Source organism: Ensifer sp. R1-3 (assembly GCF_056739175.1).
This window is the reverse complement of record NZ_CP096517.1, coordinates 57672-169352: the sequence shown is the minus strand read 5'-3', so window position 1 is coordinate 169352 and position 111681 is coordinate 57672. Positions and strand designations below refer to the sequence as shown.

The window sequence follows — 111681 nt, the reverse complement described above, 5'->3', positions numbered from 1 at the left end:
ACGTAGCGAAGGCGATCATTGCGGTCGACGGCGCCAAAGTGAGCTTCGGCGCAGTCAAGGCGCTCGACGGCGTCACGCTTCGTGTCATGCCCGGCGAATGCGTTGGGCTCGTCGGACATAATGGGGCCGGCAAGTCCACGATCGTCAGCGTGATCAATGGCGGCCTCATGCCGCACCACGGAATCGTCACGAGTGACGGCGAGCGGCAGGAGCGCTACGGCATCAATGCCGCCCGCGACCGAGGCGTGCGTTGCGTCTTTCAGGAGCTGTCCCTCTGCCCCAACCTCTCCATCGTTGAGAACACCCGTCTTGTACATCGCACTCTCGGCGGAGTCGGCTGGCGTTTGCGGGCTGCGAAGATCATCGAGAAGAGCCTCGACGCGGTCTTCCCCGGCCATGGCATCGACAGCGGCCGGACCGTGGGAGATCTTTCGATCGCCGAACGGCAGATGGTCGAAATCGCTTTGGCCTTTTCCGATGCCGGCACTCCCGCGCGGCTGGTGATCCTGGACGAACCGACATCGTCGCTCGATGCAAGCCTCGCCCGTCAGATGCTCGATCATGTCCGCCGCTTCATCGTCGCGGGCGGATCCGTCATCTTCATCTCGCATATCCTGCACGAGATCCTCGAGACCGCCGACCGTATCGTCGTCATGAAGGACGGCCGCGTCGTCGCCGAACGTCCGGCGCACCGCTTCGACCATCACGGGCTCGTGGAGGCAATGGGGAGCGTAGCGAAGGCGGAAACGCGGCAGCGACCGGTGCGCGACCAATCCGCGGCACCAGTCATTCTGTCCCATCAGGCAGCGGGTATTCCATTCACGGCGCGCACCGGCGAGATCATCGGCCTCGCTGGCCTGGCTGGCCACGGACAGACCGAACTCCTCCTCGCGCTGCATGCCGCCCGGTCCGGCAACTGGCTGCCGCAGGGTAATCCGCTCGTCACCTTCGTCGCCGGCGACCGCCGCCTCAATGGGGTTTTCGAACTGTGGAGCATCCTGCGTAACTTCTCCATCGCCTCGCTCGGTGACATGTCCCGCCGCGGTCTCGTCCTCGAGGCCGGCGAAAAGACGAGGGGAACGGCCTGGAAAGAACGGATCGAAATACGCACGCCCGATTTGAATAACCGCATCCTGTCGCTGTCCGGCGGCAACCAGCAGAAGGTGCTCTTCGCCCGTGCACTCGCCACGCGCGCACCAATCGTTCTGATGGACGATCCGATGCGCGGCGTGGACGTCGGGACCAAGCAGGAAGTCTATGCGATCATCCGCGAGGAGGCGGCGGCCGGCCGCACCTTCATCTGGTACTCGACGGAAATGGACGAGGTTTGCCTCTGCGACCGGGTCTATGTGTTCCGCGAGGGCCGCATCACGGCCGAACTCGGCGGCGATGCCGTCGACGAAGCGAACATTATCTCCGCGTCCTTCGAGGGGACCGCATGACGTTCCGCCTGTCCTCCGACGCCATTCGCCTTGTCATTCCCGCTCTATCGCTGTCGCTGCTGCTGGCCGCGGTGTTCTGGCTGCAACCGCGCGCCATGAGCTATATCGGCCTTAACCTGCTGTTCAACCTGGCCGTGCCGATCGCGCTCGCGACGATCGCGCAGATGCTCGTGATGGCGGTGAACGATCTCGATCTCTCGATGGGCGCCTTCGTCAGCTTCGTCGCCTGCGTGACCGCGACTTTCCTGCGGGACGCGCCGGCAATCGGCATCCTGATCCTCGCCGGCGCGGTCGCAGCCTATGCGGCGATCGGCGTCGTCATCCATTTGCGCAACCTGCCGTCCATCGTCGTCACCCTCGGCATGAGCTTCGTCTGGGGCGGCCTTGCGGTGCTGTTGCTGCCGGCACCGGGCGGGCAGGCGCCCGACTGGGTGCGGTGGCTGATGACCGTCAAGCCGCCCCTGGCCCCGATGGCGATCGTCGCCAGCATCATAATCGCCGTCATTGCGCATTTCATCGTCAAGCGGTCCTCGCTCGGCGTTCTGATCCGTGGCGTCGGCGGCAACCAGCGCTCGGTGGAGCGCGCCGGCTGGTCGATCGTCGCTACGCGCGCGACCGCCTATGCCCTCGCCGGCCTCTTTGCGGTTCTAGCCGGCATCGCCCTCGTCGGCTTGACCACTTCGGCCGATGCCAATATTGCGCTGCGCTACACGCTGCTGTCGATCGCCGGCGTCATCCTCGGGGGCGGTGAATTCACAGGCGGCCGCGTCTCTCCCATTGGTGCCGTCATCGGGGCGCTAACTCTGACGCTTGCCGGCTCGTTCCTCTCTTTCCTGCGCATCTCACCGGATTGGCAGATTGGGGCGCAGGGTGCGATTCTGATCATCGTGCTCGCGCTCCGCCTGATGCTGAACCGCCTCGAGAGGCGGGAGAAACGCCGATGAACGCGCTTATTCGCCAGTTCGGCAAACCCTGGGTCTGGTCGTGGCTTGCCGCCTTTATCGTCTGGTTCCTGACGATCATGGTGACGGGCGGCGCCGGCACGCTCGGACTGTCGCAGGCAGCGCTCACCTTTGCGGCCTTCTCGGTGATCGTCGGCATCGGGCAAATGTTCGTCATCACCCTCGGCCCCGGAAACATCGACCTCTCGGTTCCCGCCACCATGACGCTCGCCGGCACGGTGGCACTGAAGCTGATGAATGTCGAAAACGGCATGGTCCTGCCCGGCCTTCTCCTTGCCGTCTTCATTGGTCTTGGCGTCGGCCTTTGCAACTATACGCTTATCAAGGCGCTGCGCATCCCGCCAATTATCGCAACGCTCTCCATGAGCTTCGTCGTCCAGTCCGGCGCGATCTGGACGAACCGCGGTCTTCGTATCAAGCCCCCGAGCGTGCTTGCGGAATTTACCACCACCAATACGCTTGGCGTCCCGAACGTGGCGATCGTCGCTGTCCTGATCTCCATCCTCGCCTGGATCCTGCTCGAGAAGACGATCTACGGCCGCTGGATCTCGGCCATCGGCCAGAGCATGCCGGCCGCGCGCATGGCAGGCATCCCGGTCGACGGCACGCGCTTCGTCACCTACCTGTTCTGTGCCGTGCTCGCTTCGATCAGCGGCTATCTGCTCGCCTGCTTCTCCGGCGGCGCGGCGCTCAACATGGGCGCGGAATATCTTCTCATGTCGATCGCCGTCGTCGTGATCGGCGGCACAGCGGTCGCCGGCGGCGATTCCAACGTGCCCGGCATCTGGGGCGCATCGCTCTTCATGTTCCTCGTGGTCTCCATGCTCAACACCTATGGGCTCGGCGCAGGCATTCGCCTCATCATGACCGGCCTCATCATCATCAGCGTCATCATGCTCGCCGGCGGTCGCCGGGGCATGCGATAAACGGAAAGACTGCCATGGCCGAGGCCTCCATCTACGAAATCCACGACCCGCGCTTCCGGCAGATGATCGTGACCAGCGCTGGGCTCGACGAGCTCTATTCCGGCTGCCGCTGGGCGGAAGGTCCCGTCTGGTTCAACGACGCGAACCAGCTCCTGTGGAGCGACATTCCCAATCAGCGCATTCTGCGATGGACGCCGGAGGGCGGCGTTTCCGTCTATCGGCAACCGTCGAATTTTACCAATGGACATACGCGCGACAGGCGGGGGCGGCTCATCTCCTGCGAGCACGGCACGCGCCGCGTCACGCGCACCGAGGTGGACGGTTCGATCACCGTGCTCGCCGATCGTTTCGAAGGCAGGCGGCTCAATTCGCCGAACGACGTGGTGGTGAAGTCGGATGGCACAATCTGGTTCACCGATCCCACCTACGGCATCATGTCCGACTACGAAGGCTATCACGCCGACCCGGAGCAGCCGACACGCAACGTGTACCGGCTCGATCCGGAGACCGGCGAGCTTTCGGCAGTCGTGACGGACTTCACCCAGCCGAACGGCCTCGCCTTCTCGCCCGACGAAAAGATCCTCTACGTGGCGGATTCATCGGCGAGCCATGACGACCGCCTCCCTCGGCACATACGCGCCTTCGACTTGACGGACGGCGGCCGGCTTGCGAACGGCCGCGTCTTCTGCGTCATCGACAAAGGAATTCCGGACGGCATCCGGACGGACGCGAACGGAAACCTCTGGTCGAGCGCCGGAGATGGCGTGCACTGTTTCGACACTGCCGGCAAGCTGATCGGCAAGATTCTCGTTCCGCAGACCGTCGCAAATCTCACATTCGGCGGTCCAAGGCGCAACCGCCTGTTCATTGCGGCAACCCGCTCGCTTTATTCAGTTTATGTCGCCGTGACGGGATCCCAGGTGCCTTAGAGCAATTCGAGGAAAAGTTTGTGACGGTTTTCCTCGAAACGGCCAAAGGCCGTCAATCGTCTGACCGGAGGGTCGACCTCCTTTCAGCGATAGATTTCCGGCGGAGATAGCGAAGTTCGTCGTCGAGCACGTCTTCTGCAATCTCGATCACCAGGATTTCGGCCGGCCATCGGTGCCGCCCGCAGCGGACCTTCGAACGGTCCTTCATGTCGAAGGAGCTGTTTCCCCGTGAAAATGCGAACCGGTAATGCTCAACCAATCGGTTGACATTTTTCCGTTTCGGCAATACTAAACCATATGGTTGACGAAAAGCTGACTCTGACATTCGCTGCCCTTGCGGATCCCACCCGGAGGGGAATGCTTGCCGCTCTGACATCTGGTGAGAAGCCTATCAGCGAACTCGCCCGGCCCTATCAGATGACGCTCGCTGGCGCTGCAAAACATGTCGCGATCTTGGCGCGAGCCGGCCTCATCGAACGACGCAAGGTTGGCCGGCAGAATATCTGCCGGCTGAACGCCGGGAATTTGAAAGAGGCGAATGACTGGCTCGCCCAGTGGCAGCGGTTCTGGAACGTTCGCCTGGACGCGCTTGAACAGGCCCTAAAGGAGGAGCTGAATCAATGACTGCAGACAAGATCTCGCCCGACATGCTTCACTTTGAACGAATCCTCGCGGCACCTGCCGCTACCGTTTGGCAGTACCTGGTTGATCCCGAGCTCCGCGCGCGCTGGTTCATGTCGGGTCCAACGGACCTGCAGGTTGGCGGCGCCTTCGGGCTGACCATGGATCACGACCGTCTCTCGGACGAGGTCGTTCCCACGCCGGACCGGTACAAACCGTATGTTGGCCATCGCTGGCACGAACGCATTACTCGCTATGAACCACCTCATCTCCTGGCCTTCACATGGGAAGACGGCAAGGCGGGGGAAGTCACGTTTGCGCTGACCGAGATAGACAGCGGAACAACACGCTTAGTCCTGACCCACACGGGTCTTCGTGGCTCTGAGGATGCGCTCAACTTCGGTGGTGGCTGGCACGCACATCTTGCGGTCCTTGAGAAACGGATCGCTGGAATAAGCATTCCTGACTTTTGGGCCCTTCATGCCGTGGCTGAGCGTGAAATGGAAATCGCGCTAGCTTCTGAGGCGTGACGAACTCCGGCTCCCGCTGAATACCACCGAAAGGAACCGGGCGATGAGGAACGTTTCACATATTCCACCTACATCCGCTGCAGCCCCGACGTTCCTTGGCAAGCCCTCGCGATCCAGGAGGTTACCAGGCAGTATTGGGCGGGCACTTGGCAAGAAAGCGATTGGTCGCGGGGCTCTCCATGGCGGCTGGTTGCTCCGGATGGGCGGCCAGCGGCTTCCGGAGAGGTCATTGAGGCGGATCGACCGAATAGGCTTGTGATTTTCTGGCGCGACGAGCTTCATGAGGGCCTCCGCCAGGAGGGGCATTCCGAGGTTAGCTACGTCATCGAAGATGATCGACACGTCGGTAAAGCTGACGGTCCTCCAATAATCCGAAGTGGAAAACTCCCGTTGCCATCGCTGCTATGTCGAAGGGATGGCCTCATCTCATTGCTAGCGTCAAATCTCTTCTGGAGACGGGCTACCCGTTGGAAGAAACAATGGCGGGGCGCGTAGACCTTTGATGTCGGATCACGATGTCGCGCCCGCCGCAGCTACGTAAGCTATCTCGGGTCGACGACCAGAAGGCGGCTTAGCGATCAGATAGCGAAGCAAAATTGCTCCACGTGTTTAGATGTCTGGCTCAAGCCTGCTTTTCGCCGCGCTGGCTTCGGTCGAGTGAGACTGTATCTGTGCAGCGTCGAGCGCGATCCTCACGGCGGTCAGATATGATTGCTCGTCGGCGAGCTCCGGCGTGTATTGGCGAACCGTATAAAGCCCCAAGAGCGCCAGGTAGATGGCTTTCGCAAGTTGTTCCGCCAACGGGTGCGGCGCGCCCAGAAGTTTGAACTCCTCCGTGAGGTGTTTGGTGCGCATCGCATCCACCTCCCGCACTGCCGCCCTTGGCAATGGGTCCTGTGCCGCCCACGCCCGAAGCGCGCACTCTGTTTTCGCAACGTCCAAAGCACCAGACGTCGATACGACGGCGAGTTCTGCCAACGCCTCCAAGCGTTCACGCGGTGTGTCGAAGTGACTAGTCTGTTCGATTAGATCGGCGGTGAAGTCACGCTTCCAAAACTCTATGATTGCCTCGAGAAGCTCACCTCTATTCTTGAAGCGCCAGTAAAACGGGCCTTTGCTCACGCCAAGAATCACGGCCAAACGTTCCACCCTGACCGCCTCAATGCCTCCGGTTGTCAGAGCAGACAATCCGGCCGCGACCCAATCGGCCTTTGTTGGACCACCTTGTTTATCTGCCATTCGACCGCCTCACGCTCCGCCCCGTCTGCCGAAGCTAGGCACTTCCAGAAAAGTGTATAACGGCTTTCCGTCCGGAGGTGCGTCGTTTCAAAGGGTTGGAGCGCCGGCTCTTTCCGCCGGACGGGCGGCCGCCCAAAATATGATGAGCCCTACCGGGCCGAAGATCGCCCATTGAATAAGGCCCCACGGGTTTCCGAACCAGACAAAGGTGAAGAACAGGCAGATACCCGAAACCACCAGGAAATGACCTCCTATTATCCAGGCTACCGGCCAGCGCCAGTCGCTACGGAATGCCGCCACCAGCGTGGCCACGGCACCGCCCACTATCAGCGCCGCCATCTGGTACCACAAGATGTCGAGCACACCGGCCGAGGAGGGTGGCAGATTGGCCGAGTAGACGGGGTACATCACCTCGGGCGTCCCGCCAATGATGTGGTAAATGGCGGCAACGGCATTGACTGCGGATGCCACCAGAAGTGCGCTGCGGCCGGCGCTCCCATCTTGAGGGCGATTGACTAAGTCCGTTCTCATCGTGATGATCCATCCGTACTATACGGCGGCGTATACTACACCGTTGCAGATACGTCAATATACGGTGGCGTATAGAACATCGCGACAGAAACCGCCGGGCTTCCGCTCAATCGTCCAACGGGGCTATCGGGACCGGCAAACGACCGCCCGGATATCACTGCTGGTCCCGTGACTTGGAGAAAACATCCGCCGAAAGCCGCCCGAGAAATTGGGGAGGACAATCGCCCTCCCGACTACTCGGTCATGCATGGCAAGAGGCCTGCCTGGACGCCCCAGGCTGACCCGCAGCGCCTACCAAAGTACCGAAGCGGCATTCCCGCCGCTACGGTCCTTCGGGAATTCCGCACTTAGCCGACCGTGAGACAGATAGTTCTCCCCTCACCCTGAGGCGATTTGAACCGGAGCACTGAAATTATAAGACGAGATCAATAACCGCCGACGATCGGAAGAATCTCGCCCGTGATGTAGCTCGACATTTGCGGAGAGGCGAGGAAGACGTAGGCCGGAGCAATTTCCTCTGGCTGCGCTGCCCGCTTCATTGGCGTTTGGGAACCGAACTTCTCCACATCTTCAGCCTCTTTGTCCGATGGATTGAGAGGCGTCCAGACCGGGCCGGGGGCGACGGCGTTCACGCGAATACCTTTGGGCACGAGATGTCCCGAAAGTGCACGGGTGAAGGCATGAATTCCCCCCTTGGTCATGGAGTAGTCCAGAAGTTCCTTCGAGCCGGTAAGGCCCGTGACGGATCCAGTGTTGATGATTGCCGAGCCGTTCTTCAAATGCGGAATAGCGGCCTTTGCCATGTAGAAGTAGCCGTAGAGGTTCGTCTTCAGCGTTTCGTCGAAGTGCTCGTCGGTCAGGTCCTCGATGTCACGAGTGTGAACCTGGAAGGCGGCGTTGTTGATGAGGATGTCGAGGCGACCAAGCTGCATCACCGTTTTTTCCACTGCCTTTCGGCAGAAGCTCGCATCCTTGACGTCGCCTTTGATCACAAGGCACTTGCGTCCCTCCTTCTCAACAGCAGCCTTTGTGTCATCTGCGTCCTGAGATTCATCGAGATGCACGATGGCGACGTCCGCCCCTTCACGGGCAAAGAGGACTGCCACCGACCGACCGATGCCGGAGTCACCCCCCGTGATCAGCGCCACCTTGTCCTTCAGCTTGTCTGAGCCCTTGTAAAACGGTGCATCATACATTGGCGCGACGGGGAGTTCAGCCTCTGAGCCTGGCTTGTCCTGATGCACCTTTGGGAATGGCGGCTCTGGATAACGTCGAGCGCCCGCCTGCATGGCTCCTGAGGTCTTCGGCTTTTCCTTCTTGTCGGCCCCTTCAACCTGTTTCTGGATATCGCGCTGCTTCTGCCCGGTTTCGGATTTCATTGGTACCTCCTTCGATTAAGGAGGTAGAACGTTGGCGAGGCCAAAAGGTTTGGGCGAGACCGGCTCAATCCATGCTATCCGCCGACTCCGATGAGGGCGCTACCCGCTCCTCTCTCCCTGCCATCCTAAATCATCGTGGTCTAATGAGGGGCCAATGTGCTCTCGTCGATGTGTGCGGTGGCATATACCCGCCGGGCGACGATCGCGAGAAGAAGGAGCGTCACCGTTGCAACGACGCAACAGACGGCAAAGCCAAGTGAGAAGCCGCTTTTCGCTGTCTCCAGCCAGACAGCGGAAGTTGAACCTGGCATCGACCGAGCTGTCTCGACTGCGCCGGCAAGAGTGGCAGAAACGGCCTCGGCTTGCACGGAATTGAGGCTGCTCAGGTCGGCGCGGTTCATCGCCATACGATAGATCAGGGTCGCCAAACTGCCGAGCACCGCGATGCCCAATGCGCCTCCAAATTCAGCGCTCGTCTCCGATATGGCCGAAGCCGAGCCTGCCCGTTCGGGCGGTGCAGTCCCGACGATCAGGCCGGTCGTGGTAAGGACGACAGGAACGAAGCCGAAGCCGATAATCATGCTGGAGCCAAGGATCCCGATCAAGCTCTCGGCGTAGGCGGCGACAGCCATGGCGGCAGCTCCCGCTGCATTGATCAAAAGCCCGCCGAGCACAGTTCTGACGGGTCCGAAGCGGTTGGTGAAGCGGTAGGCCTGGAAAGACATGACAGCGAAGACTAGGGCCGATGGCGCAGACCAAAGTGCAGCTTCCAATGGTGACAGACCAAGCACAAGCTGCAGGAAGAGGTTCTGAAACAGAAAGACGCCGAAGACGAAGAAGACACCGGCGAGGTTTACCATCAGCGAGGCCGTGAACGCTGGTACCCGGAAGAGCGCGAGGTCGACCAACGGATCGCTGAGGCGCCGCTGGCGCCTCACAAACAGGAGGCCGACCAGAAGCCCCAGACCGATGTAGACGACTTGGGCAAGCTGGAAGCCGTCGGCAGCCATGTGCTTGAAACCGTAGATGATCGGCAGAACGGTCGCGAGCGAAAGCACGACACTCAATAAGTCCAGTCGGCCGGCATCATTGTTCTTGTATTCCGGCAGCAGAAACGGGGCGACCGCCAGAAGCAGGAGCATGACTGGTATGTTGATCAGGAACACCGATCCCCAGTGGAAATACTGTAGCAGAATTCCGCCGATGAGGGGGCCAACGAGGCCGCCCAGCGCAAAGGCCGTGCCCCAGATGCTGATCGCCCTGTTCCGCTCCGCCTCATTTTTGAAGAGATTGACGATGAGCGACAGAGTGGAGGGAGCGATCGTCGCACCGGCGATGCCAAGCAGGGCCCGTGCCAGAATAAGTTGCCCCGGGGTATTTGAGAAAGCCGCGAAGGCGGATGCGACGCCGAAAGCAAAAGCGCCCATCAGCAACACCCGCCGGCGACCGATCCGGTCTCCCAGCGTTCCCATGGTCACGAGAAAGCCCGCGACCATGAAGCCATAGATGTCATTTATCCAGAGCAGTTGCGATGCGGACGGATCGAGGTCCGCAACGATCGCGGGCACCGCGAGGAACAGCACCGACAAGTCCATCGAGTAGATCAGGCATGCGATGGACAGGACGCACAGGCCAACCCACTCGCGGCGGCTTGCCTGCTCAGGCGTGTGAATGTTCTCTGCCATGGTCGTCCTCCCGGAAGCCGGCGGAGATTTCCCTGAATCGCATCAGTTGACAAGTATCAATTTCCAGGATGACCGGCTTGATCCCAAGGAACGCTTTCATGGATTCAAGCTCAGCCTAAACGAGACCGTCATCCCTCGTCACCGAAGTAATCACACGTGGGAATGATCATAAAGGCTGCTGACATTGATCGGAAAGCATTCGCGCTGTAGGTTCGGCACGCGAGCCAAAAGTGCGCGAGCAAGGAGGGACTATCATGCCTAAAGGTACTGTTAAATTTTTCAACGACGACAAGGGTTTTGGCTTCATCACGCCTGAGGATGGCGGAACGGACGTCTTCGTTCACGTGTCTGCCTTGCAACACGGCGGTTCGCTGAAAGAGGGTGACAAAGTCAGCTACGACGTCGGTCAAGATCGCAAGACCGGAAAATCGAAGGCGGAAAACGTATCCGTGCTTTGATCGATGGACGATCTCAATGAGCGTGCGTAAAAGCGCTTTTGAGAGCACGCCGAGTTCCTGTCGTTCAATGTGACAGATTCGACGGCAGAATTCCGGCAAGACCAGAGCGCCTCAGTGTTTCATTGAAATACTGAGGCGCTCTGTCCATGAGGCTGTGCGTGTCACGGAAACCGCTACACACTTTTCCTGGAAGATCTCTAAAGCCGGATCACTCCTTTGACCACGACGATCCCGGCGCCGGAGAGTTCCGGCAGGGGAGCAAGTCGGATACGCAGAATGCTGCGGCGGCCCATTTTGGTGCCTTGCTCGATTACCAGTTCGTTGTTCGTGAGGTTTCCCGTGGCGGCAAGATAGGCCGCCAGAGGGCCGGCTGCGGTCCCGGTTGCAGCATCCTCCCAGAGGCCGACGGAGGGATTGAAAAACCGAGCGTAAGCGGTATCCGGCGCATCAGCATCGAGGGCATAGATGTAGCAGCCCTCCGCAGGCGTCTTCTCAAGAACGGCGAGCAATTTGTCGGCGACCGGCAGCGCTCTGTCCACGGAATCCACATTCAGGACGCGCACCATAAGGTGCGTGGCTCCGGTATCGGCCGGACGTGCAGGCGGTTCGGGCAAAATGTCTCTGGGATCGAGGCCGAGGGCGTCAGCCAGAGGCGCGACGTCATCCAGCGGATCCGACAAGCGCAAAGGCATCTGGCGCATGCGGCCGTGGATGCGACCGCCGACCGACTCGAGCTCAATCGGCAGAACATCTCTACCGATCTCCTGCTGAAAGGTTCGGGCCGCGGTCAGCGAACCGAGGTCGCCATTCTCTGCGAGCCAGAGCCACGCCCCAAGTGCATTGTGACCCGCTCCGAACACCTCTGCACCGCTCGCAGTGAATGATCGCAGTTTCCAGTCCGCCCGTGTGCTCCGCATGAGGAATGTGGTTTCGGCTTGATTGAACTCGCCTGCGATCCGTCGCATCTGGTCATCCGTCAGGCCGTCCGCGTCCTGTACCACGGCCAGCGGATTCCCCGTCAGCGGCACATCCGCAAATACATCGATGAGACCTGCGATCAGTTCTACCATTTTGCACCTCGACTTTAATGAGTTAGATTTGGTGTATCGTAGCCTTCATCACTGTAGCCCATTCTTATTAAACGATAAAAATCCGAATCCTCAGCTCTAAGATGAATTGGATTCAGCATGCACCGCCCGCGTTTGCCTCCCTTGTCCGCGCTTCGCGCTTTTGAAGCCGCCGCGCGCCTCGCGAGCTTCAAGGCCGCAGCCGAAGAGCTTTTGGTCACCCCCACGGCAATCAGCCATCAGATCAAACAGCTCGAAGCCTTTATGAGCCTGCGCGTTCTGGACCGGACGCCCAGAGCCGTGACGCTGACGCCGCGGGGTAAGGCGCTTTACGAGGCGACGGCCGCCGGTTTTGGCGAAATCGAGCGGGTCGTCACACGACTGCTGGCTGAGACGGCGCCGACAACGGTCACCCTGACGTCAACGATAGCGTTTCTGAGTCACTGGCTGGTGCCGCGGATGGATGCGCTGCGCCAAACCATCCCGAATATCGACTTACGGTTGCACGCATCGAATAAGGTCGAGGAATTGCGCTCCGGGGGCATCGAGACCGCGATCCGTTACGGGCGTGGTCCATTCGCTGGCACAGCCAGTATGCAACTTTGCAGCGACGCGATGACGCCGGTTTGCGCCCCGAGCCTCGGTCTATCGCAACTTGGCGATCTGCGGCGCGTCACATTGATCCACATCGACGGGCGAAGCCGCCCGGCGCCGAAACCCGATTGGAATCGCTGGTGTGAACAGGCCGGCATCACCGACCTTGATACCAGTGCCGGCCCCCGATTTCCCGATATCATGCTAGCCGTCCAGGCGGCCATTGCCGGCCAAGGCGTGGTCATCGCCAGTCGAGTGCTCGTAGCCGATGCACTTGCTGCTGGTTTGCTAGAAGCCCCATTCACGCAATCACTCGCCGGCGACGCCTATCATTTTGCCTGCGCCTTGGGGCTGGAACAGCGCACTGACATCGCAGCACTTCGGATGTGGTTTCAGAACTGCTTTTCCGCAGCTGAACCGGATCCCGCACACCGGTTACCGTGAGCCCAAGTCTCACGAGTGCAACGGCTATTTTGGCGCTGCGGCCGCAGTTTCGCCCGGCGGCAAGATCCTGAACATAAAGGTCGATACCTTTTCTCCTGGCTTGAACGGGCCCGGCACCTGATGGCTTACCGGCTTCAGGCTTTGAAGGAATGCTGCAACTGCGCCTGCGTCTTCTTTTGTGAGTTGCGCAAATGCGTGCCACGGCATGATCGGCGCCAGCATGCGGCCGTCGGGGCGCTGCCCCGTCTGAATGGCAGTCACGATCTGCTCCCTGTTCCAACTGCCGATGCCGGTCTCCTTGTGGGGCGTGATGTTGCGACCGACGAAAACACCCTCTCCGGGGATTTCGAAGCCTACATCCGACCCGCCGAGAAAGCGTGAGCTGTCCGGTTTTCCAAAAAAATATCCCAGTGTGTGGCAATCGATGCAGCCGCCCATTGTGACGAGATATTCCCCCCGCGCAATTTCGGGATCGTCGGCAGCAGCGGCCCCGAGCGGCAGTAGCCCAAAAGCAGAGGTGGCGAAACATGCGAAGCCAATGCCCAGCGGGAGCGCCTGCGCTCTCATCCGGTTCGGAGAAGAGTTTCATTCGTCTGCAGCCAACATCTCGAGGTTGGCTACCTGAGGGCGCATATGGCTCGCCAAAGTGGCTCTGGTCAAAAGCACCTTTATTAGCTTCCCGTGAAATATTCGGCCGAGTCATGTACAATGCTCGGCGGGAATTCATGTGGGGACTAGCACATGGAACGCAGGTTATCTGCAATCGTGGCCGCCGATGTGGTCGGCTACTCCGCTTTGATGGAGAAAGACGAAGCAGCGACGTTTGAACGCCTTCGAACGCGACGCACCGAACTGTTTGAACCGGAGATTGCGAGGCACCATGGGCGCGTCTTCAAGCTCATGGGCGATGGCCTTCTGGCGGAGTTTGGGAGTGTCATCGATGCCGTCGAATGTGCCGTGTCTCTCCAGCGCGGAATGACAGAGCGCAATGCTGCAGTCCCCAAGGAGGAACGGTTTGACGTTCGGATCGGCATCAATACCGGAGAAGTAATCGTTGACGGCGAGGACCGGTACGGTGAAGGCGTGAACGTCGCAGCTAGGCTTGAGCAACTCGCGCTTCCAGCCGGCATCTGCGTTTCCGGTAAGGTGGCGAAGGAGGTCGAGAAAAAGCTCGCGTTTGGCTTCGACTTCGCGGGGCGGCAGAAGGTCAAGAACATCGAAGAGCCTATCGACGTCTACCACGTGCGCATCGACGCGCAGCCACGCCGACGGTTTTTGCGCAAGCCCAGGAGCGGGCGACTATGGCGGCCACTTGGCGTCGCGGCGACTATCATGGCGGCCCTAGCGGCCGTGTGGATGGCGCTCTATGGCCCGTTGACAACGTCGTCTCCTGGGGTGTCCAGTACAATCCCGTCTGTCGCCGTGCTTCCATTCAAGGATTTGAGTGCCGACAAGAGCCTAGGCTACTTGGGAGAAGGAGTGGCGAACGACGTCATCGCTATCCTATCGCGCTTTTCCGACATTGCGGTCGTATCGCGAACATCGTCCTTTGCTTACCAGGGGAAGGAAGGCGATATCCGCGAAATCGGCGAGGAGCTGGGCGTTGGCTATGTTGTCGAGGGTAGTGTGCGCAAAGAAGGCGACAGGGTCCGCATTGTTGCGCAGTTGGTCAATGCCAACACGGGCGACCATGTCTGGGCAGACCGCTTCGACAAGGCCGGAACCGACCCGTGGGCGCTCCAGGATGAGTTGACCGGCAAGATCGTGGGGGCGATGACGGGTGAATTCGGAGCCATTCGCAAGGCCGACTACAGTCAGGCCTGGGGTAAGGACAGCACCAATCTCGCTGAATACGACTACTACCTGCGCGCGGAAAGCCAATTGAACCTCTACACAAAGGAAGGTCTCGAGCGATCCGGCGAAATTTCACGGCAGGGTCTGAAGGTGTTTCCCGGCTCCTCCCTACTGACCGTGGAGCTGGGGTGGTCTCATTGGCTACAGGTTGGGCTGCTTTACAGTTCTGACCCGCAGAAAGATCTTCAGGAGGCGGAGCGGTTGGTCACTCAGGTCCTCGCTGACAAGAACTTAAACCCGCAGGTAACGAGACTGGCAAATTGGCTCAATGCTTGGCTCCTGACGCTCAAGCGGGACCATGATGGCGCTATTGCGGCAATGAACAAGGCCATCGCGGCCGCACCCTACAATGCCTTCACCCTCACCGATGCAGGAAGTATCTTCCTACAGGCCGGTCAGCCCGAAAAGGCGCTGGAGCTGACAGACACGGCAGCTGCTCGGGACCCGGGACTGTCCTGGTTTTTTAACTACGTGCGAGGTTTCATCTACATCGTCCTTGGCAAAAACGAAGAAGCCGTCGAGGTACTCAAGACCACGGAATTTGCCGACGCTCCGTTGCAATTAGCCATCGCCTATATGCGTCTTGGGCGCGACGCCGAGGCCCAAGCTGCCGTGGCGAAGATGCTGAAGTCGGCTCCGACTGCGACGATCCAGTCCTGGCGGCAGGCTTGGAACTTCCGAGACAACGCTATTCTGGATCAGGCATCGGCCGACCTTGCGCGCGCCGGCCTTCCGTCTCAATAAGCACGAGACGTGGCACATTAACAAACGACCTTCGCGGCCAGTGACTGTTATTCCTATCCTTGAAGGGAGCAGAACCGCGGATCCCCCGACCTTCAATATGGGTGAGAAGAGTGCACCAGTCTAGGATCCTGGGGGACGATAACCAATCGACTTTGCCTTTCCAAGTGCTCCCATCGTATCCTCAACGCTGAGGAGGACAGTGGTTTCGATAGAGCTGAGCGCGCCTCCTGCGCCGATGGCAAGTGCGACAGCCGCCATCGATACGTTGTCAGGCGCCTCCCACAGATTCCAACCATCATGCTCACCAAAGGCGTACCAGAACCCATGGAGCTTTCCGCCTACGGATTCTATATACGCACGTGCCGCCTCACGGCGATCTTCGGGGTTTTCGATCATTCGCGCCCACGTCTCGGGCGTGTAGCTGAAGCGCGTGAGATACATGGCCATGGTTTGCCCTCCTCCGTCACAACAACTCAGTTAACGCTCAGTCCCGAGAGAACGCGAGTCATTTCCAACGTTCTGGATCGGACCGCGAATGGCTTCAACCTTGCCGCCTAGGATGGCCGCTTGCGTCTCATTGCGGACTGTCGCCATCGGCCAGCAATGCTGATCATGGACGGTGCCCACATTGATCTGAACGATGATATAATGGATCACTCGCTGTCTTAGACCGTGTGGACGGCGTGGCTCAAGAATGGGCCTGCGAAACGACGACGGGACTGCCCTGACTATTCCATTCAAACCTTGCCATATGGCGAGACATCACCGGAATGGCGCCGTCGAGGAACGAAAAGGCACTGGTTGGGCGTGATGGCCACATCGTGGTGAACCCATGGAACGAGGCGACAAGGAACAGGAGAACCTTTCTCGGCTCGAACAGGCCGCGCAACAGACTGCTGATCCAAAAACTATGCAACAGAAGGCGAAAGGGCCCGAAGAAAAATTGCGCTTCAGCCTTCGCAAGAAAGACGTCTGGTGGACGGTTGGCCTGGCTGCCGCTGCCTTGCTGCTTTTTGGTATCCAAGTCCTGATCAATTGGCGCTTAGATTGGCTTGACGCGCCCTTGCGCCTCCGCGTGATGAACTACGTCAAGGGCGGCCTTCTCATTTTTATTATGCTTACCGTTGCGAATGTTATTGAAGTCTTTCTCATTGGCCGAATTCCCAATCGTGTCTCTCGTTTCAACCTGAAACGTATTTTTCGGTTGGTCGTCGTGGTTGCCATCGTCTTCGTGGCGATTTCGGTCTTATTTGTAAATTGGTACGCAGCGTTCGTTTCGCTCGGCCTGATTTCCCTGATTCTTGGCTTTGCGCTGCAAATGCCGATCTCCAGTTTCATCGCGTGGATCTATATCCTGGCCAGGGCGCCCTATCGCGTTGGCGATCGAATTCGCATCGGCGATGCCCATGGCGATGTCATTGACGTCAGCTATCTCGATACGACGCTGTGGGAATTCGGCGGCGAGTACCTTTGGACCGATCATCCGAGCGGACGCATCATCAAGTTTCCGAACTCAACCGTGTTTGACACGCCGGTCTTCAACTATTCCTGGCCGCTGTTTCCCTACGTCTGGAACGAAATCAAGTTCCAGCTCGCCTATGAGAGCGATCTGGAGTTTGTGGCGCGGACCATGAGAGAGGTCGTGGAAGAGCAGGTCGGCGACATCATGAGCCAGAAGGTGAAGATATATAAGCACATCCTATCGAATACGCCGGTGGACGAGCTCGAAGTGAAGGAGCATCCCGTGGTTCATTTTCGCGTCAGCGAAAACACCTGGCTCGAGGCCATCGTACGTTATCTCGTGCCGCCGAAGGAAGCGGGGCGCACCAAAACACGCTTGATCAAGGAAATGCTTGCGCGAATGAACGCAGAGCCCGATCGCGTGCTGTTTCCGAAGAGCAATTTGAGGTGAACTTCCCTACGCCAGACTTGTAAGAGGCCCCCGCGTCGCGGCAGGCAAGTCCGGGATACCTCCAGCATTCTGACCCGCGATCTCCGACTAAATCCAGGCAGCGACGGCGGCTATCACGAGCGAGAGGAAGCCCAGCAGCGCGCCACTGGAAAACTGCGGCAGCGGCCGTGTCGGCGGCTTCGGTCGCCTGCTGCTTGGCGCGTTCCACCGACGCCTTGTAACCTTCCTCGATCCACCGGAATATTCTGCCCGATGGCGTCTCGCCGGATGTCGTCGCGCGTTTGTATTCGAGATGTCAGTATTTCGCAGGAACATAAAGCTCCGGAGGCAGGACCTTCCGCTCGTAGTTGGGATTGAAAATGCGCTCCGGCAAGGTGATATCCTCGTGCGGCACATCCTCATAGGGGATTTGCTTTAAGAGATGGTCGATGCAGTTGAGCCGGGCCCGCTTCTTGTCGTTGGCCTCGACGATATGCCATGGCGCTTCGCGAATGTTGGTACGGGCGAAGGTCTCTTCCTTGGCCTTGGTGTACGCTTCCCAACGGACGCGCGATTGCAGGTCCATCGGCGAGAGCTTCCACTGTTTCAACGGGTCGTGGATGCGCGTCAGAAAGCGCAGCTGCTGTTCCTCGTCGGTGATCGAGAACCAGTACTTAACCAGCCGAACGCCGGAGCGCACCAGCATGCGTTCGAATTCCGGCACGTCGTCGAAGAACTGCTCGACCTCCTCCTCGGTCGCAAAGCCCATGACCCGTTCGACGCCGCAGCGGTTGTACCAGGAGCGGTCGAAGAGGACGATTTCGCCGCCGGCCGGCAGATGTGGTACGTAACGCTGGAAATACCATTGGGTCTTTTCGCGATCGGACGGCGCCGGCAGCGCCACCGTTCTAACGATGCGCGGATTGAGTCGCTGGGTAATGCGCTTGATGACGCCGCCCTTTCCAGCCGCGTCGCGTCCCTCGAAGATCACAACGACCTTTTGCTTGTGGTAGACGACCCAATCCTGCAGCTTGATTAGCTCCGCTTGCAACGCCAGGAGCGCGCGGAAATAATCCATGCGGGGAAGCGCCGGAGGATGCGCTTTACGGTAAATCTCGCGGATTTTCTCGGATAAGGTCGGTTCTGAAAGCTCGAGCTCGTAATCCTCGTCGATTGTGTCAGCAAGCTCCGCTTCGAGCCAATCGATGCGTTCTACCTCGTCTTTCGAGTTACTCATGTTACGCCTCCGCAGTTCACGCCAACAATCTTGATCGCAAGATTGGCTTATTCAATGTCGAAGTGAAGGAAAATTACATTCCGCGGGACGCATTCCGCCGGCGTAAGCAGGGTCGAGACTCACCGGCGACACAAGAGCGTTGTGATGGCAGCTCCCATTTGGGCATACTAACCGACGATCTCAATGGATCGGACGAGCGAGCGAGCATGATACTGTGAATGCCACTAAACTGCTGCTGATCTTGCCGCTATTGGCGGCTTTCGCATACATCTCGCTTGTTGGCTTGACGTATCTGTCGCAGCGCGCGCTCCTTTACCCTGGGGCAAGCGCAACGCCGGCGCCCGAGCGCGCGAGCTGGGGCCAGAATGCGTCCATCCAGACACCCGATGGAGAAACACTTCATGGCCTCTATAGCCGGGGTGAGCCCGGCCAGCCTTCGGTGTTGTTCTTTCTCGGAAATGCCGACCGGGTTAGCAACTATGGCTTCTTCGCCCAGGCCCTCGCCGCACGCGGCATCGGCCTGCTCGCGCTTTCCTATCGCGGCTATCCGGGATCAACTGGGACGCCGAACGAGCATGGCTTATTGATCGATGGCATTGCCGCCTTCGACTGGCTTGCGGCACGTTCCGGAAACGAGATCGTCGTGCTGGGCCAGTCGCTGGGAAGCGGTGTGGCGGTCGATACGGCTGGGCAACGGCCGGCAGTCGCGGTCATCCTCGTGTCTGCCTACCTGTCGGTCCTCTCGCTCGCTCAGACCTACTATCCATTCTTTCCGGTTGCCCTCCTCACCAAGGATCCCTTCCGCTCAGATCTGAAAATCGCAGGGGTGAGGCAACCGAAGCTGTTTATCCACGGCCGGCATGACACCATCATCCCATTGTCTTCGGGCGAAGCTCTGTATCAGATCGCTCCCGAGCCCAAGCAGATGCTCATCTACGATGCCGGCCACAACGATCTGTGGGATGCCCGCATGGTTGACGACATCATCCGCTTTGTGCAGTCGCAAAAAGGAGGCACCGCGATTCCACCGCCTCGAACGGACCGGAACTGACGAACCGCTAAAGCTCAACGCGATCATGCGTTATTCCAGCACGATATGTGGCTCGATTGACCCATACCTGCCTTCCACAGTGCTGATCGGCGACTTTCGCGGCGTAGTCAGCCTCCTCCGCCTGCCCGGCGGGCAGTGATGATCCACGCGCGAGAGTCGAAAAACACGCCCTCCGGGGTCATATGCCCCTCCAGCAAATCGCGCAGCCGCTGCAGTGGTTTGTCAGGCGGTTCATTCGTGCTCGCGAGAGCGTCCTGAACAAGATAAAGGCTGGTTAGCGCATCGAACGCCGCATCGACATCTGATCCATAGAAGACCGGCTCTTGCACGTCCGCAAAGTCGATCGACGTAAAGCCTGCCGCGCTCAGAAGGTCGGTGGCAACCGGAGGATCGCCAAGTGCAAACGGGTTGGCAGCACCTGCGGAAACCGCAATTGCCGGCGCCAGCGCTTGCCGGATAGCACGTGACCACTCGTTACGCGCCCGGCTCTGCCACACCATCCACACAAGGCGCGCGCCGGGGCGCATTGCCCGGCTGATATTGGCAAATGCCGCCGCCGGATCGGCAAAGAACATCACGCCAAACCGGCTGATGCAAAGGTCGAAACCGCCCGTCGGGAATCCGTGAAATTGCGCGTCGCCCTGCTCGAACATCGCATTCCGCAGACCCTCGGCGGCACTCCGTCGCCTTGCCTCCTCAATCATCTCCGCGGAAATATCCACACCGATCGCTTCCCCTTGCGGCGCGGCGCGGGCGGCCTCGCGCGTCGTTTGTCCTGCACCGCAGCCGATATCGAGCACCCGATCATCTGCGCCAAAGTCAGCAGCAACCCGTAAGTGGCGATTGTGTCGCGCCAATTCTGCGTCATAAAAGTCGGCACGATCCAACGCCATAACATCACCCTCTTTGTTTCGAGCTGGTACGGGAGTTTGATTTTCCGCCCCCTGCACCCCGTTACTCTCGTCTTCCCGTGTAAACCGACGTCGTCATGTTTCTGGTGACGACGCCTGCGAACTCGGTTTCGGCTACTTTCTCCAGTCCGCTGAGTAACCTTTCCCGTTCGTCCGCTGGCAGTGCCGTGACATTCGAGTAGGTCGCATAGAGGCGTCGAACAGCGGGTGGGTCCAGTGTCAGAGTCCAGTCTATGAGCTCCGGCTCGTCGGCCGTGAAACCAGCCTCCGCCAACTCACCCAGTCGCGCACCGACATCGAGGCCGTATGGCGTTTTAGTCGTTCCACCACCGGATGGGCTCGTACGATGGCCTGAGAACAGGTGTGCCGTCGCCCGATGAAATGGATCAGGCCTGACACCGTCCCCGAAGACATTCCAAAAGAGAGCGACGGTGCCGCCGGCTCGCAGCAGTCGATGAATGCGCCGCAGAGCAGGAGCGGCATCAATCCAGTGAAACGCCGTCGCACTGACGACGAGATCGAAACTCTTCTCCGGAACTTTCAATTTTTCGAAGGGAGTCTCCACCACTTCGAGCTCTTCCTTGTCCAATCGACCGCGAAGAAACCTGGCTAGCCGTCTGTCGGGCTCTACTGCCAGAAGCCGGTGGGGCCGATCTTCAAGAAGGCGTTCGGTGGCCAGCCCAGTTCCGGCTCCAATCTCGAGGATGGAGATACCGCGGCGGAGTCCTGCGCGATTTCGTAACGCGTCCCAGACGAGCTCCGGATAGGCGGGCCGGGCCGTGTGGTAGTTCTGCGGGTCGAGCCCAAATGCTTCTTTGCCGAAGGAACGGGCAAGGACGTCACTGGCCATAGCCATCACCGAGTTGCTGACCGCCGAAGCTAACTGCGAAGACGAGGCGGATCAACAACGCCCGGCGGCGGGAAACCGACGCCATTCCCTCAACTGCGGTCCAGCAAGGCAAGATTGGCCTCGATCGTCTCGTCCCCCGGTGATGCCGCACGAGCTTCGAGCAGCAATTTGCGGGCCTTTGCCTTCTCGCCTCGCAGATATTGCGAGTATCCCATGTTGTTGACGATGCGTGGCTGGCGCCCGGCCACCTTGAGCAATTGATTGTAGGCGCGGTCCGCCAGATCGAACCGGCCGAGGCGGTCATAGCAGGCCGCCAATCCCATCAGCGCCTCGGCGTTATCTTGCCGCAGCTCTACCGCCTTTCGAAAGTGCTTCTCGGCGAGCCCATAATTGCCGTTCATGAATTGAAGCTTGCCCTGATCGAGATCGGACTTGCTCACGTCTCCGGATGACGCGAGAGCGGATGTCGGGTCGAATTCGGCACCCGACAACACCTCCGACGTCTGACAGCTCGAAAGAATCACGGTGGCGACGATCGCCATGGCCAGTTCCGCGGGCCGGCGTCCTCCTCCCGAACGGCCCAGCACACTGCGGCCGGACGCGCCTGTTGTCATCTCCATTCGCTGATCGCCGCCCTCTTGCTACTGTGTCGTGGTGTCGTTCGGATAAGTCTCACCATTCCCCCCGTTTTGCTCCGCGTTCGGCTGCTGCGGCTTATACTGTTCCAGGTCGGCCGGCGTGGCCAAGCTGGTCTGCTTGACCCTTGGCGGCCACGGATCGACCATCTGCATCACGCTGTTTGCCGCGATTGCATCGCCTGCGGACAGAGCAATCGTTTCGCTGCGGACGAGCTCATGATTCTGGCAGCCGGAAAGCAGGATCGACGACGCAAAGAGAAGACCGGGAAAGCCTCTGGGCCTGCTGCTCCTCCGGATCATTGGAGCTCCAGAAAATGGCCGGAACTCGGTGCGCGGACGACACGCGCCTGCCTCGACGCTGACCGACCCCTGCCGTTGACCTCCACTTCATCGATATTGCCGAGAAAGAATTCTGCTTCGGTCGGGCGTTTTGTTCGATCCGACGGGCTGGCGACCTTCTTGAGCGGATCGATCGGTTTGACGAGATGAGGCGTGACAATGATCACCAGATCGGTCTCGCGGCGCTGGTAAGCCTTGGACGAAAACAACGCCCCGAGAATGGGAAGTTGCCCGAGGCCCGGCACGCGCTGGGTGATGAGATTGTTCTCGCTCTGCAGGAGGCCGGCAATCATGAAGCTCTGGCCGCTCTTGAGATCGACCGATGTCCGGGCACGGCGGACGGAGAAACCCGGGATCGCGATATTTCCCACCCGGTAGGAGGCGGTGTTGTCGATCGCCGAAACTTCCGGCTCGATATCGAGGGCGATGAGGCCGTCGCTGAGCACGGTCGGCGTGAAATCCAGACCGACGCCGAACTTCTTGTAGCTGACGGTAATGGTCCCGTCCTGTTCCGAGATCGGGATGGGAAATTCGCCGCCGGCCAGAAAGCTTGAAGTCTCACCGGACCGCGCTATCAGGTTCGGTTCGGCCAGGCGCCGGGCCATGCCCCGGTCTTCGAGCGCATCGATCGCCACATCGACCGAGTAGCCCTCTCCGATGAGGCTGCCGATAAGGGAGCCGGCCGGCGTATTGGATGTCGCGCGCGGGGAGGAGTTGAACTCGACACTCCCGTTCGACCACGCATAAGCGGCACTGATCTGGGTTCCAAGCTCCTTGCCGACGTCGCGGTTGATCTCCACGAATCTGACATTCAGCTGTACCTGTTGGGACGACGTGATCTTAATGGAGTTGATGACCTCCTCGTCGCCGGCAAAGCGCGATGCGATCTGCTCAGCCTGGGTAGCTGCGACCGCGTCCGTGGCAGAGCCGGAAAGAACGATCCTTCCGTTCGCCGAGGTTACCTTTACGCTCGAGCCCGGCACCGACTGCCGGATCGTCGAGGAAAGCAATTTCGTATCGAGCGTCACCTCTATATCGATAATGCCGACCGGATTCTTTTCCGCATCGAAAATGGTGACGCTCGTCGAGCCCAGTTCATTGCCGAGGATATAGAAGGAGCGGTCGGTCAGAGGGGTTACGGTCGCAATCTCCGGGTCCCCGATGACGATCTCATCGAATCGCTGCACGGCTCTGATCGTTACCGTCTTGCCCTTCGCAACCTTGATCGACCGCGAAAAATTCGACGAGATTTCCACGGAATCGCCGTTTGCCGACGCCGGAGGACTGACGCCAATGCCGGTACACAGAGCCACAATGAAGCAGAAGAACGCAAAAAGGGAGCCTCTTGACCTTGTCATGGTTCCTGTGTTCCTCCACGACACTCGGCACAATGTCGCACTCTCGTGACGCTACGTGTTGGCCGTAACCGCTGGGAGTGTTTCGGGAACCTGCCGCGAGGTCAACCAAGAATCCCCCCAAGCCACAATAAACACCCAGGAATTTTAAATAAAACCGTTAGTTTTTAGTGGCCTGCGCAGCATGTTATTCTCAAGTACTGTATTGGGCCGGAAAGCCTCGACCCTCCGGTTTCCTATCCGAGGCGGCCGCTGCGCCGCTCACGGTTCGAGAGGTTTGCTACAAGGTCACCGAAGCGGTCTCCTTGGACCGCCACATGGCTGCGCAACCCCTCCCGCGCGCCATCCGTATTGCCGGAAAGAATGGCTTCGACGATCTCTCCATGTTCCCTGAACGAGACCTTCATGCGGTTACGAACTCTGAGCTGCAGGCGACGATAGGGGCGAAGACGGCGATGCAAGGTCGTGCATTGCTCCTCGAGGAAGCCGCTATGGCTCGCCGTGTATATCGCACGATGGAATATCTCGTTTTCGTAATAGTAGCGATCGGTCTCCTCGCTGAGGACCGCTTCCCGGCATTTCTCGTGGGCAGCCAACAGAGCCGCACTGTCTTCCTCGGTATGCCGGCGAGCGGCAAGAGCACCCGCCATGCCTTCCAGTTCAGCCATCACCTCGAACATTTCGTAGACGCGCTGAGGTGCCGGGTCCACGACGACTGCGCCGCGCCGCGGTCTGATCTCGACAAGCCCGATCGCGCTCAATTGCATCAAGGCTTCGCGGATCGGGGTGCGGGATACGCCGAAGCGCATGGCGAGTTGCGTCTCGTCCAGGCGTTCACCCGGCTCGAACTCGCCCGTTACGATGCCGTTCTCGATATCGTCCCGCAGCTTGTAGAAAATGTTTTCGCTCATTCCTTATCCGACCAGTCTCGGTATGCAGCAACCATTTCTCTTGTATACAAAAATCTTGACACGGTACGCAAGATGGCTCCACTCTTATTACCAAGCCGGCGGGAGGCTGGCATGTCAGGGAGGAAGAAATGAGCAGTTTTCGACGGAAGTTGACGACTTCCGCTGTCGCGGCCATCTGCAGCTTGGTTGCTTCCACAGCGGGCGCCCAGACGGTGTTGAAGGCGTCGCACCAATTCCCGGGGGGCAAGGGCGACATTCGCGACGAGATGGTGCAACTGATCGCCCGCGAGGTCGCCGCCGCCAATGTCGGCCTCGAAATCCAGGTGTTCCCGGGGTCGTCTCTTTACAAGCCGAACGATCAGTGGAATGCGGTTACACGTGGCCTGCTCGATATGACTTCGTTCCCCTTGGACTATGCTTCCGGCCGCCACCCGGAATTCTCCGCGACGCTGATGCCCGGCCTCGTGGGAAACTTCGACCGCGCCATGCGGCTTAACGACTCCGAGTTCATGGGGGACATAAAGAAGGTAATCGAGAATGCCGGCGCCTTGGTGATCGCCGATGCGTGGCTCTCCGGTGCCTTCGCCTCCAAGAAGAATTGCATCACTTCCCCCGACACGATCAAGGGACAGGTGATCCGCGCCGCCGGGCCGGCCTTCGAGGAGATGCTCGTGGAAGCCGGCGCTTCGATCTCATCCATGCCTTCGTCGGAAATCTACACCGGCATGCAGACGGGCGTCCTGGATGCGGCGAACACCTCGTCGGCGAGTTTCGTCTCCTATCGCCTGTTCGAACAGGCCAAGTGCCTCACGGCGCCGGGAGAAAATGCCCTCTGGTTCATGTACGAACCGGTGCTGGTATCGAAGCGCGTCTTCGATGGCCTGACGGAAGAGCAGCAAAAGGCAATCCTCGCTGCCGGCGAGAAAGCGGAAGTCTATTTCAACGAAGAGGTCCGCAAGGGCGATCAGGTCATGATCGACACCTACAAGAAGGCAGGCGTCGAAGTCGTCGAGATGTCGAAGGAGGATTACGATGCCTGGCTCGAGCTCGCCAAGGCGTCGTCCTACAAGAACTTCGCCGCCAACGTTCCCGGCGGCGACAAGCTGATCGAAAAGGCGCTCGCCGTGAAGTAAGGCGGACCGGCAGAACGGCGCGCTCCGGCGCGCCATTCCCTTCCAGCGCAACTCGGGGATGATTTGATGCTCAAGGCCTATTCACAGGCTGTCGGCAATGCTTCGCGTGGCCTCGCGGCCGTTGCGACGGCCCTGCTCATTGCGGCGATGCTCGTCGTCTGCCAGATGATCATGCAGCGCTATGTATTTCGTCAGGCGACGATCTGGCAGACGGACTTCGTCGTGTTTTCCGCAACCGCAGCCATGTTTCTCGGCGCGCCATACGTCTTGCTCAAGGGCGGCCATGTGGGCATCGACGTCGTCGAAATGGTGGTGGGCGAACGTACGCGATACGTTCTGCGCATCATTGCGGGCCTGCTCGGGCTCCTGTTCTGCGCCGTCATGCTGATTGCCACATGGATTCAGTTCCATGACGCGTGGGCGGGAAACTGGAAACACTCCAGCGTCTGGGCGCCGCCGCTTTGGGTGCCGCTCGCTGCCCTGCCCGTCAGCTTTGCCATGCTGTGCCTGCAATATGTCGCGCAGATTCTGACGCTCCTCACCGCCCGGGCAGTCCCGGCAGCCATGGGCCACGGCGCGGCCGAACCGGGTTCGGCCCCTGGCGCCGACCGTCATCCACAGGAGATCATTCAGTGAGCCCGACTGTCTCTGGACTGATGATCGTTGCGTGTCTTTTCGTGCTGCTGGGAACGGGAATGCCCATCGCCTTCGCCTTAGGTCTCGCCGCCTTCGCAGCGCTCTACATGCAAAGCGGCGCCGGCATTTTCTACGTGCTCGGCGACACGATGTTTTCCGGCATCGCCAATCTGGCCTATGTGTCGATCCCGATGTTCGTCCTCATGGGCGCGGCGGTCGCCTCTTCGCCGGCCGGATCTGATCTCTACACCTCGCTCGACCGGTGGCTGAACCGCATCCCGGGGGGCCTCATTCTGTCCAATATCGGAGCTTGCGCCATCTTTTCCGGCATGACTGGCTCTTCGCCCGCGACCTGCGCGGCGATCGGCAAAATGGGCATTCCGGAAATGATGCGGCGCGGCTATCCCGCTTCGGTCGCGAGCGGCTCCATCGCCGCCGGCGGCACGCTGGGCATTCTCATTCCCCCATCGGTGACGCTGATCGTCTACGGAATAGCGACCGAGACCTCCATCGGGCGGCTGTTCATGGCGGGGATCCTGCCGGGTATTTTGCTGACGATCATGTTCATGAGCTGGGCGGTCATCGATTGCAAACGCAAGGGCTACGAATTCGATGCACGCCTCGTTCGCTACTCGATGAAGGAACGGCTGGCCGGCCTTCCGCGCATCCTGCCGTTCCTGCTGATCATCGCCGGCACGCTCTACGTACTCTATGGCGGTATCGCCACGCCTTCTGAAGCGGCCGGTGCGGGCGCATTCCTGACATTGGCAGTCGTGATCGTCGCCTATCGCCTGTTCCGCTTTCGACCCGTCGCCGGCATCTTCGGGTCGGCAATGAAGGAAAGCGTCATGATCATGATGATCATGGCTGCCGCCGAGCTCTTCGCCTTCGCGCTGTCGTCGCTGTTCATCACACAGACCGTCGCCGCAGCAATCGCGGACATGGAGGTCAACCGTTGGGTGCTGATGGCGGTCATCAACGTCTTTCTGTTGATCTGCGGCATGTTCCTGCCCCCCGTCGCCGTCATCGTGATGACCTCGCCGATGCTCTTCCCGATCGTCACCCAGGCGGGTTTCGACCCCTACTGGTTCGCGATCGTGCTGACGATCAACATGGAGGTCGGCCTGATCACGCCTCCGATCGGCCTCAACCTTTTTGTGATCAATGCCATCGCGCCGCAGATTCCGACGAAGGACATTCTCTGGGGCTCACTGCCTTACGTGCTCGTTATGTTCCTGGCGATCATTCTCCTCTGCGTCTTTCCAGACGTTGCGACGTGGCTGCCGAACCAGATGCTGGGGACCGTCCAATGAACACGACGTCATTTTTCAGCGACATGCTGCAGAGCATTGCCGAGCGCGGCCGGCGATTCCTGTCGCTCGGTCCGGCCCGAAACGGCGATGTCAATCCGGTCGGCACCATGGAAGCGCTGTGCGACACGCTGCTGTCGAGCCGGGGCGAGGCGTCGGGCATGGCGCTGGCCAAGAACATTCTGGATCGCTGGCAAGGCTTCGATCAGGACAAGCGGCGCGATTTCATGTTGGCGCTGCTCTCTCGTTTCGGCCCTGATATCGAACGGCTGGAGCGGGCGATCGACGCCTATCGCGCCGATCCGACGCCGAAGGCGCTGCTCGAGATGAGCATGGCGGCAGAACCGCGCCGCCAGGAATTGATCCGCAGGCTCAACCTTGCGCCGAACGGCATCGCGACCCTCGTCCGCATGCGGGCGGACCTCCTCGAACTCAAAGCCCAAAACCCCGATCTGGAGGCGGTCGATACGGACTTCGCGCATCTCTTCGGATCCTGGTTCAATCGGGGCTTCCTCGTGCTGCGGCCGATCAGCTGGTCGACGCCGGCCGACATTCTGGAAAAGATCATTCGTTACGAGGCCGTCCATCATATCGGCGGCTGGGACGAGTTGCGCCGGCGGCTTGCGCCGGAGGACCGGCGCTGCTTCGCCTTCTTTCATCCGCAGCTGGTCGACGACCCGCTGATCTTCGTTGAAGTGGCGCTGACACGCGAAATGCCTCCCAACATCGCGGACCTGCTGAAGGAGGATCGTGCTCCGATCCACGCTACTGACGCGACGACAGCCGTCTTCTATTCCATTTCGAACTGTCAGGAAGGCCTCAGGGGCATCTCCTTCGGCAACTTCCTGATCAAACAGGTGGTGGAGGATCTGCGGCGCGACCTCCCTCGCCTCGACACCTTCGTGACGCTGTCGCCGGTGCCGGGCTTTGCCGATTGGTTGTCGCGCGAACGCCAGGCGGAAACGTCCAACGCCCTGTCGGCCGCCGATCGTAGCAGGCTCGCGGCGCTCGACGAGCCTGATTGGGCCGATCAGCCGGAGATCGCGGCAGCCATCCAGCCAAGCCTTACGGCTGCGGCCGCCTGGTATTTCCTCAAGGCTCGCAACCGCAACGGCAAGACAGTTGATCCCGTTGCCCGGTTCCATCTCGGCAATGGCGCGCGGCTGGAACGCATCAATTTCCTAGGCGACCGGTCCGAACGGGCCATGCGCCAGGCCCACGGGCTGATGGTCAACTATCTTTACAAGCTCGGCGACATCGAGACTAACCACGAGGCATTTGCAACCCGTGGCGAGGTCGTCGCCGCACCCGCGATCCGCCGGCTGATCCCGGCCGACAGAAGTTCACGTAGCCTCGTTCCGGGTCCGGACGTGTTTCCCCCGGGCGTCCGATCAGCTGACGCACCAGGAAGGAAAGGTGACAAGGAGTTCACTTCATGAGCAACCATCTGTTCGACGCCATACGCCGGGCAGCGCGCCCCGACTCCGCCTTTATCCTGACGGCCGATGGCCGTGTCTGGACCTATGGCGACATGTTGGAGCATTCGGGACGCATCGCTTCCGTGCTCGACGCCCTGGGGGTGCGGCCGGGCGATCGGCTGGCGGTGCAGGTGGAGAAGAGCCCCGAGGCGCTGATGCTCTATCTCGCCTGTCTTCGCACGGGCGCCGTCTATCTTCCGCTCAACACGGCCTATACGCTTGCCGAGTTGGACTATTTCTTCGGCGATGCCGAGCCGCGGCTTATCGTCTGCGCCCCAGGCGCGAAGGAGGGGATTGCGAAGCATGCGGCCGATTGCGGCGCCGAGGTCGAAACGCTCGACGAGAAGGGTGGCGGCTCGCTGATCGACCTTGCCCGGGGCAAGGCGCCGGATTTCCCCGACGCCGATCGCGGTCCGGATGACCTCGCCGCCATCCTCTACACGTCCGGCACGACCGGCCGGTCCAAGGGCGCGATGCTGACGCATGACAACCTCCTGTCGAACGCCACCACGCTTCGCGAGTATTGGCGCTTCACGGCCGACGACAGGCTGATCCACGCCCTCCCGATCTTCCACACGCATGGCCTCTTCGTTGCATCGAACGTCATTCTTCTGGCCGGCGCCTCGATGTTTTTCCTGCCAAAATTCGACGCGAACGAAGTCCTGCGTCTGATGCCGCAATCAACCTCGATGATGGGCGTTCCGACCTTCTATGTGCGCCTAGTTCAGAATCCGGGGCTAACGCGCGAGGCAACCGCCGGGATGCGGCTTTTCGTGTCTGGCTCGGCTCCGCTGCTTGCCGAGACTCACAGGACTTTCGCGCAGATGACCGGACATGCCATTCTAGAGCGCTACGGCATGACCGAAACCAATATGAACACCTCGAACCCCTATGACGGCGAGCGCATCGCCGGAACCGTCGGCTTCCCCTTGCCGGGGGTTTCGCTTCGCGTCGCCGATCCGGAGAGCGGCAGGCCGCTCCCGAAAGGCGAAACGGGGATGATCGAGGTGAAGGGCCCGAACGTGTTCAAGGGCTATTGGCGCATGCCCGAAAAGACGCAGGGCGAGTTCCGCGCCGATGGTTTCTTCATAACCGGCGATCTCGGCAGGATCGACGAGCGCGGCTACGTCCATATCGTCGGGCGAGGAAAGGATCTCGTGATCTCCGGCGGTTACAACATTTATCCGAAGGAGGTCGAAACCGAGATCGATCAGATGCCGGGCGTCGTCGAAACGGCTGTGATTGGGCTGCCGCATCCGGATTTCGGCGAAGGCGTCACGGCTGTGGTCGTCCGGAAGCCCGGTGCGGCGATCGACGAACGCGCCATTCTCGATGGTCTGGAAGGTCGCCTCGCGCGCTACAAGCAACCGAAACGGGTGATCTTCGTGGACGACCTGCCGCGCAATACGATGGGCAAAGTCCAGAAGAACGTACTTCGCGAAACATATGCCCGTCTTTACGCAGGAGCCGAAGCGCGTGTGTAGGCGTCGCGCCCGTATGCCGGAGACATCGGCGCTCTACGAGATGGCTAGGATTTCGAGCTCCTGATCGCCGACACTCGTGACGTCCCCGACAGATTTGCCCATGAGAACCCTTGCCACCGGGGACACGTAGGAGATCGACCCGGCCTTTGGATCGGCTTCATCCTCTCCGACGATCCGGTATTTCTGCACCCGCCCGTCATCACGGCTGAAGGTGACCGTGCTTCCAAAGGCGACTACATCAAATGAAGCCGGATCGGGGACAAGCTGAGCCGTTCGAACTCTTTCCGCGAAGTAGCGCAGCTCACGCAAGGGGCCGGCCGACTGCCGCCGCCGTTCGTTCACGTCCTCGATCGTGCTTGTGGCATCGAAGGCTTCGCGAGCCTGTTGGAGGTGCAATTCCAGAGCCTTCAATCCCGTTTCGGTGACAAGGTTCGGATGGGGTGAGACCGGCCGGTCAGGCAACAGTGTTTCCGAGGCCGTTTCGGCACTTTCTTCTTTGATGAAGGCAACGCTCATCGGCGAACTCCGTTTAGACGTGGCGCTCTCTTCGTACGGAGCGATCGCACTTTATTTTCTCGGAACTATATACGGCGATGATAGGAGCCGACAGTGTCGAGTTTCTGCTCATTCTCCCCCCCCGACGGAATAGAAGCCTCTCCGTTCCGTTACTCCCGGGCCATTCAACGGGAGAAGCGGGATGTTAAGTTTCCTGAAGAAAGATCCGCAGGTCATTCAGTTTGTCTGCCATCCGGAAGACGATGGCGTCATCGCGCCGCCGCTACCGGCCAAATCGGTTCTGCCGGATTGGTTCCGCCGGCTGCCGGCGGTCGACAAAGGGCACCTGTCGGCAATCAACAACGGTCTGACCGTCAAACGCTGCATGCCCTTTCTCGATGCTATGACCACCGGCTGGATTCTGCCGATCGCCGCTACGGTGCGCCTTGACGTCAAGGATGACGGCCGCAGCGTCGATGCAGGCTGGGAGTTCGACCGGGTGATGGTCAGCAACCACGGCGCCCACCAGGTGGCGGGCAATCCGAAAGAGCCCTCCCCGCCCTGCAAGTTTCACAATTACTGGTCGATCCGCACGCCGCCGGGATGGAGTTGCCTGTTTCTGCCGCCGCTAAACCGCCCCGGACAGCCCTTCGAATGTGTAGCGGGCATTGTCGATACGGACAGCTATAGCGCTCATATCCATTTTCCGTTCTTCGCGACGGCGCCGGATGGCCTTCACGTCGTCGAAAAGGGAACGCCGCTTGTACAGGTGATACCCTTCCGCCGTGCCGATGCGGCGGTCACGGCAGAAATCCGCGCCGAAACCCGCGCGGAAGCTACCGAGCGCGAGGCAATCCATCGGAACACCCTCGCCGGAGAAGGCTGGTATCGCAAGTCGGCGCGCGCCGCGCGCTAGAGCACTTCCAGGAAGGTACGTGGCGATTTTCCGTCCACAAGTGCATAACTTCAAAGAGTTAGGGGGCTAGAGCGTTTCATGTCTCGATGAACAGGGAAACACTCTAAACGGTCCGATCAGACAAGAGAGCGGGGGCCGGAATGTCCGGCCCCCGCTCTCTTGTCGCACCTTCAACCTGTCCGCAATCTCAGCGCCCTGTGTGCCACAGCTTGCCTGGACGGTACGACCGGTCTGACCGGTTCGAGCTCGAATTGGACGAACGATTCGAGGAGGAGTTCGACGAGCTGTTCGAGGAGGAATTAGAGCTCGAATTCGAGGAACTGTTGGACGACGAGTTGGAACTCGAATTGCTGGAGGAGTTGGAACTCGAATTGGATGAGCTGTTGCCGGCGACTATGATCTCGCCGTCGGTCCGGCCCGTCTGGGCGGTTTGCGTCGAAGTGCGATCCACGCCGGGAAATAAGGGGGCATATTCCCTTGCTTCGGCGGCAGAGCCCACGAATGCCGCCAGGCCGGCAGCGATTGCCTTGTTCGTCCAGTTCTTTGTCATCTCATCTACTCCTTGTGAAAACCGGACCGGTTCTTCGGTCCGCAGGAGTAACGGCCGGTGCGCGCCTCTATTCCATGATCGCAATTTTTGATGCACTTACCGTTGCGCACCTTGGAGTTCGCTGAGGGCTCTGGCCTCTTCCGCTGCCTCGAGCGGCGCCCCTGCATCGATCGCGGTCAGATAGGCGTCGAGCGTTTCCGTGGAAGATGCAGGAGCATAACCGCCGGTGGCTCCGGGTGCGATGACGGCGAACGTCACGCGCCACTCTGACCCGGCGCGGCAGGCAACCGAAACCACTGTTGAGCGATCGTCCGAGTCCAGCTCGAACTCGCGGCACAGCGCCTGCGCATTGTCACGGAATGTCGCAATCGCCCGGAAACGTTGGTCGGAACCTGGCAACCGCCGTTCCTCGCCTGCGGCGACCGTGGCGAGCGCCTCGTCAAGCGCAGGGCTGCCGATGGCGGCAACGCCCAAGCCACCCGCGATCGGCGCCTCGACACTTCCCCGCAGCCAATATCCGCCGAACCCCGCAACGACAGCCGCCAGAGAGGCGGCGACGGGAGCGAGCCATCGACTTCTGTGAGATTCGTTCGCAGCGCGGCGCGGGAAAGGCAGGATGCCCGCGCCCGATACCGAAGGTGGCGACGTCTTCTCCATCACCATTCTTTCGACCGCACGCTTGAGTTCGGAAGGTACCGGCTCATCGAGCAGCGGCTCCATAGCGGCCTTGGCCGCATGGCGCGTTTCGATGAAGAGTGCCACCCGCGCGACCAGCACATCATCCGTTTCCATCGCTCGTTCTACTTCGGCAGCAGTCCCGGTATCGAGCTCGCCGTCGGCGAACCGCATCAGTATCTCATCCGAGAAGTCGGCTCTTGTCATTCGTTTGCGCCCTTCATTGACTGAGAACGTCCGGTCGCCTGTGTTATTCCGGCAGCCTCGGCCAAACTCCTGCGTGCCCTCGCCAGTCGGCTCATGACCGTACCGATGGGAATGCCCATCACATCGGCCGCTTCGCGATAGGATAGCTCCTCGACGCAGACCAGAAGAACCACCTCCCGCTGCTCGTCCGGCAAGTCGGTGATCGCCTCCGCGACGGTCTTGAGGGTCAGCCGCGCTTCGGTTTCACGCTCGCCAGATGAACCGGCGATGTCATGACGCTCGGTGATATCGTCCTGCACGCCTGCGGTCTTCTGTCGGCGCACCTGGTCGATCCAGAGATTGCGCAGGATACGGAATATCCAAGCATCAAAGCGCGTGCCCGGCTCGAAGCGCTCGGCACTGGCGAGTGCCCGCTCGCAGGCCGACTGCACGAGATCATCGGCAACATCACGCGAGCCGCAGAGCGAGATGGCGAAGCGGCGCAGATTGGGCAGGAACGCCATGAGGCGTTCGCCGACATCTTTCACCGCATTGCTCATCTCCCGAAACTCCGCAATTTGGCTAGAAGAGGGAATAGACCGACGACTCAGCCGTTCTGACACAATCTACAGGTAGCGGTCTCATCGTCCAATGAATGCGCTATCCTCCTATGAGCCTGACCTAGCCGATTGAGGTTTTCGGATGCTGACCAAGTTGAAACTGGCTCTGATCGCTCCCATTGCTGCAATCGCAGTCGTATCCGGCGACATCCTGGCTCCCGGAAACATGATTGTGCGTGAAGTGATCGGAACCGGTCTCGCCCTGGCCGATGACGACGACGATGACGGTGGGAGTGGCGGCAACCGCGGATCGGGCGGTTCCGGCCGCTCCGGCTCCTACGGCGCCGGCGCCGGATGGAGTGGCGGCAAGAGCCTGTTTCCATTCCGAGAGTTCCTGCCACGTCGAAGCATCCCGCGGCGCTCTCGCGCAGCCGCACCCGCTGCGCCGATACGAGCGCCCGATGAGATCGTCGGGCTGGGTTTCAGTCCGCCGGAACTCGGCGAGTTGACAGCCACGGGCTTCGAGGTCCTCGAACGAAACACGATGACGTCTTTTAACGCCGAGGTGATCAAGCTTCGCATTCCCCGCGGGCTGACTCTGGAAGCCGCTCGGCAGCGGGCGCGCGCCGCGGCCCCTCAGGCGGTGATCGACTTCAACCATTATTTCCGGCCGGAGCAGCATCGCGATGCCCCGTGCGTCACGAGCGACTGCCTGGCACGGAACGTGATCGGCTGGCCCTCGGCTCAAATCGGGCCTAGCAATTGCTCGGCCGGCGTGCGGATCGGCCTTGTCGATACGGCGATCAATCCCGATCACATCGCATTCGAGGCTCGCAACTTAGAGATCGTCCGTCTCGTCGACGAAGAATTGCCGGAGTCGGGCAGACAGCACGGCACCGCTGTCGCGGCTTTGCTTGTCGGCTCAGCCAGTGGCCGCACGCCGGGCCTGATACCGGGTGGCAAGCTCATCGCCGTGGACGCATTTCATCGGGCGGGACGGCAAGACGACCGATCCGCCGCCTTCGATCTGGCGCGCGCACTCGACCTCCTTGCTGGGCGTCAGGTTCAGGTCATCAATCTCAGCCTTGCCGGGCCGCCCAATCTCCTGCTTGAACAGGCGGTCAAAAAGACGGGGGAGCGCGGGATCATCATGGTCGCCGCCGCGGGCAATGACGGTCCAAGAGCCGAGCCCGTCTATCCGGGTGCCTATGAAGAGGTCATTGCCGTCACCGCGACCGACAGACGCAAACGGCCTTACCGGCGCGCCGGACGCGGAGAGCATATCGACTTCGCCGCCCCTGGCGTGGCGGTCTGGACAGCAGCCTCGGTCAGCGGCGCGCGTCCGAAGACGGGAACCTCTTTCGCCGCCCCTTTCGTGACCGCGGCGGTGGCGATGATGAAAGCATCTGAGCCGGAGCTCGCTCCGGAAATGCTCCGCAACAGGCTGACAGGACATGCCGAAGATCTCGGAGATCCGGGAAAGGATCCTGTCTTCGGCTGGGGCTTGTTGAACGCGCGAGCGATTTGCAAGACGAAGTCCTGAGCTAAGCCGCTTCGTCCGGCGCAAGGCGTGCATGGGAAGGGCCAAACCCACCGGCCGGCCACTCGCAACAACCGCACCATCGGCCTGCGCGAAGACGCTGCAGCGTTGCGAGGTCGATGTGCCTAGCATTCTTGCGGGCGCATTGAATTGTTCGTGATCCCGTGCGACTTTCGAAACGCATAATGGGAGCCTCTTCCGTGAGGTGCTCTACGCTCACTGGCGGCCGGGCGGGTGATTATCGACTGTCGGCCGCGTGCGGCCCAAAGCCGAATGTTTCCAAGCGAAAGGACCACGCGATGGCGAAGAATACGATTTGCCTATGGTACGATAAGGACGCCGAGGCTGCCGCTCGTTTCTACTGCGAGATCTTTCCTGACAGCAGGGTGAGTGCCGTGCACCGCGCACCCGGTGACTACCCCGCGGGCAAAGAGGGCGACGTGTTGACGGTCGACTTCACCGTTGCGGGCATTCCCTGTATCGGCCTCAACGGGGGTCCCGCATTCAAGCACAACGAGGCCTTCTCGTTTCAGATCGCCACCGACGATCAGGAAGAAACCGACCGCTACTGGAACGCCATCGTCGGCAATGGCGGCAAGGAAAGCGCCTGCGGCTGGTGCAAGGACAAATGGGGGATTTCCTGGCAGATCACTCCGCGCGTGCTGACCGACGCGATGGCGGCCGGCGGCGACGAAGCAAAGCGGGCGTTCACGGCGATGATGGACATGAAAAAAATAGACGTCGCTGCAATTGAGGCGGCGCGGCGCGGTTGATGCTCCACCGAGACTGCGGCCCAGTTTGCGGCAAGAGCGTGTCCGCGTGTCCCTGTGCAGACGCTCTGACCGCCGGCTAGAAGGAGGTTCCTTGGGCCTTGTCTGTGCCAAGAAGCTGACGAAGTGAATTCTTCGACATCGGCCTCGACAAATGGAAGCCCTGCAATTCGTCACAGCCAAGCTCGCGCAGTATTTCGCTTTGCTCCTCGGTCTCCACCCCTTCGGCGGTGATGCGCAGGCCTTTCGCATGTGCGACGCCGACGATGGACCTCACGACCGCCACACCCCCACCGGGCCGGTCGAAGGCGTGGACGAAAGAGCGATCGATCTTGATCCGGTCGACCTCCAGGCGCTGCAACCGCCCGAATGAGGAGAAGCCCGTCCCGAAATCGTCAAGTGCGAACTTGACCCCGAACTCGCGGAGCGCCGTGATGTTTTTTTCGCAGACGCCGGCTTCGTCAAGGAGAGCCGTTTCGGTGATCTCGAGCTCCAGTCTCGACGGCTCGATCCCGAACTGCCGCAGCAGTGAGAGAACTTGAGCAGCATAATGCCGTTGTCCAAGCTCGACCGCGGAGACGTTCACTGCAATGTCGAGGCCCGGAAATTCACGCGCCGTAGAACAGGCTTCCTTCAGCACGAAGGCGCCGAGCCGATCGATGAGGCCCGCAGTCTCCGCAAGCGGAACGAAGGCATCTGGTGCTATGGAGCCTTTGCTCGGATGCCGCCAGCGAATGAGAGCTTCCAGCGAGCTTATCTCGTGCGACTGCGCCGAATATACGGGCTGATAGAAGACTTCGAGCTGATTGCCTGCGTCCAGCGCCGCGCGCAGGTCATGTTCCAGGTCCCGCTTCGTCCTGATCAGTTCGTCCATGTGAGGGCCAAACACTGCGTACCGGTTCCGCCCGGCCGATTTGGCGTGGTAAAGCGCGATATCGGCCTTCCGCGTGATCTCGACGGGATCGGCGCCATTCCCGGTCGCGACGGCTACACCTATCGAAAGTCCGATTAGAATCGGCTGTCCGTCTATCTCGAAAGGCCGGCGGATTGCAGCGATCAGCGAGTCACAGAGCTTCTCTACCTGGTCCTGGCGGGTGCGTTCGACGACGATGGTAAACTCATCACCGCCAATTCTGGAAATAGCGGCACCAGCAGCGGTTGCCTTAAGCCGCTTCGCGACCTCGACCATCAGCCGATCGCCAACGGGATGGCCGAGTGTATCGTTCACTTGCTTGAAGCGGTCGAGATCGAGATACAGAAGAGCATTGGTCTGGTCGGCTGTCGACCTGGCGACGACCCGCGCCAGCAACCGGTTGAAGGACGCACGGTTGGCGAGCCCAGTCAGCGGATCGTGACTCGCCAGATGGTTGAGCTCCGCCTGGCTTTCCTGCAGGCGTCTCGACCGCCTCCGCAGTACGATACTGAGCGCGCTCGTGAGGGTAAAAAGGAGGGCGCCGGCGACCAGAAGCACCGGCGCCGTGGCCTTCATCACATCGGCACCGGGCCTGAACGGGAGCCAGGAAAAATATCCTATCGTTTCTCCGGATGATGAAACGATCGGAACATAGGACCGCTGCCGACCGAGCTCCGGCAAAACAGAAAAGCGCAGGTCCTCAAAACCATAATCCTCACCGAGATGGGTCAGGAGATCGCCGTCGAGAAAACGCACCGCTAGGTGCAGAAATTCCTTGCCGGGCTCCTGAACGATATCACCGGTGTCCGACACGATCGGCTTCACGCTGACTATCGCCGGGCGGCCCCCGATGCGAACCAGATCGCTCTCGCCGATGGACAGCACCTGCTCGCTCGTTCCTCCCTCGTCGCCTGCTGCGAGCCGCTCTTGCAGCTTGGCGATAAGCGGCATTGCTTCGGGTTCTATCTCGCTGAAAGCTTCCTGCTCATCAGTCTGGCCGGCAAGAAAGGCGTATAACGGCTTACGATCCGGACGAATCACGAATGCGCCATCGTGTCGGAAATAGCTGTTCATCCAGCTGCCCAGGTTGGAATCGACCCACCGCCGATCCCACTCCTGCGACACTTTTCTGACGGCGTCATCCCAGACGGTGACGCTCTCCTGATCATGGGCGATACTGCCTTGCATTTTGGAGATGACAAGCTCGACGAGTTGTTGCTGCCGCTTCACCGCCACAGCGTCCGATTGCTGCGCCGACCAGCGGACGGCCAGGTATATGCCTCCCATCAAAGCCATTGCGATGGCCAAGGGCAGCATCCACCTGAAAACCGCGACTTTGCCAGCCACAAACCTCATCCGCATTCCTCCCGATAGGCCCGCTCATCATTGAGCCGAACGTCTTAAAACGCCGTAAGCTCCGCACGTGTCGTTCGGCATATCATGATCTAGTCCGCTTTGACCGTGCTTTCCCTATCCGCACGTTTGCTTCTCCGCATGGCATATCCGGGTGCGATCTTTGGATGGGCGAGTTTCAAAGACCGAGGCAATTCGTCTGAAAGCGCCTCGCGGACGGCGTCGCCCATCCCGAATACCATGAAGTCCGCCTGCAACGATTCGATAAGTTGGTCTCTTTCGGTTGTTCCCGGCCGGCCATCCTCTTGCCACAGAACGATCCCGACGCGCGCCGCCGGCGCCATACGTTTCAGTCGACGCACGGTGAATTTGGCATGCCTCATGAAATCCCGGTCGAGAACGCTCAGGACGACCGCGTTGCGGCCCTCGAGCTTCAGAGCCTTTATGTTGCCCGCCTTGAGGACTTCGTGACCGGCGTGGGCAGCATCCGCGCCCTGAATCCAAAGGGTCTGGGCGAGCATCGATGCGGTAACGTCGTCGAGATCACTGCGCCCTCCGACGCACAGGACGGACTTCCCGTCGCCGGGGGGAAGATCATATTCGTCTGCATCATCATCACCATCACTTTCCTGCGCTTCCGCGCCCGTTTCCTCCTCCCCTTCCTCTTCGCCGGCAATCTCCTCGAGATTGGCGATGAGGGTGTTCGCACTCTGGGCAATCTGAGCCGCCTGGGCGTTCGTCAGGGCGCCACGTGCGCGATCCCGCTCTGCCAGGAGCAGTGCGGGAATAGCAACCGTGTCGTAGAACTCGACGAGGTACTTTTCCTCCAGCATGTCTTCCGCATTGTCCGTCGCCTCATCCGGATCTCCGGCGAGCAGACGCTGATAGAGGCGCTCCTTCGGATCGAGCACGGGTTCATTGCCCAGCAGAATCTCCAGAAATTCGAATTGCGGGACGTGACGGCCGAGAACGACAAGGCACACGGTGAGCGGCGTCGACAGCACCAATCCGACCGGCCCCCAGAGCCATGCCCAGAAGATCGCCGCGACGATGATCGCAAGCGGCGACAGACCGGTGCGGGATCCGTAAAGCCAAGGCTCGACGACATTGTTGCTCAAGAGTTCGAGGACAATGAACAAGGCTGCCGTCCAAACGAGCAGGCTCCATCCAGGTGCCGCGGCAAACGCGAGGAACAACGGCAAAGCCGCAGCGATCACAGGTCCGATATAGGGAACGAAGCGAAGTACGATGGCGAGCATCCCCCAGAGGACCGCATTGGGTATGCCGAGCAGCGACAGGCCGATCGCTAGCGGAATGCCGTAGGTGATGTTCACGACCAACTGCATGAGCAGATAACGACCGACGCGAGCGCCCGCGTCCTGAAGTGCCTCGGTCGTTCGATGCAGGTCACCGTAGCCCACCAACCGAATGAAACGATCCCGCAGCTCCTCCCTCTCGAACAGCATGAAGATGACTACGACGATGACCAGGCCGGTCGTTGCCAACGGGCCAAGCAGAGGATTGATGATATTCTTCAGTGTCTCGACGGGCCGCTGTGGAGAGAAAATCTCCACGAGCAGCGGCTTGGCCTCCGGCGCCGGTTCGGGTGAGGCGCGCATCTCGGGTTCGGGCCGGCTAATTTCCGTGCTGATCCTCTCGATGACGCGGCCAATCCGTTCAAGGATCTGGCTTTCCGATCCGGTCTCCTTGAGGGTCCTGACCTTCTCGACGATGTTGTACTGATAGGTCGGCAGGTTCTGAGCAACCTCGCTCACTTGCATCGCTATGACCACGCCGAATGCGGACAGGAACAGAAAAGCCGTCGTCACCGTCCCAATGACGGCCACCGAACGGGGACAACCCACTCGACGCAGCCTCGAAACCAGCGGCGCGAGCGCAAAGGTGAGCAGAATGGCGATAGCCAGCGGCAGGAAGACGTCGCGGGCGAAATAGAGGACGGCAACCGTGGCGGCGGTGGCGACAAGCGTCGGTAGACGTGACGGCTGCGCCGCGGCTGCTGCGCCGCGCGCAAACGCGATTTGCTGCAGTCCGCCTGCGGTTGCAGCACGATCCTGGTCAATGCCACGCGAGAACTTCAGCATCGCACCCTCCACTACATCACCGAACGGTCGACCTGGTTGCGACCAGCAGGCAAGAAACTTGTTCGCAAGTAGGTAGGGCAGTGTTTTGCGCCGCCCAGCAGATGCTCCGTTGCAAGGAACCGCAACGATTGCCGTTTCCCCGTGCCAAAACCAAGCCGCCCACCCGGAGCATCGCGCCGGGAACTATTCTCCGCCCGGTGGGTTTCTGCGACGGGGGATCAATCGCGGTCTTCTGAAGAGGTAACCACATGAAAAATATGATCATTGCCGCGGCGGCACTGATGAGCGCCGTGGCCACGACATCACTCGCGCAGACGACGCCTTCACCGGAAGGAGAAACGCCTGCAGTGGCAACGCCCGACTCGCAGAACCCGACGGCACCGGTCGAAGGCGCAAACAGCTTCACCGAAGCGCAAGCAAAGGAACGGATCGAAGAGGCCGGATATACCGAGGTCAGCGGGTTGAAGCTCGACGACAAGGGTGTGTGGCAGGCAACTGCGATGAAGGAGGGCAAATCCGTTTCGGTCGCTCTCGACTACCAGGGCAACGTAACAGCGCAGTAGTCCACAGACTCCAAAGGAAAAGGGAGAACGAATATGAGAACCGTAACAGGGCTCTTTGACGACTATTCAGATGCTCGCGAAGCCGTAAGCGATCTGGAAACGGCAGGCGTTCCTTCAGACGACATCAGCATCGTCGCGAACAACACGGGCGATCGCTACTCGTCGGACGGCTCGAACGCGGCCGAAGGCGCCGGTGCCGGAGCTGGCCTCGGCGCTGCAGGAGGCGGCGTCGTCGGCCTTCTGACGGGGCTTGGCCTGATGGCCATTCCTGGAGTCGGCCCAGTGGTGGCTGCCGGGTGGCTTGCCTCGACTGCGGCCGGTGCAGCGGCCGGCGCAATCGCCGGGGGCGCTGCCGGTGGCCTGATCGGTGCACTCACGGACTCCGGCGTCGATGAAGAAGACGCCCATGTCTACGCCGAGGGCGTTCGCAGAGGGGGCACTCTGGTCACGGCAAGGGTCGAGGACAGTGTCGCGCCCCGAGCAGAAGCGATCCTGAAACAGCGCAAAATCGTAGACCCTGCGGCCCGCAGAAGCATTTATGCCCAGGAAGGATGGTCGCGTTTCGACGAAAATGCCGATCCGTACACACTCGATCAAGTCGAACGAGAGCGTGAGCGGTACCGCGGCATGATGCCATAACGGCAGGGCTGACGTCCCCCGATGTGGGGGCGCAAGAGCGGCCTCGCAGCTATCTCCGCGGCCGTCGACCAAAGTCAGTAGCGCGCGCGCGCGCCCCATGTTTCTTTTGGGGCGTGCTCACTTGATCTTCAGAAGCAGCATCTTGCCGGCCATGGTAATGCCGTGAGCCGACTCCTCTGGCGGAACATCCGTATCGAGCGCCTTCACGAGGCTTTGGTCGCGCAGCTCATTGAGAGTTGCGGTCGTCAGAAACTTGATCTTCTGCGGCCGTTCCTTGAACCGGTCCTGTTTTGCATAGGTGACCTGGGCATTCAGGTGCGTCCATCTCTTCCCACCTTGGGGATGGACATCACCGTCCTTGGCGAGCTTCAGACCTCGGATCTGCGTTGGCGTCAATTCAATCATGTCGTCGTCTTTCGTCCATCTTCGGTAAGTGAGCGGCGCAGCGACCCTGCGGCGTCATGGAATGAAACGAGCCTCCGGCGCCGGTCGTCCCAGAGCACGAGCCTGACGCATTTGAGGCTGTCCCACAAGGTGATCCGGCCGATGCCGGCAAGTTGCGGATGGTCACGCAGCACTTCTGGCAGACGGTAATAGGGAATCCGGCTGGACAGGTGGTGCACGTGGTGAATGCCGATATTGCCGGTGAGCCACCGCAGCACCGGCGGAAGATCGTAATGCGAGGCGCCATGCAGCGCCGCCTGGGGAAACCGCCAATCCTCGCCCTCCGACCAGTGGGTCTCCTCGAACTGGTGCTGCACATAGAAGAGCCAAACGCCGGCTGCACCTGCGAGCAGCACGACCGGAAGATGGATCAGGAGAAAAGCTCCCAACCCGACGGCCCACACCATCAAGCCGGCCAGCGTGACGATCGCAAGATTCGTCGCCATGGTCGAAATCCAAGGCAGAGCACCCGAGTTCATCATCCCGAACGGCAGGCGCTGCTTGAACAGAAAGAGCCAGGCTGGCCCGATGCCGAACATGACGAGCGGGTGCCGGTACAGCCGGTAGCCGAGGCGCTTCATCGGCGAAAGGGCACGGTATTCGGCAATCGTCAGCGTGGTGATGTCACCAACCCCGCGTTGGTCGAGATTGCCCGCCGTCGCATGATGAGCGGCGTGTGCACGCCGCCAATAGTCGTAAGGGGTCAGGGTCAAAATCCCGAGCACGCGGCCGGTCCAGTCATCGAGGCCGCGACGGGCGAAAAACGAGCCGTGGCCGCAATCGTGCTGGATCATGAACAATCGGAGCAGGAAGGCGCTGGCAGGAAGGATTGCGATCAGCCCGGGCCAGAAGCCGTTGGCCAGCGAAAAGCAGGCCGCTGCCCAGAAGACGGCGAAAGGAACGAGAGTGACGAACAGTTCGAAGGCGCTACGCCCCAGACGGGGCTGCCGGTATTTCGCCAGCGTCTTCAACCACGCTCCAGCATTGTCTTCAACAAGTGAAGCGGGTGGATAGACATGTGCGCTCATTACAACCGGTCCGTTTTTCGCTCGCCCGTGATCTTCTGCCAGGGCAATGGGCTGCGCCCGTGGAACGGGTGCAGGTGCTGAAGTGTTACGCCCGGCGGGCTTTGCGGGCCGCATAGCGGCGGTCGCGTTCGGCCTTGCGGGCCGCCTCGTCGGCGACGACACGCGAGACCCGATTGGCAATTTCTGCCTGGCGGGCTTCGGCTTCAGCCCTTTGCTCGGCCTCGGCAGCAGCGGCCAACGCAGCGGCTTCTGCAAGGATTCGCTCGTTCTCGGCTGTCTTCAGCGCTTCGCGCTCGGCGCGACGGGCATCCCTGGCACGGTTGGCCGCTTCGCGTGCAGCCAGTTTCTCCTGCATTTCAGGGTCGGTCGGTTTAGGAGCGGATGCAAATTTTGTCAGAAGCTGGCGCTTTGCATCTGCCGCGGCATTGCGTCGTTCGGCAAAGCCGTTGTCGTTCGGGTGTCTCAATCGTTGTTCCTTTGATATCGTTTGGTCGCGAAGATTGCCTTAACGGAAAAAGGCCAGACATTCGCCTGGCCTCTTCGAACCTCTTGCCGCGATGCCAGTACATCCGTGGTCATCAGCGGCGAAAAAGCGTCAGGCAGCGCGGAGCTGGCCTGCGGACATCTTGCCCGACTTGTTGTCGCGCTCGAGCTCGAAGCCGAGCTTCTGACCTTCGACGATCGAATTCATGCCGGCGCGTTCAACAGCAGAGATGTGAACGAACACATCGGCGCTGCCGTCGTCGGGCTGAATGAAGCCGAAGCCCTTAGTGGAATTGAACCATTTAACTGTGCCAGTGGTCATAACGAACCCTTTTTTAGCAACATAGATCACCGCTGGGCGACGCACAGCGGGGTTTCGACTTTTGAGAGAGGGAAGTTCGTCAAGAGACGCGCAAAGCGCAGCAAAACAAATATCGGCAAACAAAGTATCGATGCCCTCTCATAGACGAGAGCGGCGGCCACGTCAACTTTTTGTTTTCAGAAAAGTCCGATACCACCTTTGATAGAGAAATTCCAGCAGTCGCGTTTCCGTCGATGCCGGTGCACCGCGGCAAACGAGCCGAGTATTCCGTTGCGCCTGTACATCTTTCAATTAACGAACACCCGATGCTTTTGGCAATAAGAAAGGTGAATTCAGGTACGTCATAATATCTCTAGTAGATTTACCGGTTATGAATTTGCGCAAATTGCAGACACTGATTTCAAGCCATATTTAGCTTCGAAATAATATTTCTTAGCACTCCTATTAATCGATTGCCGTCGATGCTATTTAGGAGTTGCAGCCGCCCTATACGCCGGTCGCAGAAAGAATCCCATGACATTTCGCCCGCTCCTCGACCGCGTCGTCATCCGGCGCGCCGAAGGTAACGTCAAATCCAAGGGCGGGATCATCATCCCCGACACCGCCAAAGAAAAGCCCCAAGAGGGCGAAGTGGTCGCCGTCGGTCCCGGCTCCCGCGACGATAGCGGAAAGCTGATCCCGCTCGACGTCAAGATCGGCGACACGATCCTGTTCGGTAAATGGGCCGGAACAGAGGTCAAGATCGATGGCGAAGACCTACTGATCATGAAGGAATCCGACATCATGGGCATCGTCGCGAACACCGCCCCGACCGCCGCCAATGCTGCCTGATCCGTCGAATTCCGATCCCTTATCTCAAGCCCGAACTGGCCAAAGACAATGCCCGCCAAACAAATCATCTTCTCCACTGACGCCCGCGACCGCCTGCTTCGCGGCGTGGAATTGCTCAACAATGCCGTCAAGGTGACGCTCGGCCCCAAGGGCCGCAATGTCGTCATCGACAAGTCCTATGGCGCTCCACGCATCACCAAGGACGGCGTCTCCGTCGCCAAGGAAATCGAGCTTGAAGACAAGTTCGAAAATATGGGTGCGCAGATGGTCCGCGAGGTAGCCTCAAAGACCAATGATCTTGCCGGCGACGGCACCACGACGGCTACCGTGCTCGCCGCGTCCATCTTTCGCGAAGGTGCCAAGCTCGTATCGGTGGGCATGAACCCAATGGACCTGAAGCGCGGTATCGACCTTGGCGTTGCCGCCGTCCTCGCGGAAATCAAGATACGCGCCACGAAGGTCATCTCGTCGAGCGAGATCGCGCAGGTCGGCACGATTGCCGCCAATGGCGACGCCAGCGTCGGCGAGATGATCGCAAGGGCGATGGAGAGGGTTGGCAACGAGGGGGTGATTACCGTCGAAGAAGCCAGGACGGCCGATACCGAACTCGACGTCGTCGAGGGCATGCAGTTCGACCGCGGTTATCTCTCGCCGTATTTCGTGACCAATGCCGAGAAGATGCGCGTGGAACTGGAGGATCCCTATATCCTCATCCACGAGAAGAAGCTCGGCAACCTGCAGGCTATGCTGCCTATCCTGGAGGCCGTGGTGCAGAGCGGCAAACCGTTGCTGATCATCTCCGAAGACGTCGAAGGCGAAGTGCTGGCGACGCTCGTCGTCAACAGGTTGCGAGGTGGCCTGAAGATTGCGGCCGTCAAGGCGCCGGGCTTCGGCGACCGCCGCAAGGCCATGCTGGAAGACATTGCCGTTCTGACCGCCGGCCAGACGATCTCCGAGGATCTGGGCATCAAGCTTGAGAACGTCACGCTCGATATGCTTGGCCGCGCCAGGCGGGTGCTGATCGAGAAGGACACGACCACAATCATCGACGGCTCCGGCGACCAAGCCTCCATCCACGCGCGCATCAGTCAGATCAAGGCGCAGATCGAGGAGACGGCGTCCGACTACGACAAGGAAAAGCTGCAGGAGCGGCTGGCAAAACTCGCCGGCGGCGTCGCGGTCATCCGCGTCGGCGGCGCGACGGAGCTTGAAGTGAAGGAAAAGAAGGATCGCATCGACGATGCCCTGAACGCTACGCGCGCGGCGGTCGAGGAAGGCATCGTTCCTGGCGGCGGAGTGGCGCTGCTACGGGCAAAATCGGCCCTTGTCGGTCTCACCGACGAGAACGCCGACGTAGCGGCAGGCATCTCGATCGTGCGCCGGGCACTGGAAGCACCAATCCGCCAGATCGCCGACAATGCCGGTGTCGAAGGTTCGATAGTTGTCGGAAAACTCGTCGACAGCAAGGACCACAACCAGGGCTTCGACGCACAGACGGAAACCTATGTCGATATGATCAAGGCGGGCATCGTCGATCCCGCCAAGGTCGTGCGTACAGCCTTGCGGGACGCCGGCTCGATCGCGGCTCTTCTGATCACCGCCGAAGCTATGATCGCCGACATTCCCGAGAGGGCGTCTCCCCAAGGCACCGGAAACGGCGCCATCGGCAGTATGGGATACTGAGAGCAGTGCCTGAACCGTTCGGCCGGGTGGTCAGGCGGCGAAACGCGAACAACGACGGAGGGGGAGGCTTCCAATGGCCATAGAGAACAGCAGCAAGACGTCAATTACCCAGCAATTCGACAGCTACAAGCCATCCAAGGCGATCCTCGTATGGGCATGCGCCGCCACGGCAGCCGCAACGATGATCGTCGGCTTCAACTGGGGCGGCTGGGTGACAGGCGGCACGTCTCGCACGGCGGCAGCGGCCGCAGCCGACATCGCACGCGGTGAACTGGCATCCGCCATATGCGTCGAGCGGTTCAACGCCGCGCCGGACGCGGCCGCAAAACTGATCGAGTTCAAGGCAATCACCGATGGTTACAAGAAGCGTCAATTCGTAGAGGCCGGCGGTTGGGCGACGATGCCGGGCCAGACCGCACCTGACAGCCGCAGCGTTCAAGGTTGCGCCACCGCTCTCGCCATCTGAGCGCAAAATCTGAAAAGCGCTCCTGCGTTTGTTTGGAGCGCTTCAATCTGTCAGACCAGGAGAACGTCAAATGATCCGTTTCGAGAGAAAGCCCGACCCGCAGCCCTCGCTGAAGGAAGCCGAAAACAAACGTACCAAGCAAATAAGCGAAGCCGCGAAGGAAGAGAACAAGAAATCGGGCACAACTGGAGCGCCGCGTCGCGCGCCTCAAGCGGCTGATGACGACCGGCTCATTTGAGAGCATATTGGACGCCTCGGCCCGTTTCTCGTTGGCCCGCCCCTATGGCGGGCCAGCTTCATCAAATTCAACGTCAAGAGGATCGCATCGATGGCTAAAGGACAAGTGAGAGGCAACCGCGAGGCGCGGAAGCCGAAAAAGGAAAAAGCGCCGGTGAAGGTAGAGACGAGCTTCACCAATCAGCTCAAGAATGCCGAGAAAAGCAGCCCGCAGGGTGGCAAACACAAAGGCTGAGCCCAAGGCAACGGCAGGGGCGGTTGAAGACTTCGGAGCCGGGTGCAACGGCTATTTTGGGGCTGCGGCCGCAGTTTCGCCCGGCGGCAAGATCCTGAACATAAAGGTCGATACCTTTTCCCCTGGCTTGAACGGGCCCGGCACCTGATGGCTTACCGGCTTCAGGCTTTGAAGGAATGCTGCAATTGCGCCTGCGTCTTCTTTTGTGAGTTGCGCAAATGCGTGCCACGGCATGATCGGCGCCAGCATGCGGCCGTCGGGGCGCTGCCCGGTCTGAATGGCAGTCACGATCTGCTCCCTGGTCCAACTGCCGATGCCGGTCTCCTTGTCGGGCGTGATGTTGCGACCGACGAAAACACCCTCTCCGGGGATTTCGAAGCCTACATCCGACCCGCCGAGAAAGCGTGAGCTGTCCGGTTTTCCAAAAAAATATCCCGGTGTGTGGCAATCGTTGCAGCCGCCCATTGTGACGAGATATTCCCCCCGCGCAATTTCGGGATCGTCGGCAGCAGCGGCCCCGAGCGGCTGTAGCCCAAAAGCAGAGGTGGCGAAACATGCGAACCCAATGCCCAACCGAAACATGCTTACCCCCTGAGGCTCGCTGCTGAAGCAAACTGAATACCATAAGGAAGTCGCGGTATATATTAGCTATTTGGAATTAACGGGAAACCGCGAACCTTCCTGTGGTTCATGCCGGACGCAGGTCGCACCAATCGGCGACGACCTCCTCGGAAAGTGCGGCCAGTAGAGCGCTCCCGGGCCACCACCCTGCAGCGCCTTTGCGATAACAAATCACGATGCCGAATGGGCAGCCCGTGACCTCTCGTGCTCGCCGCCGACTTCCTTTTTCGCCACGAGGACCTCGATCGAAAACGATAGCGCGCAGTTCATACGCTAATGCCGTTGGCCGATACGCGAAAAGAGCGCCTGCTTCAATTGCCGGCGCACCTCATCAGGCTGCTCCGACAGCGCAGTAGCAATCGTTCTAAGCTCGCGCCTTAGCCCATAGAGCTGATCCAGCAGTGCAAGGATGATCGGCACAGCGTCATCGTTGACATTCATGTCGCGCCGGAGCTCACAAACCAGTCGGATTCGAGCGACGTCGACGTCATCAAATGAGGGCCCGCTCTCGCCTTGAGCCGGCACGATCCAGCCACTGTGCACCCACTGGCGCAGCTGTTTGAGGGTTACAGCGTCGAACTGTTCAAGGACTTGCTTCTCCGTCAATTTCATGTGGCCCTCCGTAGAGCTTCGCGCGGGTCATAAGCGTGGCTCTGTCGCCAAGTTTCCATGAAACGCTCGAGATCGGGATCGGCCGCCGTCGGTAGAACGACCTTCAGCGTGACACGCTGATCCCCTGCGGGGCCGTGTTGAGACTTCACCCCTTTGCCTCTGAGACGCAGGATGTCGCCCGTATTTGAACCCTTGGGGATGGTCATCGATACGCGGCCGGAGATCGTCGGCACCTCGATCTTCGCACCAAGCACCGCTTCATAAAGCGTAATTGGCAGATCTATTTCGATGTCGTTGCCTTCACGACGGAAGACCGAGTGAGAACGGACGCTGACTTCGATTAAGGCGTCTCCGGGTTCCCCGCCAGCAATTCCAGGGGTCCCCTTGCCCCTCAGCCGCAGCGAGGTGCCATCACGTGTGCCGGCAGGAATAGCCAAGTCGAGCGTGTTTCCGTCGGGAAAGGTGATACGGCGCCGGGCGCCGTTCACCGCGTCCAGAAACTCGAGTTCGAGGTGATAGTGGAGGTCCTGCCCGCGGGCCTTGAAACGAGCCCCTGCCCCGCCCCGCCCGAAAAGATCCGCGAAGATGTCCGACACGTCTTCGAATTCGCCGGTTCCGCCCGCTGATCCATACCGCCGTGCGTGATCCGCATCGGCATAGTGCCTGTAAAACTGCTGCTGCTGCGGCCGTTCAGCCCCTGATGCATCGATCTCGCCCCGGTCGAACCGGGCCCGCTGCTCGGGATCGTTCAGCAGATGGTAGGCTGCGGAAAGCGCCTTGAACTTGGCTTCCACCTCCTTGTCGCCTGGATGCAGATCTGGATGCAGCTCCTTTGCGCGCTTGCGGTAGGCTTTGCGGATCTCATCCGGTTTAGCGGCACGCGGAACGCCGAGTATCTGATAGGGATCATCAGTCACCGATCACCTCCAATTGACGTGCACGTCGACTGCACGGCTGCGGCAAGCTGCGCGTCAACACCCTCAGTCTAATTTAGCCCGCAGGAGAAGGTCCGCAAGATTGAGATGACGGCAGAGTCTTGCGCGGCCGTGACCCGCCTTGCGCGCGCACCCCGCGAAGCTGAAGAGGCCATGGCTATCGCCGACGTCTCGTGAAGCCTACCGAACGGGCGGCTGAGAGGCTGCAGTGCTTGTTGAGGTACGCCCAGCGCGCCTGAGCCGGCTCTAAAGATTCCGTCCTCCCGTTTTCCGGTCGCGAGGTCGCGGCAAACATTGCGGACCGCCGCGTTCCAAGGTACCACAGCACACCGCGTTGACGTCCCTAGCAATACAGCCGTATCAGGGAATACTCACTGCGACTTGCTTCATCAAGACTTCATCAATATTCGCAGTCGTACACTTGGCAACATAGAGCCCTGATAGCAATGCGCGTTCCATCAAATCCCCTCATCCTGATCGGACCGACCATTCTTCTTCTTTTCGCAGCCACATTCGTGTGGATCTGGATGATAGATCGGCGGCGCAAGCATCTCTTGTATTATGGTGGAGGTGCTCTGCTCTTCTGTATCGGAGCAATGTCGCAGATCTTCGCGATCCCTGAAGGAGCAGGCCCAAATGCTGTCGTATCGGCGTTCATATATGTCTCAAGCGTGTTGGTCCTGTGTGATGGACTGCTGAGGCGATCCGGGCGCGGTTTGCACTGGGCAGAGTATGTCGCCAGCATCATCTTGATCGTGGGAGGGATCGCTTATTTCTTCTATATCGACCGCCAGCTCATTACCCGCATCTACCTCCTCAATTTCGGGATTGGGGTGATCTGTCTTGCGTCCACTTTGCGTCTGCGTGGGCTGCGCTACGGGAAAGCTGCAGAACGCGTCCTCTTCTGGGTTTTGCTGGCGTTTTCGATACACTTCTTCTTGAGGACCACTCTCACGGTCGGGCTAGTCGCCCCATCCGCCACTTCCTTTGCATCCTCGCCGTTCTGGCTCGCGCTACAGTACTCCGTCGCAGTGCTGGGGGTGGCACTTGCATTGGCTATCGTTCAGGTGACTGTAAGCGACACCCTTGACGAACTGCGACGAGAACGTGCGCTGGATCCGCTCACCGGACTGCTGAACAGACGGGGTTTCGAAGAATTCGCGACCGTGCGACTGCAGGCTCCGCATGCATGGCCAATCAGTTTGATGGTCGTCGATATCGACCATTTCAAGAAGGTGAACGACACGCACGGCCATCTCGCGGGTGACGCTGTTCTAAAGACCTTCGGTCAGCTGATGCTCGCCACGGCGAGACAAGTTGATGTTTGTGGTCGCTTGGGAGGGGAAGAATTCTTGATACTTATGCCCAATTGCGATTTGGAGGGCGCGCGCATTGTAGCTGAGCGACTGCGCACGAGCGTTGGTACGGCAGTGTTCGATGGGCTCCCGAAGGAATGGCGCGTGACAGCGAGTGTAGGGATCGCCGAGATTCGCAGAGGTGAAGCTTTATTAGAGCTGATCGCTCGCGCGGACGAAGCGCTGTACGAGGCGAAGCGTTCCGGCCGAGATCGCGTCAACGCATACCGACAGGCAATCGCCGGTGTTTAATGGGTTTAGGCCGCGGGTGCACCGATAAGTAGCGCCTACGGCGCAAGAACCGCTCGCTAAACTTCCCTTGAAACCTGCACGAGCGCCATTTCCAGGTCGCTTTCCAGAAACGGCTTCGTCAGCAAGGGGATGTTCGAGTATCTAGCATCCAGGCCTTTGCTGTCATAGCCCGTGGCAAAAATGAAGGGTACGTTGCGTTCCGCCAGAATGTCCGCAACGGGATAACTGGGCTCCCCATCCAGGTTGACGTCAATGATGGCGATGTCGAACTGCCCTTTCCGCGCCATATCGAGCGCTTCCTGCATCCGAGAGGCTATGGCGGCGACCTCATGCCCGAGTTCGGATAGACTATCTTCAATCAGCATGGCGATCATGGATTCGTCTTCGACCACGAGAATCCGAAGTCTGCGCTTTGTCATGCGTCAAGCCCGTAGAAGCATTGGACGTTAAGTGAGTGGCGCTTCGATGTGAAAGCGCACGCCACTCGGCGCAAACACAAGATCAACCTTGCCGCCGAGTTCGCGGGCCAAAGCACGTTCGAGCAGACGAGTGCCAAAACCCGTCCGCGCTGGTACTTCGACAGGTGGACCACCAATCTCCTCCCATTGTAAATGCAGGTGAGATACGCTCTCAAGATCGCTAACATGCCAGCTGACCTTGATCAGACCGCCGTCGTTCGTGAGCGCCCCGTATTTTGCAGCATTCGTGCAAAGCTCATGAAAAGCCATCGAGAATGCCAACGCCATTTTCGGCCGCAACCGGAGCGGCGGGCCAGAGGCCTGAACGCGCTGCTGGGGTTCCACGCAGATTGGATTGATCGTCGCCTGAAGGACCTCTTGAAGATCTGCACCCTGCCAGCTCTCCCGAGTAAGCACGTCGTGCGCCCTCGCCAATGCTACGAGCCGGCTTTGGAACCGGCCAAAATCCTGGCTTGCATTTACACCACGGAAGGTTTGCGCAGCCAGCGATTGAACCGTGGCGAGCGTGTTCTTCACGCGGTGGTTCAGTTCGTTGATCAGAAGCTTGCGGTGTTCTTCGCTGCGTCGCCTTTCAGTAATATCGCGCGCGATCTTTGACGCGCCGACGACGCGACCGCGGGCGTCTTTCAAAGGGGAAACCGTCAAGGAGACATCGATCAGGCTTCCGTCCTTTCGAATCCGTACCGTCTCATAATGGTCGATGTGCTCGTCTCGCCGGATCCTTTCAAGGATGCCGGGCTCCTCGTCCTGGCGGTCGGGCGGAATGAGGATGGTTATGGGTTTTCCTATCACTTCCTCGGCGCTATAGCCGAACAGGCGTTCGGCGCCTCTATTCCAAGTCTGGATAATGCCTTGCGTGTCCTTGCTTACGATCGCATCATCCGAGAATCTGACAATGGACGCGAGCCGTTCTGCATATTCCGCAGCTTTCTCGCGATCGGAGATGTCCACCAGCATGTTGACCGCCCCAACAAGCTTGCCGGCGACATCATGCAGCGGCGTGGGATAGGGTATGAACGGCACACGGGTGCCATCCGGTCGTTCGGCCACGGCTTGTTCGCCACGGACCGGCCGATCTTCTTTGAGCGCCACGGCCATTGGACATTGGTCGTGCGGCAGGTAGGTGCCATCCGGCCTGTAGAGACGCCAGGTGACACACCATTTATCTCCGATCTGTGGAGTGCGGCCGGCCATCTCGACAGCCGCCTTATTGAAGAAGGTGATGCGGCCTTCGGCATCTGTGGTGTAGACGGCGGCCGGCAACGCCTCGAGCAAATCACGCATATGCTGTTCGCTTTCGCGGCGGCGGTCGTCCATGTGTTTGGCTTCGGTGACATCAAGCAGAACCCGCACGCCATAACGGAATCGACCGGTGCGATCGCGCACTGTCGAGCTGTAAACGTCGAGATAGATCACCGTACCGTCCGCCTTAACGGCGCGCTTGCGGATCGCATAGGTATCAGTCTCTCCGCTGACCTGCCGCGCGTAGCAACGGGCCTCCTCGTCGCGGTCATCCTCGTGCGTGTAGTCGAGGAACGTCATGTTCAGCAGCTGCTCGCGCGAGCGGCCCAGCATGGTGCAAAATGCATCATTCACCCGTAATAGGCGCCCATCCGCATCGGACTCGGCGATCCCGATCGTGGCCGCCTGATACGTGGCCGCGAAGCGTTCCTCAGTCTCGCGCCACGCGTCTTCTGTTTCGTGCAGGCTGGTTACATCGGTCGTGAAGCACCGCGTATTGACGAATTTCCCATCCTCGAAGCGACTGTTGGAAGTGATCAGCACATGCTTGATCGAGCCGTCCCGTGCGCGCAAACGAGCGGGATAGCGATCGAGTTTTTCGCCACAGGAAAGGCGGGCAAGAATATCGCCGATAACCGGTGCATCTGCGTGAAATTCGGCAATGTGCCGGCCTACATACTCGTCCGCCGGATACCCCAGGAGCTCCAGCTCTGCCTTATTCGCCCGCAGGATGATCCCCGCGGCGCTGACGATGTGCAGCCCGATGGCGCTGTTTTCGAAAAAGTCCTCCAGGTCCTTGCTCTTGCGGTTAACCTCCGCTTCGATCCGCTTTTGTTGCGAAATATCTTGGAAGCAATTGATGGCCCCTTGAATTGCTCCCCGATGGTCTCTGAGCGGGCGGATATTCACCAGCACAAAGATGCGGGATCCGTCTGGTCTTTCGATGATCACCTCGGCGTTGCGCGTCGAGACACCGGTCTTGATCGCCTCAGCCATGGGGCACTCCTGGTGCGCCATGGGCGAGCCGTCCGAGAGGAAAAGACGTTGGGAACCACAAAATCGCTCTTGCGGTGCGCTAAGCGATGGCCGTCTACCCCAAAGTTCGGCAGCCTCCGCGTTATATCGCACGAGCCATCCCTCGTGATCACAGATATAAACGGCTCCCGGTATAGCATCGAGCGCAGTTGGAGCTGACGTGATCAGCGCTTCGTATTCGGTCAGTACGCGACCTGTAAGCGGAAATTCCTCGACATTCGACATGCAGACAGGGCCCTCGCGGCTCTTGAAGGGATCGATTGAATCTCAGCCGGAGTCATGGAGGGACAACTCTGCTCGACGCGCGACCCCCGGGTGCGCAATCTTGGTTAACCTGCATCAACGTACCAGACGGGGTTTTGTTCCCGGCCTTTTCTGACTTGCGCATTCTCGAACCGGCAGCGTTACTAAAATCATGAGACGCGGGATGCGGGAGGAAAACCGCACGCACTTTTCCTTATCCGCTCTAGACCCCGGCGCTTTAGAGGTCTACATTCGAGCTTCTGTGAGCCTGAAATTGCATCAGGTCCAGCCCCTTCGCATCGCCCACCGCTATGAATGCGGTTCGGGCCCGCGCTTCAGCCCTCAATGAACGCAATCTCACCGTGCAAGCGGGAGGAGTTTCGATGACCAATGCCCAATGCGCCTGCGGCGCTCTAAGACTGGTGCTTAACGAACCGCCACAATTGACCGCGCTGTGTCACTGTTTCGCTTGCCAGCGAAGAACTGGTGCACCGTTCAGCGCTAATGCGTTCTACTCGATCGACTGTGTCGAAATATCTGGGGTGTCTACAGAATACGTTCGTACTGCCGAGAGCGGTCGCAAGGTCCGAACGCATTTTTGCCCAAGCTGCGGCTCGACCGTCTACTGGAGGGCCGACGCTTCGCCGTCCTGGATCGGGGTGGCGGTAGGTTCATTTGCCGACCCGGCCTTCGCGCCACCTGTCATGTCAGTATTCGAACGATCGCAACATAAGTGGGTGCAGCTTGATGGAACGGTAGAGCATTTCCAGGAGCTTCCAATCATCGATGGTGCCAAGGATTTACCACGGTAAGTCCAGCCGCTTCGAACGGGCTGCTATCGCGGGTCGCGACGATAAATCCCCTGGAGGCGGCAATGGCGGCAATATATCCGTCGGCCGTCGGAAATCCCTTGCCGGCCGCTCGAGCGGTCACCGCAAGCTCGGCATAATGGCGAGCAGCTCCGATGTCGAACGGCAATACGCGATCGCCAAACAGTTCGAGCACGCCGCCAAGCATTTCGGTCAGAGCCTTCTTGCGCCGGCCGTCCGGCAGCGCACCGATGCCGAACAGCAGTTCGGCCAAGGTCACACTGGCCAGATACAAGGTTTCAGCGACCTGCTCGTTCAACCAGGAGCGCACGGCCGGATCGGGGGTCGGTTTCATCGCCTCGGAGACGACATTCGTACCGAGGACAATCATTCAAATCTCACGGGCTGCGCCGGCGCCTTGTCGCGTACCTCGTCGAACACGGCGAAATCGTCATTGGTCAGCCCCAGTCGCCGGCCGAGTTCGGCCAGGGCATCGCCCATGCGAACGCGCTGCTCGGGCTTCACCGCACTTTCCAAAATCTCCCGGACTTCCGCCTCGGTGCTGCGGCCGTGCATCGCCGCTCTCACGCGCAAGGCGCGATGCACTTCATCGGGCACATTCCGGACCGTCAGGATCGCCATAGTCAAACCCTCGCATCGCTTTCAATGACAGCAATGTAGTTGCTTTGCAGTCACGCCGCAAGTTTTGAGCGACAGGGCTTTGTGATTCCTTAGAGCGTTTCCGCTTTTCTCCGAATCGCGGAAGCCCCCTAACCCTTTGTTTTTCCTCAAGCCCCGGATGGAAAACCGCTACGCACTTTTCCTGGAATTGCTCTAGACGGCTGGCACCAATCTCATGAGATGGCCAGGCGCGATCTCGACGAGTTCGGAGGGCGGGGGCGCGGAAAAGATGTCCGGTGCGGTGCTGCCGTCAAATGCGAAGCTGCGACCGTCAGGAAGCGGCACATCGGCAAAGTGGTCTTTCGTCCCCGGGTTCAGGGCTGCATCCGGATCGGGAATGGCGGCGATGAGCCGGCGCGTATAGGGATGGGCGGGCCTTTCGAAGATGTCCCGCCAGCCGCCCTCCTCCACGACCTGTCCGAAGAACATCACCAGCACCCGGTCGCTCATATGCTCCACCACGCTCAGGTCGTGGCTGATCATCAGGTAGCCGAGGCCGAGCTTTTCCTGCAGCTCCAGCAGCAGGTTGATGATCTGTGCGCGGATCGACACGTCGAGGGCGGATACCGGTTCGTCCAGCACGACGATTTCCGGTTCGAGGATGAGCGCTCGGGCAATGCCGATGCGCTGGCGTTGGCCGCCGGAGAACTCGTGCGGATAGCGGTTCGCCTGCTCGGGCGTGAGCCCCACATTGGCGAGCATCACCTCGATCCGGTCGGCGATCTCCGATGCCGCCGTGATGCCGTGCAGCCGCAACGGCGCAGCCAGCGAGGTGCGCACGGACTGGCGCGGGTTCAGCGAGGCATAGGGGTCCTGGAAGACCATCTGCACCGCCTTGGCGCGCTGCATGCGTCCGGGCGCTCCTGGCCCGGTGAGCGGCTGACCGCGATAACGGATCGTGCCTTCGGTGGGCTCCTGAAGACCGAGAACCGAGAGCGCCGTTGTGGACTTGCCGCAACCGGATTCGCCGACGATCGACAGGCATTCGCCCTTGGAGAGCGAGAAGCCGATGCCGTTGACGGCATGCAGCATGCGCCGACCGGTTCCGAGCAGTCCTCCGCCGGAAACGGAGAAGCGGACATGCAGGTCGTCCACCTCCAGCAGGGGGTCGGTCATGGCTGGCCCCCCTCTTCCACACCGCGCGGCGCGATGAAGCGGGTCTCGATGAGCTTCGAGCGGTCGGCAATGATGCTGTCGATGTCGACCAGCCGATGGCGGCCGTGCAGACTGCGGCTGCCGAAGCGCGGCAGGGCGCCGAGGAGCCCGCGGGTATATTCGTGCCGGGGTGCCGCGAAGAGCGCCCGCGTCTCGTTCTCCTCGACGAGGCAGCCGGCATACATGACGCCGACCCGTTGGCAGATGCTGGCGATCACGCCGAGATCGTGGCTGATGAAGAGAACCGCCGTACCGCGCTCGGCGCAGAGTTCCTTAATCAGCCGTAAGACCTCGGCCTGCACGGTGACGTCGAGCGCCGTGGTCGGCTCGTCGGCGATCAGGAGGTCCGGATTGCAGGCGAGCGCCATGGCGATCATCACGCGCTGCCGCAAGCCACCCGACATCTGGTGCGGATAGTTGCGCGCCCGCCGGTCGGGATTGGGCACGCGCACGCTGGCGAGCGCTTCGATTGCGAGTTTCTGCGCCTCGTCCCAGCTCTTTCCCTGATGCAGCACGAACATTTCGGCGATCTGCCGACCGATGGTCGAGAGCGGGTTCAGTGCCGTCATCGGCTCCTGAAAAATCATGGCGATGCGGTTGCCGCGCAGGCGCCGCATTTCGCGCTTCGGCAGTTCCAGCAGGTTCTGGCCCTTGAACAGGATCTCGCCGCCGGACACGGCGAGCGGCTTCTTGAGAAGGCCCATGACGGCGAGCGAAGTCACCGACTTGCCTGAGCCGGACTCGCCGACGAGGCCATAGGCCTCGCCCGGCATGATTTGGAAGGAGACTCCTTTGAGGAGCGGGCGATTAACGGAGCGGCCGACCGCGATGCCCAAGTGGAGATCCCTGATGTCCAGAAGTGGCTCGGTCATGGGTTTCGCGTCCTCATGTGCGGGTCGAGGCTGTCGCGCAGGCCGTCGCCGAGAAGGTTGAAGCCGAGCACCGAGAGGAAGATGGCAAGGCCGGGGAAGATGGCCACCCAGGGCGCGAGCTGGATGAGCTGGCGCGCATCCGTCAGCATCGAGCCCCAGCTCGGGAACGGCGGCTGGATGCCGAGGCCCAGAAAGGAGAGCGCGGCTTCCGAAAGCACCGCCGAGCCCATGCCGAGCGTCGCCATGACGAGGATAGGCCCCATCATGTTGGGCAGGATCTGCGTGAACATGATGCGAAGGTCCCCGTAGCCGAGCGTCTGCGCCGCCTGCACATAGCCCAGCGATTTCAGGGAGAGTGTGGAAGAGCGGGCGATGCGGCAGGTCCAGCTCCAGTTGGTAAGACCGAGGGCGATGAGCAGCGACGGCAGGCCGGGGCCGAGCACCGCCATCACGGCGAGTGCGAAGATCAGGGATGGAATGGCGAGCATGACGTTCGTGAAGCCGTTCACCAGATCGTCCCACCAGCCGCCCCAGTAGCCGGCGGTCATGCCGAGCGTGACGCCGATGATCGAGTTGATCACCTGCGAGACGATGCCGACCGTCAGCGATATCTGCGCGCCGTAGAGGATGCGGGTATAGACGTCCCGCCCCTGCCCGTCCGTGCCGAACCAGAAGGTGGCGTCCGGCGGCAGTTCGGAGTTCATCAGGTCCGCATCGAGCACCGGGTCGAAGGGTGCGATCCACGGCGCGAGGATACCGGCGAGGATCACCAGCGTCGTCAGTCCGGCACCGAGCCAGAAGTTGAAGCCGAGGCGCATTCCCGTCACTCCTGCTTGATGCGCGGATCGATCGCGGCATAGATCAGATCGACGGCCGTGTTGATGACGAGGAACCAGAGCACGATGACGAAGATCGTGCCCTGCACCACGGGAATGTCGCGGCTCGCGACGCTGTCCACCAGAAGCGAGCCGATACCGGGCCAGGCGAAGAGCTTCTCGATGACCACGGCCTGGCCGATCAGCGAACCGAATTGCAGGCCGACGGTCGTGACGATCAGCACCAGCGCGTTGCGCGCCACATGCCAGCGCACCACCTTGGCCTCGCTCATGCCCTTGGAATGGGCGGTGCGGATGAAGTCGGCGTTGAGGACATCGAGGACCCCGGCCCGCGTGGTGCGCGCGAGAAGCGCAAGCGGCGTGACCCCTAGCGTGACGGCGGGCAGAATCAGGTTCCGGAAGGACCCGTCGCCGTAGCCGAAGCTCGGCAACCAGTTCAGCTGCAGGGCGAAGAGATACATCATCAGGAGGCCCAGCCAGAACTGCGGCATGGAGAGGCCGGACACCGCCCCGATCATCGTCACCGTATCGAGCACCGAGCCGGGCCTCAGCGCCGCAACGAAGCCGAGCGGCACACTGATGACGAGGGCGAAGATCATGGCGGCGATCGCCAGTTGCAGCGAGGCCCACATGCGGTCGTTGATGAGGTCGATCACCGGCTGACGGGTGCGGAAACTGGTGCCGAGATCGAATTGCGCAAGGTCCGTGACATAGGTCACGAAGCGCTCCATCAACGGCTTGTTCAGCCCGAATTCCTCGTTGAGGCGGGCGATCATCTGCGGGTCGGCGGCGCGCCTGCCGTCGGCGAAGAGGCTTGCGGCGAAAGTTCCCGGTACGACGCTGAAGATGACGAATATAAGCAACGCAACGACCACGACCGTGGGTATGATCTGCAGGACGCGGCGCAGGGTGAAACGAAGCATGAGCGGTTCCGTTCTGGCCGCCCTGTACACGGGGGCGGCGACAATCGATGAGGGGGCAGCCGCAGCTACCCCCTCCCCCTCAAGGTCTTACTGGCGCGATGACGGCGCCGTCTCGTCGATCCAGATTTCGTCATAGGGCTGGATGGCCAGTTCCGTCGCGTTCGGAACGAGGCCGTGGATCCACGGCTGGTAGGCCATCACCGCCTTGTTGTAGTTGAAGAACCAGACCGGAGCGTCGTCCTGCACGATGTTGTTGGCCTGGCGCAGGAGATCGTTCTGCTTGGCCGAGTCGCGTTCCTGCTGCGCCGCCTCGTAGAGCTTGTCGAATTCCGGGCTTGCATAGCTGGTGTAGTTGCAGGCCGATTGCGCCGTCTTCGAATAGTAGCAACGCAGTGCGTTCAGCGGGTCGGGGCCAGAAAGGTTCGACCAGATGAAGGCCTGGAAGTTGTTGGTCGTCACCGCCTCGCCGAGCGTGGAGCTTTCGACCGGCTTCGGCTTCACGGTGATGCCGACCTTCTTCAGCATCGGCAGGATGGCTTCGACGATCGGCACGCCCCAGCTTTCGTTCGGGCTCGCCGTCACCTCGAATTCGAAGCCGTCGGCATAGCCGGCCTCGGCGAGCAATGCCTTTGCCTTCTCCGGATCGTAGGCGTAGGGCGCCTTGTCCTTGTCGAAGGCGGGCGAGGAGATCGGGAGCCAGCCGGAGGCCGGGTAGGCCTTGTTCTTGACCAGGCGTTCGATGATCAGTGGCGCATTGATGGCATGGTTGATCGCCTGGCGCACCCGCTTGTCCTTGAAGGGCTCGAAGGCGGGGTTGAAGCCGATATTGCGGGTATAGACCTCGGCGACTTCCAGGAGGTGATCTTTCAGCCCCTCCTCGCCCTGATAGGCCTGGTATTGGGTAGGGCCGAGGATCGAAACGTCGATTTCCTTGTTGCGGAAGGCGACGTCGCGCGCGGCGTCCTCAGCCATCAGCACGATGTTGATGCGATCGAGATAGGGCCTGCCCTCCTCGTAGTACTTGTCGAATTTTTCCACGACGACCTGCGAACCGGGTACGTGCTCCTTGAAGACGAAGGCGCCGAGGCCGACCGGATTCTTGCCGAAGGTCGATTCGTCCTCGATACTCGACGGATAGATGACCGTCGTGTTCTGCATTAGCGGGAAGCCGGGATTGATCGTGCCGGTATAGGTGATCTCGAGCGTGTGGTCATCGATCTTCTTCAGCCCCGAAATCTCGTCGGCCTTGCCGGCGATATAGTCCTCGGCGCCCTTGATGACGGCGATGAAGCTCGCGCCGGGGAAGGCGTTTTCCGGGTTGGCGATGCGCTTGTAGCTGTAGATGATGTCGTCGGCCGTCAGCGGCTTGCCGTTGTGGAACACGGCGTTTTTACGCAGGTGATAGGTGTGGACCTTGCCGTCCTCGGAAACCTCCTCCGATGTCGCCAGTTCCAGGACGGGCTTGTTCTGGTTCGAATCCCAGCTGTAGAGCGCACGGTGGATGGCCTGCGTGATGAACTCTTCCTGCGTGTTAGGGCTCGACTGCACGTCCAGCGTGGCGAAGCTCGAGCCGTAGGGCGCGGTGAAGACGAGCGTTCCGCCATGGCGCTCGCCCGCGGCAAGCGCCCCGGCAGCCACGCCGAGGCTGAGCATTGCGGCCAGTGTCAGTCTCTTCAGCATTTCGTTCTCCCTCTCGTGCCGTTCTCGGCATCGTTTCGGTTCAGTTCGTCAGGTCGTCAGCGCGCATCATGCACGACGCGGCCCGCAAGCAGGGTCAGCACGCAGCTTGTGTCCGAAAGGATGGTTTCGGGCGGGGCGGCCAAAAGGTCGTTGTCGAAGACGGAGATGTCCGCCCACTGGCCGGGCACGAGCCGCCCTTTCACCCCCTCTGCTTTCTGCGAATAGGCGCCGTATTCCGTATAGGTCTGCAATGCCTCCTCGCGGCTCAGCCGTTCGGATGCCTCCATCACCGTGCCCTTGCCCGTCTGGCGCGTGAGCATCGCGTGCAGGTTCGGGAACGGATCGGGGGAGCAGACTGGCGAATCCGAGCCGGTCGACGGTTTCAGGCCCATGCGCATCCAGGTGCCGATCGGGTAGGACAACCGGCCGCGCTCCTCCCCGAGCACGGATATGTAGCTGTCGCCGAAATCGTGGATGAAGGCCATCTGCGGCGCAGGCAGAATACCGGCCGCCTTCATGCGCGCATTCTGATCCGGGGTGGAAAAGCCGCAATGCTCGACGCGATGGCGGCGGTCGGGATCGGGATTTGCGGCAAGCGCCTTCTCGTAGGCCGTGATGAGCTGCTCGATCGCGCCGTCGCCGATGGCGTGGCAGACCATCTGATAGCCGCGGTCGTGGCAGGCCTTGACGACCGCCTCGACCTCCGCATCCGGCAGCATCTGCACGCCGATATTGTCCGGCTCGCCCCTATAGGGCCTCGTCATCCAGGCGGTGCGCCCGCCCGCCGAGCCGTCGAGGAAGACCTTGACGCCGCCGACGCGCAGCATGTCGTCGCCGGCGCCGGAAAGAAGGCCCGCGCGCCAGCAATCCTCGACGATGGAAACGCCGGGATCGCCAAGCAGGGTCAGCCAGACGCGCACCGGCAGCCGGCCGGAAAGCTTGGCCATCTCATAGGCCTGGATTTCGGCAAAACCGGAGACCTGCCCCACGGCCGCATCCATGCAGCTCGTGATTCCGAAGGAGAGCAGATACCGCCCTGCCCGCTCGATTCCGTCGATCAGGTCCTCGGTCGTTGCCGGCGGCATGGCGGCCTTGACGAGGTTCTGTGCGTTTTCCGCCAGGAAGCCGTTCAGCCGGCCCTCCGTGACGCCGATCACGCCGCCTTCCGGCACGGCCGTCGCCTCAGTAATGCCGGCAAGCTCCAGAGCGCGGGAGTTGGCGATCGAAACATGGCCGCAGGCCCGTGTCAGTAGGACTGGGTGATCGGGGGCGACGCGATCGAGATCGTCGCGCGTCGGGTGCCGTCCGGTGTCGAGCTTGACCTGATCATAGCCGCGGGCGCGCACCCAGCCGCCCTTCGGCGTCGTGGCTGCGCGGTCGGAAATCCGGCCCATCAGGGCGGCGAGCGTCGGCGCGCTCGCGGGCGTAGCGTCGACCCAGCCCATGGCCATGCCGGTCGCGATGAGGTGCAGGTGGTTGTCGATGAGGCCGGGGGTGGCGAAGCGGCCTTCGAGATCGATGACCTCGGTGCGCGGTCCCCTCAGGCCCAAGATGTCCGTATCGCTGCCGGTTGCAAGAATCTTGCCTTGCCACACGGCGAGAGCCTCGCTGATGCCCTCCTCCCGGCCGCGCCAGATCCGGCCATTGATGAGGATAAGATCGGCTTTTATTCCGAACGCCATTCACAACTCCCCCCTGCCGGCACCGGACGGGCCGGCACCTATTTCCTCCAGGCGCAAGGTGAAAGGTTGCAGTTGGCTTGGCCAATTCGCTTTTGGCACCAACCCATGCAGAAACGACATACCTATTTCGATTGAATGACTTATGATCGGCCGCGGCAGACGCGCAGCAAAGGGAAGCGGACATGGAGATCAAGTGGCTGGAGGATTTCGTGACGCTTGCCGACACGTCCAGCTTCTCGCGCGCGGCCGAGCTGCGCAACGTGACTCAACCTGCCTTCAGCCGCCGGATCAAGCAGTTGGAGAGCTGGCTGGGCGCAACGCTGATCAGCCGCGCGACCATGCCGGCCGAACTCACGCCTGCGGGGCGCAATTTCCTGCCGGTCGCACAGGAAGCGATCCGCACCTTCTATGCGGCGCGCGAAGTGCTGCGTCTCCCGCACGAGCCGGGCCTCATCCGCTTTGCCGCGCTGCATACGCTGACGGTCACTTTCTTTCCCCGCTGGCTGAAGACGCTGGAAGCGGCGGGTGGATCGTTCAGCACCTCGCTCATTCCGGACCGCGGCGGAATCGAAGCGAACCTCGACGCGCTCGTCGGCGATGAGGCGGATTTCTTCCTCACCTATGCGCATCCGGAAGTGCCGTTTCATCTCGATAGCGGGCAGTTTTCCTCGCTGACCGTAGCCCATGACCGACTGATTCCGCTGGTCGCGGCGGAGATCGTACTGTCCGGCGATCCGCAGCCCGGACTGAACCTCCTCGACCGCGCGATCGCGCAGCCGCGGCTCGCCATCCCCTATCTGAGCTACGGCTTCAATTCCTTCTTCGGGGTCGCCCTGTCGCGCCTGCTGCTGCGCCGCCCGCCCTTCCGGCGCCGTACGACGCACGAAAACACAATCAGCGCCGGCCTGATGAACATGGCGGTGACGGGTGCGGGCGTGTGTTGGCTGCCGGAGAGCCTGGCGCGCGAGGAAATCGACGCGCGCCGCCTCGTGCCTGCCTCTGCCGACGAGGGTTGGAACCTCGACCTCGAAATCCGCCTTTACCGCCACGCAGCGAGCCGCAACCGCAAGGTCGAGGAACTATGGGCGACGGCGCAGCGACTCCTGGAACCCGCACCGGCCTGATCAGACCTTCACCGGATCACGGGGACGGGTTCTCCATCAACCAGTCGGCAAGGCAGGGATAGATGCGGCCGTTGCGCGCCGGCATGGCGGGGGCCATGCAGAGCGCGTTCAGGACGGCCTCCTGCGTCGTATCAGCGGCGGCGCGGAAGGCGATGTCGATGTGGCCGTCGGCGAGCCGCCCCTGCGTGGTGAACGCTGTGGCAGGCTCATGTTCCACCGGGTCGGCGGTGGTGAAACAGAGGGCGACATCGCCGCTGCCATGGCCCCAGAATGCGCCGAGCCGGGCAAGGCCCGCGCCGGCACGCCGCGCGACCCGCTGCAACTGGCGATCTGCCAAGGGAAGGTCGGTCGCCATGACGACGATGACGGAGCCGCGCTCGGGACCGGCCGGCACGCGCGGATCGGGCCGGCGCCCGTCCGGCAGGACGAGGTCCCCCGCCGCGCCGAAATTGGCAAGGACCAGCGTGCCGAGCGTGAAGTCGCGCTTGCCGACTCGCATGCGCCGAGAGGCCGTGCCGATGCCGGCCTTGAAGCCGAAGGCGGTCATGCCGGAGCCGGCGCCGACCGCACCCTGTTCCACCGGCCCCGTGCGCGCGGCGTCCAGCGCCGCCTCGGCGTCGGCGGGCGTTACCGCCAGCGCCTGAATGTCGTTGATGCTGCCGTCATTGCACTCGCAGACCAATGCATTGACGGTCGAGGTCTTTCGCCCGATCGCCGGGTTAGCGGAGATGGCGCGGCGGACCAGCGCTTCGGTGCAGGCGGCAACGCCAAAGGTGTTGGTGAGCACGATCGGCGTCTCGATCGTGCCGATCTCGGCCACCTGCATCAGCCCCGCCGATTTGCCGAAGCCGTTGATAACCTCCACCGCCGCCCGCGGCTTCACGCGGAAAACGTCGCCTGCATGCGGGAGGATCGCCGTGACCCCGGTGAAGAGGCCCTCGCCGCGCAGCGACCGGTGGCCGACCGAAACGCCCGCGACGTCGGTAATGGCATTGCCCGGCCCCGGTTCCAGCCTGCCCTGCGGGATCAGCCCCAGTTCCCATGCGGTCTTCATATCGCCCCTCCCTGCATCGCTTTGCTGTTTCAGTGAAACGGTCAACGGATCTAGACCGGAACGCCAGCCGCTTCCAGGTAGAGGGCCTGGAGTTTTCGGGTCATCGGACCGGGCTTGCCGTTGCCGACCACCCGCTCGCCGATGCGCACGACGGGCATGACGAGGCTCGAGGCGGAGGTCTGGAACGCCTCCGCGGCGGCCTGCGCCTCGTTGGGCGTGAAGGCGCGCTCCTCGATCGCGAGATCCTCGGCGGCACAGAGCAGTGCGAGGGCGCGCTGCGTGCAGCCCGGCAATGTCGCGCGCGACGCGGCGCGGGTAAGGATGCGCCCGTCACCGGTGATGACATGGGCCGTGGAGGATGCGCCCTCCGTCACCAGTCCGTTCTCCACCAGCCAGACGTCGTCGAAACCGCGGGCGCGGGCCGCCTGCTTCGCCATGACCTGACCGAGCAGCATGGCGGTCTTGATGTCGCGACGGTGCCAGCGCGGATCGTCGGTCAGATCGACCGAGATGCCGTCCTGCTGGGCCTTGGTGCCGGTCAGCGTCTTCGCCTGCGTGAATCCGACGAACCGCGGCGCCAGTGCGTCGGAATAGAGAAAGTCGCGATCCGCCTCGCCGCGCGAGACCTGCAGATAGACCGTGCCGTCCCGCAAGGCATTGCGGGTGACCAATTCCGCCTGGACGCCGGCAATCTCCTTGCGCGAGACGCCGAGCGGAATGGCGAGTTCCCTCAGCGAGCGTTCGAGACGGTCAAGATGCAGGTCGTTGTCGATCATCCGTCCGCCGATAACCGCCGTCACTTCGTAGACAGCATCGCCGAACAGGAAGCCGCGATCGAAAAGCCCGATGCGGGCCTCCTCCTCCGGTACGAATTGACCGTGGACATAGACGATCCTGCCCATCTGTTCCCCTTGCTGCGCCCGTTGCCCTACAGCGCCGCGCCTCTTTCGAACGCGCAAAGGTCGCTGCAAAATCGTCAACTTGCCGCATGTCTTTTCTTTCATCGGGTCCGATGAAAGGAGACATGCAGTCATGGCGGAACATAGGAACGACTTGCCGCGGCTGACCAATTCAATTCGGGCAGCATCCTATGCAAAATTTGCCTGAGATTTTGTTTTCAATCGGTTGACGCCGACTCCCGGCGCAATCGACCAGGCGCCCCGTTACCGGCACTGCCTGCGCGGGCCGCCGCTGTAAGGCTGGTAACTGTTGTCTTCCGGGCGGTAGGAGCGGTAGCGGCTGAAGCAATAGGCAACATGCTCTTGCGTCAGTCGGATTGCCTCGCCATCACCGGCCGAGTATTCCATCTGCGTCGAGGGGTCATCGGCATCTTCCGCATCGATACCGCGCGGTACAGGCGAAGGATCCTCCGACGGCCCCCACGCCGCATCCATATAGGGTGAGTTGCAGGACCGCCGTCCGCCACTGAACGATCTGTAGGTGTTGTCGAACGGACGATAGCTGCGATAGCGTCTCGCACACCATTCGGCATGAGCAGCAGGCACTGTCGACGCCGTCGGCTCCTCCTCCGCTGGCGGCGATTGAATTGAAGCGGTGGCCATCCTGTCCAAAGGCTCCGGAGAGCGTTCCTTTTCGGCCTCATTGGCCATTGCGGGCGTCTCAGGCTCTCTCGAAGCGTTGACGTCGGACGGGGCGGGGCGGGCGGGCAGCCGCTCGAATTGCTGGGCCGTCCTGTCGACTGCTCGCGGCTGCTTGGTCCATACTTCTGACTGATTCACGTCCAGCTGCGGCTGGCGCGCAGGCTTGCCGGTGAGGAACAAGACTGCGACAACCGCCCCGCTCAGGAACAACGCGAGTGACAGGACGAACCCGCCAAATACCGCCAACGCCGTTTTCACCTAAGCCTCCTTCGTGCTTCCACGAAGAAATGCGGAGGCTCGGTCTCAAGTTCCGACGAAGCCTCAGAATGCTTGAGCTTTCGGGATCCTAGGCAGCGGTGCCGGCGCTCCGGTGGAAGAAATCCTATGCCGCCTCGGGAATGCGCGCGATGACTTTGATCTCGAAATCGAACCCGGCAAGCCAGTTTACGCCCAGCGCGGTCCAGTTGGGATAGGGTGGAGTGCCGAAGACCTGATTCTTGACAGCCATGATTGTTTCGAACTGGTTCTCGGGGTCGGTATGGAACGTGGTCACATCGACTATATCGTCGAAGGTGCAGCCCGCCGCATTCAGCGTCGCCCGTAGATTGTCGAAAGCCAATTGGACCTGTCGCCCGAAATCCGGTTCTGGACTACCATCGGAACGGCTGCCGACCTGCCCGGAGACGAACAGGAGGTCGCCGGAGCGGATCGCGGCTGAATATCCGTGAGCTTCGTACAGGGCATGCCGGTTGGCGGGAAAGACTGCGTCGCGTCGCGTCATCTGTTCATTCCTTTTCATCGTTTCTGCCGGCGCAGGCTGATTGTGGTCAGCCCGGGATCGCGCTGCCAGCTCTACATACGCAGCGTATGTGAACCAGGATCCGCCGCGCGTGTCAACTCACATATACGCTACGTATGTGAAACGCCGCGTGCCGCCCAAATTGTTCGGATGAACTTGGAATATCGATCGACCGCTTGCACCCTGCACAACCCTCGCCGCAATGTCATGAGCGTGGGCCGTGTCCATCGCCTTAAAACTGGGCAGGTGCTACGGATTGGCGGCCTGGGGAGCAGCGCACATTCAAGCCGTCGATCGGGCGTCCAGCTCGAACACATGGTGGTGAATGTGCCCTTCGAACATCTCCAGCAGACCCTTCGTCAATTCGCGGCTTTCGTAGCGCACGGGCGACGCCAGGGCCCGCGCCAAAGCCTCGCGGTCGTCATAGGTCGTGGAAAGGATCATTGCGAAGGCTGGCGCCCCCTCGTCCCGGTCGACAGCATGGAGCACCCGAACTTCCCTGACGCCTGGAAAGGCCCGCCACAGGGGCACCAGCTTCTCTTCGACGTATCCACGGAATGCCTGCTCCCGGCCAGGACGGATGGTTCCCTCGAACAGGGCCTGACGAACGATCATGATGTCTTTTCCCGCTTCAATTGACGGTGTTCGGCGCTTTTTCGCCGGCAAAGTGGGCGGCGAGATTTGCAAGCACGAGCTTGCCCATGGCCATGCGCGTCTCAACCGTCGCGCTGCCCTGATGCGGCATGAGCACCGTATTCGGCGTGGTATGGAATTCGCTGCGGATTGCGGGTTCGTTGACGAAGACATCGAGCCCGGCACCCGCGATCGTTCCGGACCTCAACGCTTCGATCAGGGCGTCCTCGTCGACGACGTTGCCACGCGCGACGTTTACCACGATACCCTCGGGACCGAGCGCCTGAAGAAGGGACGCGTCGACGATGTTCTGCGTCGCCGCACTCGCCGCCACGCAGACGGCCAGAACGTCGCTGTCGCGCGCGAGGTCGACCGGGCTCTGATGCGCGATCCAGTCGACGCCGGAAAGGGTGGACCGGTTCCAGTATCGCACCGACATGCCGAAGGCCTCCGCGCGCGACGCCAGTGCCCGCCCGATCTGACCGAGGCCGAGTACGCCGATCCGCTTTCCCTTCGGGCTATGGCCGAGCGGTAGTTGTTCGCCAGCGGCCCAGCGGCCTTCGCGCACCAGCCTGTCGCCATCGCCGACCCTCCGCAGGACGGCGAGCATGAGCGCCATACCGAGGTCAGCGACGTCGTCCGCGAGGACACCCGGCGTCGTCGTCACATCGATGTTGCGACGGCGCGCCCGGGCGAGATCCACCTTGTCCGTCCCGACCCCGTTGATTGCGATGATCCCCAGTGATGGAAGCTTCTCCATCCATTCATTGGAAAGGCCCGCGCCGCCGCCCGTAGCAACCGCGCGGATCGATGGGAGTGCCGCTTCGAGCGCCGGCCGATCGGCGGCCTGGTAAAGCCTGTGAACCGTATAATTCCGCTGCAGTTCGTCCATGACGAACGGCATCATCGGCTCTACGAGCAATAGATCTGGTTTCACGTTTCGAAACTCCAATTACCTGGATGTGGCCATCAGGAGATCTGGCCGAGGAAGAAGCGCGTGCGCTCGTGTTGCGGGGCGCCGAAGAAGGCATCGGGCGGGGCGATCTCCAGGATCTCGCCGCGGTCCATGAAGACGACACGATCGGCGACGCTTCGTGCGAAGCCCATCTCATGCGTGACGCAAAGCATGGTCATGCCTTCGTTGGCGAGATCCACCATCGTGTCCAGGACCTCCTTGACCATTTCCGGATCGAGGGCCGAGGTCGGCTCGTCGAAGAGCATGATCTTGGGGTTCATGCACAGTGCCCGCGCGATCGCGACGCGCTGCTGCTGCCCGCCCGAAAGCTGCGCCGGATATTTCACCGCCTGCTCGGGGATGCGCACCCGTTTGAGATATTTCATCGCCGTCTCTTCGGCCTCTGCCTTGGCGAGTCCCCGAACCTTCATGGGAGCCAGCGTGCAGTTCTCCAGCACCGTCATGTGCGGGAAAAGGTTGAACTGCTGGAAGACCATGCCGGTCTCCTGCCGGACCAGATCGACGTTCCGCCCGCCGGCGGTCAGGTCGTGGCCGTCCACGACGATCCTGCCCGAATGAATGGTCTCGAGCTGGTTGATGCACCTGATCAACGTCGACTTGCCGGAACCCGATGGTCCACAGATGACGATCCGTTCGCCGCGGCCGACCGTCAAATCGATGTTCTTGAGCGCGTGAAAGGCGTCATACCACTTGTTTACGCCCTCCATGCGGACGGCCGGGTCCAAAGCCTCGCGCGAATCCGGGGGCGAGGCGTGTTCGCGTTCCGTGTTCATCGCGAGGGCTCCATTCTATTTCGCTTCAGTGACGAATTCCGGCAGCGGAGATCCGAGCCACTTCTCGTGGATGGCATTGAGCTGTCCGTCCGCCTTGACCTTGTCGAGGAAGCCGTTGACGAACTTCAACATCTCGCTCGATCCCTTGCGAACGGCGATACCCTGAACCTGCTGGCTCAGCTGAAGCTTCTGATTGAACCGCCCAGGGGCGGCGGCTTCGATCTGGGCGGCGACGACATTGGAAACGCCGATCAGCTCGACCTGTCCGGAAAGGAGCGCTTGCACCGCACTGGCGTCGTCGTCGAAGCGTTGAATGTTGGCGTCCTGCGGGGCAATCTTTGTGGTCGCGGTGTCCTGCGTGCTGGCGCGGGCGACGCCGATCGTCTTGCCGGCCAGATCTTCAGGCTTTGTGACGGCCAGGTCCGCGGCGCCGAACACGCCGATCGAGATACCTGCGTAAGGCTGCGAGAAATCGACGTTCTTGGCGCGCTCCTCGGTGATGCCTAGCGAGGCGACCAGCAGATCAACCTGATTGCTCTGCAGGTAGGGTATGCGGTTGGGCCCCGTCACCGGCACGATCGTCACTTCGACTCCGAGCTCCTTGGCAAGCAGCTTTGCAACATCGGCATCGTAACCATCCGGCTGGTTGTTCGCGTCCATGATCCCGAACGGCGGAAAGTCGACCAGCATGCCGACCTTCACCGTACCGGCCGATTTGATCGTCTCTACCGTCTGCGCTGCTGCGGGCGCCACCAGGCCCGCGACAATCGCAGCGCCGAGGACAGATATTGCTGTGCGTCTAGAGATATTCATTAGCCCTTCCCTTCTCATATGCCGGCCCTCCCGCCGGCGGGGGCCCGTCAACGTGCCGTTGCCCGGGAAAAACGTGTTTCCATTCGGCGTGCGATCAGCGACAGCGGCCAGCAAAGCAGAAAATAGACGGCGGCAACGGTGCCGAAGACCAGGAACGGACTGAACGTCGCATTGTTGATGATCTGCCCTTGCCGGGTCAGCTCGGTAAAGCCGATGATCGATGCGAGCGAGGTGCCCTTTATGAGCTGCACCAGGAAACCGACGGTGGGTGCGACGGCGATACGGGCCGCCTGAGGCAGGATCACGTGACGCATCGACCGGAAATAGCGCAGGCCGAGCGCAGTCGCCGCCTCGCGCTGTCCCTTCGGCACGGCCTCGATGCAGCCGCGCCAGCTCTCGCCCAGGAAGGCGCTGGCGTGGAGCGCGAGCGCAATGGTCGCGGCAATCCAGGGATTGATCGCAAAGCCGAAGATGTTCATGCCGAAGAATACCAGAAAGAGCTGCATCAGAAGCGGCGTCCCCTGGAAGACGCGGATGAAGCCCGTGGCGAAGAGGCGCAGCGCTCGCGTCTCGGAGACGCGCATCAATGCCATTAGCAGTCCGCCGACGCTGCCGCCGGCAAAGGCGATCGCGGACAGGGCGATCGTCCACTGTGCCGCGGCGACGATGACGAGAAACTCGTTCCAGCCGAAGGCTCTGATCATGACAGTGCTCCTAACGGCCGAGGGGATATTTGAAGGCCGCTTTCTCGAGCGCGTAAAACAGCGCGGAGAAACCGACCGACAGGGCAAGATAGATCAGAGTGACTGCGATATAGACCTCGAAGCTCGCAAAGGTGGCGGATTGGAGGTCGTTGCCGGCAGCAGCCAGGTCATCCGCTGAGATGACCGACACGACGCTGGTATTCAGCATCAGGTAAATGAACTGACTGGTGAGCGCGGGATAGACGGTGCGCAAGGCGGGCTTCATGACGACGTAGCGGAAAATCTGGGGCCTCGACAGCCCAAGCGCCCAGCCGGCCTCTACCTGCCCCTTATGAATGGATTCGATCCCGGCGCGGATGATTTCCGTACCGTAGGCGCCGAAATTGACGACAAGCGCCAGCAGCGCCGCGCTGTTCGGCGAAAGCCTCAGGCCAAGCGAAGGCATGCCGAAGAAGATGAAGAATATCTGCACCAGGAAAGGCGTGTTTCGGATGATCTCGATATAGCCATCGATTACGTGACGCAGGATCGCCGGTCCTGCCGTCTTTCCCCAGGCGCAGAAGACTGAAACGACGAGGCCGATCAACATGGCTGCACATGACAGGCGAACCGTCAGCCAGGCGCCGACCAGCAACTGGTCGAAAGACGCGAGTACAGGCGCGAAGTTGAACTCGTACATGCCGGGACCTCCTCCCACACTACCGGCGCCGCATGCCGCGCTTCCCGCGATCTGCGTCAGTTAGATCGATCTAAAATGTTTCCTGACATGCGTCAACCGCAAATGACGGCAGGAACGGGCGCGATCAGGCGGGCCGGCCGCAGGACTGCCGAACGCTCAGCGTCGTATCGTTCACCACGCGCCGCGGCGGCAAATCCGGATTGGCGATGCGCTCGACAAGGAGCCGCGCCGCCATTTCGCCGATCGCGGTGGGGCCGGTCGAGACCGAGGTCAGTCTCGGCCGGATGGCCTCGGCGTCAGCCACGTCGTCGAAGCCGATCAGCGAGAGATCGCGTCCGATTGTGAGCCCGCAATCGTGAAGTCCTGCTGCAAGGCCGAGAGAGACAAGATGATTGAAGCAGATCACGGCAGTTGGCTGTGTAGCCTTTGCGAACAGAAGGTGGGTCGAGTCGGCGATTTCTCCGAGCTGTGCCGGCAAATGGATCAGGATCTCGGGATCGAACGCCTTTGCCAGCATGGCGTCACGGAAGCCGTCCACGCGCTCGCGATAGGCAGAATGAAGCGGCCCGTGGACCGCAAAGGCAATCTTCTCATGACCGAGCGAAGCGAGATAATCCACCGCCTGACGCATGCCGCCGGCATAGTCCACGCCGACATAGTCCATATCGACGGAAATGTGGCGCAATACCTGGACGACGGGCATACCCCACGCGGCTAACTGCTCGGACAGGTCAGGTTCGGTGCCCGCGGCGGGGCAAAGAACGACCCCGTCCACCCCATGTTCGCGCATGCGCTGGAGCAGCATCGACTGCCGCTCCACCCTCTCCCCGCTATTGGCGAGAATGACCACCTTGCCGGTGGCTCCGATAGCCTCCTCGATACCTGAAAGGAGTTCCGCGAAGAATGGATTGGTGAGATTCGGCACGATTGCGCCGATGATCTGGCTGCGTTCGACGCGCAGACGGGCTGCGCCGATGTTGTAGACATAGCCCAAATCCCGCATCGCCTGCTCGACGCGAGCGCGCGTCTCACTGCCGACCAGCGGGCTCTTGCGAAGAACAAGGGAAGCGGTCGCACGGGAAACGCTGGCGTGTCGCGCAACGTCGAGAAGCGTAACGCGAGACTTCTTTCGTTCTTGGGAGGACATTGACTACCGATCGGAACAGAATGCGTGGAGGGATTATAGTCGACGGTCAATCGCTAGAGCAATTCCAGGAAAAGTGCGCACCGATTTTCCGCACAGCAGCAAACAGGAGTTAAAGCAGGAAAAGCGGAAATTCTCTGCTCTCTCCGCGATCAGAACACTTCAACCTTGCGGCTGCAGCATCTGAGCTCACCGGGCATTCTGCAACTGGCGCTGCGCCGGGAACCCGTGGCTGACGACATGCTCAGCCAAAGTCTGCGGCGACACGGGCAGAGACGGCCAGCGATTCATCCGGTTCGAGAATCTTGAGCCCGTGGGCTTCGGCCTTGCCGGGCAGATTGAACGCATCGACAGGGTGCGTTACCGGCTCGAAGCAGAAGAAATCTGCAGCCGCAGCGGGCGAGAAGACGACGTACTGGCGGAGCCTCTCGCTCGCATCCACGTCCACCGCGAGCCCCCGACTCGGCCAGTGGATGCGCGCCTTGCCGTCCCAGCCGTCGAACCAGTTGTTGATCCAGCGCGCCGGCAATGGCTTCGGCCTGTTGAAATCCAAATCCGCTTGTGCGGCTATGGCATCATGGGCCTTTGGCAGGTGATCGGATTGCTCGAGCCAAACGCCGCGGGCCGGCGCGTGCAGCGTCGTATCCGGCTCGCGCACGAACCAGGGATGAAAACCCGCGCCATAGGGCAGACGGATCCTGGCGCGGTTGACAAGGCTCAGCTCCATGAGCAGGCCGGCGCCCTGTAGGCGGTAGGACATCGTCGCATCGTAGCGGAAAGGCCCCGGTCCCTCGGCGGATAGGGTGAGCGTGAGCAGATCCGCGCTCAGGGAGGCGACGTCCCAGGCGGCCGAAAAGCCGTTCCCGTGGATCGGGTATAGCTCCGTTTCCACGTTCCGCGGCAGGGCATGAAAGGTTCCGTCAAACGTGAACCCGCCGCCGGAAACACGCCCGGAAAAAGGAACAAGCAGAATGTTCGAAAGCGCGAAGGGATGCGCGGTCGACGGATCGACCCTGCGGAAGATCGCTTGCCAGACGCCATCGTGCAGCACGTCGAATGCCGTCAGCCCGGCGCCAAGGTCGGGCCGCGCGAGGAGGCGGGCCTCGCCGTTGGAGAGCTCGATCGCCGGCATCACCAGCCGCCGTCGATCGCGATGTTCTGGCCGGAAATCATGTCGGAGGCCGGCGAGACGAGGAAGTGGACCAGGTCGGCGACGTCCGAGGGCTGGATGCGCGCCTTCAGCGACTGGTTTTCGACGATCCAATCATTGTATTGTTGCAGTCGGTCGGCAAAGACCCGCTCTTCCGCCTCCGAAACCACCGCGCCCGGCGACACAGCGTTGACGCGCACGCCGTGGGGGCCGAGTTCCCGCGCAAGCGCCTTCGTCAGCCCCAGCATCGCGCCTTTGGACGCTACATAGGGCACATAGCCGTCCCAGCGGCCGTTCAACGTGAGGGAGCAAAAGTTCACGATCTTGCCGTAGCGCTTCTGCTTCATCCCGGGCGTTACGGCTCGGGCAAGCGCGAAAGCCGCCGACGAGTTGACGCGGACCTGGTCTTCGTATTCCTCCAGCGAAAATTCCTCGAAAGGCTTGTTGATGATGAGCGCCGCATTGTTGATGAGAATGTCGATGCCGCCATGCTCGCTGGAAAGCGTAGCTGCGCAATTTTCCGCCGAAGCTAGGTTATTCAGGTCTTCGCCGACATAGATCGCCATGGTTTCGTGAGCCGCGGCGAGGCTCGCCGCGAAGCCCTCCCCGGCTTCCGCGCCCGGGCGATCCAGCAGCAGCAGCAAACCGGCGCCGGCGCGCCCCAGCCGCTCGGCCTGGGCGCGGCCGAGCGTGCCGAGCGCGCCGGTAATGAGGATGGTCTTTCCGGAAAGCTCTGTCATCGTTACCTCACAGAAGCGCGTGAACCTCGTCTATCGAAGTGTCCGCGGTCGGTTTATCGAACACGATCTCGCCGCGGGCCATTGCGACGATGCGGTCGCAGGATTGGAAGACGTGCTGCATGTTGTGGGAGATGAAGATTCCGGTCAGGCCCTGCGCCTTCAAGCCGCGCACGAAGCCGATCACCTTGTCGGTCTCCTTGACCGAAAGATGGTTTGTCGGCTCGTCCAGGATCAGCACCTTCGACTTGAAGTGCATGGCGCGCGCGATCGCAACGCCCTGCCGCTGGCCGCCGGAAAGCTCTCCGACCAGCGCATCCGGCGAGCGCAGATGCAGGTCGACATCGGCGATGGCCTGGATGCTTTCGACACGCATGCGCTTCTGGTCCATGATGCCGACGCCGAAGACCGACCATTTCATCGGCTCGCGGCCGATGAAGAGATTGCGGGCGATCGACATGGTCGGAACCATGGAATTGTACTGATAGATCGTCTCCAGCCCGTAGCGCATCGCATCCTTTGGGCTGCGAAGAGCTACCTTGCGGCCTTCGATCAGAACGTCGCCGGAATCCTGATGGTGGACGCCCGAGAGAATCTTGATGAGCGTCGACTTGCCGGCGCCGTTGTCGCCGACCAGGCCGACGGTCTCGCCGGGGTGGATCGTGAGATCGACATTCTTCAGCGCATGCACGCCGCTATACCATTTCTGAAGGTTGCGGCATTCGATGATCGGTGTGGTCATTTGTGCGCCTCCACCTTGATCTTGCGGGACATCTTGCCCATCCAGGCATTGGCGATGACGGCAAACATGGTCAGAACCCCGATCGCGAACTTGAACCAGTTGGCATCGACACGGGAAAGGACAAGGCCGTTGTCGATCGTGCGGATCAGAAGCGTGCCGATGATGGCGCCGAAGACCGTGCCGATCCCTCCTGCGAGCGCCGTACCGCCGATGACGGCCGCGGCGACCGCCTGCAATTCCAGCCCTTCGCCGATCGACGGCAGCGGCGAGCCGAGACGCAGCACCTGAAGCAGGCCTGCAAAGCCCGCCAGTACGGAGCAAAGCATGAAGCAGACGATCTTCACGCGCTTGACCGGAATGCCCATCGAGGCGGCGGCCTCGTTAAAGCCGCCGGTCGCCCGAATCCAGTTGCCGAAGTTGGTGAGCGACAGCAGCGCCGCCACGAGTGCGGCAATGACGACGAACCAGAGGAAGGACATGCGGAACGGCGAGCCCTGCCAGATGTAGTCCGTGAAGAGCCAGGTCGGCAGGTCGGGCGGCAGAAGCGGCGGGAAACCGCCTGATATGACGATGGTCAGCGAACGCGCGATGAAGAGCATCCCCAGAGTCGTGATGAAGCTCGGTATCGAGAATTGCAGCGTCACGTAACCATTGATGAAACCGATCGCCCCGCAGATCATGAGACCGAGCAGCACCGCGACGGGGAAGGGCACGCCGGAATTCAATAGCACCGCCATCGACATGGGCATCAGCGCAAAGACGGACCCGACCGACAGGTCGAATTCGCCGCAGATCATCAGGAGCGTCACGCCGATGGCGACGAGCGCCATTTCCGGCAGAAGGCCCATCACGCCACGCATGTTCTCGAAGGAAAGAAGAATGCCGTTCGACTTCGCCTGGAAGACGAGGACGAGGACGAACAGCAGTGCAAGGCCGGCTAGCTCGGGCTTGTCGAGATAGATTTTCAGAAACCGCTTCATGGGCTGTCACTCATGGTTCGGCGTCGTGCCTGCCGGATCACGGCGATCCCAGGTCGGTGCCTGAGATCGTCAACGTGATCGAATCCGGAGAGCCGGAGCGGGATGCGGACGGAAAGCCGCGCATCCCGCTCCAGTCTCGAAGTCGCTCGGGCAAGACGCCTGTTTGCTTATGGGGAGCGCCGGGTTAGCGCAGACCCTGCTTCGCCAGTTCGAGGATCGTCGGCACGTCCTTCGGAGTGACGATGCCCTGCCCCGTATCGACGTCGGAGGGTGTCAGGCCCGCGGTTTTCCAGAGATAGGCCTGCATGACCGGGATGAAGCCCTGCATGTAGGGTTGCTGGTCGACCTGCACCTGAACATAGCCGGCCTCCATCTGCTGCAGCACCTCGGGCACGAGGTCGAAACCGCCGAGCAGGACCTTGCCGGGCTCGATCCCGCGGTCCTTCAGAACCTTGGCGACACCGGCATGCCAGTAGCCGGTATCGAAATAGGCGGTCGTGTCCGGGTTGGCATTGAGATAGGCGCCGATACGGTCGGCGGTCAGCGCGAGGTCGGTCGCCGAATCGATGCGGGTGATGTTCACCTCGCGGTCGGAATGCTCGGCCTTGTACTCCTCCAGAAATTTCGTGACGCCGCCGGCGCGCTGCTCGGACCAGGTCTGGCCCGGCGCGTTGACGCCGACCAGCAGGTTGAGCGGGCCGTCCTTCGGGAAGTTTTCCGACTGGGCCTTGGCGAGCGAGTAACCGGCCGCGGTGAAGCCCTGGCCGATGAAGGCCTTACGGGCGTTGCCCTTGGCGCCTTCGCTGTCGTCGACATTGACGGCGAGCACCAGAATGCCGGCGTCGACGGCTTCCTTGATCACGTTGTCATAGGCATTGTTGTCGACGATCGCGACGAAGATCGCGTCCGGCCTCGAGGCGATCGCCGCCTGCAGATTGGCGACGGCCTGCTCAACCGCGCCTTCCGTCTGCGTGAGGATCAACTGGCACGAGGCCCCGACCTTTTCGCAGGCGTCGTCATAGCCCTTCTTGACCGCCTGCCAGAATGTGTTCGAGGCCGACGAGTGGCTGATGAAGGCGATGCTGAGACCTTCCGCGCTGGCGGCTGGAGCCATCAGCGTCAGCCCGAGGGCCGTTCCTGCTATCAATTTCCTGATCATGATGCGTTACCTCCCGTTGAACATCGATCATATTGCGGCGGCCGGTTACCCGGTGCCGTCGAAGAATTCCTCCCGCGATCGCGCGATCTCGGGCAGTGATTTCAAAATCTCGCGCAGATGCATGCGCAGCGCCTGCTCGGCCCCGCCGACATCACGTGCCGCGATCGCGTCTACGATGCGCTCGTGCTGTTCGATCAGACGGCCGATCTGCAGGTCGTCGACGCTCAGGAACCGGACGCGGTCCATCTGCGCCTTGACGCTTTCGATGACGCTCCAGGCATAGGCGCGGCCGGCGGCCGTTGCGAGCGTGTGGTGGAAGAGTTCGTCCAGTCGCAGGAATGCAGCGCGATCGTCATGCGGCACCTGCTTCTGGCGAGCGATCTGTTCGCGCAGTTCGTCGACGATCGCCGCCGGATGCTCGCCGGCGACCTGGCGCACGATGTCGGCCTCGATCGCCTCGCGCACGAAGCGCACGTCCATGACCGATGCCGTCGAAATTCGCGTCACATAGGTGCCGCGTTGGGGCAGCACCTGTACCAGCCCCTCCTCTGCCAGCTTGATGAAGGCTTCGCGAACCGGTTGGCGGCTGATCGATAGGCTTCTTGCTATCTCCGCTTCGGAGATACGCGCGCCGGGCACCAGCTCCGCCTGGATGATCTGCTCGCGCAGGATGCGATAGACCTGCGGACCGACAGCCTCGATCGCGGACAGAACGCGCTGCGGTTTGATGTTCTGCATTCAGCCCCCCCTTCCAAGCTCCCGGCGGCTATTGGCCTACTACCATACAAGCCAGTCGAACTTCAATCCTCGATCTAGGAACTGCGCCGCGACACCTCGAATTTCCGGTCGAGATCGGGAGCGAGATCGACCCCGTGCCCCGCCCCCGGCGGGATGGTGATCATGCCGTTCGTCACAGTGGGCAACTGCGTCGTAAGGTCGGCGTACCAGGTCTTGTAATAGGCACGCACGCTTTCCTGGACGAGAGCGTTCGGCGCGTTGAGCGAAAGGTGCGTCGACGCGGCGAGCACCACCGGTCCGGTGCAATCATGCGGCGCGACCGGCAGGTGCCAGGCTTCCGCCATGGTGGAGATCTTCTTTGCCTCGGAAATCCCGCCGCACCAGGAGAGATCGAGCATTACGACCCCGGCCGCATCCGTTTCCATGAGGTCGCGGAAGGCCCATCGCGTCGCGAGCGTTTCCGACGCGCAGAGTGGCGCGCGGCTTGCCGCCGCGTAGCGCTTCAGACTGGAAAGCGAGTCCATCTTGATCGGGTCTTCGTGCCAGAAGGTGGCATAGGGTTCGAGTGCCCGGGCGATCTGGATGGCGGGCGTCAGTTGCCACATGGAGTGGAACTCGACCATGATGTCGATGCGGTCGCCGACGCGCTTGCGGATCTTCTCGAAGGGCTCCAGCGCCTTGCGCAGGTCCGGTCCGGAAATATACTGACCGCCGCTCTTCTCCGCGGCGATATCGAACGGCCAGATCTTCATGGCCGTGATGCCCTCCGACAGGAGGTCCTCGGCGAGTTCGTCCGCCCGTTCCAGAAATCCGTTCAGGTCGTCATAGTCGCGCCGCGGGCCGCCGATGCCGTAATTTGCCGTCTGCTGGCCCTTGGCGTCGCGCATATAGGTGTTGCCGGCGCAGGTGTTGTAGGTGCGGATCTCGCGGCGCGAGAAGCCGCCGAGAAGCTGGGCGATCGGCAGGTTCGTCGCCTTGCCGAAAAGGTCCCAGAGGCCGATGTCCACCGCCGAATTGCCGCGCATCTCGGCCCCGGTCGACCGGGAGCCGAGATAGCCTGTCAGATCCTTCGAGATGCGATCGATCTCCAGCGGGTCGCGCCCGACGAGTTTCGGGGCCACCACCTCATGGATGTAGGTCTCCACGGTCTGCGCCATGAAGAAGGTCTCGCCAAGTCCGACAAGCCCCTCGTCCGTGTGGATGCGGACCCAGAGAATATTGGGAAAGTCGCGGACGCGGACCGTTTCTAATTCCGTGATCTTCATGCTCAATAAACTCCTGCCGCCAAAAGCGCCTTTACCGTCAGATCGAAATGCTCGACCATCGCCTCCTCGCCTTTCGCCGGATCGCCGTTAGCGATGGCCTGCGCGATGGTCATGTGGCCGTCGATACTTTCCTGCCGCGTCTCATTGCTGCCGCGGCTCGCCCAGCCGATCGGCCAGGTATGGCGCGTCACGACATGGAAGGAGCCGACGATCAGCGCGAACATCGGGTTGCGGGACGCCCTGCCGATCGCTTCGTGAAAGGCGATATCGTGTTCCATCACCCTGACGGGCTGGTCGAAATCCCGCTGCATCGCTTCGGCAAGCGCGACGATTTCGGCGGCTTCCTTGTCGGTGCGGCGCATGGCTGCCAGCACGACGGTACGGCGCTCGACAGTCCGGCGGACATCGAAAATCTGCTGGATCGTCACCTGATCGGTATGCACAGCATGGTCGGTCACCAGTGCAAGCACGTCCGCTTTGGGCGCGGCCACCCGAGGACGCCGGCCATTACCGATATCGATCAGGGTCAGCGCGGCAAGCGAACGATAGGCCTCGCGCACGACGCTGCGGGATACGCCCAGCTTTTCGGCAAAGGTCCCTTCGCTCGGCAGCGAGTCGCCGACCTGAAGACCGTTTTCGCGAATATGGGTCTTCACGGCGGTCATGACGCCGCCGAGCAGCCCCTCCGCGCCGGAACGCCCGGATGAGGACTGTTCCTCCGCCTTTAGCTCTATCAAGTTAACCTCCAACCTATCAGATAGGTTTGCATTAACCTGTGCATAGATTTGCCTTCGGTTGTTGTCAATGCCGAATTGCAAAAATCTGTTTGGGAGGTGCTACGGAAGCAACCGCTCGACTGAAGCGCCCTAACGGGCATCGCCTGCGGCATCCAACGCGAAATAGGACGAAAACCGCTGCGAAAGCTCGCCCAGATCGACCACCGCGCGCCGCAGATGCAGCCGCATGATCTCCTGGGCCTTGGTTGCGTCTCCTTCGCCCACCGCCTTGAGAACGCGCCGGTGGTCCTCGACCAGTTGGTCGAGTTGCCCCGCCTGTATCGACAGACGGCGGACCCGGTCCATATGCTTCTTGGCATCCGAGATGAAGGCCCAGACTCCGTCGCGGCCCGCGAGGCTGCAGTAAAGCGCGTGCATGCGTTCGTCGCACTCGAAGAACAGGTCGGGGTTGTCCTCGAGGATGGCGAGCTCCTGCTCCTCAATGGCCTGCCGGATGCCGAGTAGGACGCGGCGGTTCGATTGCTGCGCCGCTTCGGCAACGATCGCCAGCTCCAGCTGTTCGCGAACAAATTGGGCGGTCCTGACCGCGTCCATGCGGATCGGCGCCACCACGACGCCTGCCCGTGACCGGAGATCGACAAGTCCTTCTGCACTCAGCCGCGACAGGGCCTCGCGCACGGGCGTACGACTGACCCCGAGGAGGCCGGCCAGCGCATGCTCGCCGATCGGCTCGTTCGGCTTCAGTTCGAGTCCGATGATCTTGCGCGAAAGCGTGCGGTAGCAATGCTCCGCGGCCGAGATTTTTATGTCACGCGTCATAAATTGAGAGTCCTATGTATTTTTGCATGCAATCTGTCATCGCGGGCAGAATACGCTGACGGGGTTCCGTTTGCTACTCGCCATTGATGCTCACTTGACGCTTTCCGGAATCTTGCATACAAGAATGCAAACGGGATCTGGGAGGACACCGATGGCCGATCGCAAGCGGCGACGTCCCGCGACGTTGCATAACGGATTCATGACGCGGCCATGAGTGCCACGGTTTCCCTGCTCCTCGATGCGAAGGACATCGTCGGCGAGAGCATCCTTTGGTCCGGTGACGAGAAGGCGCTTTACTGGGTCGATATCGTCGGCAAACGCATCCATCGGCTCGAACCGGAAAACGGCCGTCATGACACGTGGCCGACGCCGGACTTCGTGACGTCGATCGGCATGCGGAAGGATGGCGGGTTCATCGTCGGCCTCAGCCGCAACGTCTGCCTGTGGACGCCCGACGGACCTTTCGAGGAGTTTGCCATGCCGGAGCCGGATCTGCCGGAAAATCGCCTCAACGAGGGTCGCGTCGCACCGGACGGTTCCTTCTGGGTCGCGACGATGCAGAGCAATCTTGACGCAGGCGGCTCACCGAAGGACATGGACCGGCAATCGGGCGCGGTCTACCGCATCGATCCAACCGGTCACGTGTCGCAGCTCACGCCTAACGAATATGGCATCACCAACACCATGGGCTGGACGCGGGACAACCGCTTCTTCTTCGCCGACACGCTCGCGAACGAAATCTACATGTTCGATTGCGATCTTGCCGCCCGGAGGATCGACAACCGGCGCACCATCGTGGCCGGCTTCGCACGCGGCCTGCCAGACGGCTCCTGCCTCGATGCGGACGACCGGCTTTGGAACTGCCGGGTAGCGGGAGGTGCAGCCGTCGCGGGATTCGACGGAGCCGGCCGTCTCATGCACCTGATCGAGCTGCCGGCAAGCTGGCCGACGAGCTGCACATTTGGCGGTCCGGTCCTTTCCACCCTCTACGTGACCTCGGCGCGTTTCACCATGACGGGCGATCATCTCGATATGCATCCGCTGGAGGGCGGGCTCTTCGCGGTCGAGGGCGTGGGGCACGGCGTCGAAGAGCCGAAATTCGGGCAGGCGCCCGACAAGTTCCCTTCTGTTTCGGAGATAGCGTGATGAGCGATTTCAACGGCAAGAGCATCGTCGTCACCGGCGGCAGCCTCGGAATGGGTCTCGCCTGTGCCCATCGCTTTGCTGCGGGTGGCGGCAAGGTGACGATCGTGGCGAACGACAAGGCTTCGGTCGATGAAGCCGTGACGTCGATCGGGGACAATGCCGCCGGGTTCGTCGGCGACGTCCGCTCCAAGGCCGACATGAATGCGGCGGTTCAGGCCGCGGTATCGCGCCATGGGGGCGTCGATATTCTGGCCTGCTGCGCCGGCATCCAGCGCTACGGCACCGTCGTCGACACAGCGGATGAGGTCTGGGACGACGTTCTCGACATCAATCTGAAGGGCATCTTCCTCGCCTCCAAGTTCGCCATTCCCGAAATGCGCAAGCGCGGCGGCGGCGCGATCGTCGCCATCTCTTCCGTGCAAGCCTATGCTTCGCAGACGGGCGTCGCCGCCTATACGGCGAGCAAGGGCGCGATCAATGCACTCGTGCGTGCCATGGCCCTGGATCACGCCGGAGACAATATCACCGTCAATGCCGTCTGCCCCGCCTCCATCGATACCCCGATGCTGCGCTGGGCCGCCGATCTGTGGAAAGGCGAAGGCACCGTCGAGGCGACCCTCGAAACCTGGGGCAAAGGACATCCGCTGGGCCGTGTCGGCAAGCCTTCCGAAGTCGCCGAACTTGTCGCCTTCCTTGCCAGCGAGAAGGCCCGCTTCATCACGGGCGCCGATATCAAGATCGACGGCGGCGTTCTTTCCAAGCTCGGCATCGTCATTCCAGATTGACCGGAAGGCCCGTCATGAAACCGATTCCCGATTTCCGCTCGAAAGACTTCCTGCTCGCCCACATGCGCGAGATCATGGATTTCTACCATCCGATCTGCCTCAACGAGGAAGACGGAGGCTACTACAACGAATACCGCGACGACGGCTTCATCACCGACCGGAAGACCCAGCATCTCGTCTCCACCACGCGCTTCATCTTCAACTATGCGACCGCCGCGGTGCTGTTCGAGCGTCCGGACTTCGCGGAAGCGGCCGCCCATGGTGTAAGATACCTCGATGAGGTTCATCGCGATCCGGAGCACGGCGGCTATTACTGGCTGATGCGCGGCCGCGATGCGGTGGATGCGACGAAGCATTGCTACGGCCACGCATTCGTGCTGCTCGCCTATGCAACGGCCATGAAGGCCGGAATTCCCGGTACGGGCGCCCGGGTTTCGCAGACCTGGGATCTTCTCGAAAACCGTTTCTGGGAGCCGGACCGCGAACTCTACAAGGACGAAGTCAGCCGCGACTGGGGGGCGACTTCGCCCTACCGGGGGCAGAACGCCAACATGCACATGACCGAGGCGATGTTGGCGGCCTATGAAGCGACCGGCGAGATCCGTTACCTGGACCGCGCCGAAACGCTCGCCCGGCGCATCTGCGTCGAGCTTGCCGCCAACACTCAGGACGTGGTCTGGGAGCATTACCGTCAGGACTGGTCGGTCGACTGGGACTACAACAAGGACGATCCGAAGCACCTCTTCCGGCCCTACGGCTACCAGCCGGGCCACATGACGGAATGGACCAAGCTGCTCTTGATCCTCGAGCGCTATCGTCCGCAGGACTGGATCCTGCCGAAAGCCCTCCTTCTCTACGAGACGGCACTCGCTAAAAGCGCCGATCTCGAATTCGGCGGCATGCATTACAGCTACGGCCCCGACGGCAAGCTCTACGACCTCGACAAATATCATTGGGTCCATTGCGAAACGATTGCGGCCGCGGCCGCGCTTGCCGGGCGCACCGGCCGCGAGCGCTACTGGCAGGACTACGACAGGCTCTGGCGCTACAGCTGGCGGCACTTGATCGATCACGAATATGGCTGCTGGTTCCGCATTCTCTCGCCCGACGGTGTGAAGCAGAGCGACATCAAGAGCCCTTCAGGCAAGACCGACTACCATCCATTCGGTGCCTGCTACGAAATCCTGCGCGTGCTGGGGGAGGCGCAATAGCAGGGGGACCGTTTCTGCCCGCGCCCCAGCCTTCGCACCAGACAGCCTGCATTGGAGCCTCCCATGAAGCGACCCAGGATCACCGATATTCGCGCGACCACCGTCACCGTTCCGCTGGAGGCGCCGCTGCGTCATTCCAACGGCGCACATTGGGGGCGGTTCGTGCGTACCATCGTCGAGGTGGAAACCGATGTGGGCATCGTCGGCCTCGGCGAAATGGGCGGAGGCGGAGAGAGCGCCGAGGCTGCGTTCCGGGCTTTGAAACCATACCTCCTCGGCCATGATACCTTCGAGCTGGAAAATCTCCGCTTCATGATCTGCAACCCGACCGCCAGCCTCTATAACAACCGCACCCAGATGCATGCCGCCATCGAGTTCGCCTGTCTGGACATCATGGGCAAATTTCTCGGCGTGCCTGTCTGCGATCTCCTCGGCGGCAAGATGCGCGATGCGGTGCCTTTTGCCAGCTACATGTTTTTCCGCCTTCCCAACAAGGACACGGGCGAGGGCGAGACGCGCACGGCCGATCAGCTCATCGAGCAGACGCTAGCTCTGAAAAAGAAGTGCGGATTCACCTCGCACAAGCTGAAGAGCGGCGTTTTCCCGCCGGATTACGAGCTGGAGGTCTTTCGCGCATGGGCGAAGGCCCTCGGCCCCGACAGCGTCCGCTACGACCCGAACGCGGCGTTCAGCGTCGAGGAGGCGATCCGCTTCGCCAAGGGCATCGAGGATCTCAACAACGATTATTACGAGGACCCCACCTGGGGGTTGAACGGCATGCGGCGGGTGCGCGAGAACACGACCATGCCGCTCGCCACCAATACCGTCGTGGTGAATTTCGAGCAGCTCGCCACCAATATCCTCAATCCCGCCGTGGACGTGATCCTGCTCGACACCACCTTCTGGGGCGGCATCCGCCCCTGCGTGAAGGCGGCGGGCGTCTGCGAGACCTTCCAACTCGGCATTGCGGTACATTCGTCGGGCGAACTCGGCATCCAGCTCGCCACCATGCTTCACCTCGGCGCGGTTCTCCCTAACCTCGTCTTCCACGCGGATGCGCATTATCACCAGCTCACGGACGATATCATCGTTGGCGGCCCGATGCGCTACGAGAACGGCACTATCAAGGTGCCGACGGCGCCGGGTCTCGGGGTGGAGCTCGATCGCGACAAGCTCGGGCAGTACGCCGACCTCCATAAGACGCTCGGCGGCTATCCCTACGACCGGGATCCCTCCCGCCCCGGCTGGTTTTCCGTCGTCCCGAACACCCGATGGGCAGACCCGAAAAACGATCGCGTCGTCGGCTACTGAGGCGGCAGCCTCCCGGACGCAAGGCAGCTTCGATCTTTCTTAGATTGAACGATCCCGGTGACTGGCTTTGAGGATCCTTCATCGTCAGCAGGAAACTTGGCCGCCATGGCTGGGATTGGCGCCATGACGAAGGCTCTTCCCCAACCAATCGCTATAGGTGTTGATTTGTGCTCCGCTTCTCGAAGGGGTCACGGCGCAGGCGAAAAGAGCAAGGATACACCCACTTGGGTGAACGGTTCGCGCTAAGATCCTGAAGGCTTCATCCCGCTTTGTGACCGGGCTGGCCATGGCTTGTAGCCGATCTTCTCGCCGCCGGTCTTCACCTCCGGGTTGACGTCTAGCCCGCCTTTGCAGGTGCGCCCCGCTCAAATCTCGAGGCAGAGATATTTGATTTCCACATAGTCATCCAGGCCGCATTTGAAGCCCTCGCGGCCCTGTCCGGATTGCTTGATTGCGCCGAAGGGCCACTTCAGTGGATCAGTCCGGTATTGATTCCAACCATGCCGTACTCCAGGGCTTCGGGCACGCGGAAGATCTTACTGACGTCTTTGGAGTAGAAGTAGGACGCAAGACCGAACTCGGTATTGTTGGCCATTTCGAAAACCGCTTCTTCCGTGCTGAACTTGAAAAGCGACGCGACAGGCCCGAAGTTTCCTCGCGCGACCTTCATCTCCATCGTCCCCCCATCAGGACGGTCGGTTCGAAAAACAGGCCGCACTCCCGCCCCTTGGCCACGGCATCGCTGATATGTTCTTGGACCCTGGCGAGAGCCTTTGCGAAATCAACGGTCCGGTGTCGGCACCGGGCTCGAACCCGTTGCCGACCTTCATCTTCCGGACCTTGGCGGCGAGCCTCTCGGCAAAGTCGTCATAGAAGCCGACCTGCACGAAGAGCCGATTGGCGCAGACACAGGTCCGGCCATTGTTCTGGTACTTGGCGGATCACGGCCCTTCTACCGCAGCATCGAGATCGGCGTCGTCGAAGACGATGAACGGCTCATTGCGTCCAAGTTCCAGATCCAGCGTCATCATGTGGCCGGCGCACGGCGGAGCCGTGAAGCGTAACATTCGCGGATCCCTTTGAAAGACGCTTCCAGAGCCTCGACGATGGCCGGACGTGCCGCTCCGCGCACAGTCGCGCGGCCCCCCACTGCAACTCGGATCTGATCGATCTGCTTCGCCTCGTTCAGATCCAACCGCGAAACGATCGGCCCCTTCGGCAAGTTCGCAACCAAACTTTCGGATTCGAGATGTCGCAGCACTTCAGGGACCATCGTACGGCCGACAGCGAGCTGAACGCACAGATCGCGCTCGACCAGACGCTCGCCGGGTGGTGCAGCCCGTTGTCTCCGCGGAGCGCGTCGTCAGCAGCTTGCGTCCTTCGCAAGATGACCAATCTTAGAAACCCTTCAGGCAGCAATGCCGTTTCCCGAAAACGCCGTGATGCGTAGCCTTCGAAGAACAAGGTCATTTTACGCATCGCTTTCCAAAATGTCGTCACCCTGACAGTTGTTGGACAGCTAATGGGGCACATCCAGTTCCTGCGAGTGCATCTGCTCGTGATCATTCGAAAGGTTTATGAATGGAGAGGCGTGATTTCCTCAGGGGCTTGGCCTTGCTTGCCGCCTGCCCGCTCTGCGTCAAAACGGCCTACGCCGCAGAGGGGGTGCACTGGCGCTATGAGGGCGAAGAGGGCCCTGAGCATTGGGGCTCTTTAGCCAAGGAGAACAGTGCCTGTTCGGCCGGCTCGCAGCAATCGCCGATTGACATCCGCGGCGCGGTCAAGGCCGATATTCCGGAGCTCACGGCGGACTGGAAGAGTGGCGGCACGATTCTCAACAATGGCCATACGATCCAGGTGAACGCTGCAGGCGGTACGCTCCGGCGCGGCGACAAATCCTATGACCTGGTGCAATATCACTTCCATTCGCCGAGCGAGCATTTTGTCGACGGCAAGAGCTTCCCGATGGAAGCGCATTTCGTCCACAAGAATGCCGAGACCGGCACGCTCGGCGTGCTGGGCGTCTTCCTTGTTCCCGGTGCGGCCAACTCGACCTTCGCAAGCCTGGCAGAGAAGTTCCCGCGGAACCCCGGCGAAGAATCGCCGCTCATCACCATTGACCCGAAAGGCCTCCTGCCATCCTCGCTTAGCTATTGGACGTATGAGGGATCACTGACCACTCCTCCGTGCAGTGAGATCGTCGACTGGATGGTGGCGATGGAAGCGGTCGAGGTGGACCCGGGCGACATCAAGAAATTCACCGCACTGTATTCGATGAACGCACGACCCGCGCTTGCCGGCAATCGCCGCTACGTTCTAAGCTCCAGTTGATCAACGGTCACGGGCAAGCATGTACTTGCTGTCGTAGGTCGGGTCCGGGCGCGGCTTATCGCCATGGCCGGCCTGACCGGTTGCAAATTGCGGTCACGCGACTACCTTCAACTGGGCAGCCTCCCTTGGTGACAGGGAGAGAGATGACCGGGAGCAAATCATGTGCCGAAACATAAAACCCCTGTTCAATTTCGACCCGCCGGCGACGGACGAGGAAGTCCGTGACGCGGCGCTGCAGTTCGTGCGCAAGCTGAGCGGAACGACCAAACCGTCGAAGCGCAATGAGGCTGCGTTCGAGCGCGCGGTCGATTCGATCGCGGCATGCGCCCGCGAACTTCTGGACGCGCTGGAGACTTCGCAGCCTCCACGCAATCGTGAGGAAGTAGCGGCAAGAGCGCGCGAAAGATCGGCGATGCGGTTCGCTTGAGTCTTTGACTGACCGCTCGCATTGCCCGTCAAACCGTCACGACGATCTTGCCGAACTGTTCGTTCGACTCCAGAAAACGGTGCGCCTCGACGATCTGGTCGAATGGGAACGCCCTGGCGATGATCGGCCTCAGGGCGCCCGATACCAGACCATCCAAAATGAATGCCTTGGCGCGCTCCAGGCGCCCCGGATCGGCGAGCAGTTCATGGACTAGGTAGCCACGCAGCGTCAGTGACTTGCTCAGCACGGCAAACAGCGGGAACGGAGTCTTCTCCGGGCTCAGACCGCCATACTCGACAAGTATGCCGCCCGATGCCATCGCGGCCGCCAACGGCTCGAAGATTGGGCCGCCTACGGGATCGAACACGACGCGAATTCCGTGCTGTCCGGAAACTCGCTTCAGCTGCGCTTCCAGATCCTCCTCCATGGAGGCGATGACATGGGCCGCGCCGGCCTCCAGCAGGCCTTGCCGCTTCGCGGAGGTCCGGGTGACGGCTACCGGTATGGCGCCGACCATGTTGGCGATCTGAATTGCGGCAAGCCCGACACTGCTCGATGCCGCGGTGATGGCGACGAAATCCCCCCTGCGAAGCCCCCCGATATCGACCAGGCCGCCATAGGCGGTCAGATACTGCATCCACACAGCGGCCGCCTCTTCAAAGCTCAGCGACGGCGGATGCCTGACGAGGAGCGCGGCAGGAAATATCGCAAGTTCCCCATAGGCGGGCCACCGGATCATCGATTTCGGTGGCAAAACGCTGACCGGATCGCCAGGAATAAACCCTTGAACGCCCGGTCCGACCCTTTCCACAAAACCTGCTGCCTCAAGGCCGAGGCCGGAAGGAAAGGTTGCCGTCTCGATATAGGCACCCGAGCGGAGCAAAGCCTCGGCCCGGTTGAGGCCCAGCGCCTTGACGCGAATGCGGACCTCATGGGGCCCGGGCTCCGGCACATGCACATCTTCGATTCGAAGCACCTCCGGACCACCCAACTCGTGAAAGCGAACGACGCGCGCCATGGCAAGACTCCAAAACAAATGTGTTGAATGATCTATGACAGCAGTGATTCAGCCGATAAATGGCGAGAAAGACAGCACAGTCGAAACGGGGAGTTTTTAATATGGATCGCCTGACCAGCATGGCTGTATTCGTCAAAGCGGTCGATCTCGGCTCGTTCGCCGCCGCAGCGGAAGCCCTTGGACTGTCCGGGCCGATGGTCGGCAAGCATGTTCGGTCCCTGGAGGATCGGCTTGGGGTGCAGCTTATCAACCGCACCACGCGGCGACAGAGCCTGACGGAGTTCGGTTATGTCTATTACGAACGCTGCCGGGTAGTGCTCGCGGAAGCGCAAGCAGCGGATGCGCTTGCGTCCGATCAGCTTTCCGAACCGCGCGGCAAACTGCGTGTGACTATGCCGGTCCATTTCGGCCGGCACTGCGTCACTCCTGTGTTGCTGGAACTCGCCCGAAAATACCCAGCGCTGGAACTTGACCTCTCGTTCAACGACCGCATCATCGACCTTGCCGAAGACGGCTTTGATCTCTCTATCCGCACGGGCGTGTTGGAGGACAGGGCCGGATTGATTGCCCGTCGTGTCGCACGCCAGCCGATGATCGTGTGCGCCTCACCCTCCTATCTGGAATCACATGGCTGCCCCGAGGCCCCCGAGGATCTGGCCCAGCACTCGGCAGTCGTCTATCGCCGGTCCGGCCCCGTCTCGCCCTGGCTTTTCCCAAGGCCGGGACAATCGTCATCGGAGGTGACACCGCTCCACCGGTTCCGCCTCGACGACCTAGATGCGATCGCTGACGCCGCCGCACGAGGGCTGGGACTTGCATGGCTTCCCTACTGGCTGGTGCGGGGGCGGATCGAGGCGGGCACGCTCGTCCGGCTTCTGCCGGAGCAGCCTCCATTTCTTTATGATTGCCATGCAGTGTGGCTGCAGACGCCGCATCTGCCGCTCAAAGTTCGCGTTGCCGTCGATGCCTTGGCGGCGCAATTGCCGAGCTTCATGACCTGAAATGGGAGTTGCTCGCCACGCCTCGTTGCGGAAGGACGATCAGGCAGGAACTGGTGGGAGAGTGCGTTTAAACTCCCCGAAATCCGCCGCTCTTTAGAGCGCGCGGGTGGCAGTCTCACGCCGACTTAAGCTGGTGCCGGAATGCTGCTATCTCAATCCGTTGGAAGGACTTGCCGTTCAAGGCGATCCGCATCCACGATATATTTCTCTGCGTGCGGGACGGGCCGCCGCATACCGATCGATTGATCCGCATCGATGTCGAGTGAGTGGTCTCGCGCGAAGGCGCCCCGCCTTCGCACGGCGCAATACCGCCAAGCGTCAACGGGGGCGCATGCCGTGGAGGCGCAGCCCGTCACCCACGCAGGCCCGGCGCCTCTTGCCCGGTGCGCTCCACATATTCGCTGTAACCACCGCCATATTGATTGATCCCGTCAGGCGTAAGCTCCAAAACGCGATTGGAAAGTGCCGACAGGAAACGGCGATCGTGCGAAACGAACAGCATCGTGCCCTGATAGGCCGAGAGCGCCTTGATCAGCATTTCCTTCGTATCGAGGTCGAGATGGTTGGTCGGCTCATCGAGGACGAGGAAGTTCGGCGGGTCGAACAGCATTGCGGCCATCACCAGCCGCGCCTTCTCACCGCCGGAGAGCACCCGGCATCGCTTCTCGACGTCATCGCCGGAAAAGCCGAAACAGCCAGCCAGCGCTCTAAGCGGCGCCTGTCCGGCCTTGGGAAAGCGTTCCTCCAGCCATTGCAGAATGGTGCTCTCGCCGTCGAGCAGATCCATGGAATGCTGGGCGAAATAGCCGAGCTTGACGCTGGCGCCGAGTGACACGCTGCCCTTGTCCGGGTTGGTGGTGCCGGTGACCAGCTTGAGCAATGTCGATTTACCCGCGCCGTTGATGCCCATGATGCACCAGCGTTCGCGCCGGCGCACCATGAAATCGAGGCCGTCATAGATCGTCCGGCTGCCATAGGTCTTGTGGACGCTCTTGAGGTTGACGACGTCTTCGCCGGAGCGCGGAGCCGGCAAGAACTCGAAGGCGACGGTCTGGCGACGACGCGGCGGCTCGACGCGGTCAATCTTTTCAAGCTTCTTCACCCGGCTCTGAACCTGCGAGGCGTGAGAGGCACGGGCCTTGAAACGTTCAATGAACTTGATCTCCTTGGCGAGCATCGCCTGCTGGCGCTCGAACTGGGCTTGCTGTTGTCTCGCGTTCAGCGCACGCTGCTCATCATAGAAGCCATAATCGCCGGAATAGGTCGTCAGCGCGCCGCCGTCGATCTCGATGATCTTGGTGACGATCCGGTTCATGAACTCGCGGTCGTGCGACGTCATCAGCAGAGCGCCGTCATAGCCTTTCAGGAAGTTCTCCAGCCAAATCAGGCTTTCGAGATCGAGATGGTTGCTCGGTTCGTCGAGCAGCATGACGTCCGGGCGCATCAGAAGGATGCGGGCGAGCGCCACGCGCATCTTCCAGCCGCCCGACAGCTTGGCGACGTCGCCGTCCATCATCTCCTGGCTGAAGCTTAGGCCGGCGAGCACCTCGCGGGCACGTCCCTCGAGCGCATAGCCATCGAGCTCTTCGTATCGCGCCTGCACCTCGCCGTAGCGCTCGACGATCGCATCCATTTCATCCATGCGATCCGGATCCGACATGGCCGTTTCGAGCTCACGCAGCTCCGCAGCCACGGCGCTGACCGGGCCTGCCCCTTCCATCACCTCGGCGACGGCCGACCGACCGGCCATCTCGCCGACATCCTGATCGAAATAGCCGATCGTCATGCCCTTCTCGACCGCGACCTGCCCCTCGTCGGGCAGTTCCTGACCGGTGATCATCCGGAAGAGGGTCGTCTTTCCCGCTCCGTTCGGACCAACGAGCCCGATCTTTTCGCCGCGGTTCAACGCTGCAGAGGCTTCGATGTAGAGTATGCGGTGACTGTTGGACTTGCTGATATTTTCGATACGGATCATGCGGAAGACGGCCTATCTGGTTGCGGGTACCCCTATGCCACGGGTTGGCGTAGCTGTCACGCCAACCGGACGCATCTTCTTCTCGGCGAGGCTGTGTCCTCCTAACTAGCCGACGCATGGTACACACCCGCTCAATACGACTCCCTCACCTCGTTGGCGTGAGCAACCTACAGGTCTAGGCCACCTGGTCTGACCCACCAGACCGTCAGGCCGAATTAAGGTGTTAACCGAGACGAGCTATAAGCGCACCTGCGGCTCAGACCTCGCCGCATCGAACGCGGTGTACTGACCTGACTTCAACCTGGATGGCCTGGGAAAAAGATGCCTGCAGCAACCACTTATGCGACGACTGGTAACGCCTATATCGACGGTCTCCTTGGCGACTGGAAATGGGGGATCAAGGACTTCACGTTCAGTTTCCCAACCAGCGCTTCATTCTACGGCGCCGGTTATGGCAATGGCGAGCCGCTCAAGGGCTTTGCGGCCTTGAGCGCCGCACAGCAGGCTGCCACGCGAGCGGCACTTGATCAGTTTTCCTCCGTCGCCAACGTGACATTCACCGAGATCACGGAGAGTGCGACCAAGCACGCCGATCTTCGCCTCGCCTCGTCCGACGCTCCGAGCACCGCGTGGGCCTATTTCCCTTCGACCGCGGCAGAAGGCGGCGACGCGTGGTTCAACAAATCATCTGGCCACTACAGCAGACCGGTGAAGGGAAACTACGCATATGTGACATTCCTTCACGAGACCGGCCACGCGCTTGGGCTGGAACACGCCCATGAGGGCAACGTCATGCCGGTGAGCCGCGACTCTATGGAATACACGGTCATGAGTTACCGCTCCTATGTCGGTGCCTCGACGACGACGGGCTATACCAACGAGACCTGGGGATACGCACAATCGCTGATGATGTACGATATCGCTGCCTTGCAGCATATGTACGGCGCGGATTTTACCACCCACAGCGGAAATACGACATATCGCTGGAGCCCGACGTCAGGGGAGATGTTCGTCAATGGTATGGGTCAGGGTGCTCCTGGCGGCAACAAGATCCTGCTTACGGTATGGGACGGCGGCGGAACGGACACCTACGATTTCTCCAACTATACGACTGCACTGAAGGTCGATCTCCGCCCGGGCGAATGGACGACCACCTCGGCCGCGCAATTGGCGAAGCTGCACTACGACGGTTCGAAGGTGGCGATCGGCAATATTGCCAACGCGCTACAGTATCAGGGCGACACGCGCTCCCTCATCGAGAACGCGAAGGGTGGCGCAGGCAACGACGCGATCACCGGCAATGCTGCTGCAAATGCTCTTTGGGGTAACGGCGGCAACGACAGGCTGATCGGCGGCGACGGGAACGACAATCTTGCCGGCGGTGCGGGCGCCGACCGGCTCGACGGCGGCAATGGCACCGATCTGGCGAATTACTCCAATGCCACCGCCGGCATGGTTGCGGATCTTTACTCGCCCGGTTCCAACACGGGGGAAGCGGCTGGCGATACATATGTATCGATCGAGCGGCTCTATGGTTCAGCCTTCAACGACACCCTGCGCGGAGACAATCGCGCAAACCTCCTGAACGGCCTAGCAGGTAACGACATGCTGAATGGGCGTGACGGCAACGACACCCTGATCGGCGGTAACGGCGCCGATAGGCTGATTGGCGGCGGCGGCGCGGACACTTTTGTCTTTCAGACGACGGCGCAATCGGCGCCGGCTTTCAGGGACGTGATCGACGATTTCGCGTCCGGCGTTGATCGGATGGATTTGCGTTCAATCGACGCCAGCAGCAAGGCCATCGGAGACCAGGCGTTTCTATTTATCGGCAGCAGTGCGTTCCACGGCAAAGCAGGTGAACTTAACTTCAGGAGTGGGATAGTTTCCGGTGACGTCAATGGCGACGGCCTTGCAGATTTCCAAATCAAGGTGATGAATCTGTCGGCTCTTTCCGGAAGCGATTTCCTGCTTTGAAGGGGTTGGAAAAGCCATGAGCGAATGGATCGATTTTGAGCGCTGGCCAGATTGCAAGCGCATGGAGCGGCCCGGGATCGTCTTCGAGGTCACCAACGGAGATCAGACGCTGCTCACTGGTTGCGTCGTGCCCCTGCCGTTGCCATCTGATTGGGTAGCTCATCCTCTGCGCTTTCGCGCCGTGCCGCAGCCTCGGCCTCGGCACTCTTCGCCGTTACCGAAGCCGGCAGGTCCGCAGCAGTAAACACAACACCGACCAGGCTACCGCTCGGCGTGCTCGATCAGGCGCATCATCGATGCCTCACCCCTTGCGGAGTCGAAGCACCATGGACGTACTGCGCCACAGCTATTAGGCTCGTCGGATCAAACGCGGAAATGATGGTTACCGCTGGCGGCCTACTTGTCCCTCGCGCTATCCTCAGCATCCGCAAGATAACGTCGACCGCGATCCCAGGGCTGATTGCGGCGGCCGTGTTACTCGCGTCGATCAGGCGAGTGAACAAGTCGCGGCTAGCTTAGCCACGCTGCTGGAGGATTGATGAACACCCTTGCTCCCCGTCTCACGGACCTCGCTCACGGTGGCGGTTGCGGCTGCAAACTCGCGCCCTCCGTTCTACAGCAGCTTCTTGCCAATCAACCGGCTGCCCAGCCTTTTGCCCAGCTCCTGGTCGGCAACGACATGGCCGATGACGCCGCCGTATGGCAGGTAGACGACAACACCTGCGTTATTGCCACCACCGATTTCTTCATGCCGATCGTCGACGACCCGCGAGACTTCGGGCGGATCGCCGCGACCAATGCCATTTCCGATGTTTACGCCATGGGCGGAAAGCCGATCCTGGCATTGGCTATTGTCGGAATGCCGATCAACAAGCTAGATTCGACAACGATCGCGAAGATCCTCGAGGGTGGCGCTTCGATCTGCGCCGAGGCGGGCATTCCCGTCGCCGGCGGCCATTCCATCGATTCCGTCGAGCCGATTTACGGCCTTGCCGTCATCGGCCTCTGTCATCCGAGCGAGGTTCGCCGCAATGGCGGCGTAAAAGCCGGAGACGCGCTCATCCTGACCAAGGGGATTGGCGTAGGCATCTATTCGGCAGCCCTCAAGAAGAACGCTCTGCCGCCCGGCTGTTATGAGGAAATGATCGGCTCGACGACGCTGCTCAACCGCATCGGCGCGGACCTGGCAGCCGATCCCGATGTCCATGCGCTGACCGATGTCACGGGTTTCGGAGTCCTTGGACACGGACTTGAGATGGCCCGTGCGTCTCAGCTTTCCCTCACCCTGAGGCTTTCCGCGATTCCCTTCTTGTCCCAAGCTTACATGCTTGCCGAACAGGGCTTCATCACCGGTGCCTCGGGGCGCAACTGGGCAAGCTACGGCGCCGACGTTGTGCTTCCCGACGACCTCCCGGACTGGCAGCGACTGCTGCTTGCCGACCCGCAGACCTCGGGCGGTCTGCTGGTCGCATGTGCGCCGGAAAAGGCTGGCGCATTGGTTGAAAAGATCCGCCTCGCGGGTTACCCGCTTGCGGGCATTGTCGGAACCGCAGCAGCAGGCGCGGCTCAGATCAAGGTGATTTCCTGATATCGACTGCTCGGGGAACAAGCGTTCCCGAACATTGTTGGTGGCGATGAAAAGGAGATCGCCATGAGCAACCTCGCCCCCACCCGGCCTTCCGCATGTGTTCTGGCCGCTTTCTGCCTTCTGATCGCCCTGGCTCCGAACCCAGCATCGGCACAAAACACGAATGAGAGAGCAGATTGTGCCGCGGCTGCCGGCAAGGCGGAGCCGGCGACGCCCCCCGACCGCGCCAGCGCTGACGGCACCGCGCCGGGCAACAGCGGATCGACCGGCTGGACCGGAGGAACTGGTGGCGCGCATATCGGCACCAATCCCCAAGGGGCGACTGCGGGCTCGACAACCTGGCAGCCGCCGACGGCGCGCGGCATCGATCTCGCCACCGCACCCGAAATCCCGGCACCCGAAACCGCGGCACCGGGAACCCAGATACCGACCGACTGCTGAAGATACCGCCGCGAGAATCGTCAATTCTGTTTCCAAGCGTCGAGCATGGTAGTAATTTTGTCAGAGCGCGCGTTTTCACGTCGCGATCAGACGGGAGCTGAGGTCATGCTGAACCGCCGCCGATTTCTGACGAATGCTGCGACAGCCGCTGCCGCAACGCTCTGGGTTTCAAAAGGCGGCATGCAAGCCCGTGCCGAGGAGGCCGGAAACGGATCCCCCTGGCGTCGTTTCGAGATTATCACCAAAGTCGACCTTCAGCCGGCTGAAGGCCCGGCGCAACTCTGGCTGCCGGTCGTCCGGTCTGCCGGTGACTATCAGAAAGCGGACGCTCCGCTCTGGGTGTCGAACAGCACCGACATCCGTATGGAGAAAGACCCCTCCTCCGGCGCCGACATTCTGCGCGTCATGTGGGAAGACGAGCCACGGCGCGTCATCGAGGTTACTCAACACGTGGCCACGCGCGATCGCCGCGTGACAAGCAAGATCGCCGCAACGGAGGCGGAACTGCAGCATGAGTTGCGCGGCACTCCCAGCATGGCCGTGGACGGCATCGTCAAGACAACCGCCATGCGCATTGTCGAAGGCCGGGATCGAGCCGAAGATCGCGCTCGGGCGATTTACGATTGGGTGATCGACAATACGTTCCGCGATGCGAACATCGACGGCTGCGGCGTCGGCAACGCTAGGGACATGCTGGAAACGGGCTATTTCGGCGGCAAGTGCGCAGACATATCAAGCTTGTTCGTGTCGCTCGCCCGCGCCGCCGGCCTGCCCGCCCGCGACGTCTTCGGCATCCGAGTGGCCGATTCCGCCGATTTCAAGAGCCTCGGCCGTTCCGGCGACATCACCAAAGCGCAGCACTGTCGCGCCGAAGTCTATCTCGACGCTCATGGCTGGGTTCCGGTCGATCCGGCTGATGTCCGCAAGGTCGTGCTCGAAGAAAATCTGCCGCTCGATAATCCCGCCGTCCGCGCTTTCCGCGAAAAAGCTTACGGCAACTGGGAAATGAACTGGGTGGGGTACAACACGGCGCGGGATCTCGTTCTGCCCGGAGGAGAGCTGCGACAGGGGTTCCTGATGTATCCTGCCGCCGTTACCTCGCGCGGCGAGCTGGACTGCCTCAATCCGCAGACTTTCGCCTATTCGATCACCTCCAGGGAAATAACAGCCTGAGGGCCAGGCGACGTCCGGAAAGGAAGCCGCAGGAAGATCGATCAATGCGGCTTGATCTCCTCGATCGTTAGCCGCAATCCATCGGCGTTGAACAAATCCCCCTCCCTGATCAGGGAACGATCCTCGTTGAGTTTGAAAACCAGCGACGTGAGCCTCGACTTCGCCTCCCGGTCCTCCACTAGGCCTTCGCGGCCAGCCCGGTAGAACACGGCGCCCGACCAGTCGACGCCGGCGCCGCGGAAAAGCTGCACCATGTCCGGCCAGCGCAATTCGTCCCCGACGACGTGAAGATAGGCTGAGCGCAGCAGATCGACACTGGTGTCGCCGATCCGGAGCAGCACGAACAGCATGGTGAACGAGCCGACGTCCCTGTAGGTCGAGACCAACCAGTCGTCAAAATCGGTCCCATGCGTTTCGGCGGTCACGAACGGTCTCCTGATGGCGGAAGAGAATGGGAGTCGAACCCACCCAAGACAGCCTCGCTGCCCCACCGGATTTGAAGTCCGGACATGCCACCGGGCATGATTCTCTTCCAGGCGTTGAATTTGTTGCCATTTCACCGGAGAGAGTCTTGCAAACGCGATCGATTGCTACCGCTTTGCTACCTTTGCCATCACTCCTGTCCACTACAGCACGACCGACCTCGTCGTCAATCTGCGCTACGGCATCGGCCTGCACCCCGGGGCATCACATGCGAGTACCCCCCTACACCAGCGCAAAGATGTGGTGCGCAGTTCCAGCGCTGACAGGCACGTACAGCAGCGGCATCCTATTTATGCGACAACCACCTTCTGCCGAGGTATTCCAGCGCCTTCAGGCGCGCGGGATCGGTTTCGCGGATCACACCAACCAGCTTCCGCCGCTGCGCCATCATTTTCTTTGGAGTGTCTGATCCCGTTTTCTCGTCGGATGAGGCACTTTGCTCAGGCAACGCGTAGTCGTCTCTGTCTTGCATCGATCAATTCCTAATCCGCTGCAGGTAGTGGAGCCTCAGAGCTGCGGAGAAGGGGCATTCTTCACAGCTCTGAGGTCATCACTCACCCAAGCGGCTGGGTCGCCGCTCGAAAGTGACAACTCCATTCTTGTCTGAAAGGTTTCGCTCGGCGTGCCTAAGACCTTTGTCATTGATGAGCCGGGCTAGGGTCCGGCCAGTACATGTACCGCGTGTATAATCATGCAATTGCACGCTTCAGTCTAGACCGTTTTGAAGGTCTGACAGGGGACAAGACTTGCAGACTTAAAGCTCAAGCCGTGGCTCATAGCCGAGCTTCACCAGCTCGGATACCGAGATATGCCGCAGAAGAGATGCTGCGCATACCGGGGATTGCGGCACAGCTATCGGAAGATTGCAAAAGAGCCTCGTTCGGAGCAAACATCATCGTGCGAGGAGGCGGACATGAAACCGGCGACAATATTGCTTGCCGAAGATGAAGCGCTGCTCCTTTTGGATTACGAGGCTGCCCTCGCCGACGCGGGGTTCGTCGTCGTGGCGGTAGCCAGAGGCGGGAAGGCGATAGAGGTTTTGAGGTCCGCGGACTCCGAAGTAGCAGGAATGGTAACCGATATTCGGTTTTACGAACTTCCAAACGGTTGGAGCGTCGCACGTGTTGCCCGTGAGATTTATCCAGGTATTCCGGTCGTCTACGGCACCGGGCATGGCGCTCTCGAGTGGCCCTCAAGGGGTGTCGCGAACAGCATCTTGCTCGAAAAGCCCTTCGCTCTCGCACAACTGGTGACGGCCGTATCCCAGCTTCTAAACGAACCCGTGCTCCTCAGTGTGGCGCCTGATCCGAAACCCAGAACTAGCACAGATTATTCCCAGTCAGTTCTGGCGCAAATGGACAATTCCTGGCTCCCTAGGCCGCCGCTTTAAGCATTTCGCGCAAGCTGTCGTTGTTCCTGACGCCCCTTTGATAAAGCTCTATTAGCCTAGCTGCCAGAACAGCCGCCTCAGGGCAGTCATAGGTCATTCTTCTGGCTTTGATCTCCTCGTCGAACAGGCTCTGCAACGATTTGATATCGCTCGGAGTGAGAATCCTAGGATCGATTGCATGAAACTGAGAGGTCATTAGCCGAGCTCCTCTCTGGGGGCGCAATGGCGGAAACTCCGCGGGGCGCCCGGGTAAATCCGGCAGTGCAACGAGCATTGTATACCGAAGAATGGCGATTGCGAGACGCAAAATTAACGGCACGGATGAACATAAGCAGATGATCCGATCAACATCTCGTGGGTTGTTGGCTTCATGGCCAAAACACTTCAAAGAAAGCCATCCTCACAGCCGTCTGATTCCATGCCGCGCGTGTCGATCCCTGTCTTGCGACGCTCGTCGTTAATCTGTCCTAAGGGATGGTGGCGAAAGCGCAGGGGTGCCCTTGAGGCGGATAGGCGCCGTATTCGTGGAGCCAGTGCTCGTCGCAGAAGTCGAGTTCGGGCTTGGACCGATGGCGGGAAATTGCGGCATGCGTCGTTTAGGGGGCAAGTCGCGACAGGATTGCCGCACTGTTTTCGAGATGGGCTAGATCTTGTGACAACCTAGAGGGCGTTGCCAACCGTAAGCCGAAGGCGCAAGGTCCAACCTTCAGTAGAAATGTCACGGGCGCTGCTGCTTAAGGGTTAAGAGCCTTGGCCCCCATTGAAGGAGCATGCAATGTCCTCCAACGTATCCATCATTTCACCTTCGAATATGGAATTCATCAGGTCAGTTTTGGGCGAGGCCGGCTACAACGCCAAACTTCTCGTTGACGATCCTCGATCTTTTGAAACGGCCGAATTGCTCGTAACTAAGTTGTTCCTGGCGGGCGAAGACTCCCGACCGGGCTTGGCAGCGAAGCTAGAGTGTCAGTTGGGCAAGGCTGGCAGGTACAGACGGCCTCCCGGATCGTCGCTGGCGCGGTATGCAATCCAAGGTCTTCCAAGCGAGCTACAATTTTCATAAGCTCGACGACGCCCGGAACGATCGTAGCGCGCTTTGTAGGTATTCTCGACGTCGTCTATTGCCGTTGCAGAACAGCCCAAGAATGCGCAATTCGCGGTTTCCAATTCACGAAACGTTCCGCGCTTTATCGTGTCGTTTTGGGGGACCGATTGGAAACCACATTCCGCTCCACCATTAGCAGAACCGCCGCACCGCTCATTCCTTCCCATCCAACACAATCTTCAACGTTCTGATGATATCGGCCGCGTCCAGCAGGACGTCTCTGGTCTCCGCGGCAGATAGGTCACGGGCGCGTGCCGAGGCCAACTGGAGATCAATCACAACGTCTCGGGCGCGGTGGCTGGCAGCGATGCCAGTCTGCCTGCGCATATCACGGATCGTGTCAACCGAACGATCCAGCAGCCGGCTGATCTCATACGGCGTAAGTCTTTCGACCTCGTTCGCGGCTCTGATCAGTTCGGCAATGAATGCGGTCGTGAGGCTCATGGTCTTCTGACGCCGGCCCCATGCGGAGCGTTTCGAGCGGCTGTTTTCTCCGCCATCTTCGCTCGGAATTTCTCTCCCAAGCGGCATACAGCATCCACCCCGAGGTTCATTGCTCGGTCCAAGTCCTCCCGATACCAGAATTTGCGCCTGGCGCTTTCCAATGCGCGTGGCTCCGGATAGGTGGTTCCTACGCGCTTGGGGAAGTCCTCGACGTGCTTTTCGCTGACGTAGCCCGCCGCCATTTCTGCCGTCATCCGCGGCGGCCAATTACCTGGCGGTACAAGGGCTGCGCGACGCTTTCTATTCGAGATAGCCATCAAGGCACCGGATACTTCGATCGATGGGCGCTAAAGTTGCGCATTGCATAAGCCCCGCCTTCGTTGGATTTGATCTAAGCGGCCGTCGCGGTCCACGTGCGAGCTCGCCTTGATGAACTTTTGCGCTTCCAATTTCTTCTGGCAGGGACGAAACCTCGCACATGCCCTTACGGATCAGACCTTCTAAGTATTGAAAGGGATATTCAAGAGCCGGCGTGATAGAATTTGAAGTCCGGACGCTCCACCGGGGACGAACCTCTTTCCTCATCTGCCTCAGGAACAGGTCCTTCGTAAAGATCGAGCCTGTGCGGGTTAACCCGGCGCACGTCGCCGTGCCGGATCGTCACTCCCTGACGATCGAAGAATTCCAGGATTTCGATCGCCACCTTTCTTCCATTGTTGACACGGTCGCGGAAGAGACCTGCGGAAAATTCGCCCCGCTCGGCATTGGCCGCGACTTGCCTGATGATCGCGACCATTTCCGCTGTCGTCTGACGGGTGAAGAAATGGTCATGCCGAATCTGGTCGACACGGCCGAGCCGTGCACAAAGTTTGAGGATGCGGCGTATCTCTCGCTCGTCGACGCCCAGCGCTTCGGCGAAATCGCGGACTCGAGGCGGACGGAATCTCCCCTCGCCTTCCAGATGTGGAAGGATTCGGGCATAGAGTTCCTCCTCCTTTTCGCTCAACCGGACCTCGTGGCCCGGCAATCGGACGAAGGCGCCTTCGAGCACCAGGCGCCCCGCCGTCTGTTCGGCCCTAAGCGCAACCAGAAAGGCCGGCGGAGGCAGTCGTGGCGTGACCTGCAGCCGAAGGCGCTCGCGACCGATCCCCTGCAGATCGGGGTTCTCCACATGAAAGGCGCTCAATACGCGCTGGACCTCGTCGGAAAATGCGGCTCGCTGGCGCTTCGACAGCGCATGACGCACCGCCGAGCCTTCGATGACCTCGGCCGAGGCAGACCTGATCGCGTTCTGCAGTTCCGCCTCCGATAGGGCCCGGTCGCGTGCAAAGACGTCAAGATCGACGAGAAATGGCGGAACATCCAGCAATGCCGCGAGCGCTTCGCCAGCATGGGACAGAGATGCGGCCTGCAAGTAGCTCAGCCGCTCGGGAGAGCGCCGCTTGCGCGCGGGCGCCCGCAGGTCCAGGAGCCGTCCTCCACCGATCGTGCGCCGGGCTGAAACGTCGCGCAGAATAAACCGGTCGCCGACAGCAGCCGCGATCGGACGGTCGAGCACGAGTTGAACCCGCCGACGCTCGCCCGGCAACAGTGGTCCCTCGAGCGGCACGATGCGAATGCCGGTCTCAGCGCTCGCGTGGTGGAAGCGGGCCGAAAACCATTCCCCGATCGGCTTCGTCTCACTTTCAAGCACAGAGAGATCCGCGTCGAGCCTGTCGCTCGGCGCGTGCAGATGGGGATCGACCACCATGTCGCCTCGGGTGATTGCGTCCTTCGAGATCCCCTCGCCCGCAAGGTTGAGCGCACATCGTTGCCCGGCAAAACCGCGCTCGGCCCTCTGGTTCTGAGCATGTATGGAACGTACGCGCGCAGAGCGACCCGCTGGCGAGACCGTCACCTGGTCGCCCACGCCGACGGACCCCGAAAGCACGGTTCCGGTGACCACGGTTCCGGCGCCCGAAAGCGTGAAGCTCCGATCGACGGCGAGCCGGAAACGGCCACCGACAGCCGATGCCGCGGTCGCACACTCGGCAGCCGCCAGCCGTTCCTTCAACAATTCGATCCCCTGCCCCGCCGCCACGGAGACGGGAAGTATCTCCGCATCGCGGAGGCTCGTCGACGAGAGCACCGCTCCTATTTCATCGGTCAGGTTCTCGAGGCGGGCAGGATCGGCAAGGTCTGCTTTTGTGATTGCGACCAGACCGCGGCTGACGCCGAGCAGATCCAGGATCGCGAGATGTTCGAGGGTCTGGGGTTTGATGCCATCGTCTGCCGCAACCACCAGCATGGCATAGTCGATGCCGCCCGCCCCGGCGAGCATGGTATGAATGAAGCGCTCGTGACCGGGGACGTCAACAAATCCGGTAACGGCGTCCTTTGCAAACCGGGCATAGGCAAAGCCGAGATCGATGGTGATGCCGCGCGCCTTTTCTTCCTTGAGGCGATCGGTGTCGACACCGGTCAGTGCCTTGACGAGCGTCGTCTTGCCATGATCGATATGCCCGGCCGTGCCGACGATCATGGCGCCCGCCTTGAAAGCGGCTCTTGCGCCCGACGTTCCGCTTCCTGGATCTCCGCCGGCGAAAGGCTGTCACGAACCGGTCCCATGAAGGGCTTTGCCAGGGTGCTGCCGCCTTCCGTCGCCCGGATCAGCCAGACCAAGGCAGTCACACCATTGCGTATCGTGCCCGCCCCCATATGGCAGGCCGCTCCCAGCATGGCCTGGGCGTCTGCGTCGCCCCTCTCTGCAGCCTTCAGCCACCAGTAGACGGCCTTTTGCGCATCGCGTTCGACACCGAGTGCGTTGTGGTGGAGCATGCCGAGCCGCGTCATCGAGGACGCGATGCCGGCCTCGGCGGCACATTCCGCCCAGCGTCGCGCCTCGAGCGGGTCGGCCGTCATGATCTCGCCTTCCAGCAGCAGCCAGCTCAACATGTCCTGGGCCGGCGCGTCGCCCTTTTCAGCGGCGCGTCGATAATATTCGGCTGCGATGCCGTAGTCGGCATCGGTGCCGGCGAGCCCTTGCATGTGCAGGGCGGCATAGTTGCGTTGCCCGACGGGATCCCCGGCTTCGGCCGCCAGGCGCAGCCATTTGCACGCCAGTTCTCGATTCTCCGGCACCCCGAGCCCTTCTGCGAAGCAGGCGCCGATATTGTTCTGCGCCCGCGCGACGCCGGCACGCGCCAGAGGCTCCCAGATGCGCAGCGCCGACCCGTAGTCGCCGGCTTGGGCGCGTGCCAGGGCCTCGGCCATCGGATCGGCCACAGGCGCCGTCTGGGGCTTATTGCCTCGAAGGCGTTCAAGCCACCGCATCGCCGCTACCCTCGGACAGGGTTTTGAGGAATTCCGCCTCATCGGACAGACAGCGCAGGTCCAGAACCAGCGCACCATCCCGGAGGCGCCCCAGGATCGGGCGGGACAGAGACCGGAACAGAGCTGCGAGCGCTTCGAGTGCGCTCCCGCTCGACCCAACGATCCTCAGGCCGGCGCTCGGGATCGTGTCTACGGGAAGCGCCCCGGAGCCTATCTGGCTCGAACAGCTGCAGACCTCGACAGCGTAACCGCTCGGCGCCAGCATCGCGCCGACCTGCGGCGCGAGCCGCTCCGCCTGTGCGCGCACTTCCGCTTGCACGCGGGACAGCATGAAAAGTGTCGGCAGGCGCGAAGCCAGCCGATCCGGATCGCGATAGAGCTTCAAGGTAGCAGCCGTCGCCGCGATACGGATCTTGTCGACACGCAGCGCCCGCTTCAGCGGATTGCGGTTGATCTCGGCGATCAGGTCCCTGCGCCCGACGATGAAACCCGCCTGCGGACCGCCCAGCAGCTTGTCGCCGGAAAAGGTGACCAGATCGGCTCCTTCGGCGACTGCCTCTCGCACCGTCGGCTCCCTGCCGAGACCATAACGCGACAGGTCGACCAGGCTGCCCGAACCGAGATCGTTGAGAAGCACCACACCTCTTTCATGGGCGATTGCCGCAAGCTCGGCACCCGGGACCTCCGCGGTGAAGCCCTCGATCCTGTAATTCGACGTATGGACCTTGAGGATCAAAGCCGTCTCAGGCCCGATCGCCTTGACGTAGTCCTTCGCGTGGGTGCGGTTGGTCGTGCCCACTTCGACCAGATCGACGCCGGCGCGCTCCATGATGTCCGGCATGCGGAAAGCGCCGCCGATCTCGATCAATTCACCCCGCGAAACGATCGCCTGACGCCCGACACCGACCGAGTTGAGAGCGATCAGGACAGCCGCGGCATTGTTGTTGACGACGGTGGCATCCTCCGCTCCCGTCAGCTCGCACAGCAGTTCCCGCAAATGGCTGTCGCGTTCGCCGCGCCCACCGGAATCGAGATCGAATTCAAGCGCGGCCGCTTCGCGCATTGCATCGACGGCGGCATCGACCGCCTCCTGCGCAAGCAGCGCCCGGCCGAGATTGGTATGAAGCACCGTCCCCGTCAGATTGAACAGCGGGCGAAGGTTCGAGCGGCTGCGGTCATCGAGCCGGCTCAGCAGAGCGGCAACAATGCCATCCTTGCCTGGCAGCGCCCCACCGCTCCGCACGGCAAGGCGGACTTCGCCCAGTACTTTGCGCAGTTCGTCCGTCACCACGGCGCGGCCATGCTGCTCCACAAGCGGCGACACGGCCGCCGCGTTCAGCATCTGGTCGACGGAGGGCAAGGCACGAAGATCGACAGGTCCCGACATTGGATCAATAGCCCATCAGGAACGGGTCAAAGCCCGCCCGCTTGTATTCCGTGTCCTTCATCAACAGGTCGAGCCCGAGGCTCGCAACATCATCGGCGACGACGTCGAGCGAAGGGTTCTTGTTCTGGTAGAGGATCTTCATCCAGCTGTTGCAGGTGTCGCAGACTTCCGCCTTGACCGTCGCCTCTTCGTCTCCCGTCTCGACGGCCTGGTAGCCGATGCCCTTCGTGGAACCGCAGGCGAGACATTTGACCCGAACCTCATTCCACATCGTGGCGCAGCAGGAACATGAGGCATAGCGCGCGCCTTCGGCACCATGAAAGCCGATGACCATGGATGCGACCGGCCTGCCGCCGCAGGCGGGACAGACCCCTACCCGGATCGGCACGAGCCTGCTGCCGTCGAGACCGGCAGCGAGGCGCGCCGCCTGGATTTGCATTGCGGCAGCAACGTAAAGGTGGTGAGCGAGGCTCTCGACCGGCAGGTCGTCAGCCATGACGTTGCCGATCATCCAGGTCAGCATTTCCTCATCCGCCGTCCGGACCTGTGCAAGCGCTTCTGCGGCGGCAGCCGGCTTCTCCAGGGCTTCAGCCTTCTCAAAAAATTGCTGCAACACTTCGCGGCAATCCGGCGACCCCCCCATCGCTGCGCGATCGATGGGGGGCATGGCATTCGCACGCGCACGCTCAACCCGATCGGCCGGGACCGGCTCCGGCGGCGGCAATGCGGATACGAGCTCGCTCTGGATTCGCGTGATCCCCGCCAGGAAATTGAGATAGGGAGCGAGGTGGCTGCCTTGGGCGAGTGCCTCGAAGCGACTGGCGCGATCGTTGAAGAGGCGTGCCAAATTCGGCTTCAGGACAAACGGTGCCTTGGGAACGCCGCCGATCACCGATGGATCGGGCTGTACAGGGGATACGGACATTTCACCTCGCGGGCCGACCGGCCACAGCTCGTTTCCGGTTATTCTGCAGGATCGATCCGGCCGCGTCCAGCCAGTTCCTTGAGCCACTTGCGATGATGCCGCCACGCCCAGCCACCGGTGACCGAGCCCTTCGTCATCGCGCGGAACGTCCCGCGGGTCCAGAAGGCCGCATAGACATGAACGATGAAGACGCAGATGATCAGCACCGCCGCCACGGCATGGGCGAGCACCGCAAAGCGCTTCGTCTCGATCGACGTATAGCTGTAGAAGTACTGATCCCAGATGATGACGCCGGTTATGATCAACGCGACGATCAGCAAGGCCATTGCCCAGAAGATCACCTTCTGGCCGGCATTGTACTTGCCCATTTCCGGCAAGCGGTCCTCGTGCCCGCCGATCACGTCGCGAATGCCCGTGAACCAGCCCATGTCCGCTCTGGTGAAGAGGTTGGCCTTCCAGAGCTGGAAGAAGAAAATGTAGAAACTGAAGAAAAGCACCACGCCGATCCACGGGTGCAGCATGCGCGTGTTCTGCCCCCCACCGAACAGGCCGGTCAGGAAAAACAGCGACGGGTGGAACATTGCCAGGCCGGAAAGCGCCAGCAGGATCAGGCTGGAGGCCGTGATCCAATGATTAACGCGCTTGCCCGGCCCATAGCGGTCGACTGTGACCGGCGGTCCGCGATGGATGGCATCTTCCGGTTCAAGATCGCTGGCCTTTGTCATCAGGCGTCCTCCCTGCGGCTCCGGCGCTATCGACGAGCCTTTCCGCACTCTCTTCGTCTTCCGGCTGCACACGATTGGCCCGGCCGAAGACGCCGTGGAGAATTGCCCCGGCGGCCACGAGACCCATTGCGGCGAGACCTGTGTATTTGGTCACACCCTTCCATGCCTGGACCACGGCGGAAATCTTCGGATCGTCCGGCAGATCGGAGTAGATGTGCGGCTTGTCGTTGTGATGCAGCACATACATCACATGCGTGCCGCCTACGCCCGGCGGATCGTAAAGGCCTGCATTCGTATAACCGCGGGATTTGAGATCGGCGATGCGGTGTTCCGCATGCTTCTTCATATCCTCCTTCGTGCCGAACACGATCGCCTGGGTCGGACAGGCCTTGGCACAGGCCGGTCCCTGGCCGACGGCGACCCGATCGGAACAGAGGGTGCATTTGTAGGCGCGGTGATCGACTTTCGAGATGCGCGGAATGTTGAAGGGACAGCCCTTTATGCAATAGCCGCAGCCAATGCAGTTCTCGTGAACGAAATCCACGATGCCGTTCGTATACTGGACGATTGCGCCCGGCGCCGGGCAGGCTTTCAGGCACCCCGGATCGGCGCAGTGCATGCAGCCGTCCTTGCGGATGAGCCATTCGAGATTGTCGGTCTCGGGATTGACCCACTCGGCAAAGCGCATGAGCGTGAACATGTCCTCGGTGAGGTCATGGGGGTTGGTATAGTAGCCGACGTTTTCGCCGATCCCCGGATGCGTATCGTTCCACTCGACGCACGCAGACTGGCAGGCCTTGCAGCCGATGCACTTTGAGACGTCGATCAGCTTGGCGACAGGCGTGAGCTGCCGCTCGGGCGGCGGCAGCTCGGTGGTTGCCGAGCGGCGTACGAGATCCCGCTCGGTAAGGTTGCTTTCCATCGGCTGAACCGGCGGATTGCTGACGGCGGTGCGAGGACTGTCCATCATACTGTAGCCTCCTCGGGCGCCGTCGATGGTTCGATATTGACCAGGAATGCTTTGTATTCCGGCGTTTCGATATTGGCGTCACCGACGAAAGGCGCAAGCGAGTTGGGGCCGAGGCCCTTTTTCGCCGAGCCGGTGAACCCCCAGTGAAGCGGGATGCCCACCACATGGACCGGCTTGCCGTCGCACATCAGCGGCCGGATGCGCTTGGTCACCACCGCCTTCGCCTTGACCGAACCACGCTTCGACCACACCCGGACCCAGCCGCCGTTTTCTATATTCTTCTCCTCTGCCAGTTCCTCGGAGATCTCGACGAAGAATTCCGGCTGAAGCGCGGAATTCACGCGGTTATGCTTGGTCCAGTAGTGGAAGTGTTCCGTCAGCCGGTAGGAAGTAGCCGCGTAAGGGAACTCGTCCGACAGCCCCATCTGCGCCACGTCCGTCTGAAAGACGCGGCTGACCGGGTTGCCCCGCATCTTCGGATTGAAGACGTTGGCGACGGGGGATTCGAAAGGCTCCATATGGGCCGGGAACGGCCCGTCCCGCATCAAACCGCGTGAAAACAGGCGTGCAGTCCCCTCCTGGTTCATGATGAACGGGCCGATTTCGTCCGGCTTTGCCGTAGGAGCAATATCGGGCACATCGTAGCCCGCCCACTTCGTGCCATCCCACTCGAGCAGCTTACGTGAGGGATCCCACGGCTTGCCCTGCAAATCGGCCGAAGCACGATTGTAGAGCGTGCGGCGATTAAGCGGCCAGGCGAATGACCAGCCGAGATAAGCGCCAGTGTCGTCCGGATCGTGGTTGTCGCGGCGGGCCATATTGTTGCCCTGCTCGTTGAAGTTGCCGGAATAGATCCAGCAACCGCACATGGTCGAACCGTCGTCCCTGAGTTGCGAGAAGTTCAGGATCTGCTTGCCGGCCGCGACCTGCACCTTCATCGGGTTGGCAGGATCCATGAGGTCCGTCAGTGCCCGACCGTTGATTTCCTTCGCCAGCTCCTCCGGCGTAGGTTCGTTCGGATCGGCATAGTCCCATGACAAGTTCAGGATCGGATCGGGGAACGCGCCACCCTCGTTGCGATACATCTCCTTCATCCTGAGGAATATCTGGGCGACGATGTAAGTGTCGTGCTTTGCTTCGCCGGGGGGTGTTCCACCTGCCCAGTGCCACTGCAACCATCGGCCCGAGTTTGTCAGCGAGCCCTCTTCCTCCGCAAAGCAGGTCGTGGGCAGCTGGAACACCTCGGTCTGGATGGATGCGGTATCGACAGGGTTGAAGTCGCCATGGTTTTCCCAGAACCGTGCGGTCTCTGTGTCGAGCGGGTCCATCGTGACGAGCCACTTCAGGTTCGACAGCGCCTTGGTGTTCTTGTCCCGGTTCGGGAAGGCAAGAAGTGGGTTGAAGCCCTGGCAGATGTAGCCATTGACCTTGCCGGCATACATCAGCTCGAACACGCGAAGCACATCATAGGCCGGCACGTCGAGCTTGGAGAGGTAATTGAAGGCCCAGTCGTTGTCGATCCGGGCGGCATCCCCCCACATGGCCTTCTGGAAGGAGACCATGAACTTCCTGTAGTTCTGCCAGTAACTTGTCTGCCCTGGACGCAATGGTTTGAACTGGCGTGTCGACATATAGGTCGTGAAATCCACGTCCTTTTCCGTCGGCATCGTCAGATACCCCGTGAGCAGATGCGACATTAGACCGAGGTCAGTCAGTCCCTGGATGTTGGAGTGGCCGCGAAGCGCGTTCATGCCGCCGCCGCGCACGCCGATATTGCCGAGGATGAGCTGCAGCATGGCCATGGCGCGGATGTTTTGCGAACCGCTGGAATGCTGGGTCCAGCCGAGCGCATACATCGACGTCATCGTCTTTGTCGGAGACGAGCATTCCGAGATCATCTCGGCAACCTTGAGGAACTTGTCCTTGGGCGTGCCGCAGATCCGTTCCACCATTTCCGGCGTATAGGGGGCGAGGTGCGCCTTCAGCAGATTCCAGACACAACGCGGGTGCTGGAGCGCCGGGTCAGTTACGACGAAGCCGTCGTCGCCGAGGACATAGTCCCACGTCGACTTGTCATAGTCGCGCTTTTCCGCGTCGTAGCCCGTGAAGAGGCCGTTCTGGTAGCCGAAGCCGTCCTTGACGAGATAGGAGGCGTTGGTGAACGCCTTCATATAGGCCCACTGCACCTTGTCGTTGTCGATGCAATACTTCATCACCCCGTTGAGGAAGGCGATGTCGGTTCCCTGACGGATGGGAGCGTAATAGTCGGATACGGACGCGGTGCGGGTATAGCGCGGATCGACCACGATCAGCTTCGCGCCCCGCGTGGCCTTCGCCTCGGTCACCCATTTGAAGCCGCAGGGATGCGCTTCGGCCGCATTGCCGCCCATGACGACTACGAGGTCGGTATTTTTGATGTCGGTCCAGGAGTTGGTCATCGCTCCACGGCCAAATGTTGGGCCCAAACTGGACACCGTAGGGCCGTGTCAGACGCGCGCCTGATTATCGAAACCGACTATTCCCAGAGCCTTGGCGAATTTGAAGGTCGCCCAGGCCGTTTCATTGGTGGTCGCCGACGCGGCGAGCATGCCGACCGTCGTCCAGCGATTGATCGGAACGCCTGCGGCATTCGCCGCGATGAAATTGGCGTCGCGGTCATCCTTCATCAACCGTGCGATGCGGTCGAAAGCATCCTCCCAGGAGATACGCTCGAACTTATCCGAGCCCGGCTTGCGGTGCATCGGATACTGGAGACGGGTCGGGGACTTCACGAAGTCCTTGAGCGCCGCCCCCTTGGGACAGAGCGTACCGCGGTTGGTCGGATGATCCGCATCGCCTTCGATGTGAATGATGTCGGCAGCCTCACCCTTGCGGAGGTCGCCCTTCGAATAGATGAT

General features: G+C 61.1%; 115 protein-coding genes, 1 tRNA gene and 2 pseudogenes (2 of these 118 running past the window's edge). 45 read left to right on the top strand and 73 right to left on the bottom strand.

Annotated elements, in window-relative coordinates; genetic code table 11:
- The 7 genes from M1D43_RS25765 to M1D43_RS25735 all read left to right on the top strand — a co-directional run.
- Positions 1 to 1442 carry the 3' portion of a sugar ABC transporter ATP-binding protein gene (locus tag M1D43_RS25765; RefSeq protein ID WP_020479830.1) on the top strand. Its footprint begins 7 nt before the window's first position, so only the last 1442 of its 1449 coding nucleotides appear in the window; its start codon lies off the left edge, out of view; it ends in the stop codon at positions 1440 to 1442.
- Positions 1439 to 2386 (top strand): ABC transporter permease, encoded by a 948-nt coding sequence (locus M1D43_RS25760; protein ID WP_015242638.1) that lies wholly within the window; start codon positions 1439 to 1441, stop codon positions 2384 to 2386. The genes M1D43_RS25765 and M1D43_RS25760 overlap by 4 nt, the downstream gene beginning before the upstream one ends.
- Complete coding sequence (locus M1D43_RS25755) at positions 2383 to 3330, top strand: ABC transporter permease (RefSeq protein WP_013845108.1); 948 nt, start codon at positions 2383 to 2385, stop codon at positions 3328 to 3330. The genes M1D43_RS25760 and M1D43_RS25755 overlap by 4 nt, the downstream gene beginning before the upstream one ends.
- 14 nt (positions 3331 to 3344) lie before the next feature.
- Positions 3345 to 4259 (top strand): SMP-30/gluconolactonase/LRE family protein, encoded by a 915-nt coding sequence (locus M1D43_RS25750; protein ID WP_013845109.1) that lies wholly within the window; start codon positions 3345 to 3347, stop codon positions 4257 to 4259.
- 297 nt (positions 4260 to 4556) lie between these two features.
- Complete coding sequence (locus M1D43_RS25745) at positions 4557 to 4883, top strand: ArsR/SmtB family transcription factor (protein ID WP_003525245.1); 327 nt, start codon at positions 4557 to 4559, stop codon at positions 4881 to 4883.
- Positions 4880 to 5410 carry an SRPBCC family protein gene (locus M1D43_RS25740; protein ID WP_498814670.1) on the top strand — a complete coding sequence of 177 codons (531 nt, stop codon included), beginning with the start codon at positions 4880 to 4882 and terminating at the stop codon, positions 5408 to 5410. The genes M1D43_RS25745 and M1D43_RS25740 overlap by 4 nt, the downstream gene beginning before the upstream one ends.
- Before the next feature lie 72 nt (positions 5411 to 5482).
- Positions 5483 to 5905, top strand: coding sequence for an SRPBCC domain-containing protein (locus M1D43_RS25735; protein WP_080590515.1), 423 nt, complete (start codon positions 5483 to 5485; stop codon positions 5903 to 5905).
- Positions 5906 to 6019: 114 nt separating this feature from the next.
- On the opposite strand, the gene M1D43_RS25730 is transcribed toward M1D43_RS25735, so the two are convergent.
- The 4 genes from M1D43_RS25730 to M1D43_RS25715 form a co-directional block, all read right to left on the bottom strand.
- The gene (locus M1D43_RS25730) at positions 6020 to 6649 is read right to left on the bottom strand and encodes a TetR/AcrR family transcriptional regulator (RefSeq protein ID WP_153444265.1); all 630 of its coding nucleotides are present in this window, start codon (positions 6647 to 6649) and stop codon (positions 6020 to 6022) included.
- Between the two features lie 87 nt (positions 6650 to 6736).
- Positions 6737 to 7180 carry a hypothetical protein gene (locus tag M1D43_RS25725; RefSeq protein ID WP_014532073.1) on the bottom strand — a complete coding sequence of 148 codons (444 nt, stop codon included), beginning with the start codon at positions 7178 to 7180 and terminating at the stop codon, positions 6737 to 6739.
- Between the two features lie 425 nt (positions 7181 to 7605).
- Positions 7606 to 8559, bottom strand: coding sequence for an SDR family oxidoreductase (locus M1D43_RS25720; RefSeq protein WP_015242642.1), 954 nt, complete (start codon positions 8557 to 8559; stop codon positions 7606 to 7608).
- 140 nt (positions 8560 to 8699) lie between these two features.
- Positions 8700 to 10244 carry an MFS transporter gene (locus M1D43_RS25715; RefSeq protein ID WP_015242643.1) on the bottom strand — a complete coding sequence of 515 codons (1545 nt, stop codon included), beginning with the start codon at positions 10242 to 10244 and terminating at the stop codon, positions 8700 to 8702.
- A gap of 254 nt (positions 10245 to 10498) precedes the next feature.
- Between M1D43_RS25715 and M1D43_RS25710 the strand changes: the two genes are divergently transcribed.
- The gene (locus M1D43_RS25710; RefSeq protein ID WP_010967097.1) at positions 10499 to 10702 is read left to right on the top strand and encodes a cold-shock protein; all 204 of its coding nucleotides are present in this window, start codon (positions 10499 to 10501) and stop codon (positions 10700 to 10702) included.
- Positions 10703 to 10899: 197 nt separating this feature from the next.
- On the opposite strand, the gene M1D43_RS25705 is transcribed toward M1D43_RS25710, so the two are convergent.
- Positions 10900 to 11772 (bottom strand): PhzF family phenazine biosynthesis protein, encoded by an 873-nt coding sequence (locus M1D43_RS25705; RefSeq protein ID WP_017264462.1) that lies wholly within the window; start codon positions 11770 to 11772, stop codon positions 10900 to 10902.
- 117 nt (positions 11773 to 11889) lie between these two features.
- Between M1D43_RS25705 and M1D43_RS25700 the strand changes: the two genes are divergently transcribed.
- Positions 11890 to 12807, top strand: coding sequence for a LysR substrate-binding domain-containing protein (locus M1D43_RS25700; RefSeq protein WP_153444266.1), 918 nt, complete (start codon positions 11890 to 11892; stop codon positions 12805 to 12807).
- A gap of 24 nt (positions 12808 to 12831) precedes the next feature.
- Here the strand turns inward: M1D43_RS25700 and M1D43_RS25695 are convergent, their stop codons facing one another.
- Positions 12832 to 13374, bottom strand: coding sequence for a c-type cytochrome (locus M1D43_RS25695; protein ID WP_127638022.1), 543 nt, complete (start codon positions 13372 to 13374; stop codon positions 12832 to 12834).
- A gap of 174 nt (positions 13375 to 13548) precedes the next feature.
- Here M1D43_RS25695 and M1D43_RS25690 point away from each other — a divergent pair, with 174 nt between their 5' ends.
- Positions 13549 to 15405: an adenylate/guanylate cyclase domain-containing protein gene (locus tag M1D43_RS25690; protein ID WP_017277450.1), complete on the top strand. Its 1857-nt coding sequence runs from the start codon at positions 13549 to 13551 to the stop codon at positions 15403 to 15405.
- A 120-nt stretch (positions 15406 to 15525) separates the two neighbouring features.
- On the opposite strand, the gene M1D43_RS25685 is transcribed toward M1D43_RS25690, so the two are convergent.
- Positions 15526 to 15852 carry a GYD domain-containing protein gene (locus tag M1D43_RS25685; RefSeq protein WP_013845118.1) on the bottom strand — a complete coding sequence of 109 codons (327 nt, stop codon included), beginning with the start codon at positions 15850 to 15852 and terminating at the stop codon, positions 15526 to 15528.
- 385 nt (positions 15853 to 16237) lie between these two features.
- On the opposite strand from M1D43_RS25685, the gene M1D43_RS25680 reads away from it, so the two are divergent.
- A complete protein-coding gene (locus tag M1D43_RS25680) occupies positions 16238 to 17317 on the top strand; it encodes a mechanosensitive ion channel family protein (RefSeq protein WP_013845119.1) in 1080 nt (359 codons plus the stop codon).
- Between the two features lie 295 nt (positions 17318 to 17612).
- Here the strand turns inward: M1D43_RS25680 and ppk2 are convergent, their stop codons facing one another.
- Positions 17613 to 18533, bottom strand: coding sequence for a polyphosphate kinase 2 (gene ppk2, locus M1D43_RS25675; RefSeq protein WP_010967093.1), 921 nt, complete (start codon positions 18531 to 18533; stop codon positions 17613 to 17615).
- 214 nt (positions 18534 to 18747) lie between these two features.
- Between ppk2 and M1D43_RS25670 the strand changes: the two genes are divergently transcribed.
- Complete coding sequence (locus M1D43_RS25670) at positions 18748 to 19584, top strand: alpha/beta hydrolase (RefSeq protein ID WP_014528205.1); 837 nt, start codon at positions 18748 to 18750, stop codon at positions 19582 to 19584.
- Between the two features lie 107 nt (positions 19585 to 19691).
- On the opposite strand, the gene M1D43_RS25665 is transcribed toward M1D43_RS25670, so the two are convergent.
- From M1D43_RS25665 to M1D43_RS25640, 6 genes are all read right to left on the bottom strand, one after another.
- The gene (locus tag M1D43_RS25665; protein WP_015242649.1) at positions 19692 to 20477 is read right to left on the bottom strand and encodes a class I SAM-dependent methyltransferase; all 786 of its coding nucleotides are present in this window, start codon (positions 20475 to 20477) and stop codon (positions 19692 to 19694) included.
- Between the two features lie 61 nt (positions 20478 to 20538).
- The gene (locus tag M1D43_RS25660) at positions 20539 to 21351 is read right to left on the bottom strand and encodes a class I SAM-dependent methyltransferase (RefSeq protein ID WP_015242650.1); all 813 of its coding nucleotides are present in this window, start codon (positions 21349 to 21351) and stop codon (positions 20539 to 20541) included.
- An 83-nt stretch (positions 21352 to 21434) separates the two neighbouring features.
- Positions 21435 to 21965 (bottom strand): tetratricopeptide repeat protein, encoded by a 531-nt coding sequence (locus tag M1D43_RS25655; RefSeq protein ID WP_017277448.1) that lies wholly within the window; start codon positions 21963 to 21965, stop codon positions 21435 to 21437.
- A gap of 21 nt (positions 21966 to 21986) precedes the next feature.
- A complete protein-coding gene (locus M1D43_RS25650; protein WP_010967088.1) occupies positions 21987 to 22283 on the bottom strand; it encodes a hypothetical protein in 297 nt (98 codons plus the stop codon).
- Positions 22280 to 23680 (bottom strand): type II and III secretion system protein family protein, encoded by a 1401-nt coding sequence (locus tag M1D43_RS25645; protein WP_015242652.1) that lies wholly within the window; start codon positions 23678 to 23680, stop codon positions 22280 to 22282. Before M1D43_RS25645 ends, M1D43_RS25650 begins: the two co-directional genes overlap by 4 nt.
- A 233-nt stretch (positions 23681 to 23913) precedes the next feature.
- Positions 23914 to 24588 carry a GntR family transcriptional regulator gene (locus M1D43_RS25640; protein ID WP_010967085.1) on the bottom strand — a complete coding sequence of 225 codons (675 nt, stop codon included), beginning with the start codon at positions 24586 to 24588 and terminating at the stop codon, positions 23914 to 23916.
- A 128-nt stretch (positions 24589 to 24716) separates the two neighbouring features.
- Here M1D43_RS25640 and M1D43_RS25635 point away from each other — a divergent pair, with 128 nt between their 5' ends.
- The 5 genes from M1D43_RS25635 to M1D43_RS25615 all read left to right on the top strand — a co-directional run bounded on the left by M1D43_RS25635 (position 24717) and on the right by M1D43_RS25615 (position 30629).
- On the top strand, positions 24717 to 25721 hold the full coding sequence (locus tag M1D43_RS25635) for a TRAP transporter substrate-binding protein (protein WP_010967084.1): 1005 nt from the start codon (positions 24717 to 24719) through the stop codon (positions 25719 to 25721).
- A 66-nt stretch (positions 25722 to 25787) separates the two neighbouring features.
- Positions 25788 to 26357, top strand: a complete 570-nt coding sequence (locus tag M1D43_RS25630; RefSeq protein ID WP_017277447.1) for a TRAP transporter small permease subunit — start codon at positions 25788 to 25790, stop codon at positions 26355 to 26357.
- Positions 26354 to 27670: a TRAP transporter large permease gene (locus tag M1D43_RS25625; protein ID WP_017277446.1), complete on the top strand. Its 1317-nt coding sequence runs from the start codon at positions 26354 to 26356 to the stop codon at positions 27668 to 27670. Before M1D43_RS25630 ends, M1D43_RS25625 begins: the two co-directional genes overlap by 4 nt.
- On the top strand, positions 27667 to 29106 hold the full coding sequence (locus M1D43_RS25620; RefSeq protein ID WP_027993810.1) for a malonyl-CoA decarboxylase: 1440 nt from the start codon (positions 27667 to 27669) through the stop codon (positions 29104 to 29106). The genes M1D43_RS25625 and M1D43_RS25620 overlap by 4 nt, the downstream gene beginning before the upstream one ends.
- On the top strand, positions 29103 to 30629 hold the full coding sequence (locus tag M1D43_RS25615; RefSeq protein ID WP_017277445.1) for a malonate--CoA ligase: 1527 nt from the start codon (positions 29103 to 29105) through the stop codon (positions 30627 to 30629). Before M1D43_RS25620 ends, M1D43_RS25615 begins: the two co-directional genes overlap by 4 nt.
- 33 nt (positions 30630 to 30662) lie before the next feature.
- On the opposite strand, the gene greA is transcribed toward M1D43_RS25615, so the two are convergent.
- Positions 30663 to 31145, bottom strand: coding sequence for a transcription elongation factor GreA (gene greA, locus M1D43_RS25610; RefSeq protein WP_017277444.1), 483 nt, complete (start codon positions 31143 to 31145; stop codon positions 30663 to 30665).
- Between the two features lie 181 nt (positions 31146 to 31326).
- Between greA and M1D43_RS25605 the strand changes: the two genes are divergently transcribed.
- Together M1D43_RS25605 and M1D43_RS25600 are read left to right on the top strand one after the other, a co-directional pair.
- Positions 31327 to 32040 (top strand): DUF6065 family protein, encoded by a 714-nt coding sequence (locus tag M1D43_RS25605; RefSeq protein WP_015242658.1) that lies wholly within the window; start codon positions 31327 to 31329, stop codon positions 32038 to 32040.
- A 251-nt stretch (positions 32041 to 32291) separates the two neighbouring features.
- Positions 32292 to 32681, top strand: a complete 390-nt coding sequence (locus M1D43_RS25600) for a hypothetical protein (RefSeq protein ID WP_017277443.1) — start codon at positions 32292 to 32294, stop codon at positions 32679 to 32681.
- Positions 32682 to 32686: 5 nt separating this feature from the next.
- On the opposite strand, the gene M1D43_RS25595 is transcribed toward M1D43_RS25600, so the two are convergent.
- Together M1D43_RS25595 and M1D43_RS25590 are read right to left on the bottom strand one after the other, a co-directional pair.
- Complete coding sequence (locus tag M1D43_RS25595; RefSeq protein WP_017277442.1) at positions 32687 to 33472, bottom strand: anti-sigma factor family protein; 786 nt, start codon at positions 33470 to 33472, stop codon at positions 32687 to 32689.
- Complete coding sequence (locus M1D43_RS25590) at positions 33469 to 34011, bottom strand: RNA polymerase sigma factor (RefSeq protein WP_017277441.1); 543 nt, start codon at positions 34009 to 34011, stop codon at positions 33469 to 33471. The genes M1D43_RS25595 and M1D43_RS25590 overlap by 4 nt, the downstream gene beginning before the upstream one ends.
- A gap of 142 nt (positions 34012 to 34153) precedes the next feature.
- On the opposite strand from M1D43_RS25590, the gene M1D43_RS25585 reads away from it, so the two are divergent.
- Complete coding sequence (locus M1D43_RS25585; RefSeq protein WP_017277440.1) at positions 34154 to 35554, top strand: S8 family serine peptidase; 1401 nt, start codon at positions 34154 to 34156, stop codon at positions 35552 to 35554.
- 296 nt (positions 35555 to 35850) lie between these two features.
- Positions 35851 to 36324, top strand: coding sequence for a VOC family protein (locus M1D43_RS25580; protein ID WP_017269476.1), 474 nt, complete (start codon positions 35851 to 35853; stop codon positions 36322 to 36324).
- 76 nt (positions 36325 to 36400) lie between these two features.
- Here the strand turns inward: M1D43_RS25580 and M1D43_RS25575 are convergent, their stop codons facing one another.
- Complete coding sequence (locus M1D43_RS25575) at positions 36401 to 38590, bottom strand: putative bifunctional diguanylate cyclase/phosphodiesterase (protein WP_017277439.1); 2190 nt, start codon at positions 38588 to 38590, stop codon at positions 36401 to 36403.
- 89 nt (positions 38591 to 38679) lie between these two features.
- The gene (locus tag M1D43_RS25570) at positions 38680 to 40689 is read right to left on the bottom strand and encodes an AI-2E family transporter (RefSeq protein WP_027989441.1); all 2010 of its coding nucleotides are present in this window, start codon (positions 40687 to 40689) and stop codon (positions 38680 to 38682) included.
- Positions 40690 to 40937: 248 nt separating this feature from the next.
- On the opposite strand from M1D43_RS25570, the gene M1D43_RS25565 reads away from it, so the two are divergent.
- Positions 40938 to 41252, top strand: a complete 315-nt coding sequence (locus M1D43_RS25565) for a PepSY domain-containing protein (protein ID WP_015242665.1) — start codon at positions 40938 to 40940, stop codon at positions 41250 to 41252.
- Between the two features lie 33 nt (positions 41253 to 41285).
- Entirely contained in the window at positions 41286 to 41891 is a 606-nt protein-coding gene (locus M1D43_RS25560; protein ID WP_027989034.1) for a general stress protein, read from the top strand.
- 117 nt (positions 41892 to 42008) lie between these two features.
- Here M1D43_RS25560 and M1D43_RS25555 read toward each other — a convergent pair whose 3' ends face one another.
- The 4 genes from M1D43_RS25555 to M1D43_RS25540 form a co-directional block, all read right to left on the bottom strand.
- On the bottom strand, positions 42009 to 42296 hold the full coding sequence (locus M1D43_RS25555; RefSeq protein WP_498814667.1) for a hypothetical protein: 288 nt from the start codon (positions 42294 to 42296) through the stop codon (positions 42009 to 42011).
- On the bottom strand, positions 42293 to 43363 hold the full coding sequence (locus M1D43_RS25550) for a fatty acid desaturase (RefSeq protein WP_017264441.1): 1071 nt from the start codon (positions 43361 to 43363) through the stop codon (positions 42293 to 42295). The genes M1D43_RS25555 and M1D43_RS25550 overlap by 4 nt, the downstream gene beginning before the upstream one ends.
- A gap of 85 nt (positions 43364 to 43448) precedes the next feature.
- A complete protein-coding gene (locus M1D43_RS25545; protein ID WP_015242669.1) occupies positions 43449 to 43829 on the bottom strand; it encodes a DUF6481 family protein in 381 nt (126 codons plus the stop codon).
- Between the two features lie 129 nt (positions 43830 to 43958).
- Complete coding sequence (locus tag M1D43_RS25540; RefSeq protein WP_011970048.1) at positions 43959 to 44168, bottom strand: cold-shock protein; 210 nt, start codon at positions 44166 to 44168, stop codon at positions 43959 to 43961.
- A 513-nt stretch (positions 44169 to 44681) separates the two neighbouring features.
- Between M1D43_RS25540 and M1D43_RS25535 the strand changes: the two genes are divergently transcribed.
- From M1D43_RS25535 to M1D43_RS25515, 5 genes are all read left to right on the top strand, one after another.
- A complete protein-coding gene (locus M1D43_RS25535) occupies positions 44682 to 44999 on the top strand; it encodes a co-chaperone GroES (RefSeq protein ID WP_015242670.1) in 318 nt (105 codons plus the stop codon).
- 48 nt (positions 45000 to 45047) lie between these two features.
- Positions 45048 to 46682: a chaperonin GroEL gene (gene groL, locus M1D43_RS25530; protein WP_017277437.1), complete on the top strand. Its 1635-nt coding sequence runs from the start codon at positions 45048 to 45050 to the stop codon at positions 46680 to 46682.
- Between the two features lie 73 nt (positions 46683 to 46755).
- The gene (locus tag M1D43_RS25525; protein ID WP_015242672.1) at positions 46756 to 47148 is read left to right on the top strand and encodes a hypothetical protein; all 393 of its coding nucleotides are present in this window, start codon (positions 46756 to 46758) and stop codon (positions 47146 to 47148) included.
- 70 nt (positions 47149 to 47218) lie between these two features.
- Positions 47219 to 47386, top strand: coding sequence for a hypothetical protein (locus M1D43_RS25520; protein WP_010967063.1), 168 nt, complete (start codon positions 47219 to 47221; stop codon positions 47384 to 47386).
- A 90-nt stretch (positions 47387 to 47476) separates the two neighbouring features.
- Complete coding sequence (locus M1D43_RS25515) at positions 47477 to 47620, top strand: hypothetical protein (RefSeq protein WP_003525318.1); 144 nt, start codon at positions 47477 to 47479, stop codon at positions 47618 to 47620.
- 51 nt (positions 47621 to 47671) lie between these two features.
- On the opposite strand, the gene M1D43_RS25510 is transcribed toward M1D43_RS25515, so the two are convergent.
- The 3 genes from M1D43_RS25510 to M1D43_RS25500 form a co-directional block, all read right to left on the bottom strand.
- Positions 47672 to 48202 carry a cytochrome c family protein gene (locus tag M1D43_RS25510; RefSeq protein ID WP_015242673.1) on the bottom strand — a complete coding sequence of 177 codons (531 nt, stop codon included), beginning with the start codon at positions 48200 to 48202 and terminating at the stop codon, positions 47672 to 47674.
- Positions 48203 to 48514: 312 nt separating this feature from the next.
- Positions 48515 to 48853, bottom strand: a complete 339-nt coding sequence (locus M1D43_RS25505; protein WP_015242674.1) for a chaperone modulator CbpM — start codon at positions 48851 to 48853, stop codon at positions 48515 to 48517.
- Entirely contained in the window at positions 48850 to 49770 is a 921-nt protein-coding gene (locus tag M1D43_RS25500) for a DnaJ C-terminal domain-containing protein (protein ID WP_017264435.1), read from the bottom strand. Before M1D43_RS25500 ends, M1D43_RS25505 begins: the two co-directional genes overlap by 4 nt.
- Positions 49771 to 50234: 464 nt before the next feature.
- On the opposite strand from M1D43_RS25500, the gene M1D43_RS25495 reads away from it, so the two are divergent.
- Positions 50235 to 51395 (top strand): GGDEF domain-containing protein, encoded by a 1161-nt coding sequence (locus M1D43_RS25495; protein WP_015242676.1) that lies wholly within the window; start codon positions 50235 to 50237, stop codon positions 51393 to 51395.
- 56 nt (positions 51396 to 51451) lie between these two features.
- Here the strand turns inward: M1D43_RS25495 and M1D43_RS25490 are convergent, their stop codons facing one another.
- Together M1D43_RS25490 and M1D43_RS25485 are read right to left on the bottom strand one after the other, a co-directional pair.
- Entirely contained in the window at positions 51452 to 51814 is a 363-nt protein-coding gene (locus M1D43_RS25490; protein WP_015242677.1) for a response regulator, read from the bottom strand.
- A gap of 27 nt (positions 51815 to 51841) precedes the next feature.
- Positions 51842 to 54376, bottom strand: coding sequence for a PAS domain-containing sensor histidine kinase (locus tag M1D43_RS25485; protein WP_088895865.1), 2535 nt, complete (start codon positions 54374 to 54376; stop codon positions 51842 to 51844).
- A 401-nt stretch (positions 54377 to 54777) separates the two neighbouring features.
- Here M1D43_RS25485 and M1D43_RS25480 point away from each other — a divergent pair, with 401 nt between their 5' ends.
- Positions 54778 to 55206, top strand: coding sequence for a GFA family protein (locus M1D43_RS25480; RefSeq protein WP_153315244.1), 429 nt, complete (start codon positions 54778 to 54780; stop codon positions 55204 to 55206).
- Here M1D43_RS25480 and M1D43_RS25475 read toward each other — a convergent pair.
- The 8 genes from M1D43_RS25475 to M1D43_RS25440 all read right to left on the bottom strand — a co-directional run bounded on the left by M1D43_RS25475 (position 55175) and on the right by M1D43_RS25440 (position 63032).
- Positions 55175 to 55594: a type II toxin-antitoxin system VapC family toxin gene (locus M1D43_RS25475; protein WP_015242680.1), complete on the bottom strand. Its 420-nt coding sequence runs from the start codon at positions 55592 to 55594 to the stop codon at positions 55175 to 55177. The genes M1D43_RS25480 and M1D43_RS25475 overlap by 32 nt on opposite strands.
- Positions 55591 to 55845, bottom strand: coding sequence for a FitA-like ribbon-helix-helix domain-containing protein (locus M1D43_RS25470; RefSeq protein ID WP_015242681.1), 255 nt, complete (start codon positions 55843 to 55845; stop codon positions 55591 to 55593). The genes M1D43_RS25475 and M1D43_RS25470 overlap by 4 nt, the downstream gene beginning before the upstream one ends.
- Before the next feature lie 192 nt (positions 55846 to 56037).
- Complete coding sequence (locus tag M1D43_RS25465; protein ID WP_015242682.1) at positions 56038 to 57000, bottom strand: ATP-binding cassette domain-containing protein; 963 nt, start codon at positions 56998 to 57000, stop codon at positions 56038 to 56040.
- On the bottom strand, positions 56997 to 57911 hold the full coding sequence (locus M1D43_RS25460) for an ATP-binding cassette domain-containing protein (protein WP_127620568.1): 915 nt from the start codon (positions 57909 to 57911) through the stop codon (positions 56997 to 56999). Before M1D43_RS25460 ends, M1D43_RS25465 begins: the two co-directional genes overlap by 4 nt.
- The gene (locus tag M1D43_RS25455) at positions 57908 to 58729 is read right to left on the bottom strand and encodes an ABC transporter permease (RefSeq protein WP_010967053.1); all 822 of its coding nucleotides are present in this window, start codon (positions 58727 to 58729) and stop codon (positions 57908 to 57910) included. Before M1D43_RS25455 ends, M1D43_RS25460 begins: the two co-directional genes overlap by 4 nt.
- Before the next feature lie 5 nt (positions 58730 to 58734).
- Entirely contained in the window at positions 58735 to 59670 is a 936-nt protein-coding gene (locus M1D43_RS25450; RefSeq protein ID WP_127623620.1) for an ABC transporter permease, read from the bottom strand.
- Between the two features lie 87 nt (positions 59671 to 59757).
- The gene (locus tag M1D43_RS25445; protein WP_015242685.1) at positions 59758 to 61350 is read right to left on the bottom strand and encodes an ABC transporter substrate-binding protein; all 1593 of its coding nucleotides are present in this window, start codon (positions 61348 to 61350) and stop codon (positions 59758 to 59760) included.
- Positions 61351 to 61406: 56 nt separating this feature from the next.
- Positions 61407 to 63032, bottom strand: coding sequence for an amidohydrolase (locus M1D43_RS25440; protein WP_015242686.1), 1626 nt, complete (start codon positions 63030 to 63032; stop codon positions 61407 to 61409).
- A 182-nt stretch (positions 63033 to 63214) separates the two neighbouring features.
- Here M1D43_RS25440 and M1D43_RS25435 point away from each other — a divergent pair, with 182 nt between their 5' ends.
- Positions 63215 to 64156 (top strand): LysR family transcriptional regulator, encoded by a 942-nt coding sequence (locus tag M1D43_RS25435; protein WP_010967049.1) that lies wholly within the window; start codon positions 63215 to 63217, stop codon positions 64154 to 64156.
- A gap of 16 nt (positions 64157 to 64172) precedes the next feature.
- On the opposite strand, the gene M1D43_RS25430 is transcribed toward M1D43_RS25435, so the two are convergent.
- The 20 genes from M1D43_RS25430 to M1D43_RS25335 form a co-directional block, all read right to left on the bottom strand.
- Positions 64173 to 65210 (bottom strand): DmpA family aminopeptidase, encoded by a 1038-nt coding sequence (locus M1D43_RS25430; RefSeq protein ID WP_015242687.1) that lies wholly within the window; start codon positions 65208 to 65210, stop codon positions 64173 to 64175.
- A gap of 50 nt (positions 65211 to 65260) precedes the next feature.
- The gene (locus tag M1D43_RS25425; protein WP_015242688.1) at positions 65261 to 66112 is read right to left on the bottom strand and encodes a D-amino-acid transaminase; all 852 of its coding nucleotides are present in this window, start codon (positions 66110 to 66112) and stop codon (positions 65261 to 65263) included.
- A 261-nt stretch (positions 66113 to 66373) separates the two neighbouring features.
- Positions 66374 to 67069, bottom strand: a complete 696-nt coding sequence (locus M1D43_RS25420) for a BA14K family protein (protein ID WP_010967046.1) — start codon at positions 67067 to 67069, stop codon at positions 66374 to 66376.
- Between the two features lie 124 nt (positions 67070 to 67193).
- Entirely contained in the window at positions 67194 to 67592 is a 399-nt protein-coding gene (locus M1D43_RS25415) for a RidA family protein (RefSeq protein ID WP_014528197.1), read from the bottom strand.
- Between the two features lie 300 nt (positions 67593 to 67892).
- Positions 67893 to 68225, bottom strand: coding sequence for a putative antibiotic biosynthesis monooxygenase (locus tag M1D43_RS25410; RefSeq protein WP_014528196.1), 333 nt, complete (start codon positions 68223 to 68225; stop codon positions 67893 to 67895).
- A gap of 16 nt (positions 68226 to 68241) precedes the next feature.
- Positions 68242 to 69150, bottom strand: coding sequence for a 2-hydroxyacid dehydrogenase (locus tag M1D43_RS25405; protein WP_046067071.1), 909 nt, complete (start codon positions 69148 to 69150; stop codon positions 68242 to 68244).
- A 62-nt stretch (positions 69151 to 69212) separates the two neighbouring features.
- Positions 69213 to 69992: an amino acid ABC transporter ATP-binding protein gene (locus M1D43_RS25400; RefSeq protein ID WP_014528194.1), complete on the bottom strand. Its 780-nt coding sequence runs from the start codon at positions 69990 to 69992 to the stop codon at positions 69213 to 69215.
- A gap of 15 nt (positions 69993 to 70007) precedes the next feature.
- Positions 70008 to 70805 carry a transporter substrate-binding domain-containing protein gene (locus tag M1D43_RS25395; RefSeq protein ID WP_033050809.1) on the bottom strand — a complete coding sequence of 266 codons (798 nt, stop codon included), beginning with the start codon at positions 70803 to 70805 and terminating at the stop codon, positions 70008 to 70010.
- A gap of 47 nt (positions 70806 to 70852) precedes the next feature.
- Entirely contained in the window at positions 70853 to 71509 is a 657-nt protein-coding gene (locus tag M1D43_RS25390; RefSeq protein WP_498814663.1) for an amino acid ABC transporter permease, read from the bottom strand.
- A 10-nt stretch (positions 71510 to 71519) separates the two neighbouring features.
- A complete protein-coding gene (locus tag M1D43_RS25385; protein ID WP_010967039.1) occupies positions 71520 to 72188 on the bottom strand; it encodes an amino acid ABC transporter permease in 669 nt (222 codons plus the stop codon).
- Between the two features lie 124 nt (positions 72189 to 72312).
- Positions 72313 to 73335 (bottom strand): LacI family DNA-binding transcriptional regulator, encoded by a 1023-nt coding sequence (locus M1D43_RS25380; RefSeq protein ID WP_153444270.1) that lies wholly within the window; start codon positions 73333 to 73335, stop codon positions 72313 to 72315.
- A 241-nt stretch (positions 73336 to 73576) separates the two neighbouring features.
- Positions 73577 to 74464 (bottom strand): aldose 1-epimerase, encoded by an 888-nt coding sequence (locus M1D43_RS25375; protein ID WP_127643257.1) that lies wholly within the window; start codon positions 74462 to 74464, stop codon positions 73577 to 73579.
- Positions 74464 to 75222: an SDR family oxidoreductase gene (locus tag M1D43_RS25370; protein WP_127643256.1), complete on the bottom strand. Its 759-nt coding sequence runs from the start codon at positions 75220 to 75222 to the stop codon at positions 74464 to 74466. The genes M1D43_RS25375 and M1D43_RS25370 overlap by 1 nt, the downstream gene beginning before the upstream one ends.
- Positions 75223 to 75229: 7 nt before the next feature.
- Entirely contained in the window at positions 75230 to 75961 is a 732-nt protein-coding gene (locus M1D43_RS25365) for an ATP-binding cassette domain-containing protein (protein ID WP_014528188.1), read from the bottom strand.
- Positions 75958 to 76941, bottom strand: coding sequence for an ABC transporter permease (locus M1D43_RS25360; protein WP_015242695.1), 984 nt, complete (start codon positions 76939 to 76941; stop codon positions 75958 to 75960). The genes M1D43_RS25365 and M1D43_RS25360 overlap by 4 nt, the downstream gene beginning before the upstream one ends.
- A 184-nt stretch (positions 76942 to 77125) precedes the next feature.
- Positions 77126 to 78100 (bottom strand): sugar ABC transporter substrate-binding protein, encoded by a 975-nt coding sequence (locus M1D43_RS25355; protein ID WP_015242696.1) that lies wholly within the window; start codon positions 78098 to 78100, stop codon positions 77126 to 77128.
- Positions 78101 to 78145: 45 nt separating this feature from the next.
- Positions 78146 to 78838 carry a GntR family transcriptional regulator gene (locus tag M1D43_RS25350; protein ID WP_014532122.1) on the bottom strand — a complete coding sequence of 231 codons (693 nt, stop codon included), beginning with the start codon at positions 78836 to 78838 and terminating at the stop codon, positions 78146 to 78148.
- Positions 78839 to 78912: 74 nt separating this feature from the next.
- Positions 78913 to 80103, bottom strand: coding sequence for a mandelate racemase/muconate lactonizing enzyme family protein (locus M1D43_RS25345; protein WP_498814661.1), 1191 nt, complete (start codon positions 80101 to 80103; stop codon positions 78913 to 78915).
- Between the two features lie 2 nt (positions 80104 to 80105).
- Entirely contained in the window at positions 80106 to 80840 is a 735-nt protein-coding gene (locus M1D43_RS25340; protein ID WP_010967030.1) for a FadR/GntR family transcriptional regulator, read from the bottom strand.
- A 129-nt stretch (positions 80841 to 80969) separates the two neighbouring features.
- On the bottom strand, positions 80970 to 81659 hold the full coding sequence (locus M1D43_RS25335; RefSeq protein ID WP_010967029.1) for a GntR family transcriptional regulator: 690 nt from the start codon (positions 81657 to 81659) through the stop codon (positions 80970 to 80972).
- Between the two features lie 210 nt (positions 81660 to 81869).
- Between M1D43_RS25335 and M1D43_RS25330 the strand changes: the two genes are divergently transcribed.
- The 4 genes from M1D43_RS25330 to M1D43_RS25315 all read left to right on the top strand — a co-directional run bounded on the left by M1D43_RS25330 (position 81870) and on the right by M1D43_RS25315 (position 86112).
- Positions 81870 to 82805: an SMP-30/gluconolactonase/LRE family protein gene (locus M1D43_RS25330; protein WP_088195915.1), complete on the top strand. Its 936-nt coding sequence runs from the start codon at positions 81870 to 81872 to the stop codon at positions 82803 to 82805.
- Positions 82805 to 83590 (top strand): SDR family NAD(P)-dependent oxidoreductase, encoded by a 786-nt coding sequence (locus M1D43_RS25325; RefSeq protein WP_010967027.1) that lies wholly within the window; start codon positions 82805 to 82807, stop codon positions 83588 to 83590. Before M1D43_RS25330 ends, M1D43_RS25325 begins: the two co-directional genes overlap by 1 nt.
- A 14-nt stretch (positions 83591 to 83604) precedes the next feature.
- Positions 83605 to 84801, top strand: a complete 1197-nt coding sequence (locus M1D43_RS25320) for an AGE family epimerase/isomerase (RefSeq protein ID WP_127668069.1) — start codon at positions 83605 to 83607, stop codon at positions 84799 to 84801.
- Positions 84802 to 84864: 63 nt separating this feature from the next.
- Complete coding sequence (locus M1D43_RS25315) at positions 84865 to 86112, top strand: enolase C-terminal domain-like protein (RefSeq protein WP_015445390.1); 1248 nt, start codon at positions 84865 to 84867, stop codon at positions 86110 to 86112.
- 365 nt (positions 86113 to 86477) lie between these two features.
- On the opposite strand, the pseudogene M1D43_RS25310 reads toward M1D43_RS25315, so the two are convergent.
- Both M1D43_RS25310 and M1D43_RS25305 read right to left on the bottom strand, forming a co-directional pair.
- A pseudogene (locus M1D43_RS25310) lies at positions 86478 to 87173 on the bottom strand (aldehyde dehydrogenase family protein); the annotation flags it as partial.
- Positions 87164 to 87442: pseudogene (locus M1D43_RS25305) on the bottom strand (GntR family transcriptional regulator); the annotation flags it as partial. The pseudogenes M1D43_RS25305 and M1D43_RS25310, both read right to left, overlap by 10 nt.
- Positions 87443 to 87693: 251 nt before the next feature.
- Between M1D43_RS25305 and M1D43_RS25300 the strand changes: the two are divergent.
- The gene (locus M1D43_RS25300; protein WP_010967021.1) at positions 87694 to 88443 is read left to right on the top strand and encodes a carbonic anhydrase; all 750 of its coding nucleotides are present in this window, start codon (positions 87694 to 87696) and stop codon (positions 88441 to 88443) included.
- A 160-nt stretch (positions 88444 to 88603) separates the two neighbouring features.
- Positions 88604 to 88870 carry a DUF2277 domain-containing protein gene (locus M1D43_RS25295; RefSeq protein ID WP_003525378.1) on the top strand — a complete coding sequence of 89 codons (267 nt, stop codon included), beginning with the start codon at positions 88604 to 88606 and terminating at the stop codon, positions 88868 to 88870.
- A 28-nt stretch (positions 88871 to 88898) separates the two neighbouring features.
- Here the strand turns inward: M1D43_RS25295 and M1D43_RS25290 are convergent, their stop codons facing one another.
- On the bottom strand, positions 88899 to 89888 hold the full coding sequence (locus tag M1D43_RS25290; protein WP_017277088.1) for a zinc-dependent alcohol dehydrogenase family protein: 990 nt from the start codon (positions 89886 to 89888) through the stop codon (positions 88899 to 88901).
- A 101-nt stretch (positions 89889 to 89989) separates the two neighbouring features.
- On the opposite strand from M1D43_RS25290, the gene M1D43_RS25285 reads away from it, so the two are divergent.
- Entirely contained in the window at positions 89990 to 90889 is a 900-nt protein-coding gene (locus M1D43_RS25285; protein WP_027989007.1) for a LysR family transcriptional regulator, read from the top strand.
- A 352-nt stretch (positions 90890 to 91241) separates the two neighbouring features.
- Here M1D43_RS25285 and abc-f read toward each other — a convergent pair whose 3' ends face one another.
- Positions 91242 to 92864, bottom strand: a complete 1623-nt coding sequence (gene abc-f / locus M1D43_RS25280) for a ribosomal protection-like ABC-F family protein (protein WP_017277086.1) — start codon at positions 92862 to 92864, stop codon at positions 91242 to 91244.
- A gap of 321 nt (positions 92865 to 93185) precedes the next feature.
- Here abc-f and M1D43_RS25275 point away from each other — a divergent pair, with 321 nt between their 5' ends.
- From M1D43_RS25275 to M1D43_RS25255, 5 genes are all read left to right on the top strand, one after another.
- The gene (locus M1D43_RS25275) at positions 93186 to 94841 is read left to right on the top strand and encodes a M10 family metallopeptidase (protein ID WP_017277085.1); all 1656 of its coding nucleotides are present in this window, start codon (positions 93186 to 93188) and stop codon (positions 94839 to 94841) included.
- A gap of 16 nt (positions 94842 to 94857) precedes the next feature.
- Positions 94858 to 95085 (top strand): hypothetical protein, encoded by a 228-nt coding sequence (locus M1D43_RS25270; RefSeq protein WP_010967015.1) that lies wholly within the window; start codon positions 94858 to 94860, stop codon positions 95083 to 95085.
- 294 nt (positions 95086 to 95379) lie between these two features.
- Positions 95380 to 96429 (top strand): selenide, water dikinase SelD, encoded by a 1050-nt coding sequence (gene selD / locus M1D43_RS25265; protein WP_017277083.1) that lies wholly within the window; start codon positions 95380 to 95382, stop codon positions 96427 to 96429.
- Between the two features lie 63 nt (positions 96430 to 96492).
- A complete protein-coding gene (locus M1D43_RS25260) occupies positions 96493 to 96870 on the top strand; it encodes a hypothetical protein (RefSeq protein ID WP_017277082.1) in 378 nt (125 codons plus the stop codon).
- 105 nt (positions 96871 to 96975) lie between these two features.
- Positions 96976 to 98043 carry a transglutaminase-like domain-containing protein gene (locus M1D43_RS25255; protein ID WP_017277081.1) on the top strand — a complete coding sequence of 356 codons (1068 nt, stop codon included), beginning with the start codon at positions 96976 to 96978 and terminating at the stop codon, positions 98041 to 98043.
- 41 nt (positions 98044 to 98084) lie between these two features.
- On the opposite strand, the gene M1D43_RS25250 is transcribed toward M1D43_RS25255, so the two are convergent.
- The 3 genes from M1D43_RS25250 to M1D43_RS25240 all read right to left on the bottom strand — a co-directional run bounded on the left by M1D43_RS25250 (position 98085) and on the right by M1D43_RS25240 (position 98998).
- Complete coding sequence (locus tag M1D43_RS25250) at positions 98085 to 98468, bottom strand: hypothetical protein (protein WP_017277080.1); 384 nt, start codon at positions 98466 to 98468, stop codon at positions 98085 to 98087.
- 14 nt (positions 98469 to 98482) lie between these two features.
- Positions 98483 to 98577 (bottom strand) — tRNA-Sec (locus M1D43_RS25245).
- Between the two features lie 235 nt (positions 98578 to 98812).
- Entirely contained in the window at positions 98813 to 98998 is a 186-nt protein-coding gene (locus M1D43_RS25240) for a hypothetical protein (RefSeq protein WP_015242712.1), read from the bottom strand.
- Positions 98999 to 99439: 441 nt separating this feature from the next.
- On the opposite strand from M1D43_RS25240, the gene M1D43_RS25235 reads away from it, so the two are divergent.
- Positions 99440 to 99916, top strand: a complete 477-nt coding sequence (locus tag M1D43_RS25235) for a response regulator (protein WP_017277079.1) — start codon at positions 99440 to 99442, stop codon at positions 99914 to 99916.
- Here M1D43_RS25235 and M1D43_RS25230 read toward each other — a convergent pair.
- Positions 99900 to 100112 carry a hypothetical protein gene (locus M1D43_RS25230; RefSeq protein ID WP_017277078.1) on the bottom strand — a complete coding sequence of 71 codons (213 nt, stop codon included), beginning with the start codon at positions 100110 to 100112 and terminating at the stop codon, positions 99900 to 99902. The genes M1D43_RS25235 and M1D43_RS25230 overlap by 17 nt on opposite strands.
- Positions 100113 to 100691: 579 nt before the next feature.
- On the opposite strand from M1D43_RS25230, the gene M1D43_RS25225 reads away from it, so the two are divergent.
- Positions 100692 to 100979: a hypothetical protein gene (locus M1D43_RS25225; protein WP_014528154.1), complete on the top strand. Its 288-nt coding sequence runs from the start codon at positions 100692 to 100694 to the stop codon at positions 100977 to 100979.
- A gap of 195 nt (positions 100980 to 101174) precedes the next feature.
- On the opposite strand, the gene M1D43_RS25220 is transcribed toward M1D43_RS25225, so the two are convergent.
- From M1D43_RS25220 to fdnG, 9 genes are all read right to left on the bottom strand, one after another.
- Positions 101175 to 101465 (bottom strand): hypothetical protein, encoded by a 291-nt coding sequence (locus M1D43_RS25220; protein WP_014528153.1) that lies wholly within the window; start codon positions 101463 to 101465, stop codon positions 101175 to 101177.
- A complete protein-coding gene (locus M1D43_RS25215) occupies positions 101462 to 101707 on the bottom strand; it encodes a hypothetical protein (RefSeq protein WP_015242716.1) in 246 nt (81 codons plus the stop codon). The genes M1D43_RS25220 and M1D43_RS25215 overlap by 4 nt, the downstream gene beginning before the upstream one ends.
- 278 nt (positions 101708 to 101985) lie before the next feature.
- On the bottom strand, positions 101986 to 103986 hold the full coding sequence (gene selB / locus M1D43_RS25210) for a selenocysteine-specific translation elongation factor (RefSeq protein WP_027989006.1): 2001 nt from the start codon (positions 103984 to 103986) through the stop codon (positions 101986 to 101988).
- Positions 103983 to 104777 (bottom strand): tetratricopeptide repeat protein, encoded by a 795-nt coding sequence (locus tag M1D43_RS25205; RefSeq protein ID WP_013845161.1) that lies wholly within the window; start codon positions 104775 to 104777, stop codon positions 103983 to 103985. The genes selB and M1D43_RS25205 overlap by 4 nt, the downstream gene beginning before the upstream one ends.
- Positions 104764 to 106164 carry an L-seryl-tRNA(Sec) selenium transferase gene (selA, locus tag M1D43_RS25200; protein WP_027989005.1) on the bottom strand — a complete coding sequence of 467 codons (1401 nt, stop codon included), beginning with the start codon at positions 106162 to 106164 and terminating at the stop codon, positions 104764 to 104766. Before selA ends, M1D43_RS25205 begins: the two co-directional genes overlap by 14 nt.
- Before the next feature lie 4 nt (positions 106165 to 106168).
- Positions 106169 to 107089 (bottom strand): formate dehydrogenase accessory protein FdhE, encoded by a 921-nt coding sequence (gene fdhE / locus M1D43_RS25195; RefSeq protein WP_010967003.1) that lies wholly within the window; start codon positions 107087 to 107089, stop codon positions 106169 to 106171.
- A gap of 38 nt (positions 107090 to 107127) precedes the next feature.
- Positions 107128 to 107814 (bottom strand): formate dehydrogenase subunit gamma, encoded by a 687-nt coding sequence (locus M1D43_RS25190; RefSeq protein ID WP_010967002.1) that lies wholly within the window; start codon positions 107812 to 107814, stop codon positions 107128 to 107130.
- Positions 107792 to 108784: a formate dehydrogenase subunit beta gene (gene fdxH / locus M1D43_RS25185; RefSeq protein ID WP_153315252.1), complete on the bottom strand. Its 993-nt coding sequence runs from the start codon at positions 108782 to 108784 to the stop codon at positions 107792 to 107794. Before fdxH ends, M1D43_RS25190 begins: the two co-directional genes overlap by 23 nt.
- Positions 108781 to 111681 carry the 3' portion of a formate dehydrogenase-N subunit alpha gene (gene fdnG / locus M1D43_RS25180; RefSeq protein ID WP_192937441.1) on the bottom strand. The gene runs 189 nt beyond the window's last position, so only the last 2901 of its 3090 coding nucleotides appear in the window; its start codon lies beyond the right edge, outside the window; its stop codon occupies positions 108781 to 108783. The genes fdxH and fdnG overlap by 4 nt, the downstream gene beginning before the upstream one ends.

Bases quoted from the DNA above. Each gene is read 5' to 3' on its own strand.
- M1D43_RS25760 (WP_015242638.1), top strand. From the start codon at position 1,439: ATGACGTTCCGCCTGTCCTCCGACGCCATTCGCCTTGTCATTCCCGCT.
- M1D43_RS25755 (WP_013845108.1), top strand. From the start codon at position 2,383: ATGAACGCGCTTATTCGCCAGTTCGGCAAACCCTGGGTCTGGTCGTGG.
- M1D43_RS25750 (WP_013845109.1), top strand. From the start codon at position 3,345: ATGGCCGAGGCCTCCATCTACGAAATCCACGACCCGCGCTTCCGGCAG.
- M1D43_RS25745 (WP_003525245.1), top strand. From the start codon at position 4,557: ATGGTTGACGAAAAGCTGACTCTGACATTCGCTGCCCTTGCGGATCCC.
- M1D43_RS25740 (WP_498814670.1), top strand. From the start codon at position 4,880: ATGACTGCAGACAAGATCTCGCCCGACATGCTTCACTTTGAACGAATC.
- M1D43_RS25730 (WP_153444265.1), bottom strand. From the start codon at position 6,649: ATGGCAGATAAACAAGGTGGTCCAACAAAGGCCGATTGGGTCGCGGCC.
- M1D43_RS25725 (WP_014532073.1), bottom strand. From the start codon at position 7,180: ATGAGAACGGACTTAGTCAATCGCCCTCAAGATGGGAGCGCCGGCCGC.
- M1D43_RS25720 (WP_015242642.1), bottom strand. From the start codon at position 8,559: ATGAAATCCGAAACCGGGCAGAAGCAGCGCGATATCCAGAAACAGGTT.
- M1D43_RS25715 (WP_015242643.1), bottom strand. From the start codon at position 10,244: ATGGCAGAGAACATTCACACGCCTGAGCAGGCAAGCCGCCGCGAGTGG.
- M1D43_RS25710 (WP_010967097.1), top strand. From the start codon at position 10,499: ATGCCTAAAGGTACTGTTAAATTTTTCAACGACGACAAGGGTTTTGGC.
- M1D43_RS25705 (WP_017264462.1), bottom strand. From the start codon at position 11,772: ATGGTAGAACTGATCGCAGGTCTCATCGATGTATTTGCGGATGTGCCG.
- M1D43_RS25700 (WP_153444266.1), top strand. From the start codon at position 11,890: ATGCACCGCCCGCGTTTGCCTCCCTTGTCCGCGCTTCGCGCTTTTGAA.
- M1D43_RS25695 (WP_127638022.1), bottom strand. From the start codon at position 13,374: ATGAGAGCGCAGGCGCTCCCGCTGGGCATTGGCTTCGCATGTTTCGCC.
- M1D43_RS25690 (WP_017277450.1), top strand. From the start codon at position 13,549: ATGGAACGCAGGTTATCTGCAATCGTGGCCGCCGATGTGGTCGGCTAC.
- M1D43_RS25685 (WP_013845118.1), bottom strand. From the start codon at position 15,852: ATGGCCATGTATCTCACGCGCTTCAGCTACACGCCCGAGACGTGGGCG.
- M1D43_RS25680 (WP_013845119.1), top strand. From the start codon at position 16,238: ATGGAACGAGGCGACAAGGAACAGGAGAACCTTTCTCGGCTCGAACAG.
- ppk2 (WP_010967093.1), bottom strand. From the start codon at position 18,533: ATGAGTAACTCGAAAGACGAGGTAGAACGCATCGATTGGCTCGAAGCG.
- M1D43_RS25665 (WP_015242649.1), bottom strand. From the start codon at position 20,477: ATGGCGTTGGATCGTGCCGACTTTTATGACGCAGAATTGGCGCGACAC.
- M1D43_RS25660 (WP_015242650.1), bottom strand. From the start codon at position 21,351: ATGGCTATGGCCAGTGACGTCCTTGCCCGTTCCTTCGGCAAAGAAGCA.
- M1D43_RS25655 (WP_017277448.1), bottom strand. From the start codon at position 21,965: ATGGAGATGACAACAGGCGCGTCCGGCCGCAGTGTGCTGGGCCGTTCG.
- M1D43_RS25650 (WP_010967088.1), bottom strand. From the start codon at position 22,283: ATGATCCGGAGGAGCAGCAGGCCCAGAGGCTTTCCCGGTCTTCTCTTT.
- M1D43_RS25645 (WP_015242652.1), bottom strand. From the start codon at position 23,680: ATGACAAGGTCAAGAGGCTCCCTTTTTGCGTTCTTCTGCTTCATTGTG.
- M1D43_RS25640 (WP_010967085.1), bottom strand. From the start codon at position 24,588: ATGAGCGAAAACATTTTCTACAAGCTGCGGGACGATATCGAGAACGGC.
- M1D43_RS25635 (WP_010967084.1), top strand. From the start codon at position 24,717: ATGAGCAGTTTTCGACGGAAGTTGACGACTTCCGCTGTCGCGGCCATC.
- M1D43_RS25630 (WP_017277447.1), top strand. From the start codon at position 25,788: ATGCTCAAGGCCTATTCACAGGCTGTCGGCAATGCTTCGCGTGGCCTC.
- M1D43_RS25620 (WP_027993810.1), top strand. From the start codon at position 27,667: ATGAACACGACGTCATTTTTCAGCGACATGCTGCAGAGCATTGCCGAG.
- M1D43_RS25615 (WP_017277445.1), top strand. From the start codon at position 29,103: ATGAGCAACCATCTGTTCGACGCCATACGCCGGGCAGCGCGCCCCGAC.
- greA (WP_017277444.1), bottom strand. From the start codon at position 31,145: ATGAGCGTTGCCTTCATCAAAGAAGAAAGTGCCGAAACGGCCTCGGAA.
- M1D43_RS25605 (WP_015242658.1), top strand. From the start codon at position 31,327: ATGTTAAGTTTCCTGAAGAAAGATCCGCAGGTCATTCAGTTTGTCTGC.
- M1D43_RS25595 (WP_017277442.1), bottom strand. From the start codon at position 33,472: ATGACAAGAGCCGACTTCTCGGATGAGATACTGATGCGGTTCGCCGAC.
- M1D43_RS25590 (WP_017277441.1), bottom strand. From the start codon at position 34,011: ATGAGCAATGCGGTGAAAGATGTCGGCGAACGCCTCATGGCGTTCCTG.
- M1D43_RS25585 (WP_017277440.1), top strand. From the start codon at position 34,154: ATGCTGACCAAGTTGAAACTGGCTCTGATCGCTCCCATTGCTGCAATC.
- M1D43_RS25580 (WP_017269476.1), top strand. From the start codon at position 35,851: ATGGCGAAGAATACGATTTGCCTATGGTACGATAAGGACGCCGAGGCT.
- M1D43_RS25575 (WP_017277439.1), bottom strand. From the start codon at position 38,590: ATGAGGTTTGTGGCTGGCAAAGTCGCGGTTTTCAGGTGGATGCTGCCC.
- M1D43_RS25570 (WP_027989441.1), bottom strand. From the start codon at position 40,689: ATGCTGAAGTTCTCGCGTGGCATTGACCAGGATCGTGCTGCAACCGCA.
- M1D43_RS25565 (WP_015242665.1), top strand. From the start codon at position 40,938: ATGAAAAATATGATCATTGCCGCGGCGGCACTGATGAGCGCCGTGGCC.
- M1D43_RS25560 (WP_027989034.1), top strand. From the start codon at position 41,286: ATGAGAACCGTAACAGGGCTCTTTGACGACTATTCAGATGCTCGCGAA.
- M1D43_RS25555 (WP_498814667.1), bottom strand. From the start codon at position 42,296: ATGATTGAATTGACGCCAACGCAGATCCGAGGTCTGAAGCTCGCCAAG.
- M1D43_RS25550 (WP_017264441.1), bottom strand. From the start codon at position 43,363: ATGAGCGCACATGTCTATCCACCCGCTTCACTTGTTGAAGACAATGCT.
- M1D43_RS25540 (WP_011970048.1), bottom strand. From the start codon at position 44,168: ATGACCACTGGCACAGTTAAATGGTTCAATTCCACTAAGGGCTTCGGC.
- M1D43_RS25535 (WP_015242670.1), top strand. From the start codon at position 44,682: ATGACATTTCGCCCGCTCCTCGACCGCGTCGTCATCCGGCGCGCCGAA.
- groL (WP_017277437.1), top strand. From the start codon at position 45,048: ATGCCCGCCAAACAAATCATCTTCTCCACTGACGCCCGCGACCGCCTG.
- M1D43_RS25525 (WP_015242672.1), top strand. From the start codon at position 46,756: ATGGCCATAGAGAACAGCAGCAAGACGTCAATTACCCAGCAATTCGAC.
- M1D43_RS25520 (WP_010967063.1), top strand. From the start codon at position 47,219: ATGATCCGTTTCGAGAGAAAGCCCGACCCGCAGCCCTCGCTGAAGGAA.
- M1D43_RS25515 (WP_003525318.1), top strand. From the start codon at position 47,477: ATGGCTAAAGGACAAGTGAGAGGCAACCGCGAGGCGCGGAAGCCGAAA.
- M1D43_RS25510 (WP_015242673.1), bottom strand. From the start codon at position 48,202: ATGTTTCGGTTGGGCATTGGGTTCGCATGTTTCGCCACCTCTGCTTTT.
- M1D43_RS25505 (WP_015242674.1), bottom strand. From the start codon at position 48,853: ATGAAATTGACGGAGAAGCAAGTCCTTGAACAGTTCGACGCTGTAACC.
- M1D43_RS25495 (WP_015242676.1), top strand. From the start codon at position 50,235: ATGCGCGTTCCATCAAATCCCCTCATCCTGATCGGACCGACCATTCTT.
- M1D43_RS25490 (WP_015242677.1), bottom strand. From the start codon at position 51,814: ATGACAAAGCGCAGACTTCGGATTCTCGTGGTCGAAGACGAATCCATG.
- M1D43_RS25485 (WP_088895865.1), bottom strand. From the start codon at position 54,376: ATGTCGAATGTCGAGGAATTTCCGCTTACAGGTCGCGTACTGACCGAA.
- M1D43_RS25480 (WP_153315244.1), top strand. From the start codon at position 54,778: ATGACCAATGCCCAATGCGCCTGCGGCGCTCTAAGACTGGTGCTTAAC.
- M1D43_RS25475 (WP_015242680.1), bottom strand. From the start codon at position 55,594: ATGATTGTCCTCGGTACGAATGTCGTCTCCGAGGCGATGAAACCGACC.
- M1D43_RS25470 (WP_015242681.1), bottom strand. From the start codon at position 55,845: ATGGCGATCCTGACGGTCCGGAATGTGCCCGATGAAGTGCATCGCGCC.
- M1D43_RS25465 (WP_015242682.1), bottom strand. From the start codon at position 57,000: ATGACCGACCCCCTGCTGGAGGTGGACGACCTGCATGTCCGCTTCTCC.
- M1D43_RS25460 (WP_127620568.1), bottom strand. From the start codon at position 57,911: ATGACCGAGCCACTTCTGGACATCAGGGATCTCCACTTGGGCATCGCG.
- M1D43_RS25455 (WP_010967053.1), bottom strand. From the start codon at position 58,729: ATGCGCCTCGGCTTCAACTTCTGGCTCGGTGCCGGACTGACGACGCTG.
- M1D43_RS25450 (WP_127623620.1), bottom strand. From the start codon at position 59,670: ATGCTTCGTTTCACCCTGCGCCGCGTCCTGCAGATCATACCCACGGTC.
- M1D43_RS25445 (WP_015242685.1), bottom strand. From the start codon at position 61,350: ATGCTGAAGAGACTGACACTGGCCGCAATGCTCAGCCTCGGCGTGGCT.
- M1D43_RS25440 (WP_015242686.1), bottom strand. From the start codon at position 63,032: ATGGCGTTCGGAATAAAAGCCGATCTTATCCTCATCAATGGCCGGATC.
- M1D43_RS25435 (WP_010967049.1), top strand. From the start codon at position 63,215: ATGGAGATCAAGTGGCTGGAGGATTTCGTGACGCTTGCCGACACGTCC.
- M1D43_RS25430 (WP_015242687.1), bottom strand. From the start codon at position 65,210: ATGAAGACCGCATGGGAACTGGGGCTGATCCCGCAGGGCAGGCTGGAA.
- M1D43_RS25425 (WP_015242688.1), bottom strand. From the start codon at position 66,112: ATGGGCAGGATCGTCTATGTCCACGGTCAATTCGTACCGGAGGAGGAG.
- M1D43_RS25415 (WP_014528197.1), bottom strand. From the start codon at position 67,592: ATGACGCGACGCGACGCAGTCTTTCCCGCCAACCGGCATGCCCTGTAC.
- M1D43_RS25410 (WP_014528196.1), bottom strand. From the start codon at position 68,225: ATGATCGTTCGTCAGGCCCTGTTCGAGGGAACCATCCGTCCTGGCCGG.
- M1D43_RS25405 (WP_046067071.1), bottom strand. From the start codon at position 69,150: ATGATGCCGTTCGTCATGGACGAACTGCAGCGGAATTATACGGTTCAC.
- M1D43_RS25400 (WP_014528194.1), bottom strand. From the start codon at position 69,992: ATGAACACGGAACGCGAACACGCCTCGCCCCCGGATTCGCGCGAGGCT.
- M1D43_RS25395 (WP_033050809.1), bottom strand. From the start codon at position 70,805: ATGAATATCTCTAGACGCACAGCAATATCTGTCCTCGGCGCTGCGATT.
- M1D43_RS25390 (WP_498814663.1), bottom strand. From the start codon at position 71,509: ATGATCAGAGCCTTCGGCTGGAACGAGTTTCTCGTCATCGTCGCCGCG.
- M1D43_RS25385 (WP_010967039.1), bottom strand. From the start codon at position 72,188: ATGTACGAGTTCAACTTCGCGCCTGTACTCGCGTCTTTCGACCAGTTG.
- M1D43_RS25380 (WP_153444270.1), bottom strand. From the start codon at position 73,335: ATGTCCTCCCAAGAACGAAAGAAGTCTCGCGTTACGCTTCTCGACGTT.
- M1D43_RS25375 (WP_127643257.1), bottom strand. From the start codon at position 74,464: ATGCCGGCGATCGAGCTCTCCAACGGCGAGGCCCGCCTCCTCGCGCGG.
- M1D43_RS25370 (WP_127643256.1), bottom strand. From the start codon at position 75,222: ATGACAGAGCTTTCCGGAAAGACCATCCTCATTACCGGCGCGCTCGGC.
- M1D43_RS25365 (WP_014528188.1), bottom strand. From the start codon at position 75,961: ATGACCACACCGATCATCGAATGCCGCAACCTTCAGAAATGGTATAGC.
- M1D43_RS25360 (WP_015242695.1), bottom strand. From the start codon at position 76,941: ATGAAGCGGTTTCTGAAAATCTATCTCGACAAGCCCGAGCTAGCCGGC.
- M1D43_RS25355 (WP_015242696.1), bottom strand. From the start codon at position 78,100: ATGATCAGGAAATTGATAGCAGGAACGGCCCTCGGGCTGACGCTGATG.
- M1D43_RS25350 (WP_014532122.1), bottom strand. From the start codon at position 78,838: ATGCAGAACATCAAACCGCAGCGCGTTCTGTCCGCGATCGAGGCTGTC.
- M1D43_RS25345 (WP_498814661.1), bottom strand. From the start codon at position 80,103: ATGAAGATCACGGAATTAGAAACGGTCCGCGTCCGCGACTTTCCCAAT.
- M1D43_RS25335 (WP_010967029.1), bottom strand. From the start codon at position 81,659: ATGACGCGTGACATAAAAATCTCGGCCGCGGAGCATTGCTACCGCACG.
- M1D43_RS25330 (WP_088195915.1), top strand. From the start codon at position 81,870: ATGAGTGCCACGGTTTCCCTGCTCCTCGATGCGAAGGACATCGTCGGC.
- M1D43_RS25325 (WP_010967027.1), top strand. From the start codon at position 82,805: ATGAGCGATTTCAACGGCAAGAGCATCGTCGTCACCGGCGGCAGCCTC.
- M1D43_RS25320 (WP_127668069.1), top strand. From the start codon at position 83,605: ATGAAACCGATTCCCGATTTCCGCTCGAAAGACTTCCTGCTCGCCCAC.
- M1D43_RS25315 (WP_015445390.1), top strand. From the start codon at position 84,865: ATGAAGCGACCCAGGATCACCGATATTCGCGCGACCACCGTCACCGTT.
- M1D43_RS25300 (WP_010967021.1), top strand. From the start codon at position 87,694: ATGGAGAGGCGTGATTTCCTCAGGGGCTTGGCCTTGCTTGCCGCCTGC.
- M1D43_RS25295 (WP_003525378.1), top strand. From the start codon at position 88,604: ATGTGCCGAAACATAAAACCCCTGTTCAATTTCGACCCGCCGGCGACG.
- M1D43_RS25290 (WP_017277088.1), bottom strand. From the start codon at position 89,888: ATGGCGCGCGTCGTTCGCTTTCACGAGTTGGGTGGTCCGGAGGTGCTT.
- M1D43_RS25285 (WP_027989007.1), top strand. From the start codon at position 89,990: ATGGATCGCCTGACCAGCATGGCTGTATTCGTCAAAGCGGTCGATCTC.
- abc-f (WP_017277086.1), bottom strand. From the start codon at position 92,864: ATGATCCGTATCGAAAATATCAGCAAGTCCAACAGTCACCGCATACTC.
- M1D43_RS25275 (WP_017277085.1), top strand. From the start codon at position 93,186: ATGCCTGCAGCAACCACTTATGCGACGACTGGTAACGCCTATATCGAC.
- M1D43_RS25270 (WP_010967015.1), top strand. From the start codon at position 94,858: ATGAGCGAATGGATCGATTTTGAGCGCTGGCCAGATTGCAAGCGCATG.
- selD (WP_017277083.1), top strand. From the start codon at position 95,380: ATGAACACCCTTGCTCCCCGTCTCACGGACCTCGCTCACGGTGGCGGT.
- M1D43_RS25260 (WP_017277082.1), top strand. From the start codon at position 96,493: ATGAGCAACCTCGCCCCCACCCGGCCTTCCGCATGTGTTCTGGCCGCT.
- M1D43_RS25255 (WP_017277081.1), top strand. From the start codon at position 96,976: ATGCTGAACCGCCGCCGATTTCTGACGAATGCTGCGACAGCCGCTGCC.
- M1D43_RS25240 (WP_015242712.1), bottom strand. From the start codon at position 98,998: ATGCAAGACAGAGACGACTACGCGTTGCCTGAGCAAAGTGCCTCATCC.
- M1D43_RS25235 (WP_017277079.1), top strand. From the start codon at position 99,440: ATGAAACCGGCGACAATATTGCTTGCCGAAGATGAAGCGCTGCTCCTT.
- M1D43_RS25230 (WP_017277078.1), bottom strand. From the start codon at position 100,112: ATGACCTCTCAGTTTCATGCAATCGATCCTAGGATTCTCACTCCGAGC.
- M1D43_RS25225 (WP_014528154.1), top strand. From the start codon at position 100,692: ATGTCCTCCAACGTATCCATCATTTCACCTTCGAATATGGAATTCATC.
- M1D43_RS25220 (WP_014528153.1), bottom strand. From the start codon at position 101,465: ATGAGCCTCACGACCGCATTCATTGCCGAACTGATCAGAGCCGCGAAC.
- M1D43_RS25215 (WP_015242716.1), bottom strand. From the start codon at position 101,707: ATGGCGGCGGGCTACGTCAGCGAAAAGCACGTCGAGGACTTCCCCAAG.
- selB (WP_027989006.1), bottom strand. From the start codon at position 103,986: ATGATCGTCGGCACGGCCGGGCATATCGATCATGGCAAGACGACGCTC.
- M1D43_RS25205 (WP_013845161.1), bottom strand. From the start codon at position 104,777: ATGCGGTGGCTTGAACGCCTTCGAGGCAATAAGCCCCAGACGGCGCCT.
- selA (WP_027989005.1), bottom strand. From the start codon at position 106,164: ATGTCGGGACCTGTCGATCTTCGTGCCTTGCCCTCCGTCGACCAGATG.
- fdhE (WP_010967003.1), bottom strand. From the start codon at position 107,089: ATGTCCGTATCCCCTGTACAGCCCGATCCATCGGTGATCGGCGGCGTT.
- M1D43_RS25190 (WP_010967002.1), bottom strand. From the start codon at position 107,814: ATGACAAAGGCCAGCGATCTTGAACCGGAAGATGCCATCCATCGCGGA.
- fdxH (WP_153315252.1), bottom strand. From the start codon at position 108,784: ATGATGGACAGTCCTCGCACCGCCGTCAGCAATCCGCCGGTTCAGCCG.